Consider the following 112,237-nt stretch of genomic DNA (forward strand, 5'->3'; position numbering starts at 1 on the left):
TCTGGTCGGCGTGGTCGATCATGCGCAGCCACATGGGGTCGGACTCGTCGTTGCCCGAGTCGATGAAGATCAGGCGGTAGTACTTGGCCGCCACGGCGTGGATGGCGTCGACGTCGGCAGGCTCGACCCGCTGCTCGTGGGCAAGTGCCATGGGCTTGGAGCGCAGGACGTCGAAGCGGTCGCGGGTCTGGTGGTGGACGTAGTGGGCCAGGTCGGCGGACTGGGCCGCGGTGCCGAGCAGGCGATCGGCCTGAGGCAGCAGCTCCAGCAGGGTGGCCGCGTGGGGCCCTTGTTCGGTGCGCCAGCCGAGTGTGCCGCGGGTCTGGTTGTTGTCCCACGCCAGCACGCCCGCCCCGCCGTAGCGGGCGAAGATGGCGGACAGCAGGATGGTGGAGGGGGTCTTGTTCGCCCCGCCCTTGCCGTTGACGATGGCGATGGTGCGCGGTCCGGGCCAGTGTTGGCTGACGGCCTGCTCATCGGCTCGCTGGCTGCGCTCTTCCTCGCTGGGCCCTACCCGGATCCCGATCCGGGTGAGCATGCCGCGGACGCCTGTGGTGGCCGGCTCTTCGCCCTGGTCGTTGGTGAGGAAGGACGGACGCTGCTCGCGCCGCCTGGGGTGCGCAGCTGGTGGTGCCTCGCGCACCCACGGGGCTGGTGAGGCGGGCTCCGTGGTGGGTGGTGGCGCAGGAAGTGTGCTTTCGGGCGTGGCTGCTGGGTTTGGCTCGCCGGAGGTTGCCTGGCGGCGGCGTGAGCGACGTTGGGGTGGGGCCTCGGCGTCCTCGTCGGCCTCGACGGTGCCGTCTGGGTGGACGATCAGTGGCCAGGTGCCGTCCTGGTCGGCGGCGGTGGCGCGTACGGGCCGGTTGACCTTGGCGGCAGTTTCGGCGATGACCGCGACGATGGCGGCGCGGGCTTGCTCGGGCTGCGTGGTTTCGATGGGGCGAGAGGTGCCGTTGATGATGACCTCGCCGGTGCCGTCCTCGCGGATGACAGCCTCGATGCGGGGCCAGGTCGCCACTGTCCTGGTGGTTGAACCGCCCTGGGTTCGGTGGAGACTCCTGAGCTTGGAAACGAGGATGGAGTCATGGCATCTGGACAGAGCGCTGGGAGGCCGACGACGCGTCGGTACAGCGAGGAGGAGAAGGCCGCCGCGGTGCGGATGGTCCGTGCGCTGCGCGCCGAGCTGGGGACCTCGCAGGGGACGGTCAAGCGGGTGGCGGACCAGTTGGGCTACGGGCCGGAATCGGTGCGCATGTGGGTCAAGCAGGCCGACATCGACGCCGGCGAGGTCGCTGGGGTGAGCACCGAGGAGTCCGAGCGCGTGAAGGCCCTGGAGCGCGAGGTACGCGAGCTACGCCGCGCGAACGAGATCTTGAAGCGGGCTGCGTCTTTCTTCGGGGCGGAGCTCGACCGCCAGTACAAGTGATCGTGGCCTTCATCGACGACAACCGTCAGGACGTCGTGGAGGGCCGCAAGCTCGGAGTCGAGCCGATCTGCACCGCCCTGCGCCAGGCAGGCGTGCAGATCGCTTCGAGCACCTACTACGCCGCCAAGTCCCGCCAGCCCTCGGCCAGGGCGGTGCGTGATGCCGAGCTGACGCCCCGGCTGCGCCAGCTGTGGGAGGCCAACTATCGCGTCTACGGCGCCCGGAAGCTGTGGAAGGCCGCCCGCCGCGAGGGACTGGACGTCGGCCGTGACCAGGTGGCGCGCTTGATGCGCGCCGAGGGAATCGCCGGGGTGGTGCGCACTGCGCGGCTGCGCACCACGCGTCCAGAGCCGGCAGCGGCCCGCCACCCTGACCTCGTGGACCGGGACTTCACCGCCTCGGAGCCGAACCAGCTGTGGGTCACCGACCTGACCTACGTGCCCACCTGGGCAGGGATCGCCTACGTCTGCTTCATCATCGACGCGTTCTCCCGGGCGATCGTGGGCTGGCGCGTGGCGTCCAACATGCGCACCCAGACCGTGCTGGACGCCATCGAGATGGCCCGCTGGTCCCGCGGCGCGAAGCTGCCTGGGCTGCGCTGCCACAGCGACGCAGGATCGCAGTTCACCTCGCTGCGCTACGGCGAACGCCTGGCCGAGATCGGCGCCGTCCCCTCCATCGGGACGGTGGGTGACTCGTATGACAACGCACTGGCCGAGACCGTCAACGGCTACTACAAGGCCGAACTCATCCGTGGCCCCGTGCGCACCGAGCGCGGGCCGTGGAAGAACGTGGAGGACGTCGAGCTCGCCACCCTCGGCTGGGTGCACTGGCACAACACCCAGCGCCTGCACGGCTACCTCGATGACCTCCCGCCCATCGAGTACGAGCAGGCGTACTACGCTGCCAACCGGAGCGACCAAACCCTGGTCGCAATCCAATAGTCCGAGTCTCCATCAGACCCAGGGCGATTCACCTCGAGGTAGCACGCCAACGCGGACTGGCCGACATAAACGCTGCGCCAGATCCCATGGGGATCGTCCCAGCGTCCGGAGAAGCGTCCTGCTTCGGCGTACTGCCAGGGCGTCCACGTCCAGGGGTCTGGCGCGTATCCCACTCGCCAGACCGGGCATCCAGCGGCGTCCTCACACACCAGGACACCGCTGGCGGTGACGGCGTTCGCGCGCCCCCTCACCCGACGGCAGCGAACTGGCGTGCGGCGGCCAGTACAGCGGGACCGACGTCGTCAACATCGCCCTCGCGCAGCACCCGGGCGGGGGAGCGGTCCTCCAGTGCGGGATTGAGCCCCTGGAACCAGGCTTGGACCACAGCTGGCGTGTCACGTTCGGCCAGCAACCGGGCCGCCTGGTAGGCCAGACGCAGCCGGCGTAGATCCCCGGCCGAGACCCGGCGAGTCCCCTCCGCCCATTGACGCACCGCTCGCGTCTCCTTTACCCCACCCAGATACGCCACGAGCCTGGCGCCCAACAGGTCCCGTAGTTCGGCGACGAGCTGTGCCGGCTGGATGCGCACCGCGTTGACGTAGGCAAGGTCAGGCCGAGCTGGCGTGACTGACATGGCGATCACCTCATACTCGTCATCTCAGAACCCACGCGATATCACAACCTTGATCACATCCAACACTACGTGCTCAGAATCAGCCCTCTGGTAGTCAGGCGGTGTGCGGGTGCGTTCTCGGGAGTGGAGCTCGCGGTTCGTACTGCGGGAGGGGCTCCTGATCGATGGCAAGTAGCCGCATCAGACGAAAGCCAGGGCAACCTGCGTGACGCTTTGCCCTCCGGGTGCTCGTGGGGAACGACGCCGTTATGGTGACGCGCAGCACTAGCGATCGACAGTTGACGCCGAATTGAGGCATTTGTCCTATGGATCCCGATTTTCCTGCCTGGCTCCGCACTACCCACCTGTTGAACTTCGTCCTTATCGGCATGCTGTTGCGCAGTGGGTGGGAGATTCTGGCGTCGTTGCCGCGGTTGTGGTGGAGCAATGACAGCGCCCCGGGTAAGGAGTGGTTGAAGTTCACCCGGCGTGAGTTGCCCAGGGAGGAGGGCGTCTACACCTCGCTCATGGACGAGCGGTCCGCTCATCCGGTCTTCACGCTGCCGGGGAAGAAGAACATCGGTCTGGGGCGGCACTGGCACGGGCTCAGCGCCACGCTGTGGCTGCTCAACGGTCTGGTGTACAGCGTGCTGCTCTTCGCGACTGGACTTTGGCAGCGGATCATCCCCACGTCGTGGGACGTCTTTCCCGAGGCGTGGGAGTCGCTGCGGGTGTACTTCAGCTTCGAGGCCCCCGGGATCGAGCACTTCCAGCCCTATGACGCGCTGCAGATGCTTGCCTACACCTTCGTCATCTTCATCCTCACGCCGTTCCTCGTCCTGACCGGCATCGCGATGGCGCCGGCCGTGCGCTCCCGTTTCCCCTGGTACGTGAAGTTCTGGGGCGGTCACCAGGGGGCGCGGTCGCTGCACTTCATCGCCATGGTGCTGATGACGCTGTTCATCATCATGCACGTGGGCCTGGTCTTCCTGGTTCACCCCGAGTACAACTTGCCGCACATGGTCTTCGGCGTGACCGACACCTCCCGTTACGCCCAGGCCTTCGCCGTCTCGATCCTCACGATCGTGGCCGTGTTCGCGTTCTGGATCGCGCTGAGCTACCTCACGCTGGCCGACCGCCCGCGCTCCCACCGCTTCCTCGTGGGAGTCACCGAGCCGATCCGTAAGCTCGCGTTCGGCTGGATGAAGCCGCGGATGAGCCGGCAGAACACCTACACCGAGAAGGACATCTCCGAGTTCCACTGGACCAACGGTCTGCCGCCCACCCAGGACGAGTCGCCCGAGTGGTTGGAGTACCGGGACAACGACGACTGGGAGGGTTGGCGCCTGGAGGTGCGCGACAATCTCAATGACCGGTCGGTCGAACTCAGCCTGGACGACCTGCGCCGGCTGCCCAAGGCGGAGTACATCGCCATCCACACCTGCATGCAGGGCTGGTCGGCCACCTCCAAGTGGGCCGGCGTGCGGCTGAAGGACCTGCTGGAGCACGCCCTGGGCCCGCGCCCGGAGGGCGCCAACTACGTCATGGTCACCTCCCACGGACTGGCGCAGGAGATGGTCGACCACCGTCCCCGCGAGCCGTTCTACGCCGTCCTGGACATGCAGATGGTCCAGGAGGAGGACACGGTCTTGGCCTACGAGCGCAACGGGAAGCCGCTGGAGATCCATCTCGGAGCGCCGGCCCGGCTGCGCGTGGAGTCCAACCACGGGTACAAGATGGTCAAGTGGGTGAAGTCGATCGAGTGGATCGACGACTACGCCAAGTACGGCGACGGCCGTGGCGGCACCCGCGAGGACGGCGCCATGCAGGCCTTCAACGGCCGGATCTAGGGGAGCCCCGGATGCAGGAGATCGAGAACACCACCTTCGTCATCATCGGCATGGACACCGCCGAGGACGCCCGGATCGTCAAGGACCGGCTCTACCACATGGGCGGCCTGGGGGGCGTGGCCACCGAGATCATCCCCGGTGGCCAGTCGCGAATCCACATCAAGCACAAGGCCGAGATCACCCTCGACCGGGCGCTCATCGAGGAAGTGCTGCGGGTCGCCGGCGATTACCGCCTCGCCTGACGGGCCGTGTCCCACCACCGCACGACAGGAGTCTCATGCCGGACGCGCAAGGAATCCTCACCCCCGCCCAGGTGGCCGAGGCCGCCGAGGACGCCGCCTACGCCAAGGCCACCGGCCGGCCACTGAAGTCCTTCCTGCTCGGCCTCACCGCCGGTGGGTACATCGCCCTGGGCTTCGTCTTCTTCGTCACCAGCCAGGTCGGCGCCGCGGACCTGCCGTGGGGGATCGCGCGAGTCATCGGCGGCGTCGTGTTCGCCACCGGGCTGGCGCTCGTCGTGCTCACCGGCGCGGAACTGTTCACCTCCTCCACCCTCACCCTCACCGCCCGGGCGAGCGGCCGTATCACCTGGGGCCAGTTGCTGAAGAACTGGGGCGTCGTCTACGTCGCCAACTTTATCGGCGCGCTGACCATCGTGGCCCTCGTCTTCCTCGGCGGCACCTGGCGCGGTGCCGACGGCGGATGGGGCGCCGTCGTCCTGTCCACGTCGCTGGGCAAGGTGAACCACCCGTTCCTCGAGGCGTTCGTCCTGGGGATCCTGTGCAACCTCATGGTCTGCCTGGCGATCTGGGCCGCCTACTCCGGGCGCACGACGACGGACAAGATCCTCGCGGTCACGATGCCGATCGCGCTGTTCGTCGCCGCCGGCTTCGAGCACTCGGTGGCCAACATGTTCATGATCCCGCTCGGGCTGCTCATCAAGTACACCGCCGGTGCGGACTTCTGGGCCGAGGCCGGCCTGGTCCAGGGCGACTTCGCCGGGCTCACCTGGGACGCGTTCCTCGTGGACAACCTGCTGCCCGTCACGCTGGGCAACATCGTCGGCGGCGGGGTGATGATTGGGATCCTGTACTGGACGATCTTCCACCACCTCGACGGGCCACGGCCGCAGCCGGAGCAGGGCGGCAAGGGCACCGCGTCGGCTGCGGGAGCCTAAAGGGCGGCGGTTGACCGCAGAGGCCGGCCACGGGCGACACCCGGTGCGCGTAGTCAGGAAGGAAGGCCGGTCACAGATCAAGGCCGCTGCGCTGTCGCTGTGGCCCCCGTGTTCGAGTCTTACGAGCCTCCGCTGTCCTGGTTGCGGCCCGGACTGCCTCGGTGGCCGGCCTGCCCTGACTGACGTCTGCCCGGATCTGGGTGGCGACGACCTTCTGGTCGATGCCTTTGGCTTCGAGGTCGTGGGCCGTGGCCCGCCTTCTCTCTGCGCTGTCGTACATAGCACGGCCATCTGCGCGCAGATGGTCGGCGGCGGCTTCCCGACGCTCGGCCTCGGCCGTTGCTCGTAGCCGTTCATCCGGGTCGGGTTCGTGGTGAGCGCCGGCGCGGGCTTCTTCCGCGCGGCGCTCTTCGTGGTTCGCGTCTCTCAGCAGGCGGTGAGCCTCGGCGCGATCGGCCTGGTCGTGGGAGCGCTCGACGTCTGCTTGGGCACGTTGGTGCTCGGCGCGCTGGAGCGCGGCCTGCACTGCGGAGGGTGAGGCGCCGGTGTTGTCGGCGTCGATGCCGTAGCGGGTGCGCAGCTCGTCTCGGAAGCGCTGTTCTGCCCTCACGGCCTCGGGGTCCTCGTGAGCCCACGCTCGGGCCACCTGCCAGGCGTGGCCGACCTGCTCCGGGGTGGCCCTGTCCCACCAGTCGGGGCGGTACACGCTGGCGAGCTCGACGCGCGCGGCGCGGCGCTCGGCCTCGAGCCGGGACTGCATCTCTCGCGCCTGTTGCTCGCTGTGCGCCTGGGCGCGCCGCAGCGCCTGCTCACGGGCTCGAGCTAGTCGCTCTGCGACCTGGCCAGCGGCGGTGACGAGGATGCGGACCTGGCCCTCGAAGGCCTCCTCGATCCCGTCGGTCTCCTCAGCCATGATGACTCCCCCCTTGTTCATCGTTCCGGGCCGCGCTCTGCGCCCGGTTTGGTCGTGGTGCGGCGCTCGGTCGGTTCGAGCTTGGCGGGTAGTGGTGAGGCGGCCTTGGTCGCGTCGTGCGCGTTGCCTGCGCTCAGCCGGTCAAGCATCGCCTGGGCTTGCGGATCAAGCGTCCGTGTCCGCTGCGCTGTCGCTGTCCCCGTGGACGCCACGGGCTGCGGTAACGCGTCGCGCAACCGCACCAGGCGGACACGGGTGTCCTCGGCCAGGAGCCGGGCCTGGCGCACCTGGCCGGCGGCCACGGAGGCGTCGTGCACGGCCTGGGTCAGCCGGAGGAGCTGGCGGATCATCGCGGCTTGGGCGACGGCGCCCCTGCCACCCCGGGTGGCACTGGCGAGCAGCATCGCAGCACCCGAGATGGCCACCGTGCCGGCCCTGGTGGGTGGCACGGTACGGCGGTAGGTCTGTGCCGAGCGCGACAGCGCTTCGGCGGCCGCGGCGAGGTCACCGGGCGTCTCTTCGGTCGCGTTGGACCAGGCGGCCAGCGCCCCGGCGGTCTGCCGGGCGACGGTGGCCCAGGTGTCGCGGTCCTCCACGTCCACCGAGCGCAGCCGGTCGACCAACGCGCGCAGCTCGGCGCTGCGCTGCTCCCACAGCTGAGGGTCCGGCTCGCGGGCCTCACGGCCAGGCGAGACAACGCGCTTACCCCGCTTTGCGGCGTTCCACTCCGCGACCGCCTCACTCGCGCCGGTGGGCGTGTCGGGCCAACCGTCACGCAAGCGCGGCAGGCTGAGGTCGCGGGCCAGGTTGCCGCCGCCGTACCAGATCGGCCGTTCGCCGGCCTCGGGTCGCTGGGCGACCGTGTATCCGGTGACGACGTCGGTGCGGCCGGAGGCGTAGCGCGGTCGCACCAGGAGGCCGGAGCGGCGCATCCGGCGGACGAACTCGGCTTCGGACTCACTGGCGGTCGCCGCCGCGCGCACATTGAGTGACAGGAAGTAGCGCGGCTGGTCGCTGCGTAGTTCGGCGCCGATGCGCGCCTGGCGGTCCGGTCCGCTCAACGTGGGTCTGTCGCTGTCCGACCTTGTGCGCACCACACTCGAGAACCTCTTGCTGCGCCGCGACGACGCATCGCCCGGCAGGACCACCGAGGTCGCTCCCCGGAGCCTGAGCCCTTACGAGCGCCAGATGCTTGCGTTGCAGCACCGAATCCTGGCTCACGTGATGCCCGCCGACCACGCTGATGCGCCGACGGAGGACTGTGCCCGAGTCGAAGGCGACCCTGCTTACCAACGGGAGCGTGCTCAGATCCTTGAGGGCGGATACGTGAGCGAGTACCGGGATGTCTTTATCAGCACTGAGCCAGAGCTTCCCGCGAGCGAGTCCAACTTTGTCATGGACCTGCTCGACATGTTCCGCGTGATCACCTTCAGCATTCAGCGACTCCGGGGTGCCGGGACCGAGGTTGACGAGGAGCTGGAGCGCCGCCTGCAGTTCCACGGCTTCGACATCCAAAAGCCCGACGAAGCCCGGCTTCTGGACTACGTGCGTCACCTCGTTGACGAAGATCGCTGGCCGGAAATCCTTCCGCTACTCGGCCGCGAGCACGATTACGGAAACTCTCACCATCCCACCAGGGCCACTTACGACCGCCTCCTGACCGAGTACAACACCATCCGAGACGAGCGAGGGTTCTCGACCCGGATCGATAGTTGCCTGCTCAGCTTCGAGGAGCTACAGCGACTCGGGGTGGCGTACGTCCACCCCTCCAACCGGACCCGTGAGACTGACAAGGACTAGAGCATCCTGGGGCCACAGCGCCTGCACCGCCGCTCCCGCCCGTAGACCTCGCGAGCAGATGGCGAGAACGGGCCTGGCTGGCAGGTCAGCGGGGGCGGAAGGTATCGACCTCGTTGAGGCCCCGTGGGTGTTACGCGCGCCACCGCGTAGGGGGCGGTCTGGTTAGGGCGCGTTCTTGTGCCCTCGGCTAATCAGCCGCAAGGTAGCGGTAGACCGTTGCCCGCGACACTCCAAGAGCCTTGGCAATCCGTGTTGGGCTCTCGCCATTGGCACGGCGGGCGCGGGCGACGGCGAGCTTGTCGGAGTCCATCACCCTGGGCCGACCCCCGACGCGCCCCTGCGCCCGAGCGGCCGCCAGGCCGGCCATAGTGCGTTCTCGGATGAGGTCGCGTTCGAGCTCGGCGAAGGCGGCCATCATCGTGAAGAAGAACTTCCCCTCTCCCGTCGGGCTGTAGCTGCCGGCGAGCGTCCCTGTGAGGACGCGTAGACCGATACCTCGGTCACTGAGGTCGTCGGCGACCGTGAGGATGTCCTTGGTCGAGCGGCCGAGCCGGTCGAGCTTCCACACGACCAGGGTGTCCATGCCATCGCGCATGTAGTCCAACGCGGCGGCTAGCCCTGGGCGGTGGCTGGATCGGCTGCTGATCTTCTCCTCGAAGATCTTGATGCAGCCGGCCGCTTGGAGGGCGTCGCGCTGCAGCTGGGCGTCCTGGGCGTTGGTGGACACGCGGGCGAGCCCGACGAGGTTGTACGTCATCCCGCAAGCGTCTCAGAAACGGTCGCAGAACAAGGGCGCAACACGGCCGATTGTGGCTTGCGTCGTTATATGGCGGGGTTCTATCGGAGTTGTGTGGCGGCCGGGTCAGCTGACGCCGATGGCGAGGGTGCTCGCGGTGCTACCGGGCCCGGCCCAGGTGCTTCACATACGCAACCGGTCAACCCGCGTCAGGCGTTGTGAGGCTGGATGACGATCTTGCCGGTGGCGTGGCCGCTCTCGACCGCAGCAATGGCTTCGCCCGCGTCCTCCAGCGGGTAGAGGGCCGAGACGTTGGGGTCGACGAGGTTGTATTCGATGACGCCGGTGATCTTCTCCAGTGCCTCGGTGGTGCGCTTCAGGGGACTGCCGCCGAGCTCGGTGACGGTGTCGGGGTCGGCGGCGGAGATGATCCTGGCCGGGTCGGTGACGAGTCCGGCGACCTGACGCAGGGCATCGCCACCGACGAGGTCCAGGATCAGGTCTACCCCCTCGGGGGCGATCTGGCGCACCTGGTCGGCGACATTTGCACCGGAGGGGATGAACGTTGCTCCGGTGGCTTGAACGATCTCGCGCTTGGCCTGCGAGGCGATGCCGATGACGGTGAACTGGTGGACCTTGCCGATCTGGGCGGCCATGAGTCCGACACCGCCGCCGGCCCCGAGGATGAGGAGCTGCTGGCCGGGCTCGAGCTCGATCTGGTGGGTGGCGTCGTATGCGGTGGCCCCGGCGACGGGGATGGTGGCCGCGTCGGCGAAGGCGATCTCGTCCGGCTTGGCCACGGCATCGGTAGCGCGCACGAGGGTGTCCTCGGCGAAGGCGCCGTAGTCCGGGACCACAGGGCCGAGGATCTCGTCGCCCACGGCGAAGCTTTCGACTCCCTCACCGAGGGCGGTGACGACACCGGAGACCTCCTGACCCATGGGGGCCGGCAACGGCTGGTCCCGACGGTAGCGGCCGGCGCGGGTCTTGTAGTCGACGGGGTTGACACCGGCGGCGCGGACCCGGACGGCGAGCTCACCGGGGCCGGGCTGCGGCGCTGGACGGTCGATGAGTGCCTGGGTCTCGGGGCCGCCGAAGTCGGTGAATACGTACACCTTGGACATGGGGTTCTTCTCCTTCTGCTGTGTGTTCGAAGCGGGTGAGACAGGTGCGGCCAACAGCCGCTGAGTTCGCTGCGCGGGGATGGCCGGTCAGGCGGCGGTGGGAGGTTCGTCCTGGCCAGCGGCCTCGGCGGCGTCGGCTTCTTCCTTGGTGGGGTAGGCGCCGTCGGCCGCGTGCTCGGGCGGGGAGTAGATGGTGTAGAGCACGAGCGGCTCGTCACCGGTGTTGCGGAAGTTGTGCCGGGCGCCGGCGGGGACGGCGCACTGGTCACCGGCCTCGATCGGGTGGGTATGGCCGTTGAGGTCGGCCTGACCGGCCCCGCTGACGAAGGTCAGGATCTGGTCGGTGTGCTCGTGGACCTCCTCACCGATCTCGCCACCGGCGGGGATCGTCATGATGACGATCTGGGCGTGCTGGCCGGTCCACAGCACCCGGCGGAAGTCGGGATTGTCCTGGGCGACCCGCGCGATGGTGAAGTGCTCGACGTTGCCCTCGATGGTGAAGTGTTCTTCGTTACTCATGATTCCTCCTGTTGTGGTTGTGCCGGGCTTACCCGGCGGTGATACATCCGCGCCTGGCCGGGACGGTGGATGAGGCGTCCCGGCCGGGGTAGAGGGTCAGGACCGGACCGCAGCTGGGATCGGTGCGGCGGTAACTGGCGCGGAAGGTGTCGCCGTGGTGCTGGTGGTGTCCTGGTGGCGGCGCAGCAAGCGCATGGCGTTGACGATCACGACCAGGACCGAGGCTTCGTGGACGAGCATCCCGATGGACATGGTCACTCCGCCGAGCAGCACTCCGGCCAACAGCACGGCCACGGTGATCAGGGCGATGGTGATGTTCTGGCGCATGTTGTTCACGGTGCGCCGGGCCAGGCCGATCGCTTCGGGGAGCTTGAGCAGGTTGTCGCCCATGAGGGCGATGTCGGCGGTCTCTACGGCCACGGCCGAGCCGGCCGCACCCATGGCTACGCCGATATCGGCGGTGGCCAGGGCCGGGGCGTCGTTGACGCCGTCACCGACCATGGCCACGACGTGACCCTGACGCTGCAGGTCGGCCACCGCGTCGAGCTTGTCCTCGGGCAGCAGACCCGCCCGGATCTCATCGACCCCGATCGCCCGGCCGACGGCGTCGGCCACGAGCGGGGCATCGCCGGTGAGCATGACCACCTTCTTCACCCCGGCTTCGTGCAGGCGGGCGACCATCTCCGCGGCGTCGGCGCGCACCTCATCGGCGACGGCGACCACACCGGCCACCGTCTCGTCGAGCGCCACGATCATCGCGGTGCGCCCGGCGGCCGCGAGCTCATCAGCCACCTGCCCGGCGCCGACGGTGTCGGCGATGCCGTACTGCTCGAGCAGGGCCAGGTTGCCGATCAGGACCCGGTGTCCGCCGGTGGTGGCGGTGATGCCCTTGCCCGGCACGGGCTCGGTGACCTCGGGCAGGCCCGGGGTGGCCACCCCCTCTGCGGCTGCGGCGTCCAGGATGGGACGGGCGAGGGGGTGTTCGGAGCCGGCCTCGGCCCGGGCGGCCCAGGTCAGCACCTGACTGCGGTCCATGGTCGGGTCCAGGACGACGACGTCGGTCAAGTGGGGGCGGCCTTTGGTCAGGGTGCCGGTCTTGTCGACTGCGACGGCGGTGATCTTGCCGGAGGTTTCCAGGTACTCCCCGCCCTTGATCAGGATGCCATCCTTGGCGGCCCGGCCGATGCCGGCGACGATGGAGACGGGGATGGAGATGACCAGCGCGCCGGGGCAGCCGATAACCAGCAGGGTCAGCCCGAGGACGACGTCACCGGTGAGCAGGCCCACCACGAGGGCCAGGACCATGATGGCCGGGGTGTACCAGGCGGAGAACCGGTCCATGAACTGGGCGGTCTTGGCCTTGGCATCCTGGGCGTCCTCCACGCGGTGGATGATGCGGGCCAGGGTGGTGTCGGCGCCGATCCCGGTGGCCAGCACCTGGAGAAACCCGCCCTTGGCGACGGTGCCGGCGAAGACGCGGTCGCCCTTGGACTTCTCCACGGGGATGGACTCCCCGGTGATGGAGGCCTCGTCCAGGGCGCCGGTGCCGGCGACGACCTCGCCGTCGACGGGGACCTTGGCGCCGTTCTTGACCAGGACGATCTCGCCCATGGCCACCGAGGCGGCAGGGACTTCGACCTGCTCACCGTCACGCATGACCACGGCGACGTCGGGGGCGACGGCGACCAGCTCGGCTAGCGCCGAGCGGGTCTTGTTGAGTGTGGCTGACTCAAGGGCGTGGCCGATGGCGAAGAGGAAGGTCACCGCGGCGGCCTCCCAGTACTCCCCGATGATGACCGCACCGATCGCGGCGACGGAGACCAGCAGGTCGATGCCGATGACCCGGGCCATCAGCGCGCGGGCGGCCTTGGTCACGATCGGGGTACCTGCGACCACGGCGGCGGCCACCATGAAGGAGTTGCTCCAGGCATCGGACCCCAGGACGCGGGCCACAAAGAAGGAGATGAGGATCAACGTGCCCGAGAGGACCGGGATCGTCCACCTGCCGTACCACCACTGCTGCAGCTTGTTCATCGCTGTTCGACCTTCCTATAACTGTCCAACCCCAGTTCGAGGTGCTGACAACGACGTTACGAAGATCGGCACCGGGCAACCATGACCGGCGTCAATCAACCGCAGACCCGTCCGTGTACCGCCGCCGGGACTGCTCCAGCGTGCTGGCGCGACGCTCAGCTGGTCTGGCTCAGAATGCGGCCGGACGAGCCACGTAGCCTTGGCCCGCGGGCGCCCATGACCACACCCCACTCCACGGGACCCGTGGGGCCGGGTGTCATACGCATGGCGGGACGGCTCCGTCAGGTTCGCCTGGTTGCCAGTTCCTCCACCATCAGGCCCAGACCGCTACCGAGCATGAAGACGTCCCGAGCAATCCCCATGCCAGCCGGCGCTGGACGGATTCCGTCATCACGGGTGAAGCCTGGCGTCTTGAGGTACACGGCCATCAATGCGGCCGAGAAACCACTCAGGCCGGCCGCGGCCACCCGGGTGGGTACCACCGGGGCTAGCAGCGCCGTGCCCAGAGCGATCTCGAAGGTCGACAACGCCTTCCCGAAGCGGACCGGGTCCATCTTCTTCAAGAACGGGAACGCGTTGGCGGCTTGGTCCCGCAACCCCGTTGCCCCTTCGAGGTCCAATGACCGCTTCGTGATTCCGGTGTTCAAGATGAAGGCCCCGCTCGCCAGGCGCGGCGGGACATGGTGAAGCTTGACGATCATAGCGACCTCCTGAGTTTCGGACGGGGGAATACCAGCGGCTCGAACTCCACAAAGCAGCGGGCAGGCCTCCGCCTGATTCATTGATGGAGCCCGTGACCGGTTCGGGCACCGATTGGCGGCGGGGGCCGTCCGGCCAGTTTGGGCTCTCGCTTGCGGTCTGGGCACGGGTCGACGTCCCCGCTTGTCCCAGTGGAGGCGGTTCTACCTGTCCTCCGAGACAACGCTTGCGGTAACGTCGGCACCGCCGACGGTCACCAGGATGTCCTCGACGTCCAAGCGTTGAGGGTCGTAGTCGACGTCGACCCGGCGGGAGCCGAGATCGACGTGCACGGCTTGCACACCCGCAAGACGCTTCAGGTGCCGGTTGATGTCGGTGGCGCACGAGGGGCAGAACAACTCCCCCAGGCGCAACTGCAGGTGCGCCGCCTGCGCCATCACGCTCACTGTCCTTCTCCTTGGCGCGGCGGGCGTCAGAATGCGGCGGGCTTGGCGACGTACCCGGCCTTGGCAACGGCGGCGATCAGGTCCTCGACGCTGGCCTTCGCCGGGTCGTGGTCGACCTCGATGCGCGCGGAGGCGAACTGGACCTTCACGGCGCTGACGCCGTCCAGGCGCCCGACACGCTTCTCGATCTTCGCCACGCAGGAGGGGCAGGAGAAGCCCTCGGCGCGCAGGATGGTGTGGGTGGTGGTGGGAGCGGTGGTGCTCATAGTGTGTCCCTTCCATTTCTGACGAGGTCTCACCCTTCTTGGGTGCTGGCTACGACGTTACGGGCGGGGCAGGAACCGAACCATGATCTACGTCAATCAACCGCAACAGACATCAGCAAATCCTCGGCCCTCAGGCACTGGCCGCCACGGTGGCGAGCAGACGGCCGCGGTCCAGGATGGCGGTCCATCTGCGTCCGGAGTCGATGATGCCGTCCTTGCGGAGCTGGCTCATCACCCGGGAGACGGACTCCGGTGTCGAACCGGCCATGCCGGCCAGGTCGGTGCGAGACAGCGGCAGCTGGATCAAGGTGCCACCACAGGCACTGTCCTGCCCGAACTTCCCGGCCAGGCGCAACAACGTGGTCGCTACCCGCTGGGCGACGGTGGCGGTGGACTGCGCGGTTACGTCCGCACGCGCTTGCGCTAGCAGCGCGGTGACGTCGTCTAGCACTGTCCGCGCCACACTAAGCCGCCCACCTATCCCGGGCATCTACGGGCTACGTCGATGCCAGTCCGCTGCCATCGGATCCCCGTGCCGGCCTTCCACGGTCAGCTGCGGCGGGAGCCCTGGATGGAGTCCCGCATCACGTTGACAGTGCGGCTCTGATTGCCGCATTCCATTCTTGGCAGCCACGGCGCACCACTGGCAGTCTGCTGTACGCAAACGAACGTCTCCGAGACGCAGTTCGGACTCTTCGCTCAATCTGCGAGTGGGAAATACCGACGGTTCCCAATACGGCCGACCACCAGGTGCGAGGCCCGAGCTGAAACCAGTAGGTGTTTCTGTCCCCGGCCACACGGCCTGAGACCCCCACCTCCGGAAAGGGACGAACCGGTGTCCGCTGCGAGGATCGGGGGCGTGAGGTACCGGCGGTGTGAACGTCCTCCCGCGGCCGTGGGGTGCCCATGGAAGGACGTGCACGGCGATTCCCCTCGTCGCCCGGCCTGAGTACATTTCTGCCGAGCGCCGACTGGCCACCGTGGCACTAAGTCCAACGGTCACCGACGACGATGACCGGGCCAAGGTCGACGATGACGATACGGTTAGGAGAAGTCTGTGGCCACACACACTCCAACGGGGCGCCGATTCCGGCGTGCTGTAATTGCGACGGCGGGAGCGGTCGCACTGGCCGCGACAGCGACGCCTGCATTGGCAAGCAGCAGTGCGGTGATGAAAGCAACAACTGACGTGCCAGTCGCGGCGCTCAACGGGCCAGGGCCGAAGGAGATCGTCGGACCCCTGCCCGTCACTGACACGGCATATCCGTTCGGGGCGGCGAACCACCAGGCAGTGCCCGAGGACCTGAGCGATGTCGGTTACGTGGAGGAGGAGTTCCTCGTCAGCGGCGACGCCAACGTCTACACCTGGCCGGCACCAGGACCGGCGGTCGTCCGCACCCCCGATGCGCCGTACACGACACGCGTTCTCGTCCGACGCCCGGCGAAGGATCAGCATTTCAGCGGCAACGTCGTCGTCGAGATGCTCAACCCGTCCAACCTCTTCGACCTCAACATCGGCTGGGCCATGGCGCACGAGCAGATGACCGCCAACGGTGACGCCTGGGTCGGCATCACCGCGAAACCCGTCGCGGTGGACGCGCTCAAGAACTTCGATCCGGAACGGTATGCGGCGCTCGCCTGGGACAATCCGTTGTCCCTCGACGACCCGGCGAACTGCCAGAACGTCGCGGCGGACAGCTCCCGGACCACCGAGAACGGGCTCGTCTGGGACATCTACACCCAGGTCGGCCAGTGGCTCAGGAGCGACGACGGCAGCAACCCGCTGACGTACGGCGACGCCACCTCCCACGTCGAGCACGCCTACGGGTGGGGGTACTCCCAAACCGGGGGATACCTGGTCAACTACATCAACGGCATCCACCCGCGGGTCGTCGAGGAGTTCGGGAAGCCGGTCTACGACGCCTACACCGTCGCGGTGGCCGGAGGTGCGTTCGCGGGCGCCTACCCGATGAACCAGTGCGAGAGCGCACCACCGGTCGGGGACCCGCGCCGGGACCTCCACGACGTCGGCGTGCCCGTCATGCGCATCATGTCGCAGTCCGACTACCTGCGAGGCATCGGCTCGCGCCGCCCCGACAGTGACGAGCCGGGCGACCGGTACCGCCACTACGAGATGGCCGGGGCCGGCCACGCAACACCCGACGAGCTCTACTACTCGGCCGCACCGAAGGACATTCTCCGCGCCGGCCGGAACGTTCCTCCGCAGCAGTGCGACCAGGGCCCGCGGAGCCGGTTCCCCAGCGACATCTTCTTCAACGCCGCCCTGCAGAATCTCGACCTGTGGGTCCGAGAAGGGATCGCACCCCCGCACGCCGACCCCATCCTCGTCGCGGACGGCAAGCCGGTGCTCGACGAGTTCGGCAACGTGCAAGGCGGTCTGCGATCACCATTCCTTGAGGTTCCCACGAGCACCTGGCACGGGACCGCGACCGGGGCCTCGTTCTGCTTCATCGCCGGGTGGGAGGAGCCGTTCGACGAGGCCGAGCTCGACGCGCTCTACAAGAACCACGGCCAATACGTCCGCGCGGTAGGACAGAGCGTCCGTGAGCTGGAGGACCAGCGCTTCTTGACCTCCTACGACGCTCAGCAGCTCCGCCGCGCCGCTGCCCAGCAAGACATTCCCTGACCGGCATGGTGGGGCCACCGGTGGCTCTGGCTACCGGTGGCCCCCTGCCACCGCTGACCTGCACCGAGTTCATTCAGCACATGCCCGACGTCGCCTGGACATGCGTCTCATTGAGGTCGACCTCATACTCGGCGCAGTCGGCGGCGAACCGCACGTGACAGGTCGACTTCAGTAATAACCAACGTTTTTGGCCGTCGATCGATTCTTGGCTAACCACCGTCTCCCGCTTGTCGTCGTATCGGACTTGGTCCGTTCATCCCGGCCCGTACGATGCCCCGGTGCCCCGGTGCCCCGGTGCCCCGGTGCCCCGGTGCGCCGGAGAACCATCGCCGTGATATCGGTTCTGTCAGCAGGGCTCGCCGCGGCGGCTGTCCTCTTTGTCCCGGTGCTTTGGTTACAGCTTGATGAGACGGCAGTGCCTCCCGTATCCGACCTTCCGGCCCTGCCTGCTGGCGTCACGATCGCCAGCGACGAAGTGATGTGCGGGTCAGGTGGTTGCTGGCACCAACTGACATTGAGTGGACCGGAGAACCAGTCGGCAGAGGAACTCGTAGCAGGCGTCGGCGACGCTCTAGGCCTCCCGGTAAGCACATCTGGCCAGCCACAGGAGGCTTGCCACGCCCGGGGCCTTCTGGATCGTCGTCGCGTCTGCACCGGGGCGGGCGTCATGAGGAATGAGGTCTCTGTCTACTTGCTGTACGAACGGTTCGTCTGACGAGACTCAACCTGGCTCGTCGAGCCATCCAACGCAGGGGTTGTGCCCTTCTACGAACGGATTGGTTACACCCCCGACGAGCTGATCTTCATGGAGAAGCACCTCACCGTTTGTGCCGATTGCTGATCCCTCTCCGGGACCTAAGCGGGCGTTGCGCTGCCTGGGCCAGGAACATCCCGCAACCGAAATGAATATGCGCAGAGGCCGAAGTGATGAACCGGCGGCTACTTCCGCGGGCAAGCTGCAGGGGGCGTTCTTCGAGTCAGTTCAGTGGGCCAGCTCGTAGGCCTCGCGGACACTCGCCGGGATGCGCCCGCGCTCCGAGACTGTGTAGCCGTTCTGGCGTGCCCATTCCCGGATCTTGGCGGTGTCGCCTCCCGAGGATGCGGTGGCCGCTGATGCGGCACGTCGGCCCGTGGAAGGCCTCTTCCGGCCCCCCACCTTGCGAGCGGGACCGATCCATTCGGCGAAAGTCTCGCGCAGCGCTTCGGCGTGCGCCTCGTTCAGGTCGATCTCGTAATCGACGCCGTCAAGGCCCAAGTGCACTGTCTCCGACGCCGGCGAACCGTCTAAATCGTCGATGAGCACCACGTGCTTCTTCTGCGCCACGACGGGCTCTCCTTAGGGCAGACATCTTCGGGGTCCCCAGGGTAGGGGACGCGGAGCAATCCAAGTTCTTGGCGCGCACACCAGTTGCTTAGGTCCAATAGAACTTTTGGACCTAAGCGGTCTGCCAAGACGAATTGCCTCGCTAACCCGGATCTGAATCGCCCTGGGTCTGATGGAGACTCGGACTATTGGATTGCGACCAGGGTTTGGTCGCTCCGGTTGGCAGCGTAGTACGCCTGCTCGTACTCGATGGGCGGGAGGTCATCGAGGTAGCCGTGCAGGCGCTGGGTGTTGTGCCAGTGCACCCAGCCGAGGGTGGCGAGCTCGACGTCCTCCACGTTCTTCCACGGCCCGCGCTCGGTGCGCACGGGGCCACGGATGAGTTCGGCCTTGTAGTAGCCGTTGACGGTCTCGGCCAGTGCGTTGTCATACGAGTCACCCACCGTCCCGATGGAGGGGACGGCGCCGATCTCGGCCAGGCGTTCGCCGTAGCGCAGCGAGGTGAACTGCGATCCTGCGTCGCTGTGGCAGCGCAGCCCAGGCAGCTTCGCGCCGCGGGACCAGCGGGCCATCTCGATGGCGTCCAGCACGGTCTGGGTGCGCATGTTGGACGCCACGCGCCAGCCCACGATCGCCCGGGAGAACGCGTCGATGATGAAGCAGACGTAGGCGATCCCTGCCCAGGTGGGCACGTAGGTCAGGTCGGTGACCCACAGCTGGTTCGGCTCCGAGGCGGTGAAGTCCCGGTCCACGAGGTCAGGGTGGCGGGCCGCTGCCGGCTCTGGACGCGTGGTGCGCAGCCGCGCAGTGCGCACCACCCCGGCGATTCCCTCGGCGCGCATCAAGCGCGCCACCTGGTCACGGCCGACGTCCAGTCCCTCGCGGCGGGCGGCCTTCCACAGCTTCCGGGCGCCGTAGACGCGATAGTTGGCCTCCCACAGCTGGCGCAGCCGGGGCGTCAGCTCGGCATCACGCACCGCCCTGGCCGAGGGCTGGCGGGACTTGGCGGCGTAGTAGGTGCTCGAAGCGATCTGCACGCCTGCCTGGCGCAGGGCGGTGCAGATCGGCTCGACTCCGAGCTTGCGGCCCTCCACGACGTCCTGACGGTTGTCGTCGATGAAGGCCACGATCACTTGTACTGGCGGTCGAGCTCCGCCCCGAAGAAAGACGCAGCCCGCTTCAAGATCTCGTTCGCGCGGCGTAGCTCGCGTACCTCGCGCTCCAGGGCCTTCACGCGCTCGGACTCCTCGGTGCTCACCCCAGCGACCTCGCCGGCGTCGATGTCGGCCTGCTTGACCCACATGCGCACCGATTCCGGCCCGTAGCCCAACTGGTCCGCCACCCGCTTGACCGTCCCCTGCGAGGTCCCCAGCTCGGCGCGCAGCGCACGGACCATCCGCACCGCGGCGGCCTTCTCCTCCTCGCTGTACCGACGCGTCGTCGGCCTCCCAGCGCTCTGTCCAGATGCCATGACTCCATCCTCGTTTCCAGGCTCAGGAGTCTCCACCGAACCCAGGGCGGTTCAGGGGAGTACGTCAGCCTCTTTCAGGGGAGGGGTCTCAATACTGTCCACAGCCTGCAAGGGCCGGATGACCGACAGGACGTACACAGCCCGTTCGTTGATCCCGCCGTCGCCCTTCGGGGCGTAGGTGGCGGTCCGTCCGCTGGCCACGACACCCAGGAGCTTCCAGTCCCGCAGGCGACGCAGGTAGCGGGCGATGGTGGCTCGCGAGCTAGCGGCGCCCGGGTCGATTTCGAGGACCGCGGCCGCGAGGCTGGCCCAGGAGAAGGTGGTGGTCTTGGACTTGGCGTCGATGGCGTTGGCGACAGCGAGTACGACTGCACGGTAGGTGCGGCAGGACCGCGCGGTCATCGTGGCCGTGCCCGGATGGGCCGGGGCTTGGTCGATCCAGTCGCTGACCCGGCGAGGGATGGTGTGCCCTTCGGGTAGGGCCATCCGCACCGTCAGGGGTGCGCGTTCCCGCGCCCTGCTGGGCCTGCGGGTGCGCCGCCGGCCCTTGTTCCAGGGTTGGGTGGTTTGCGGCGTGTCGCCGCTCATGGGTAGCGAATGCGTCGCTGCAGTAGCTATGGTGGGCTCCGAGCGTAAGGCGCACGAAGGTGCGTCGATCTGGGCCCTTCACCTAGGCCGCCAAGCACTAGGGGTGAAGGACTTGGACTATTGGGGCCGGCCCTTCGGGGCCGGCCCCCACTCATATGTGGGGGTTATGCGCTCGTGGCGAGAGGCAACTCCTTCTGTTCTGGGTGTCGAGTGGGCACAGGGGCGAGCTCGGCCAGGCCTTCATGCTTGGCGAGCACTGCGGCGACGTAGTCGCTGACGGCGTCATAGCCGGCCTTGGCACGCCTCACCCGCCGGAGCGTCATGAACGTCAAAGCGGGTTGACAGACCAATTTCGTCAATGCATATTGACACCAGGGTCGGGCAGGGGGAGAGAGGTCGGGAGCACGAGATGGGAGCAGCGGAGATGCGTGCACTGCTGGGTCAGGCCGAGGGCGAGGACCCCCTGGAAGGACTCAGTGCGGTCCGACGGATGCGCCGGGAGACGGAGATGCTCGAGGAGGTGCTCGTCCACCGGGCACGCGTGTCGGGCGCCTCGTGGGCGGCCATCGCCACCGTCCTGGGGGTCAGCCGGCAGGCCGTCCACAAGAAGTACGGCGGGTCACGGTTCTCGCGGCGCTGATGCCGGGGTCCGGCAGCAGGGGCCTGGCACCTGCTCACACGTCGATGGCGTAGCGCTCCTCGCCGCGACCGGGGTCGGAGGGCAGCGGCTGTCGCTCGCCCGTGGAGGTGAAGCCCAGGCGCTCGTAGAACCTCGCCGCCGCCTCGTTGCCGTCGGCGACGAAGAGCGTCGCCCGTCGCACGCCCTGTGCATGCACGGCTCGGAGGGCCGCCAGCACCAGGGTGCGACCGACGCCGGAGCGGCGCACGGCCGGGTCCACCCACATGGAGACGATCTGTCGCTCGTCCGGCCTGCCCTCCTCCTCGATGGTCGTGACGAGACCGACCGGCGCTCCTCGCAACCGCGCCAGGAGTGTCCGGCCGGACCCCGCCCGCTCGCGCCACACTCGGTCGTCGAAGGTGCGCTCACGCTGGAGGTTCGAGCCGAAGGCAGCGGGTGAGTCGGCGAGCGCCCGCAGACGGACGTCCCGGTACTCCTGCCAGTCGGCCTCGGTCGCCGCCACGACCACGAGGGCGCCGCCGCTCCGGTCGGCACGATGGTCAGCGAGCGGGGTTGCCGGTCCGAGATCTCGAGCTTCGACGGCGTTCCTGCGCGGGTCGGGCATGCGCCACGGTACCGACGGCAGGTCGAGCCGGGCCACCGCGGGTCATGATGGCGTCATGAGCATCGTGAAGATCAACGCCATCACCGTCCCGCCGGACAGCGGCGACGAGCTCGCGGCCCGGTTCGCCGCCCGCGCAGGCGCGGTCGAGGGCGTCGACGGTTTCCTGGGGTTCGAGCTGCTCCGGCCGACGGACGGCCGGCACACCTGGCTCGTCGTCACCCGCTGGCGGGACGAGGCCACGTACGAGGCGTGGCTCGGCTCCGACTCCTTCGCGGCAGGCCACGGGCACGGCCACACCGGCGGTCACGGACCCGGTGGACACGGAGCCGGTGGACCTGGGAACGGTGAGGCGCCTGGGGCTCGACCGGTCGGCATCAGCTCGGAGCAGTGGAGCTTCGACATCGCCGGGGGCTCCGGGATCGAGTAGGTCGAGCAACGCTCAGGCGCGCTCGTTCGTCCCGAAGTCCGTGAGCCAGCGGGGCCCCCGGGTACGCAGCTCCTCCTCGTACTGCTCGGCCCAACCCGAGTAGGGCCGGCGGGAGAGTGACTCGTTGGCGAACCGAGGGTCGTCCGTGAGCTCGGACTCGCAGAAGTCCGGGATGACGAGGTCGGTGACCGGACCGCCGCGCTCGCACTCGGCCACGATGAGCGGGCCGTTGGCGCCGAGGAACTCGTCGATCACCCAGCCGTCGCCACCGAGCCACACCGAGTGCCGGTACTTCACGACCTTCGAGCCACCCAGGCGCACCATCTCGCGTCCGACGGCGACGTCGAGGTCCCGCTCGGCCTCGTAGCGCGTCCCACCGACGGCGGGGCCCTTGGCGGTGATCGCGCAGAACGTGAACCGGTCGGCGTTCTGGGCGAGCACGGTGAGATCGTCGACGACGCCGCGCTCGAGGGGCACCTGCGCCGGGCCCTGCAGCCTGATCCGCAGGGCGTACCCCTCCGCGGCGAGGAAGTAGCTCTGGACGATGAAGTCGGGGACGTCGCCGCGCAGGACGTCCACCGGGAGGTCGCGGACGAAGAACTTCCGTTCGAACTCGAAGTCGCCGTAACCGGTGTCACTCATGCTCGCTCCTCATGCCGTCGCAGGCCACGCTGCTCCCGAGACTACGGGCGACCCGCATCCACCCGCACGAGACAGGCCATGCCCAGGGCCCCACCCGCCCACCGACCGGCGCCTGCGCCTCCTGCCGTCGCGCGTGCGGCACACCTCCGCGGACCGGCGCGGCCGGGGGCGGCACCGTCGCCACCTCGATAGGGTCGGGCACGTGAGGACCCTCCGCCACGCCTTCGCCCGTCTCGTGTGGACCGTGACCGGATATCGGCACGTCTCCCAGCCGCTGGCGCCCGACGGCGCCGGCCTGCTCATCGGGGCACCCCACACGTCCAACTGGGACTTCATCCTCATGCTCGGCATCACGTGGGAGCTCGATCTCGAGACACGCTGGCTCGGCAAGCACCAGCTGTTCCTCCGTCCGTTCGGCCCGCTCATGCGCGCCCTGGGCGGCATCCCCGTGGACCGGCGCAGCCCGCACGGCCTGGTCTCCGACATCGTCGGCCGCATCCGGTCGGGCGAGCGGTTCTACCTCGTGGTGACGCCGGAGGGGACCCGCGGACGCTCGGAGTACTGGAAGTCCGGCTTCTACCGCATCGCCATGGAGGCGGGTCTGCCCGTCACGCTGGGGTACGTCGACTCCGAGCGGAGGACGACCGGCCTGGGACCCACGCTGCGGCTGACGGGTGACGTGGCCGCCGACATGGACAAGGTCCGCGAGTTCTACGCCGGCAAGCTCGGGTACCGGCCCGACCTCACCACCGAACCGCGACTGCGCGACGAGACGGGCACGCCGAGCGCCTCCGCCTGAGCCGCTCCGGCATCAGCGCCGCCGCCCGAGCCACCTTTGCCTCAGCGCCTCCGCCTGAGCCGCTCCGGCATCAGCGCCGCCGCCCGAGCCACCTTTGCCTCAGCGCCTCCGCCTGAGCCACCTCGCCCTGGGCCGCTCCGGCCCGCTGCGCCTCTCACGCCCAGATGGCGGCGGCGATCCCGTCGAGGACCTCGGGCGGGTCGGGGAAGGAGACGGCCGCGCCCCGGTGGTACCGGCGGGCCGACCAGGCGGCGACGGCGGCGTCCAGGACGTCGTCGACGGGGACGACCGCGGCGGGCCCCAGGTCGGCCGGCAGGTGCACGCCCGCCCCCGTGAGCAGGTCCAGGCGCGCCCTGGCGCCGGCCCAGCTCTTCTTCGGCCACGGCAGCGGCGACCCGGCGAGGACGGCGAAGCTCACCTCGGGGTGGACCTCCACGACGGCGACCGCCGTCGTGCGCACCCACTCCTCCACCTCGAGCAGCGCGGGCCCGAGGGCGTGCGCCTGGCGGCTCAGCCCCACCCCGGTGAGGTCACGGCTGGCCAGGACCGCAGCCGCGTAGTCCGCGGCCTCGAGGGCGGCCCGCACGGGCGTCGGGAAGACGGAGCTGCGTCGCGGGCCCACGACCCGGCGAGCGAGCACGTCGGCCTGCCGCGGTCCGTGTTCCGGCACCCCGATGGGGATGTCGACAGCGACGACGTCGATCTGCCCCTCGCGCTGCGCGGCCAGCACCACGTCGGTGATGGTCGGTCCGACGACCCCGGTGACTGCCGTGGTGGGGTCGCCAAAACCGGTCGCCCCGACCGTGCCGGCCCCCGCGGTGCCGGGCGTACCCACCGTGCCGGCAAGGTCGCGGCCAGCGCCCCGTCCGTCCTCCAGGACCACACCGACCCACGCGCCCTTCCAGCGGTCCACCCCGAGCACCCTCGCCCTGCCGCCGCCACGCTCCGGCTCGCCCGGCCGACCGCCGCTCACGGGCTCACCGCCCCGAGGACGGCCAGCGCTCCGCCGGCTGGCGCCGTCCACACCCCGACGATCCCCGACACCACCGCGACCCACCGGCCGGTCGACGACCGCGGCGGCGCCGTCGTCGTGAGGGGACGGACCCACGTGACGGCCTCGCCCTGGCGGCGGCGCGACAGAGCGGGCCCGCCGTCCCGCCTCCCGTGCACGAGGACCACGTTGACGTCCGGCCCGGCCTTCACGCCCCCAGGATGTCCCACACCGCTGACACGGGCGATCCAGCCGGCGAGCGCTCGGGCGTCGTCGTGAGGAGCCCCGGCGCACCACCCGAGCGAACGGTCCCAACGAGAGAACCCCGGCACCGTTCGGTGCCGGGGTTCCGGTTGCTGGACGCTCAGCGAGCGTCAGAGCGGACGGACGTTCTCCGCCTGCGGGCCCTTGTTGCCCTGCGTGACGTCGAACTCGACCTTCTGGTTCTCCTCGAGGGAGCGGTACCCCGAGGTCGAGATCGCCGAGTAGTGGACGAAGACGTCCGCGGTGTTGTCGTCGGGGGCGATGAAGCCGTACCCCTTCTCAGCGTTGAACCACTTGACGGTTCCGGTGGCCATGGCTACTCCTTGTAGAGCTTGTCAAACGGCCCCGCCTTTCGAGACCGCTTGTCACGGTGTTCTCTGTCTGGCTCCACGAAGGAAAAGCAACCCGGCCGGGACCGGGGACGCGCAAGACTTCGATCCACTGCAACTGGACAGGAGCGTAGGGGAAACCTCCCGCCGGTGTCACGGGGATCAACAGGGAGCTCACGCACCGGTCGGCGCCGGTTCACGGGCCCTCCGGAGCCCCCGGCCGGACGTGCGACCTCGGCACCAGGTCCCCACCTGGCGCGGGACCCCACTCAGGACGCGTCGTGGCCGGCCCTCTCCTCACGCAGACCGGGCAGGAACTCTTCGGGGAGCTCCTCGACGGGGACGATCACGGCGTCCTGCACCTTCCAGTCGAGGTTGCACAGCAGCTCTCGCGCCCGCGACAGCTCGGTCAGGTCCGGCGCGCCGTCCACCGGGACGACGAACGCCTCGACGTGGAAGACGTGACCCTCGTCCCGCACCCGCGAGCGCGCCTTGTCCACCCACGGCAGCGTGCCGAGCGCCGCGTCGATCCGCCGCACGAGCGGGTGCGGGCCCTCGCCGTCGTAGGTCTCAGCCCGGGCGTCCATGATGGCGCTGACGGCGACGCGCATGTTGCTCACGCCGTCGCGAAGGATGCTCCCGGAGATGAACAGGGCGGCGACCGCGTCCGCCCACCACAGACCCAGGCCGATACCGACGACCCCGGCGATGCCGCCGACGGCGGTCATCCAGTCGGCCTTGTTCATGTCGGCGTCGGCATAGAGGACCCGGTCGTGGAGCTTCTCGGCGAGCGGCATCTTCGCCCGGCCGAGGAGCACCGGTGGCACGGCCGTGTAGGCCATGACGCCGATCATGAGCCAGCCGGACCACACCGGCTGGCCGGCGACCTCCATGAGCCCGACCGGCGGGTGCTCGGCCTTGATCAGTCCCGAGGCCGAGTCCCACACCATGAACGCGCCCATCGCGACCAGCGCGGTCGCCGCCACGAGGTGACCGACGGCGACGGCCCGGTGGTAGCCGTACGGGTGGCGGGCACTGGGCCGACGGCGCGTGACGCGGACGGCGACGAGGAACGAGATCGGCGGGATGAAGGAGAGCATGTCCTCCATCCACGCCGCCTTCATCGCCTGCGAGCTGCCCATGACGAGGTACACCCCGGTCACGGCGGTGACGAGGAAGGCGATCGTCAGCCACGCCAGCCGGACCGCGCGGCGCAGCGCCCGCTCCTGCTCGTCGGGGAGCTCGGTGTGGCCGAACCGCGCGGTCATGGCTGGACCTCCGTGGTGAGCAGGAAGCGCTCGAGCTCGACGAGGAACGCGTTCTCCCCCATCGGAGCGGCCATCACCCGCAGCTCCTTCTGCCCGTCGGCAGCCACGGTCTCGAGGTAGCGGTAGGTCAGGGCGACGTGGGAGGACCACGGCGACCTGGCGGTGAGCCCACCGACGACCAGGTCGAGCTCGCGATCCTCGAGCTGGCCCATGAGGTCCTCCTCGCCGCCGGCCGTCCACTCGACGTCGGCGTCGATCGTCTCGGCGAAGTCCCGCACGAGGTCCGGTTCGATGCCCTCGGGCTCCGCACCGGTACCGTCCGGCAGGTCGGTCCAGGGCGGATTGGGTGACACGCCGACCCGAAGGGTCCCGCCCGTCACCCGGTCGAGGGTGCCCTCGGGGTCGGTGGGCATGGTCGCGGAGCAACCGCTCAGCACCGCCACGCTCAGCAGTGATGCGACAAGCGTCCTGGTCACAGTCCCAGTGAACCGCTCCGGACGCATTCCGCACGTCGGAGCCGGCGGAACAGGTACGGTGCCGCCAACCGCGTGCGCGGACCGGCACCCGTCACCCACCACAGTCCCGCCGGTGCAGACCCCTGTGCCACGGCTGCGCACCCGAGCGGAGGTGCGCCGTGGGCTACGAGGTCGAGGTCCGGAACGTCGACGGGCAGGTCACGGCACTGGGGTGGGCGGGTCCGTACACGCTCGTCGTGGACCGCCCACGGGAGCAGGGCGGCGGGGGCCGCGGCCTCAGCGGCGGGCAGCTCCTCCACCTCGCGGTCGCCGGATGCGTATCCAACGACCTCTTCCGCGAGGCGGCCGCCCGCGGGATCACCCTCAGGCGGGTGGTGGTCACCGCGGACGGCGGCTTCGCCGGGGACCCGGCCGTCTCGACCGGCATCGTCTACGACGTGGAGGTCGAGGGGGACGCCGACGACGAGACCCTTTCCGCACTGGTCAGGCACGTCGACGCGATCGCCGAGATCCCCGGCTCCCTCCGCGCCGGCACCGCCGTGGCACTCGGTGGGGCCCGGGTCCGCGGCACGGGCTGAGGTGCCACGCCCACGGGACGACTCGTCCAGCGGACGGCCGGCGTCACCGTGCTCGGCCGGGGGACCATTCGCCCGGCAGGTGGGACCGTTCGCCGGGTCGCCGCGACCGTGCGCCGGGTCGGTGGGACCGTTCGCCGGGTCGCCGCGACCGTTCGCCCGGCCGGTGGGACCACACTGCTCCGACCGGCCGTCGAGGGGAGGATGTACCCATGGCATCCCAGAGCCACGAGCACGCGCACGCCGGGGCGAGCCGGCGGCGGCTGGCCATCGCGTTCGCCACGACGACGGCGGTGCTGGTGGCGGAGGTCGTCGGCGCGATCGTCACCGGGAGCCTCGCGCTCCTCGTGGACGCCGCCCACATGCTCACCGACTCGGTCGGGCTCCTCATGGCACTCACCGCAGCCACGCTCACCCTCCGCCCGCCCACCACGCGGCGGACGTGGGGACTCCACCGCGCCGAGGTCCTCGCGGCGGCGGCCCAGGCGGCCCTCCTCCTCGCCGTCGGGGTGTACGCGGTCATCGAGGCGGTCCGCCGGTTCATGGAGCCGCCCGAGATCCCCTCCACGAGCCTGCTCGTCTTCGGTGTCGTCGGGCTCGCGGCCAACCTCGTGGCCATGGCGGTGCTGGCCGGCGGGCGCCGCGGCAACCTCAACGTCCGGGCCGCGTTCCTCGAGGTGGTCAACGACGCTCTCGGCTCGGTGGCCGTCATCGTCGCCGCGCTCGTCATCGCCACCACCGGCTGGACCCGCGCCGACGCCGTCGCAGCCGTCCTCATCAGCGCCCTCATCGTGCCGCGGACCGTCATGCTGCTCCGCGAGGCCACCGACGTGCTGCTGGAGTCGACCCCCAGCGGTCTCGACCTCGACCAGGTGCGGGAGCACATCCTCGGCGTGCCTCACGTCAAGGACGTCCACGACCTCCACGCGTCGCAGATCTCCTCCGGTCTGCCGGTCCTGTCGGCGCACGTCGTCGTCGAGGACGAGTGCTTCGTCGACGGCGACCTGCCGGCCCTGCTCGGCAGGCTCCAGGCGTGCGTCGCCGAGCACTTCCCGGTGAGCGTCGCGCACTCGACCTTCCAGCTCGAACCTGTCGCGCACCGCGCGAACGAGGCGCACGTCCACGACTAGTCACCGCGGCGGGCCGGGCTCTCCCCGAGGCCGGTGCGGACGCGCGGGCTCAGCGTCTGCGGGACGTCCGGGCGCAGCCCTGTCGATCTCGGGGACAAGGGCGGACGGATGCGCGAGGCTCAGCACCGGCGGGCGCGTGGCGTCCTGTGCCTGCTGACGCGGGACTCAGCTCAGCGGCCGCGGGCGCGCCGGGGGCCGGTGCCTGCTGACGCGATCCTCAGCGCCGGCGCGACCGTGCGGGTACCGCGGCGCCGCCGCCGCGACCGAGCGTCCAGAAGATGGTCGACACGCCGGCCATGAAGCCGACGTCGTACCAGCCGCCGTTGTTCACGACCTCGTAGATGCCGACGTCCTCGTTGAAGAGCGAGACGATGATCGTCACCGGGCTGATGAGGCCGTGCCACAGCCCCTGCCAGAAGCCGGCCTCAGCGCTCGGCTCGGCGACGTCGTTGAGGCCGGCCGCGCACGCTCCCAGAAGCAGTGCGGCGGCAACGACGACGAGGACCACCCGGAGCAGCCTGGCGTGGTTCCGCTCCATGCCAACACCTCCGCCTCAAGGGAATGCCACCGACGCGGGCCGCGACAGTGCCCTAGGTCCCCGCGGGCCTGTCCGCCCGCTGCGACTCGACGACCTCGGCCACCGCTCGACCCGACGGCCCGCCGCACCGGCCCACCGGACCGGGACCATGCATGGCCGCCGAGCCGGAGCCCGAACCCGTACCCGAACCCGTACCCGAACCGGAGCCCGAACCTGAACCGGAGCCGGAGCTGTCCTTGGCGGCACCGGGCAGAGCGGCCCGCGCGCCGGGAATCTCCGGGGGCGCGACTGCCGTTCCGTGCTCGACGAGCTCAGCCAGCTCCGCGAGCCGGTGGGCGCGGGCCGACTCGGCCGGCGTGAACGGCTCCCCGGGCCGGGTGAAGACGAGCGCGCCGTACCAGCGGGAGTGGACCTTGAGGCGGGTCGCGTCTCCGGAGAGGTGAGAGGTGGGCTCACCAGGGCTGCCCGCCGCCAGCTCGGCACCGAGGAGGTCGGCCACGGCGCCCGGCAGCTCGCTCGGGTCCCCCGCGACGCGAAGGGCCTGACCGAGCGCCTTGGTCTGACCGTCGACCAGCGCGAGGGCGGTGGTGGGCCACACCCGCGGGTCCCCGCCGCCACCGTCGGTGACCGCCTCGAGGATGTCGCGCGCCTGGACACCGTCCGGGGCGGCGACGACGAACTCGTCGACCGCCTCGCGGTCGGCGGGATGGACGTGCACGCCGAGGATGTTCGCGTCGAGGAGCGCGAGCTGGTGCGTGATGGCACCGAGGGCACCCGGGGTGTCGGCGACGACGGTGCGGATCCGCCACAACGAGCCCGCGTCGGTCAGGCGCGAGCGCTCACGGAGGGCGGGGCTGTGCAGCCAGCGCCGGAAGATGCGCATGACCGACGGCTCGGCCACCCAGATCACCAGGACCGTCGCGGTGAACGTCAGCACCGCCACCTTGAGCACGTAGGAGAGGTCGCTGCCCACGACGAGGGCGTGGACCGCGAGCTCGATCGGCAGCATCGCGGCCAGGTTCGCCACGGTGAGCCGGGCCTTGCGCGGCTCGGGCAGACGGCCGCAGACCTCGCAGGCAAGGTCGGAGACAGCGCTCGCGCTCATGCTTCAACGGTGCCCGACCTGTGTTTCACCGTGGTTGCGGCGGCGTGACGACTCGACGACGGAGCCCGGCACCCCGTCAGGGGTGCCGGGCTCACCGGGCGATCCGATCAGCTGCAGCCGGAGGTGGAGCCGCAGCTCTCGCACACGTAGCAGGTGCCCGAGGGGCGCATCTTCGTCCCGCACGAGAAGCAGAGCGGGGCGTCGGCCGCCTGCCCCTGCTGCAGCTCGAGCAGCTCGGCCGAGGAGTGCACCGTATCCGTCCGGCGGGACGGATACGGAGCGGCTGCCGCGGGCGCCGGCGACTCGGTCTCCGGAGCCTCGAGGTCGACGTCCTCAGGAGCCTCGTACGAGCCGGTCTCCAGATTCCTGGTCCGCTCCGCCGTCGTGTAGATCCCCATCGAGGAACGGGCCTCGAACGACAGGTGGTCCAGCGCCAGGCGCCGGAAGATGTAGTCCATGATCGACTGCGCCATCCGGATGTCGGGGTCGTCGGTCAGCCCCGCCGGCTCGAAGCGCAGGTTGGTGAACTTCCGGACGTAGGTCTCGAGGGGAACGCCGTGCTGGAGGCCGACGGAGACCGCGATGGAGAAGGCGTCCATGACGCCCGAGAGCGTCGAGCCCTGCTTGCCGAGCTTGAGGAACACCTCGCCGAGTCCGTCGTCGGGGTAGGACCCGGCGGTCATGTACCCCTCGGCCCCACCCACGGTGAACGACGTCGTGATCGACGGACGCTGCTTGGGCAGGCGCTTCCGGACGGCCTTCTGGGGCGCGTCGGGCACCGGTGCAGGTGCCGGCGCGACCTTCTTCTCCGTGCGCCCGTCGGAGAGCGGCTGGCCCACCTTGCAGTTGTCGCGGTACACGGCCAGCGCCTTGAGACCGAGCTTCCACCCGTCGAAGTAGACCTTCTCGATGTCGTCGACCGTGGCGGTCTCGGGGAGGTTCACGGTCTTGGAGATCGCGCCGGACAGGAACGGCTGGACCGCGGCCATCATCTTGACGTGCCCCATCGGGGCGATGGCACGCCGTCCCATCGCGGTGTCGAAGACCTCGTAGTGCTCGCGGCTGAGCCCGGGGGCGTCCACAACGTTCCCGTGCTCGGCGATGTGCTCGACGACCGCCTCGACGGCGTCCTCGGCGTACCCGAGCCGGCGCAGCGCCCGCGGGACCGTCTGGTTGACGATCTGCATCGAGCCGCCACCGACGAGCTTCTTGAACTTGACCAGCGAGAAGTCGGGCTCGATGCCGGTGGTGTCGCAGTCCATCATGAAGCCGATGGTGCCGGTGGGCGCCAGCAGCGACGACTGCGCGTTGCGCCAGCCGGACTTCTCACCGATCCTCAGGCCGGCCCGCCACTCCTCGGTGGCCGCGGCATGGATGGCGGCGTCCACCTCGTCGACGGTGCGCAGGTCGTCGTTCGCGACGGCGTGCTTGCGCATGACCCGCTGGTGGCCGACCGCGTTGCGGGCGTACCCCTCGTACGGGCCGAGGGCCGCGGCCAGCTCGGCGGACCGCCGGTAGGCCGCACCGGTCATGAGCGACGTGATGGCGGCGGCCAGGGAGCGGCCGCCGTCGGAGTCGTAGCCGTGCCCGGTGGCCATGAGCAGCGCACCGAGGTTGGCGTAACCGATGCCGAGCTGCCGGTAGGCCCGGGTGGTCTCCCCGATGGCCTCGGTGGGGAAGTCGGCGAAGGAGATGGAGATGTCCATCGCGGTGATGATCAGCTCGACCGCAGCGGTGAACCGTGCGACGTCGAAGGTGTCGTCGTCCCGGAGGAACTTGAGCAGGTTGACCGAGGAGAGGTTGCACGAGGAGTTGTCCAGGTGCATGTACTCCGAGCACGGGTTCGAGGCCGTGATCCGCCCCGACTCGGGGGACGTGTGCCAGGCGTTGATCGTGTCGTCGTACTGGAGGCCGGGGTCGGCGCACTCCCACGCCGCCTTGGCGATCTTGCGGAACAGGGTCTTGGCGTCGACCTCCTCGACGACCCTGCCGTCCTGCCGGGCCCTGAGGCCGAAGGACCTGCCCTCCTCGACGGCGTTCATGAACTCGTCGGTGACGCGCACGGAGTTGTTGGCGTTCTGGTACTGGACCGAGACGATGTCCCGACCGCCGAGGTCCATGTCGAACCCGGCCTCGCGGAGGGCGCGGATCTTGTCCTCCTCGCGCGCCTTGGTCTCGACGAACTCCTCGATGTCGGGGTGGTCGACATCGAGGACCACCATCTTCGCGGCGCGGCGCGTGGCGCCGCCGGACTTGATGGTGCCTGCGGAGGCGTCGGCGCCGCGCATGAAGGAGATCGGCCCGGACGCCGCACCGCCCGAGGACAGCAGCTCCTTGGAGGAGCGGATGCGGGAGAGGTTGAGGCCGGCGCCGGAGCCGCCCTTGAAGATCAGCCCCTCCTCCCGGTACCAGTTGAGGATCGACTCCATCGTGTCGTCGACGGAGAGGATGAAGCAGGCACTGACCTGCTGCGGCGACGACGTACCGACGTTGAACCACACGGGTGAGTTGAAGGCGAAGTACTGGTGGAGGAGGAGCCAGGTGAGCTCGTCGGCGAAGATGGTCGCGTCCTCCGCGGTGGCGAAGTATCCGTGCTCGGTCCCCGCCGCGGTGTACGTCCGCACGACCCGGTCGATGAGCTGACGAAGGCTCGACTCGCGGGCCTCGGTCCCGACCGCCCCACGGAAGTACTTGGTGGTGACGATCGTCGAGGCGTTCATCGACCAGGTGGACGGGAACTCCACGCCCCGTTGCTCGAAGATCGTCTCGCCGGACTTCCAGTTGGTCTGGACGACGTCGCGCCGCTCCCAGGTCACCTCGTCGTACGGGTGGACACCCGCCGTGGAGAAGACGCGCGGGACAGGAAGGCCCTGCCGCCGTCGCGCCGAGCCGGACTTCCTGCTCGCTTCCGGGGTCACGGACATGAGTTGCTCCTCTAGAGGGTTCCGCAGGGTGCAGACCGGGACCTTGGTCCCCATTGTCCACCCGATCTGACTGGTTGTCACCACAACATGTGGGGTACTTACACAAGTGTAAGCCCTAGATGTTGTGGTGCGAAGGATCTTCGGCTCAGAACGGCGGGTCGGGGTCATGCCGAGCGACGTGGTCGTCCCAGGACGCCGGGAGGGTCGGCTGGCCGGCGCGGGACGCGCGCCTTCCACCTGCTCGTGCGCCGTCGTCGCGGGTCCGGGGGTCGCCTCGGCGGGTTCCGTCCCTGCGACGGGGGTGACCCGGCGACGGCCGCGACGACGTCGGTGACGACGCCTTCCCGCCGGCGCGGGCGTCCTGCCCACCGGAGCGACGCAGAGCTGCGGTCACGGCGGTTCCGCGCCGGTCGGCGGGCTCACGTCCGGGCAGGGCCCCGGGCGGCCCCCCGGGCGGAGGATCCGGCGACCGCATGGGCGAACGGGGCTCCGGGTGGGCGGCCGCGTCGTCCTGGGGCCGCGGCGGCCACGACGCGAGGAGCGCTGCAGCGCCCGGGGGCGGTGTGGGTGTCGAGAACGCGCCGGCTTCGAATCCATCGAGGACCGGCTCACCCCGGCTCGACCTCGTGCGCCGGGAGACCGGCCGTCGGTGGGTCGAGCCGATCACGCGACCGTCGCGGTGGTGGAAGGCGAAACCGTCGGACAGCACCTCGATGCGGATGTGGGAGTCGTGGACGCGGTGGTGGTGGAACGTGCACATGGTGATGCCGTTGTCGACCGACGTCGGACCTCCACGGGAGTACCACCGGATGTGGTGGACCTCGCACCAGGCTGCCTTGATCGAGCATCCCGGCCACTGACAGGTCCGGTCCCGCGTGACCACGGCCCGGCGGACCTCCTTGGTGTAGGTTCGAACCGTCTGCCCCACGTCCATCGGGACCGACCCGGCACCCATGACGACCCGTGTCATCTCGCAGTCGCACAGCAGCCGCGCGAGCTCGCCGAGCGGCACCAGCGTGCCGTCCTCGAGCTCTGCGGGCGCGACGTCGGGCAGGGGTGACGGTGCCGGGAGCGCGACACCAGAGGTCGGCGTCGCCTCGTCCGCGCCCGGCGCGCCGGCGGGCCTCGCCCCGGCCATGGCAGTACCCACGGCGCCTGCGATCACCGCCGCGTCCGCGGCCTCGGCGCCGGCAAGGTGCTGCTGCACGGCGGACCACGTCCCTGCGTCGACCACGACGGCGATGTGCGGGCGCACCTGCGCACCGGTGAGGTCCGCGCCCACCTGGAGGACGCGCGATGCCATGGTGACGAGCGCATCGGCGCGGCGCTGGTCCCTGGTCCGCAGGTCGCTCTTGGCGGGGACACCGCACACCGCGTCGAGCGCCGTCTCCACGATGGCGCCCGACACCTCGTCGAGGACCCACTCCCCCACCCGCGCACCGCCCGAGCGCCTCGTGTGGACGGCGCGGCGCCGCCACACGGCGTCGAACGCCTCCTGAGCAGCACGGGCGTCGATCTCCGCCGCCACCTTCTTGGCCTCGCGCGCCAGCTCCGGGGCCGAGAGCCCCTTCGTCCGGGCCAGCAGCTCCCCTGCGGCACCGTTGACCAGTGCGTCCTTCACCGCCGGCGAGGCGCCGGAACGCAAGCGGCCGAGAGCGCGCGCGTGCTCGAGACCGGCACTGCCCTCGCTCACGGCCTCCGCCAGCTCAGGGATCTCCTCGAGAACCTCGGCGACCTCGAGCTCACCCCTGGCCCGACCACGCCCGGCTCCACTGGTCCGCGCCCGCCAGTCCGTGAAGTCACGGTCCTGACCGTTGGCCCAACGGCCGTCCTGCCGATGGGCAAGGAGGACCTTGCCGCTGTAGACGGTGAGGTCCTTCACCACCGCGTCGAGCGCGGCAATGACCTGCTCACGCTCGGTGTGATCCCACTCGACGGCGGTGCCCGCCGGGAGCTCGCGCATCGTGGAGGCGACGGCCTCGGCCATCGCGCCAATCTTCCGCAACGGCCCCGCGGCAGACCCGGGCGTGGCGTCAAGCCCCTCGACCCCGACCGCCATCTCGACCTCCCTCGCGGTGCCGGCGAACCCTTGTTCGACTGCTCGGAACGCTATGCCCGGGTACCGACATCCGACGAGAAGGAGGCGAAGACGCAGGTCAGACCTGTGGAAAGGCGGCGGTACCCCTTGAGCGCGGATCCACCGAGACGTGCGCGATCAGGGCCGGTCAGGGCCGGTCAGGGCCGGTCAGGGCCGGTCAGGGCCGGTCATGGCCGGTCAGGCGAGAGGCTTGCCGCTGGTCCGCGCGTCCGCCTCGAACAGGACCGCGGGCTCCCCGAAGTGGGCTCGCGCCGACGCCCGTCGGAGCGTCGCCAGCACCGGGCGCCCGAGCAGGAGGACACCTGCTGCCGTGGTGACGGCCCGCCCGACGTCCCACCCGAGCGACGTCGCGACGCTGTAGGTGAGGAACCGGCCGAGGTTCTCGCCCAGCGCCTCGCCCGCCACGAACGAGAGCTCGGTGCCGAGCCCGAGCTGGAAGGGCCAGAAGGACAGGTTCATGGCCAGCCCGTAGAGCAGGGCGGCCACCACGGCGTAGGCGGCCAGCATCGCCAGCTCGGCCCCACCGCGCGTCCGCCTCGGCAGGAGGCCTGCCCCCAGTCCGATCCACGAGGCCCCGAGCATCTGGAAGGGGAGCCAGGGCCCGACGCCGCCAGTGAGCAGGGCTGAGGCGAAGAGGGTCGTCGACCCCAGGACGAACCCGAACCCCGGCCCGAACACCCGCCCGCCGAGGATGAGGAGGAAGAAGACCGTCTCGATCCCCGCCGTCCCGGCGGCGAGCGGCCGGAGCACCGCGCCGAGGGCGGACAGCAGACCGAGAACGGCGATCGCCTTGACGTCCAGCCCGCCGTCGGACAGGCCGACGAGCACCACGGCGAGCACCCCCGCCAGGACGACGCCGAGCACCAGCGGCGCGGTGGTCGCGTCCGAGAGCACCGCGCCCGCATCGACGAGGAGGGGCCAGGTGAAGGCCAGCAGGCCGACCGCGGAGGCGAGGACCAGCGTCACGGCGGTCCGCCCCCCGACCGGCACCGCCGGCCCGCTCACGTCGCCCTCCCGACGGCGAGGAGCTCACGCACGTCGTCGACGGTGAGGACGTCGAGCGGCCGGAGGATCTTCGACACCTGGGGGGCGAAGGTGGGCGACCCGCGCAGGACGTCGCCGACCGGGCCGTCGGCGACGACCTCACCGTCGGCGAGCACGAGCACCCGGTCGGCGAAGCCGGCGACGAACTCGACGTCGTGGCTGGACAGGAGCACCGCGGTGCCCGCCGCCGAGAGGTCCGCGAGGTCGCGGGTGAGCCGGTCCTTCGCGGCGTAGTCGAGGCCGCGCGTCGGCTCGTCCAGGAGGACGACCGCCGGTCGGGCGGCCAGCTGCACCGCCAGCGCGAGGCCCAGGCGCTGGCCCTCGGAGAGGTCGCGGGGATGGGCGTCCGCGGGGACGCCGGGCACGAGCCGGTCCAGGGTCGCGCTGACGGTCCCGGGCTCGGCACCGGCCTGCTCGTCGCCGGCGGCGCACTCGGCACCCACGGTGTCGAGGTAGAGAAGGTCCGAGGGCGACTGCGGCACCAGGGCGATCCGGCGGCGCGCCTGCCCGGGAGGCAGCCCGGCAGGGTCGGAACCGGGGGTTCCCACCCGCACCGAGCCGCCCGAGCGGGGGCCCTGCCCCTGGAGCGCCCAGAGCAGCGAGGACTTGCCGGAACCGTTGCGGCCCATGACGGCGACGAGCTCACCCGGCCGCAGGTCGAGGTCCACCCCCCGCAGGGCGTGCACCGCTCCGTGACGGACCTCGACCCCGCGGGCGGTGAGCAGGGGTCCGGCCACCGGCGGCGTCGCCGGTCCTCCGGCGGCGCCGGACGACCCGCCCAGCTCCACCAGCCGGTCGTGCAGGGGCCGGGCGACCCTCCGTGCGTCGCGCACCGACATCGGCAGCGGGTCCCACCCGGCCACCCTGCCAAGCTCCACGACCGGCGGGGCGACGGCGGAGCGCGCCAGCACCTCGGCCGGCGGGCCGGTGACGGCGCGTCCGGTGACGTCGAGGGAGATCACCCGGTCCGCGAACTGGACCACCCGCTCGAGCCGGTGCTCGGCGAGGAGCACGGTCACGCCGAGGTCGTGCACGACGCGGGCCAGCGCGGCCAGAACCTCCTCCGCGGCGGTAGGGTCCAGCGCCGAGGTGGGCTCGTCGAGCACGAGGACCCGCGGCTGGGCCGTCATCACGGCGCCGATGGCGACCCGCTGCTGCTCGCCACCGGAGAGGTCGGCGAGGGGCCGCGAGCGCAGCGGTGCCAGCGACAGCAGGTCGAGGACCTCCTCCACCCGCTTGCGCATGATCCCCGGTGTCACGCCGAGCTGCTCGAGCGAGAAGGCGAGCTCCTCCTCGACCGTGTCCGTGACGAACCCGGCCACGGGGTCCTGCCCCACGACACCGACGACGTCGGCGAGGTCGCGCGGCCGGTGGTCGCGGGTGTCGCGGCCCTCGACGACGACGTGCCCGGCGAGGAGACCGCCGGTGAGGTGCGGGACGCGACCGCTCGCCGCCCCGAGCAGCGTCGACTTCCCCGAGCCGGTGGGCCCCACGACCAGGCAGAGCTCGCCCTCCTCCACGTGGGCGCTCACCCCACGCAGGGCCGCCCCCGCGGCGCCGGCATAGGTGACCGTGACGTCCTCGAACCGGATCATCGCGACCCCCGTGCGGGCCGCGGGACCAGATGCCCGACGGCCATCGGCACCAGCGCCGCGGCGACCGCCACCAGCCCGAGCGCCGGCACGGACCAGGCGAGCGACCCTGCCGGCGGGGTGAGGTCGGCTCCTGCGGCCGCCAGGACCACCGCGCCCGCCGCGACGGCGCCCGCCCCGGTCACGAGGGTCTCGGTGCGGCGCCAGGGGTCCGGCCGGTAGCGGCTCCGGCGCACCTGGCGCCCCGCCACCCGGGAGGCCTGGACGGCGACGACGGCGCCCACGGCCAGCACCGGCAGGCCCAGCCAGCGCGGCGCGGTGGTGTCGAGCAGGGCGTAGGTGCCGACGACCGCGGCGGCGAGGGCGACGACGAGCGCCCACCCGACCCGTCGGTCGCCTCCCGGCGTCGCGGCCCGGGCGTAGCCGCGTGAGTCCATCGACGCGGCGAGGGCGAGGGCGTGGTCGAGGGCGTCCTGGAGGACGGGCATGAGGCGGGCGGCGGCAGCCCGGGGGCCACGGCCGCCCGCTCCTCGCAGCCGCTGCGCGCGTCGCACCCGCAGCACGGAGGAGACGAGCTGCGGGGTCACGGTCACGGCGATGACGACGGCCGTGCCGAGCGGGTGGAGCGAGGCGGGCAGCGCCCGCAGCGCCCGCTTGGGGTCGGCGAGCGCGTTCGCGGCGCCGAAGCAGACGACGAGCGCGGCCAGCCGCAGGCCCTCGGTGACGGCCGCGAGAAGTGAGGTGAGGTGGAACGGGCCGAGCACCTCCACCCCGCGCACCCACGCGGGCAGGGTGACGACCGGCAGGTCGAGGACCACCGGCCCGGACCCGCCGAGCCCGAACACGAGGGTGAAGACCACGCGGAGCACGACGATCGCGGCCCCGAGCACGAGGTAGGCGGGGAAGGCCCGCGCCCACGGCGAGTCGTCGCGCCGGGCGAGGACGACCGCGACGACGGCGCCGAGCAGGAGGGTGACCAGGACGGGGTGGGTGGTCGCCGAGAGGGCGACGGCGACGCCGAGGGCCCAGGCCCACCACGCCAGCGGGTGCACCCGAGCGGCCGGGCGCGCGCTCCGAGAGGCGCCCGGACGCGCCGGCCGACCGGCCGGCACCGTCCGACGGTCGGACGGACCCGTCGCGTCGACCCTCGTCGCGGCCACGCCGTCCGCCTAGCTCCGGCGCCGGACGAGGACGACGGCCACCAGCGCGACGAGCGCGCCCACCGCGAGCGCGGCACCGACCGGGAAGCCGCCGTCCGCGTCCGGTCCGTCACCGCCCACCTCGTCCGTCGCCGCCTCGCCGGAGGCGTCGGCGGAGTCCGGGGCCGAGGCGCTCGCGTCCTCCGTGGCGGCGTCGCTCGCTGCCGTGCCGGCGAGCGCGGCCGGGGCGACACCCGGCCCGGTGGAGCCGTCGTTGTAGCGCCAGCCCTCGAAGGTCCCCGGTACCGGGTCGGTGGTGTCCGCGCCCTCGGTCTGCGCGACCCAGTCGCCCGCCGGCTCGGCGGTCCAGTACGACCAGTAGCTGCCGTCGAACTCCTCGGGGCACGGGTCGGGCAGACCCTCGACGGCGCAGATGAACCCGGGCGAGGAGTCGGTGGGGACGAAGCCGGCGGACTCGAGCGCCTCACGGCCGGTCGCCGGGTCGCCGTCCGCGCAGCCGACCTCGACGGCGCCACCGAGGTCGGTGAGGTCGACCACGACCGTGACGCCGTCGGGGCCCGTGCACGCATCGCCGGTCGCGACGGAGGCTGCCACCACCGGAGCGGCCGGCGCCGGGGACGCCGGGACAGGAAGGGTCGCGGCCGCAGCCGTGGCGGGGGCGGCGAGGGCGAGGACCGCCACCGCGGTCAGGGCCGCCGGTCGTAACGTCATGGGGTGCCTCTCGGTGCAGCGGCCTGCGCACGCAACCCGCGCGGCCCGTCCGGGCGCCCGTGGGGCGCGGCCGGACACGGCCGTCTCGGGCTCCGTCCGCAGACCTCGACGGGTAGAGCCTTGCACCCGTCGTCAGGCATCCCGGCTCGCCGCCGGCACGAGACCGACGGCCCACGGTTGCGGGTCAGCGCCGGACTTGGACCGGCTTCCCCCGATGATGGGCTGCTCGCAGTGTAGGCGGTGGCGCCCCGCGCGAGGTGGCCCAAGGACCTAGGTCCCTCCAGGATCGGTGTGCGTGCCGTGCGGGAGCCGCTCGGTGGGATGCTGGGCCCGTGGCACGCATCTACACCGGCACCGGTGACGACGGCACGACCGGCCTGTTCCTCGGTGGCCGGGTGTCCAAGGCGGACGTCCTCGTGGAGGCGTACGGCGACGTCGACGAGCTCGTCGCGGTCCTCGGGGTGGCCCGGGCGGCCTGCCCGGACGAGCGCCTCGCCGCCGTGGTCCTGGAGCTCCAGCGCGAGCTGTTCGTCGTCGGCGCGGACCTCGCCACCCACCCCGACCGGCGTCACCACCTCCAGGACGGCGTCTCCCGCGTCACCGAGGAGATGGTCGCCGGCCTGGAGGAGCTCATCGACGCCGAGGTCGCCGCGCGTCCGCTGCGCCCGGTGTTCGTCGTGCCGGGCGCGACCGTGCCGTCCGCGGCGATCGACCAGGCCCGCGCCGTCGCGCGTCGCGCCGAGCGGCACGTGCTCGCCGCCGCCGGGGCGGGGCACGACGTCAGCGAGCACGTCCGGCTCTACCTCAACCGGCTCTCCGACCTGCTGTTCGTCCTGGCCCGCGCCGCCGCCGGGGACGCCGAGGAGCCCGCCAGCCACGACTGACGGGGCCGGCGGAGCCGTTCGCGAACGACCCGCCGCAGCGGCCGCGCGGGGAGCTCGACCGCGGCGCCTCGGCCGGGCCGGTCCCGCGAGCTCCGCCCTCAGACCAGGGCCGAGGTCCCCGTGACGAGGTCGGAGCAGGTGCGCCCGGGCCCGGCGGGGTCCGCCGGGTCGGTGAGCGTCACGGTGGCGCGCGCCGCGGCCAGGTCCGCCTCGAGGACGGCGCGGTGGTCGCCGTCGGACCACGTCATCGTCACGACCGGACCGTCGCCGCCCGTGACGCACGCGCCCTGGAACGCGGGGTGGGTGTTGCGCACCCGGACGAGGTTCAGCAGGGCGCGCACGACCGGCCGTTCGAGACCGGCGGTGATCTCCTCGGGCGTGTAGTGGTGCCGGTTGATGTCCCGCCCGACGCCCGTCCGGGCGAGGAGGTCCATGTCGTTCGTGCCGGCGAGCAGGCCGACGTAGTAGATCTGCGGGATGCCGGGGGTGAAGAGCTGGACGGCGCGCGCCAGGAGGTAGGCGGCGTCGTCGCGGCCGAGCGCGTCGTAGTAGGTGCAGTTGACCTGGTAGACGTCGACGTTGGAGGCCGCCCAGCCGGTGGCCTGGCGCGACCGCCCCTCGGAGCGCTCGTGGATGCCCTCGACGAGGGCGTCGACCTCGTCGGGCGTGAGCAGGCCCGGACGGCCGGGCTCGATCTGGTCCGGGCCGACGTCGACGACGCCGATGCCGTCGTGGGTGTCGAGCACCGTGACGGCGTTGGTGGGTCGCACGTCGAGCCAGCGTCGCAGGGCCGCGCCGTCGCCGGTGTAGAGCGCGTGCAGCAGCAGCGGTGGCAGGGCGAAGTCGTAGACACGGTCCACCCGGGCCGCGATGGCCACCTGCCGCTCGAAGTGGCTGTGGATCTCCACGAGGACCTCCGCGCCGAGCGCCCGGGCCCGGGCGGTGAGGTCGTCGATGAAGGCGAAGGTGTGCTCGGTCATGAACGACGACGTCCCGGCGGTCTTGACCGCGTAGCCGACGGCGTCGAGCCGGACCATGGTCACCCCGCCGGCCGTGAGCGCGCCGAGGACGCGGTCGAGGTAGGCCTGGCCGGCCGGGTGGGACAGGTCGAGGTCGATCTGCTGAGAGGTGAAGGTCGTCCAGACGAGGCGACGGCGTCCCCCGAGCGTCATGGGGGTGAAGGGCAGGCCGGGGCGTGGGCGGTAGATCCCGGCGAGCTCGTCCTCGTCCGCGCCGTCGGGGTAGACGGCCGACATCGTGAGGAACATCCCGGCGTGCGGGGAGTCGTCGCCCCGGGCGAGCACGTCCTGGAACTCCGCGGAGCCGGCCGAGACGTGGTTGACGATGAGGTCGGCCATGAGGGTGTAGCGCGCGGCGAAGGCGCGCACGTCGTCCCAGCCGCCCATGCGCGGGTCCACCGCCGTGTGGTCGACGGGGTCGAACCCGGCGTCGGCGCCGTCGTAGGGGGTGAAGAACGGTAGGAGGTGCACCCCCTCGAAGACGTCCGCGAGCGGGCCGTCGAGCAGGTCGAGCAGGCCTGCGACCGAGCCGCCGAAGCGGTCGGCGTAGGCGATGAGCTGGACACCGGGCTTCCCCATGGCTGCGTCTCCTCTGACGACGGGCTCGACCTGCTGTGCCCGCGGTGGGCGGGGCACGGGACGGGTGCTTGCCGCACCAGTCTTGCGCGAACCGGCCGCGGCGTCCCGGGGACCACGCGCCAGGGACGGCCCGGGGTGGCCGGATCGTGCCATGGCACGAAGAGGTCAAGCGGGAACCGCATGCGGCTACAGACAAACGGACATCCGGGCGCATTGAATACCGGAACCTGTCGTCCCCGACAACCTGTGCCGTCTCTTGACCGTAGGAGATCCATCGATGTCAGCCTCTTCCAGGTCGCGCCGGCGCGCAGCAGCCGCCGCGGCCACCCTCGGAGTCGTCCTCGCGGCGCTCCCCACCGCCGCGAGCGCCGGCTACCTGCCGGCCGTCGCGGCCCCTGCCGGGCTCACCCTCACCGGCACCGCCGACACCGGGCTCACCGAGCTCGCCGAGGACTCCGCGTTCGAGGACGGCGCCTACGTCGTCGTCATGGACGACGCCCCCGTCGCCGCCTACACCGGCGGCGTCGCGGGCTACGCGGCGACCAGGCCGGCCGCCGGGGAGAAGTTCGACCCCACGACCGCCGCCGCGAACCGCTACCGCGGCCTGCTGCAGAAGGAGCAGGAGCGCGTCATCGCGGCCACGGGCGTGGAGGCGCGTCAGCGGTTCACCGACACGGTCAGCGGCTTCTCGGCCACCCTGACCGCCGCGCAGGCCGAGGCGCTCGCCAAGCAGCCCGGGGTTCTCGGGGTCACCCCCGACGACCTCATGCAGCCCGACACGGCGGTCTCGCCCGACGTCCTGGGTCTCTCCGGCGAGGACGGCGTGTGGGAGCGGCTCGGCGGCGTGGAGAACCTCCGTGGCGGCGCGGGCTCCGGCGTCGTCGTCGGGATCATCGACTCCGGCATCCGGCCCGAGCACCCCTCCTTCGCCGACCTCGGCCTGCGCGCCGCCCCCGCCACGGGCTGGCGGGGCGCGTGCGAGACCGGGGAGGAGGAGGACTTCTCCTGCTCGGACAAGCTCGTCGGCGCCCGGTTCTACGCCGAGACCTTCGCGGCGAACAACGACCTCGCCGAGTACGAGAGCCTGTCCCCGCTCGACGTGGACGGTCACGGCACCCACACCGCCAGCACCGCGGCCGGCAACGCCGGCGTCGAGGCGGTCATCGACGGCGTGAGCTACGGCGAGATCTCCGGCATGGCCCCGGCCGCCCAGGTGGCGGCCTACAAGGTCTGCTGGGACTCCACGACCGGGGGCGGCTGCTACGGCAGCGACTCCGTCGCCGCCATCGAGGACGCGGTCGCCGACGGCGTCGACGTCCTCAACTTCTCCATCAGCGGCACCCTGACCAACGTCCTCGACCCCGTCGAGCTGGCCTTCCTCGGCGCCGCCGAGGCCGGCGTCTTCGTCGCCGCCTCCGCGGGCAACAGCGGCCCCGGCGTCTCGACCGTGGCGCACCCGTCGCCGTGGATCACCACCGTGGCCGCCTCGACCCACAACGTCATGGAGGCCACCCTCGTCACCGGCGACGGGCAGCGCTACATCGGCGCCTCCGTCCAGGGCGAGATCACCACCGACACCCAGATGGTCGTCTCCGAGGACATCCCCGCGGACGGCGCGAGCGTCGCGGACGCCGGGCTGTGCGTGCCCGGCTCGCTCGACCCGACCGGCGCAGCAGGGAAGATCGTGGTCTGCGACCGTGGCGTCATCGCCCGCGTCGACAAGAGCGCGGCGGTCGAGCAGGCCGGCGGCGTCGGCATGGTCCAGCTCAACGTCACCGAGAGCTCGCTCGACGCCGACATCCACGCCGTCCCCTCCGTGCACCTGTCCCACACGTACCGCGACGCCGTCCGGGCCTACGTCCGCACGGCCGAGAACCCGGTGGGCCGGATCCTCGACACGAACGAGGGCACCACCACCGAGGTGCCCGAGGTAGCGGGCTTCTCCTCCCGCGGGCCCTCGCTCGCGGCGGGCGGCGACCTGCTCAAGCCCGACGTCTCCGCGCCCGGTGTGAGCGTCCTCGCCGGGTACAGCCCCGAGCTGGGCGGCATGGACTTCAACTTCGTCTCCGGCACGTCGATGTCCTCCCCCCACATCGCGGGCCTGGCCGCCCTGGTGATCCAGGAGCACCCGAGGTGGTCGCCCATGGCGGTCAAGTCGGCGATGATGACGACGGCGGACCCGCACGCGAGCGCCACCTCGTCCGACCCGTTCGCCTCCGGCGCCGGGTTCGTCGACCCGAGGGAGTTCCTCGACCCGGGCCTCGTCTACGAGACCAGCTCCCAGGACTGGTGGGACTTCCTCGCCGGCCAGGGCGTCGTCTGGGGCGACGGGACGCCCGTCTCGGACAACCCCGTCGACGCCTCCGACCTCAACCTGCCGTCGATCGCGATCGGGCAGCTCGTCGGCTCGCAGACGGTGACGCGCACCATCACCAACGTCACCGGGAGGACCGCGACGTTCACCGCCGAGATCACCGGGCTCGACGGGCTGGATGTGACCGTCTCGCCCGAGACCGTCACCCTCAAGAAGGGCGCCTCCGCCGAGGTCACGATCACCGTCGCCGGCACGGACGCGACGCGGATGGGCGCCTACGCCAAGGGTGAGCTCGTGTGGACCGGCTCCGACGGCTCGTCCGTGGGCAGCCCCGTCGTCGTCCGGCCGGTCCCGGCCTCCGCGCCGGCGATCGTCACCGCCCCGGCGGGCGCAGGTTCCGTCGACATCGAGATCCTGCCCGGCTTCAGCGGCACCATCGGGACCGACGTCGACGGTCTCGCCGCCGGCGAGGTCACCGCGGCCACCGCGCCGGACACCGCCGGCGCGGACGGCGGCGCGGCGATCACCGCGGGGCAGGTCTACTCCCAGGACTTCACCATCGGCACGGACAGCCCGCTGGTCCGCATCGAGCTGAGGTCGACCGACCCCGACGGCGACGACCTCGACCTCTTCCTCACCAGGAAGGACAGCACTGAGATCGTCGCCGCAGCGGCGACCGGGGCGGCCGACGAGGCCCTCACCATCGACAACTTCCCGTCCGGGGAGTGGACGCTCCACGTCCAGGCGTGGGCGGTCGGGGACGGCTCGGCCGAGGCCGAGTTCGACGTCCGGTTCTTCGAGGTGCCGGACGCCGACACCGGGAACCTCACCCTGGACCCGAGCGAGCTCGTCGTGGCCCGCGGCGAGCCGGCGACGGTGACCGCGGCCCTGCCGGGCGACGCGACGGTGCCGTACTTCGGCCGGGTGAACTTCACCTCGGGCGGGTCCACCGTCGCCTCGACCCTGGTCTCGGTGGGCTGAGGCGGCACCACCGCACCAGCCGGCACCACCGCACCACCCCGCTGCCCCGTCGAGCCCGGCTCGGCGGGGCAGCGGCGCGCTCGGGTCGTGGTCCGCGCGGCGGAGATCCTTCCGGCGAGCGGAATGCGCCGGTGTGCCCCAGTGTTGACCCTGGAGCCGACGACGTCGGCGCCCTGCTCGCGCGCGTGCGCGGGCGGCACACGACCGTAGGACACCCGTGAGCGTCAGCACCGAGACCACCCGCCCGAGCGTGCCGGGCCTGCCGCCCTGGCGGCGGGCCCTGGTCGTCGTCGCGCACCCCGACGACGAGTCCTTCGGCCTCGGCGCGGTCATCGACCGGCTCGTCAGCGCCGGGACGGCCGTCGAGGTCCTGTGCCTCACCCACGGCGAGGCCTCCACCCTCCACGGGGTCGAGGGCGACCTCGCCGTCCTGCGCGCCACCGAGCTCGACCGCGCGGCCGAGGCCCTCGGCATCAGCCGCACCGTCCTGCGCTCCTACCCCGACGGTGGCCTCGCCGGTGTCGGCACGGAGCTGCTCACCGAGGAGGTGGTCGCGGCGCTCGGCGACGGCGACCTCCCCGACGCCCTCATCGCGTTCGACCCCAGCGGCATCACGGGCCACAGCGACCACCGGGCCGCGACGGACGCCGCCCTCGCCGCGGCCGCGCGCCTGGACCTGCCGGTCCTCGGCTGGACGCTGCCGGCCGACGTCGCCCGTGACCTCGCCGAGGAGTTCGGCGCCCCGTTCACCGGCCACGGCCCCGACGACGTCGACCTCGTCCTGCCGGTGACGCGTCGCCGTCAGCGGGTGGCCGCCGCGGCGCACGCCAGCCAGGTGCTGCCCGAGTCGGTGCTGTGGCGCCGCCTCGAGCTGCTCGGCGACGTCGAGCACCTGCGGTGGCTGCGACCCCCGGTAACGTCTCGGGCGTGACCCCCTTCCCCGACTCCTGCAGCGGGCTCAGCCTCGCCGCGGGCGAGGCCCTGGCGGGTACGGCGTCCACAGCCGCCGGCTACCTGCTGCTCGAGCACGGCGGCCCCTGGGGCGCGAAGGTCATGCGCGACGCCGTCTTCCCCGGCCCCGGCGGCGACGGGCTCGGAGGCCGCCTGCAGGAGCTCCTCACCCCGCTGGGCGTGACCCCCCTGCTGGTCCGGCGGTGCGGGGCCCGCCACGGCGTGCCGTCCCCTGCCACCGTCATGCTCGTCGCCCTCGGCGCGGCCGGTGGTCACGGCGCCCGCCGGCAGGTCACCCACCTCGGCGAGGTCGCCGGCTGGGACCTCGCCGCGGCGCTGGTGACGCTGCGCGCGGGGGACGTGCCGGACGGCTGGGAGCCGCTCGGCACCCAGTACCTCGTCTGCACCCACGCCAGGCGCGACCCGTGCTGCGGGCGCCTGGGACGGCCGCTGGCCGCCGCCCTCACCGCCTCGGTCCCGGACCGCACCTGGGAGGCGAGCCACCTCGGCGGGCACCGCCTCGCGGCCAACACCCTCGTGCTGCCGGAAGGGGTGGTGTACGGCCGCCTGACCCCGGCCGACGTCCCCTCCCTCATCGAGGCCCACGACGGCGGCCGGCTCCTCGTCGGTGCGCTCCGCGGACGGGCGGCGCTGCCACCGCCGCTCCAGGCCGCCGAGATCGGCCTGCGCCTCGCCACCGGGACCGACGCCGCGGGCGCGCTGACTCTGCTCGGCACGGCACCGACAACCGTTGCGCCGTCGGCCGGCGGCCCCGCGCCGGAGCCGGCCGCCCCCGCCGTGCACGACCCGGTCGCACCGGCCGCCTCGGGCCCGGCCCGGCCCCCGGTCGCTCCCTCCACCACCTGGGTGAGCCGGTGGGCCGCCGGGACACAGGTGTGGCGGGTGAGCGTGGACGTGCTGCCCGGCACCGGCGGACCCCGCCCGGCAAGCTGCGGGGACGAGCCCGTCGCGCCGGCTGTGCGCCACGAGGTCACCTCCGTCACCGCGGAGCCCTGACCACGGCGGACGTCACCCCCGGGCCCCGCCGAGGCGTGGTCACTCAGCGGCGGGGCGGCACCCGGCCCGCCCCGGCGGGGACCGGGAGCGGGGCGACGATCCGCAGCCGTTCGGCGACCGGCTCGACGAACCGCGCGAGCAGCGGGCCGACGACCGCGAGGACGAGGACGTACGCCGCGGCCACGGGGCCGATGGCGGGGGCGAGCGGCACGGCGAGCCCGGCGATGACCACGGAGAACTCCCCGCGGGGCACGAGGGCGGCGCCCGCGCGCAGCCGGCCCCGGCGGCGGACGCCGTCCCGCGCCGCGGCGAACCAGCCGGTGCCCATCTTCGTCCCGGTGGTCACCGCCGCGAGCGCGAGTGCCGCGGGGAGCACCGGCCACAGCGCGGCGGGATCGGTGGACAGGCCGAACGCGACGAAGAAGATGGAGGCGAAGAGGTCCCGGAGGGGGCTGAGGAGCCGGCGGGCCCGGTCCGCGAAGCTCGTCGGCACCGCCAGGCCGACGAGGAACGCCCCGACTCCGGCGCTGGCGCCCAGGCCCTGGGCGAAGCCGGCCACCAGCAACGTCAGGCCCATGAGCCGCAGCAGCACCAGCTCGTCGTCGTCGTGCGCGAGGAGCCGGCCCACCCGGTGCCCGCCACGGTGGGCCGCCAGGAGCACGAGGAGCACAGCGCCCAGGGCGAGCAGCACCCCGACCAGCGCCTGGAGCGGGCCGCCGCCGGCCAGGATCACCACGAGCACCGGGAGGAACAGCGCCATCGCGATGTCCTCGATGACCAGGACCGAGAGGACGGCGGGTGTCTCGCGGTTGCCGAGCCGGTCGAGGTCGGTGAGGAGGCGGGCGACGATCCCGGAGGAGGAGATCCACGTGACGCCGCCGAGCGCGACCGCGGCCGGCCAGGGAAGGCCCAGGAGCAGCCCCGCGACGAGTCCCGGAGGGAAGTTCAGGAGCAGGTCGGTCAGGCCGGACGAGCTGTGCCGCCGCAGCGAGCCGATGAGCTCGGGCGCGGAGAACTCCAGACCGAGGGTGAGCAGGAGGAGGACGACGCCGATCTCGGCGCCGACGTCGACGAACGGCTCCGCCGCGTGCAGGGGCACCAGACCGCCGTCGCCGAACACGAGGCCGGCGAGGAGGTAGAAGGGGATGGGCGAGAGGCCCGCGGTGCGGGCGACGAGGCCGAGGACGGACAGACCGGCGAAGAGCGCACCGAGCTCGACGAGCAGCCTCGCGAGCTCGTCCACCCCTGCTTCCTAGGCCGGCTCGTCGAGGAGCGCGCCGAGCTCGTGCAGGCCGGTCTCGCCGCCGATGGCGACGAGGACGTCGCCCCCGCGCAGCGACGCGTCGGGTCCGGGGGCGGTCACGACGTCGTCGCGCCGCACGATGGCGACGACCGAGCACCCCGTGCGCGTCCGGGCCTGGGTGTCGCCCAGCACGGCCCCGTCGTAACGGCTGCCCGGCTCGACGGTCAGGCGCGCCGAGACCAGTCCCGGGACCTCCCGGGAGAGGTCGGCGAAGCGCTGGGTGACCCGCGGTGCGCCCATGAGCTCGGCGAGAGCGGTCGCCTCCTCCGCCTGGAGGTGGACCGTGTCGGTGGCCTCGTCCGGGTCGTCCTCGGCGTAGGAGAAGAGGTCCACCTCGCCCTCGCGGTGGACGACGAGCCCGATGCTGCGGCCCTCGCGGGTGGACAGCTCGTAGCGGATGCCCACGCCGGGCAGAAGGGTCTCGACGATCTCCACGGGCTCATCCTGCCAGGGACGCCCGACCACGGACGGGCCCCTCACGTCACAGGTGCGTGCCATCATGATGACGCCGGCCCGAGGCCCGTCCGCACGCCGGTCCCGCCCCCCGGCGGCCGCCGAGAGCCGAGGTCCTGATGACAGCTCCGACCGCAGAACCGCCGACGCCGGTCCGGGCCGTCCCCGTCAGCGTCGTGCTCGTCGTCGTCGCCGCGTCGGTGACGGTCGCGGTGGTGGGACTCAACGCCGTCCAGGGGATCTTCGCGCCCACCTTCTTCGCCCTCACCCTGGTCATCGCCGGACGCCCGTTCCAGAAGTGGCTCGTGCGGGTGGGCTGGCCGCCGTGGCTCGCGGGGACGGCGGTGCTCCTGGGCCTGTACGGGCTCCTCCTCGTCCTCGTCGCCGGGACGGGCATCGCCGTCGCCCAGCTCTCCACTGCGCTGCCCCGCTACGCGGGCCGGTTCACCGGGATGTGGGACGAGGTCCTGCTCTGGCTCGAGGGCCTCGGCGTGGCGACCGGGCAGATCGACGACGCCCTCGACAGCTTCAGCGTGGACAGCCTGGTGGGCCTGGCCGGGAGCCTGCTCGACAGCCTCGGGGCGGCGTCGTCGCAGGTCCTGCTCCTGGTCATGATGATGTTCTTCATCAGCCTCGACGTCACGGCGGGCGCCCACCGCTGGGACCTGCTGCGCCGCGCGCGGCCCCTGCTGGCGGGGGCTCTGGCCGACTTCGCCCTGCGCGTGCGCCGGTACTGGGTGGTCAGCACGGCGTTCGGGCTGCTCGTGGCCGCCCTGGACGTCGTGGCCCTGCTCGTCCTGGGCGTCCCGATGGCCCTGACCTGGGGGGTGTTCGCCTTCGTCACGAACTACATCCCCAACATCGGCTTCGTCATCGGCCTCATCCCGCCGGCGCTGCTCGCCCTCCTCGACGGCGACGTCGCCACGATGGTGTGGGTGATCGTCGTGTACTCGGTCGTCAACTTCACGATGCAGAGCGTCGTCCAGCCGAAGTTCGTCGGCGACGCCGTGGGCCTCAACCCGACCGTGACGTTCCTGTCCCTGGTGTTCTGGGCCCTCGTCGTCGGTCCGCTCGGGGCGATCCTGGCCGTCCCGCTCACGCTCTTCTTCCAGGCGGTGCTCATCACCGCCGACCCCCGGGCGCACTGGCTCAACGCCTTCCTCGAGTCGGGCCGGGTGGCCGACGCCGAGACCGCCGCCGCCGCACCCCCGGCAGCCGACCTCACCGGCGCCACGCCCCCTGGGACGGCAGCCGACACCGGCGCACGTCCGGGTCACGTCGCCCCCGTGGCCGCACCCCGCGACGACCCCGCGCTACCCGGCGGTCCCGACGGCCCCGCGCCGTCCGCGAGCCGGACGGCGCCCCCGCCGGGCGCTGCGCCGGGTCCGGTGGTGGGTGTCACCGCCGCCGACGCCGGCCCGGCCGGCGCGCCCCCCGACCACGCCGGCACACCGTGACACGCGAGCTCGTCGTCCTCGGAACCGCCTCCCAGGTCCCCACCCGGACCCGCAACCACAACGGCTACCTCCTGCGCTGGGACGGGACGGGCTACCTCTTCGACCCCGGCGAGGGGACGCAGCGGCAGATGACCCACGCGGGTGTGGCGTCGTCGTCGGTCCACCACATCTGCCTCACCCACGTCCACGGCGACCACTGCTACGGGCTGCCCGGGGTCCTCTCACGCATGGCGCTGGACGGTGTCGAGCACCCCGTCCACCTGCACTACCCGGCGCAGGGCGAGGAGGTCGTGCGGGCGCTGGTGGCGGTCGCCACCCGCCCGCCGGACCTGCGGCTGCACCCGCACGGCTCGGCGGGTGAGGTCGCCGAGGGGCTGTCCGTGGCACCCCTGCGCCACCGGGTGGCCACCTTCGGCTACCGGCTGGCCGAGCCTCCCGGGCGGAGCCTCGTGCCCGAGCGGCTGGCCTCGGCGGGGATCGCGGGGCCCGACGTCGGCCGGCTGCTGCGCGAGGGGACCCTCCGCGGGACCGACCTGGCAGACGTCAGCGTCCCGCGGCCGGGACAGAGCTTCGCCCTGGTGATGGACACCGCACCGTGCGCAGGGGCCGAGGAGCTGGCCGACCGGGTGACCGTGCTGCTCTGCGAGTCGACCTTCGCCGACGACGACGCCACGCTCGCGCACACCTACCTCCACCTCACGGCGGGCCAGGCGGGCGTGCTCGCGGCGACGGCCGGCGTCGCCCGGCTCGTCCTCACCCACTTCTCGTCGCGGTACCCCGACGTCGAGCTCCTCGTCCGGCAGGCCCGCGCCCGTGCCGGCGCGACCCCCGTGGTGGCCGCCACCGACCTCGACCGGTACGTCCTCCCGCCCCGCCGGGGCTGAGCGCCGGCGGCTCTGAGCGCCGGCTCAGGCCCGGACGGTGCCCCATCGCTCCTCGATGCGGCCGAACCGCCACACCGCGACGCTGACGAGCCAGACCAGGACGAACGTGGCCACCAGGCCGTACCCGACGTAGGTCATGTCCAGGGCGGCGACGGCACCGAGTGGTCCGCCGTCGACGTCGAAGGTCTCCGCGGCGAGCTGGCCCAGCACGACCGTGCCGATGCCCAGCGCCGCGACGACCGAGATCACGGTGACCGTGAGGTTGTAGTAGACCTTGCGGACCGGACGCAGGAACGCCCAGCGGTAGGCGCGGGCCATGAAGATCCCGTCGGCGGCGTCGAAGAGGCTCATCCCGGCGGCGAAGAGGACCGGCAGGACGAGGATCGCGTACCAGGGCAGGGTGAACGCGGCGGTGCCGCCCGCCAGGACGAGCAGGGCCACCTGGGTGGCGGTGTCGAAGCCGAGGCCCATGAGCAGGCCCACGGGGTAGAGGTGCCAGGCCTTGGTCACCCGGCGCATGACGCGCGAGAGCAGCCGGGCGAGCAGCCCGCGGTTGTTGAGCAGGCGCTCCAGCTCGGCCTCGTCGAGCGGTGCCCCGCGCATCTCACGGAAGACCCTGACGATCCCCGAGACCGACCCGAGGTTCATGAGGCCGATGACGATGAGGAACGTCCCCGCGACGACCGTGCCGATGAGCCCGAGCGTCTGCTGGAGCTGGGAGCTCTCGTCCTGAACGGGGCCGGCCAGGACCCGCACGCCCAGGGCCAGCAGCAGCGAGAGCGCGAACACGACGCTGGAGTGGCCGAGCGAGAACCAGAACCCGGCACTGAGGGCCGGCCGCCCCTCGCCGACCAGCTTGCGGGTGGTGTTGTCGATCGCGGCGATGTGGTCCGCGTCGACGGCGTGCCGCACGCCCAGGAGGAAGGCGGTCACCCCGAGGCCGACCCCGAATACCCCGGTGGAGCCGACCGCGATCTGCTGCGGGGCGACGGCGAGGACGAGCACGCCCCAGCCGACGACGTTGAGGAGGACGACCACCGCGGCCATGCCCGCGACGGAACGTCGCTCCGCGCCGGACCAGGAGCGCCGGGTGGTCGGCGTGCGGGGGCGGGTCAGCGTGTCGGGCATGGCGATCCTTCCGGCAGCGGGCGGGGGCGGCACGGGTGGGACGAGTGGGACGGAGTGTGGCAGGTGGGTGGGGCGGACCGTCAGACGAGCCGGGGGACGGACTGTGCGGCCATGGCCACGGCCACGAGGACGAGCAGCACCGTGAAGGCCAGGCTGAGCCGCTCCGGACGCACCCGGGTGACCACCCGGCTGCCCAGGAGGCTGCCGGCGACCGCGGCCGCGGTGAACAGGCCGAGGACCGCCCAGTCCAGGCTCACCTCCTGCCCCAGGCGCGCGGCCAGGGAGGTGACGCTGTTGACGCTGATGACGACGAGGGAGGTGCCCACGGCCACCGGCATCGGCAGGCGCAGCGCCAGCACGAGCGCCGGGACCGCCGCGAAGCCTCCGCCGACCCCGAAGAAACCTGTGAGGAGGCCGACCCCGGCGGCGGTGAGGACCAGGACGGCGGCCCGGCCGCAGTCGCAGCGCAGCGGCCGCAGGCTGAGGATCGGGCTCGTGCGCGCCTCGACGACGGGCCCGCCGGCCCGGGCGGACCGGGCGGCGCTGCGCCTGCGGTGGGTCATCAGACCGGCGACCACCAGGAGCAGCCCGGCGAACGCAGCCAGGAGCACCTGGGGGTCGACCCGCACGGACAGCAGCGACGCCGGGTACGCCCCGGCGACGCCGAGGAGCCCGAAGACCAGCCCCTGACCCAGCCGCACCCGGCCTGCCCGCAGGTGCGGGATCATCCCGATCGCGGTGGTGATCCCGACGATGATGAGCGAGCCGGTGGTGGCCGACCGCACGTCCTGGCCGAGGAGGTACACCAGTGCCGGGACGGTGAGGATCGAACCGCCGCCGCCGAGCGCCCCGAGGGTGATGCCGACGAGCAGGCCGAGCGGGATGGTCAGGGCGAGCACCGTCAGACCGCCGCGGTCTCCTCGAGCACCGGCAGGCCGGCGGCGCGGGCGGACTGGTCGAAGGAGTCGTCGATGACGACGACCCGGTGACCCCTGGCCATGAGGAACGAGGCGGCCATGGTGGCGCGGTAGCCGGCGGCGCAGTGCACCCACACCTCACCGGCGGGCACCTCGTCGATCCGGCCCAGGAGGTCGTGCAGCGGGATGTGCACGGAGCCCTCGATGTGCCCGTCGCGCCACTCCGAGACCCGGCGGACGTCGACCACGGAGACCTCGCGGTGGTGGCGGACCTGCGCGAGGTCGGCGAAGGTCGCGCGGTCGATCGTGGCCAGCGGCTCGTCGGTCCAGTCCTCCGGTCCGCCGGTCGCGGCCGCGGCGGGCCGGTCGATGCCGATGCGGACCAGCTCGCGCTGGGCCTCGGCGACCTGCTCGCGGGCCTCGCCGAGCAGGGTGACCGGGGTGCCCCACGGGATGAGCCAGCCGAGGTAGGTGGAGAACTGCCCGTCCAGCCCGAACGCGAACGAGCCGGGGACGTGCCCGGCCGCGAAGGCGGTCCGGGTGCGCAGGTCCACGAGCCACTCCCCCGCCTCGAGACGACGGCGCAGCTCGGCCTTGTCGGCCTGCTCGGGGAAGGACAGGTCCGGTGCCGCGGGGCCGCCCGCGTTGGCCGGGCCCATGTGGACGTAGTACGCGGGGTAGACGTCGAGCCCGGCGACGACCTCGGCGACGTAGTCCGCCTCGTCCTGGGAGAGGACCGGGTTGATGAGCCGCTCCTGGGCGATGGTCGACGCCGTGGTGTCGCCGCCGGCCGAGGTGGCCGAGCAGAAGCTGCCGAACCCGTGGGTCGGCATGACCTTCGTCGAGCCCGGGAGCTCCTCGGCGAGGCGGCGCGCCGAGCGGAACTGGTGGTGGGCCAGGTCGTGGGTGTGCTCGGCGCCGAGGAGGTCGGGCCGGCCGGTGGAGCCGAAGAGCAGCGAGCCGCCGGAGAAGACGGCAGGCGAGTCGCCCCCGAGGGCGTAGGACATGTGGGTGAAGGTGTGGCCGGGCGTGTGCATGGCCCGGACCCTGAGCTCGGCGCTGACCTCGACGACGTCGCCGTCGCGGATGGGCTCGCGCTCGAAGGAGACGTCGTCGTCGGCGTTGACGTAGTAGCGCGCGCCCACCTGCTGCGCGAGGGCGTACCCGCCGGTGACGTAGTCGTTGTGGATGTGGGTCTCGAAGACGTGGGTGATCCGGACGCCGGCCTTCTCGGCCGCGTCGAGCATGCGGTCGATGTCGCGCTGGGGGTCGACGACGAAGGCGACCTCGCCGTCGTGGACCAGGTAGCTGCGGTCGCCGAGGGAGGGGGTCTCGATGGAGATGATCGTGGCCATCAGGTCAGGTCCTTTGCGGTGTCGGGTTGCTGGGCGGTGTCGCGCTCAGGCGCGGTCGCGGTTCGGTCCGGTGACGACGGGGTGGCCCTGGGAGATCCACGCCATGGTGCCGCCGTCGACGGAGTAGGCGTCGTGGCCGGCCCGGACGAGGTAGTCCATGACGGTCCGGCTGCGGTTGCCGCTGCGGCAGATGACGTACACCGGCTCGCCCTTGGGCAGGTCGGTGTGACGGACGGGCACCTGGCCCATGGGCAGCAGCTCCGCGCCGGGGACGTGGCCCTCGACGTACTCGGAGGGCTCGCGCACGTCCAGGACGTAGGCGCCGGTGGCGCGAGCGGCGGCGAGCTGGTCGATGGTGACGACGGGCATGGATGGTCACTCCTGTTCTGTGTGGGGCGGGACCGGACGCTATACCCCAGGGGGTATAGGCGCAAACAGGGAGGGTCCCGGAGATATTCCACGCCCCTGTTCCTCCGTCACACCAGGGCCGCAGGGCCCGGCTCGGGAGGCGGGCCCTGGACCCGGCCCGCTCCCGGCCCGCCGCTGTCCGTGACGGGTCCTCGGCGGCGCCGCTTCACGAAGGCTTCACACGGGCGACGCCGAGGCCCTCACGCGCGGGCGGTGGACTTGTTCTCAAGACCGAGGGGGCATCGAGCCCCGGGAGAGGTGAGCACGATGAGGATCATGAGGACGGGTGCTGTGGCACTGGCCGTCGTCGCCGTCGCCGTGGGGACGGCGGGCGTCGCGACGGCACGACCGGCGGGCCCCGGTGACGGCTGGTCCGGCGGCCCCAACCGCAGCGGCGACCCGGTCGCGGCGGTGACGGTGGACCTCACCGACGAGGAGGTGGCCGGCCTGGTCTTCACCCGCGAGGAGGAGGCGATGGCACGCGACCTCTACCAGGCGTTCGCCGAGCTGTACCCGGAGACGGAGATCTTCACCCGCATCGCGACGAGCGAGCAGCGTCACTTCGACGCGATCGGCAACGTCCTCGAGCGGTACGGGATCGACGACCCCAGCACGGGTGAGCCGGGCGTGTACGTCGACGACGCGATCCAGGACCTCTACGACGGCTGGCTGGCCGACGGCTCGGAGTCGGTGCAGGCCGCGTACGAGGTCGGCGTCGAGCTCGAGAGGGTCGACGTCGAGGACCTCCAGGGCCTCATCGACGCCACCGACAACGCGATGCTGGACCGGGTGTACTCGAACCTGCTGGCGGGTTCGGAGAACCACCTCGCCGCGTTCGAGGCGGCGGCTGCCGGCGAGACACCCGCCCTGTGCACGCAGGACGGCACGGGCATGCAGGACCGGCAGATGATGGGCCGGGGCGGTCGCGGCCCGGGTCACCGGAGCTGATGAACCGGTAGTCACACGCCAGGCACGGCACGGCAGGTATCCACACCGCCGGGCACGGCACACCAGGCTCGGCACGCCGGGCACGGCACGCCGGGCACGGCACGGCACGGGACGGCACGGGACGGCACGGGACGGGCGGCACCCTCAGGGGTGCCGCCCGTTCGCGCGCACAGAACCTCTCGCGAGCCGGCATCCGCCGCTCCAACGGGGAGGAAGTGACGGATCGGGTCACATCCGGCGGCTCATCCCCGGCGACGTCTCCCCGACGAGCGCCACAGACATGGCGCCGGCTCTGCCTGGCCTCACTGCCCTGCCCGGCCGTGGCTGAGCTTGCCTGGCCTTGGCCCTGCCTGGCCGTGGCGAGAACCCGGCGCGGCGCGACCCGGTGCAGCCGGGCGCAGCGCGGCCGGGCCACCGCGCCTCGCGCCTCGCGGCCGGACGGCGGGTCAGATCCCGGCCTTCTCCTTCACCTGGCGCTTGATGCGCCCGAGCATCCCCGCCATGCCCCGCAGGCGCAGCGGGCTGACGACCTCGGCGAGGCCGAGCCGGCCGGTGAAGTCGGCGGGCACGTCGAGGATCTCCTGCGCCGTCCGGCCGTCGAGGCCCTCGTGGAGGATGCCCGCGAAGCCGCGGGTGGTGGGCGCCTCGCGCGGGGCGGAGAAGTACAGCCGGACCACGGCGTCCCCGCCCGCGCCCTCGACCTCGGTGAGCAGGAAGATCGGCGACTGGCACTCCGGGACCGGCTCGAGGAGCTCGGGGTGCTCCGCGTAGCGCTCCGGCAGGTCGGGCAGCCCCTGGCTGAACTCCAGCAGCAGCTGGAGCCGCTCGGGGACGGGCATCGCGGTGAAGTCCTCCGCGATCCCGGCCAGGCCCTCGGGCAGGTCGGTGGTCGTCACCGCGTCACCTCACCCGGCTCCTCGCCGCGGGCGATGGGCACCCGCACGGCGTTGCCCCACTCGGTCCACGAGCCGTCGTAGTTGCGCACGTCCGGGAAGCCGAGGAGCTGCTGCAGGACGAACCACGTGTGGCTCGACCGCTCCCCGATGCGGCAGTAGGTGATGACCGGCTCGGCTGCGTCGAGGCCCTTCTCGTCGACGTAGATCGAGGCGAGCTCGTCGCGCGAGCGGAACGTCCCGTCCTCGTTCGCGGCCCGCGCCCACGGCACGGACTGCGCGCCGGGGATGTGGCCGCCGCGCAGCGCCCCCTCCTCGGGGTAGTCCGGCATGTGGGTGCGCTCGCCGGTGTACTCCGGCAGCGAGCGCACGTCCACGAGCTGACCGCCGAGGAAGGCCACGACGTCGTCCTTGAACGCCCGCACGGGTGCGTCCTCGCGCTCGACGACCGGGTAGTCCGCCGCTGCCGGCGACGGCCTCGCGGTGGTCATCTCCCGGCCCTCCGCCTCCCACTTGGCGCGGCCGCCGTCGAGCAGGCGCACGTCCGGGTGGCCGAACAGCGTGAAGACCCACAGCGCGTACGCGGCCCACCAGTTGTTCTTGTCGCCGTAGATGACGACCGTGGTGTCGCGACCGATCCCCTTGGCGGACATGAGCCGGGCGAACCCGGCGCCGTCGACGTAGTCCCGGGTGACGGGGTCGTTGAGGTCGAGGTGCCAGTCGACCTTGACCGCACCGGGGATGTGCCCGGTCTCGTAGAGCAGGACGTCCTCGTCGCTCTCGACGACGACGAGGCCCGGCTCGCCGAGGTGCTCGGCGAGCCACGTGGTGCTCACGAGCCGCTCCGGGTGGGCGTAGTCGGCGAACTTCGGGTCGTCGTCACGGGGCAGGGTCATGGCGTCTGGCCTCTCGTCGGGGGGTGCGGCTGCTCCCATCCTCTCACCGAGGCACACTGGTCGGTATGTGCGGTCGCTACGCCAACGCCCGTCGGGACGCCGACCTCGTGGGTGCCTTCGGGATCGAGGACGTCGTCGGGGACGAGCCGGCGCCGTCGTGGAACGTCGCACCGACCGACGACGTCCGGGTGGTGCTCGAGCGGGCACCGCGCGAGGAGCCCGAGGAACGTCCCGCTCGTCAGCTGCGCACCGTCCGCTGGGGGCTGGTCCCCTCGTGGGCGAAGGACGCCTCGATCGGCTCCCGGCTCATCAACGCCCGCTCGGAGTCGGTGACCGAGAAGCCGGCCTTCAAGGCCGCGGCCGCCCGACGCCGCTGCCTGGTCCCCGCGGACGGGTACTACGAGTGGGAGAAGCTGCCCTCGGGCGGCAAGCAGCCGTACTTCCTCCACGGCGACGGCGTGCTCGGCTTCGCCGGTCTGTACGAGCTGTGGCCGGACCCCTCGATGGACGCGGACGACCCCGCGCGGTGGTGGTGGACGTTCACGATCCTCACCACGCGCGCCGGTGACGCGCTGGGACACATCCACGACCGCACCCCGGTCGTGGTGCCACCGGCGATGGCCGGCGACTGGCTCGACCCGCGGCTGACGAAGGTCTCGGAGGTGCGCGCGATGATCGAGGCGATGCCCGAGCCGGTGCTCGAGCCGCGGCCGGTGGGTCGGGCGGTGGGCAACGTCGCCAACAACGGGCCGCAGCTCGTCGAGCGTGTCGAGCTCTGACGTCTCACCGCTGAAGGTCAGGGGCGGGCAGGCGCCGCCGTGACGGGCTGTCCGGCCGGCTCGCCATCCGGCGACGTGTGGGCCGGACCCCTCGGGTGCGCGAGGGACATCGCCATCGCGACGAGGGTCAGCGCCCCGAGGAAGTTGCCGGCGAGGACCGGCAGCTGGTTCCACAGCCACCAGTCGCCGACCCCGACCGGGGCGCCCAGAAGCATCCCGGCGGGGATGACGAAGAGGTTGACGACCCCGTGCTCGAAACCGAGGGCGAAGAACGTCATCACCGGCAGCCACATCGCCGCGATCTTCCCGCCGGTGCTGGTCGAGTCAGACCCATGACGACGCCGGTCCCCACCAGCCAGTTGCAGAGCACCGCCTTGACGGCCACGAGCACGAGACCGGCGCCACCGAGCGCCTGGTGGTCGAGGGTCTTGTGGACGGCGAGATCGACGAGGGCGCGGGCGACCGGGGCGTCCGCCGTCGTCCACATCTCGGTGACGACGGCCGCGAAGAGCAGCGCGTAGAGACCCCCGCCGAGGGTGTGCCCGACGACCACCCACCAGAAGGCACGGAGCATCTCCCGCGTCCGGACCCGGCCCTCGCGCACGGCCAGCGGGACGACGGCGAAGGACCCGGTGACCATCTCGAGGCCGAGGAGCAGGACGATGACGAAGCCGACCGGGAAGAGCAGCGCCCCGAGGACGGGCGCGCCGGTCTGCACCGCCGCGGTCAGCGCCAGGGTCGTCGCCGCGCCGAGGAACATCGCCCCCACAGGGCGCCGCGCAGCACGAGGGTGCGCCGGTCGAGGTGAGCCTTCTTGGCCCCGAGGGCGACCATGGCGTCGACGACGGCGGCGGGCTCGACGTAGGACACGGGTCCTCCCGGGGAGGCGGCTGGGATCCCTCCCGACGCTAGGGACCCGCCGCCCGTCCGCTGCGGGACCAACGCCCGCCCCTCCCTGTGGCGTGCGCCACGGGGGGCCCGGCTCGGACGAGCGGGGCCGGCGGCCCGGTCGGACCGTGGCCCACCGGCCCTCCCGGCGTGCCGCTACTGCGCGGCGGCCTCGAGCTCGTCGGTGAGGTCGGCGATCCGGTCCCCGAGGGACTCCAGCACGGCCCGGACCTCCGGCTCGGCGTCCTCGGCGGCGGCGGAGACCTGGTCGCCCGCCTCGGCGAGGGAGTCCTCCGCGGCCTGGACGGCCTCGGCGTCGTCGGCGTTCTCGAGGGCCGCCTGGGCGTCCTCGATCGCCGAGCCGGCGGAGGTGACGGCCTCCTCGACCTCGGCGCGGGCGTCGGGGGCGAGGTCCTCCAGGGCCGCCTGGGCGTCGTCGAGCGCCGCGCCCGCCTCGTCGGCGGCCTGGCGGGCGGCGTCACCGAGGTCACCGGCGGCGGCGGAGACGGTGTCCCCGACCTCCTCGAGCTCGGGGGTCTCCTCCTCGGAGCACCCGGTCAGGGCGAGGGCGGCGGCCAGGGCGAGGACTGCGGTGGCGGAACGGCGGCGGGACACGGGATCTCCTTCGGTCGGTGCGGTTCCGTCCCATTGTGCGGTCGCGCCCAGGGGGCCGCGAGTGGTGGGATACCCGGCATGAGCGACTCCGCCGGCACCGACGCGACCCCGTTCGCCGACCTCGACCACTACCTCGCCCTGCCCCGGCTGGGCGGTCTGGCCCTCTCGGCGGACGGCGAGCGCCTCGTCGTCGGCGTCCAGACGCTCGACAAGGACGCCACCGCCTGGGTGGGGTCGCTGTGGGACATCGACCCGACCGGCGCCCGGGCGGCCCGCCGTCTCACGCGCGGCGCCAAGGGCGAGTCGTCCCCCGCCTTCACCCCCGACGGCGACCTGCTCTTCGTCGCCCGCCGGGGCGAGGACGACGACGCCGTTGCCGAGCTCCACCTCCTGCCCGCCGGCGGCGGCGAGCCGCGGGTCGTCGCCACCCACCCCGGCGGGGTCGAGTCCGTCGCGACGCCGCGCACGGGGCACGCGGTGCTCGTCCAGGGCTCCGCGCTGCCCCGCTCCACGGACCTCGCCGACGAGAAGGAGCGGCGCAAGGCCCGCAAGGAGAAGAAGGTCTCGGCCATCCTGCACGCCGACTACCCGGTGCGGTACTGGGACCACGACCTCGGGCCGGCCGCGCCGAGGCTCTACGCCGCCGAGCCGGCCGGCACCTCCCCCGAGCCCGCCGGACCGGCCAAGCACCGCGCGGGCCCCCCGGCCGCCGCCGACCCGCTGGACGAGCCCGCCCTGGAGCTGCGCGACCTCACCCCCGACGCCGGGGTCACCCTCGTCGAGACCCGTCACGTCCTCGCGCCGAACGGCACGTTCGTCGTCACCGAGGTGACCGAGCCCGAGGGCGGCGCCTCCCGCCGCCAGAGCGTCGTCCGCATCGACGTCGCCACCGGCGAGCGGACCACCCTGCTCGCCGCCGACGAGGACGAGGAGTTCGCCGTCGGGGCGGTCAGCGACGACGGCACCCGCCTCGCCTACGTCCGCGAGCGCCGCTCCACCCCCGCCTCGGCGCCGCGGCCGTGGCTGGCCGTGCTCGACCTCGTCACCGGCGAGACGCGCGACCTCACCCACGGCTGGGACCGCTGGCCCGGCGAGACCTGCTGGCTGCCGGACGGCTCGGGCCTGCTCGTGGTCGCCGACGACGACGGCCGGGCCCCGGTCTTCCACGTCGACGCCACCACGGGCGCCGTCACCCGGCTCACCGACGAGGGGACGTTCTCCGCCGTCACCGTCGCGCCGGACGGCCTTTCCGCGTACGCCCTGCGCTCGTCCTACGCGCACCCGCCGGAGGTGGTCCGGATCGACCTCGCCGGGAGCGTCGCGACGGTCACCGCGCTGCGCGGGCCGGTGGACCGCCCGGCCCTGCCCGGTACGCTCCGCGACGTCGAGACCCGCGCGGCGGACGGCACCCGGGTGCGCTCGTGGCTCGCGCTGCCGGACGGCGCCGGACCGGAGAACCCGGCCCCGCTGCTGCTCTGGATCCACGGCGGCCCGCTCGGGTCGTGGAACTCGTGGTCGTGGCGGTGGAACCCCTGGCTGATGGTGGCGCGGGGCTACGCCGTCCTCCTGCCCGACCCCGCACTGTCCACCGGGTACGGCCAGGACTTCGTCGAGCGCGGGTGGGGCCGGTGGGGCGACACCCCGTACACCGACCTCATGGCCGCCACCGACGCGGCCGAGGCCCTGCCGGAGGTCGACGACGCCAGGACCGCCGCGATGGGCGGCTCGTTCGGCGGGTACATGGCGAACTGGGTGGCCGGCCACACCGACCGGTTCCGGGCCGTGGTCACCCACGCGAGCCTGTGGGACCTCGACGCGTTCTCCGGCACGACCGACGCCTCCTTCTACTGGGAGCGGGAGATGACCGCGGAGATGCGCCGGGAGCACTCGCCCTCGACGTACGTCGCCGACATCACCACCCCGGTGCTCGTCATCCACGGCGACAAGGACTACCGGGTGCCGATCGGCGAGGGCCTGCGCCTGTGGTACGACCTCCTGCACGCCTCCGGGCTCCCGCAGGCACCGGACGGCACCACCGCGCACCGCTTCCTCTACTTCCCCGACGAGAACCACTGGATCCTCACGCCCCAGCACGCCCGGCTCTGGTACGAGGTGGTCCTGGGCTTCCTCGCCCAGCACGTCCTCGGCGAGGAGGCGCCGGAGCTGCCACAGCTGCTCGGGTGAGGCCGGCGGGCCGGTCCCGCGCCGGCCGACCACCGCACGGACTGCCCTGCCCCCGCGGGGCCGTCCGGCGGACAATGGCTCCGTGCGCTTCCTGCCGGGGCAGACCCCCACCACGGACCTGACCTACGCCGACGTCTTCCTCGTGCCGTCCCGCTCCGAGGTGGGCTCACGGTTCGACGTCGACCTCGCCCCGCAGGACGGGACCGGCACGACCGTCCCGCTCGTCGTGGCCAACATGACGGCGGTGGCGGGCCGGCGCATGTCCGAGACCGTCGCGCGGCGCGGCGGGATCACGATCCTGCCGCAGGACGTGCCCGCCGACGTCGTCGCCAAGGTCGTGGCCTCGGTCAAGACCCGGCACCCGGTGGTCGAGACCCCGGTGACCGTCGGCCCGCACGACACCGTCCACACCGCCCTGTCGCTCATCGGCAAGCGGGCGCACGCGGCCGTCGTGGTCGTCGACGACGACGGCCGGCCCGTCGGCATCGTCTCGGAGACGGACTGGGAGGACGTCGACCGGTTCACCCAGGTCCACCAGGTGATGTCCGCCGACCCGCGGGTCCTGGACGTCTCGGTGCTCGACGGCCGCGGCGACGCCGGTCTCGCGGCGGCGTTCGACGAGCTCGCCGGGGCCCGGCTCAAGCTCGCGCCGGTCACGCGCGACGGGCGCCTCGTGGGCGTCCTCACCCGGCGGGGCGCGCTGCGATCGAGCATCTACGCCCCCGCCCTCGACGGTGCCGGGCGTCTGCGGGTGGGTGCCGCCGTCGGCATCAACGGCGACGTGGCCGGCAAGGCCCACGCACTCCTCGAGGCCGGGGTCGACGTCCTCGTCGTCGACACCGCCCACGGCCACCAGGAGCGGATGTTCCGAGCCCTGGAGGCGGTGCGCTCGGTCTCCCCCGGCGTCCCGGTGGTGGCCGGCAACGTCGTCACGGGCCAGGGTGTGCGCGACCTCGTCGCCGCGGGGGCGGACATCGTCAAGGTGGGGGTGGGCCCGGGCGCCATGTGCACCACCCGGATGATGACGGCCGTGGGCCGGCCGCAGCTCTCGGCGGTCCTGGAGTGCTCCGACGCCGCCCGTGAGCTCGGCGCCCACGTGTGGGCCGACGGCGGGGTGCGGCACCCGCGCGACGTCGCGCTGGCCCTCGCGGCGGGAGCGTCACAGGTGATGATCGGCTCCTGGTTCGCCGGGACCTACGAGTCCCCGGGCGACCTGCACACCGACGAGTCCGGACGGATGTACAAGGAGAGCTTCGGCATGGCGTCGGCCCGGGCGGTCGCCGCCCGGACGGCGGGGCACGGGGCGCCGTTCGAGCGGGCCCGCAAGGCCCTGTTCGAGGAGGGCATCTCCTCCTCCCGGATGTACCTGGACCCCCAGCGCCCCGGGGTGGAGGACCTGTTCGACGAGATCACGGCCGGGCTGCGCAGCTCGATGACCTACGCCGGCGCGAGGTCCCTGGCGGAGTTCGCCGACCGCGCCGTCGTGGGCATCCAGTCCGCCGCCGGCTACGAGGAGGGCCGCCCGCTGCCGGCGGGGTGGTGAGTCCTCAGATCTCCTCGTCGTGCCAGCCGTGCGAGCGGCGCAGGCTCCTGGCTCGGTCCTCGTCGGCGAGGCGCCTGGCCTCGCTGCGCTCGCTCGCCCGGGTGTCGCGCACCTCGACCACGACGCTCCGCTCGGCCCGGAGCCCCGAGACGAGCTGGCGCGCCCGCTGGACCTCGGCGTCGACCTCGGCGCCGAGCAGCAGCGCCATGTTGATGATCCACAGCCACAGGAAGAACGCGACGACGCCCGCGAGCGCCGAGCCGTACGTCAGGTCCAGACGCCCGAAGGTCGAGAGGTAGAGCCGGAACAGCAGCGAGGCCACCCCGGCCAGGGCCAGGGCGAGGACCGACCCGTGCGAGACGAGCCGGAACCGGGGGTGGCGCACGTTCGGGGTGGCGAAGTAGAGCACCGCGACCACGCCCGCGGTCGCCAGGAGCAGCACGGGCCACCGGGCCACCTGCCACAGCGTGACGGTGGCCCCGCGCAGCCCGAGGACCCGGCCCACCGCTTCGGCGACCGGGCCGGAGACGACGAGCATGAGCGTCACCAGGCCGGAGAACGCCACCAGCACCACGGTGGTGAGCAGGTGCCACGCCTGCAGCCGCCACAGCGGCCGGCCCTCGGTGACCCCGTAGACGACGTTCATCGCCCGGCCGAACGCGCCGACGTAGCCCGCCGCCATCCACAGACCGGTGGCGAGGCCCAGGACGAAGGTGAACCCGGCGGAGGGCTGCCGCAGCACCGCGAGGACCGGGGCGCTGAGGGCCTCGACCCCCTCGGCGTCGGGCGCCACCTGGACGAGGATCTCCAGCACGGCAGCGGTGCTCTCCTCGCCCTGGCCCACCAGCGCGAGGACCGAGACGAGGGCGACGGCGATCGGCGGGACGGAGAGCACCGCGAAGAACGTCATCGCGGCGGAGCGGTCCCAGCCGTCGTCGGCGAAGAACTCGCGCAGCGCCTTGCCCACCATGAACCGCTTCGACGGTCGGCGGCCGGGCGTCCTGGCGACCTGCTGCGTCATCGGCGTCCTCCCTGGGCCCAGGCAAGCACTGTCCCGCCCCGCGCGCACGGCAGGCGGCCCGGCGCCCGTGGCGCCGGGCTGCCCGCCCGCCCGGCCCGGTGGCACACTTCGACAGCATGGGGCCAGGGAACGGGCGGTCGCGGGGCACCGGCGCGGCGACGGGCGTGTGGCTCGCGCTGGTCTCGGCCGCGGCGTTCGGCACGTCCGGGTCGCTGGCGAAGTCGCTGCTGGAGGCCGGCTGGTCACCGGCCGCCGCCGTCACGGCGCGGATCGGCGTCGCCGCCCTCGTCCTCACCCCGGCGGCCCTGGTCTCCCTCCGCGGCCGGTGGCACCTCCTGCGCGGCAACGCCCGGCTCGTGACCACCTACGGGCTCGTGGCCGTGGCGGGGTGCCAGCTTATGTACTTCAACGCCGTCGCCACCCTGTCGGTGGGGGTGGCGCTGCTCCTGGAGTACCTCGGCCCCGTCCTCGTCGTCGTGTGGCTCTGGCTGCGGCACGGTCGGCGGCCGCGGCGGTGGACGCTGGCCGGGATCGCGCTGGCGGTGGCCGGCCTGGTGCTCGTCCTGGACGTGGCTGCCGGTGTCCGGGTCGACCTCGGCGGGGCGCTGTGGGCGCTCGGGGCCGCCGTCGGGCTCGCGGCCTTCTTCGTGCTCTCGGCGGACGACTCGACGGGCCTGCCGCCCCTGGTGATGGCCACGGGAGGGCTGGTGGTCGCGACCCTCACCCTCGTGGTGGCGGGACTCGTGGGGGCGGTGCCGGTCGAGTACTCCACGGCGGACGTGGTCCTGGCACACCGGGAGGTCCCCTGGTTCGTGCCGGTCGCGCTCCTGTCGGTGGTGGCGGCTGCCCTCGCGTACGCCGCCGGCATCGGGGCGGCCCGCCGGCTCGGGTCGAAGGTCGCCTCGTTCGTCGGGCTGACCGAGGTGGTCTTCGCGGTGCTCATCGCCTGGCTGGTCCTGGGTGAGCTCCCGGTCCCGGTCCAGCTCGCCGGCGGTGTGCTCATCGTGGCGGGGGTGCTGGCGGTCCGCTACGACGAGGCGGCACCCGCCCTCGCGTCGAGCGCGAAGCGTTCCCACGAGCGGGCGGCGCCGTCCCCGGCGGGCCCGACCCCGCCCTCGGGAGCGGCGGGCGGGCACGACCCGGTCCCGACCGCCCGCGGCTGAGGAGGTCTCGTGGTCACGGTCTCGGTGCAGGGCGGTCCGCGTGACGCCGCCTCCTGGCTCTCGCTCGCCCGCCGGGCGGAGGAGGCGGGCTTCGACGCGCTCCTCGCCGCCGACCATCCCGGAGCGACGGCCTCACCCTTCGTCGTGCTCGCCGCGGCCGCCGCGGTGACCTCACGGCTGCGCGTGGGACCGTACGTGGCCAACGCCGGCGTTCGCGACCCGATGCTCCTCGCGGCGGACGCCGCGACGCTCGACGTCGTCTCCTCCGGGCGCTCGCTCCTCGGGCTCGGGGCGGGGCACACCCCGGCGGAGTGGCTGGCGGTGGGGCGCGAGCGTCCCGGCGTGGCGGCACGCGTGCGCCGGTGCATCGCCGTCGCGGAGGCGGTGCAGACCCTGCTGGCCGGCGGGACGGTCGACGTCGACGGCCCCGACGTCCGGCTGCGTGGGGTCCTCGAGCGGCCCCGGCCGGTCGCCGACCCGGTGCCGCTCACCGTCGGGACGGCCAACTCGACCCTCCTGCGCTGGGCCGGCGCGCACGCCGACGTCGTGGGCCTGTCGGGGCTCGGCCGCACCCGTGCCGACGGGTACAGCCACGATGTCCGGTGGACCACCGCCGTCCTGGACGACCAGGTGGCGGCCGTCGCCGACGGGGCCGCCGAGCGGACTCGTCCGCCGGAGCTCGAGGCCCTCGTGCAGGTCGTCCAGGTCACGGACGACGTCGAGGCCGGCCTCGCACCGTTGGGTGCCGAGCTCGGGCTCACGACGGAGCAGCTCCTGGCGGTGCCGTTCGTCCTCGCCGGGACCGAGGAGGAGATCGTCGCCGCCGTCGCGGCGCACCGGCACCGCTGGGGCATCACGCGATACGTCGTCCGTCAGGACGTCCTGGAGGACGTCGCTGCCCTGCTGCCGCGACTGGCCGCCCTCGGCTGAGCATGGGCGCGTCGTCGGAGGTGTCAGCCGAAGAAGACGTGCTGGTACTTCAGGACGATCGCCGCGGCGAGGAACGTGAACCAGGCGGCGACGAGGGCGTAGTCGAGCCCGATCCGGATCCACGAGGTGAGTCGCTCGTGGAGCCGGGGTGACAGCCGGAAGCTGTTCTCGCGGATGTTGTAGCGCAGCAGGCTCGTGAAGACCGTCGTCGTCGAGGCGGTCACGACCAGGCACCAGGGGCACAGGGCGTCGATGACGAAGTAGGACTGGACGAAGAGCCAGTACGCGAAGACCAGGCCGATGAGGTAGACGACCTGCGCCGCCACCATGAACCAGCGGGGGAAGCGGACCCGGGCCAGGCCGGCCACGGCGATGGTGATGACCACGGGTTCGGTGATGAGGCCGAGGAAGGCGTTGGGGAAGCCGAGCAGGCTGGCCTGCCAGGCCTGGGCCACCTTGCCGCAGGAGATCGCCTCGTTGATGTTGCAGCCGAGGACGACGTCGGGGTTCGCGGCCAGCCGGACCGCGTCGACCGAGAGGACGAACGACGCGACGAGGCTGAGGAGCGACGAGGCCAGCATCGCGGCGAACGTCCAGCGGTGGTCGTAGCGCGCCGGGGCGTCCTCCTCGAGCAGGAGGTCGTCGCGGGTGGCGCGGGGTCCGGGAGCAGGGTGGCCGGTCACACCGGGATCATAAGTTGCCCGCGGGACGGGTGGTCGGGACTGCGACGTAGGACCGCACCCGGCGACGACGTAGGACCGCACCCGGCGACGACGTGGGACTCGCCGGCGACGACGCCAGGCCCCCGGCTACGGCGTGGGTCCCGCAGGTCTTCCATTATTATGTGGAACAGTTGAGGACTGCAGCGGTCCTCCACGACCCCGGAGGATCGCTTGGGCCCCCTCACCCGCGCCGGCCGGCCGCCCGTCGCCGGCACCACGCTGGGTCTGCGCGCCAACGCGGCGCAGTTCGCCCTGCTCGTCGCCGTGAACGCCCTCGTCGGCGGCATGCTCGGTCAGGAGCGCACCGTGCTGCCGCTCCTGGCCGAGGCCGAGTTCGGCCTGCAGGCCTACACCGCCACCCTCACCTACATCCTGGCCTTCGGGCTGGCCAAGGCCGCGACGAACTACCTCGCCGGCACCCTGTCCGACCGGTACGGCCGCAAGCCGGTCCTCGTGGCCGGGTGGCTGGTCGCGGTCCCGGTCCCGCTGCTCCTCATCGGTGCACCGACGTGGACGTGGATCGTCGTGGCGAACGTCCTGCTCGGGATCAGCCAGGGCCTGACCTGGTCCACCACCGTGATCATGAAGATCGATCTGGTCGGCCCGTCGAGGCGGGGCACCGCGATGGGGCTGAACGAGGCCGCCGGGTACGTGGCCGTCGCCGCCACCGCGCTGGCCACCGGCTACCTCGCCGAGACGGCCGGGCTGCGGCCCGCCCCCTTCCTCCTGGGGGTGGCCTTCGCGGCCCTGGGCCTGGGCCTGTCCACCCTGGCGGTGCGCGAGACGCGCGGCCACGCCCACCTCGAGGCGGCGGGCCACGCCCCGGCCGCCCGTCGCGGTGAGCCTGGGCACGACGAGCGCCCCGGCCGCGAGAGCCCTCGCGGCGGTGACCACCGCGATCTCACCGACGGCGAGGTCTTCGCCCGCACCTCCTTCCGTGAGCCCGCCCTGTCCGCCGCCAGCCAGGCCGGCCTCGTGAACAACCTCAACGACGGCCTGGCCTGGGGTCTCTTCCCGGTCCTCTTCGCGGGCGCCGGGCTCTCCGTGAGCCAGATCGGCGTCCTCGCGGCGCTCTACCCGGCCGTCTGGGGTCTCGGGCAGCTCGTGACGGGCGCCTGGTCCGACCGGCGCGGCCGCAAGCCGTTCGTCGTCGGCGGCATGGTCGTCCAGGCGGTGGCCCTGGCGCTGGTCGCCCTCGGCACCAGCTTCGCCGAATGGGCGGTGGGGGCGGTTCTCCTCGGAGCGGGGACGGCCATGGTCTACCCGACCCTCCTGGCCGCGGTCGGTGACGTCGCGCACCCGGCGTGGCGGGCACGCGCCGTCGGGGTCTACCGCCTCTGGCGCGACCTGGGTTTCGCCGTCGGGGCGCTGCTCGCCGGAGTGGTGGCCGACCTCCTGGGGGTGCGCGCAGCTGTCTGGGTGGTCGCCGCGCTCACCGCGGTGTCCGGCATCATCGTCGCCATGCGGATGTACGAGACGCACGGCACCGATGGCTGACCGCGACGCGAAGACCGCGCTGCTCGAGGAGTTCGCCGCGGTGGGCAAGGCCCTGGGCAGTCCCGCCCGCCTGGAGCTCCTCGACCTCCTCACCCAGGGACCGCGAACGGTCGAGGACCTCGCCCGGGCCGCGGGCCTGGGACTGTCCACCTGCTCGGCCCACCTCCAGCGCCTCCACGGCGCCGGCCTGGTGACCACACGGCGCGACGGCACCCGGATCTGGTACTCCCTCGCCGGCGACGACGTCGCCGTCCTGCTCGCCGGCCTGCGCCGCGTCGCACGACGACGCCGGCCGGGGACGGAGAGCGCGCGGCGACGGTACGTGGGCGGGGACGTCGGCGTCGTCGAGGTGGCCGACCTCCTGCGCACGGACCGCGACCCGGGCGTCGTCGTCCTCGACGTCCGGCCGGCCGCCGAGTTCGCCGCCGGCCACCTTCCCGGCGCCGTGCACATCCCCCTCGAGGAGCTCGCGGAGCGGCTCGACGAGCTGCCCGCCGACCGTGAGGTCGTCGCCTACTGCCGCGGCGACTACTGCGCGCTCGCCCACGAGGCCGTCCGTGTGCTCGCCGCCCACGGCCGGAGTGCGCGACGCGTCAGCGACGGTGTCCTGGAGTGGCGGGCGGCCGGTGTCCCGCTGGTCCCCGCGCCCTGACCTCCGGTCAGAGGCAGTCGTGGTCGCAGGCGCCGCAGCACTCGCAGAAGCCGTCGAGCACGCTCGCCGGTCCGCCGGCGAACGAGCACCACACCCGGGGGCAGTCGGCGTAGGCGTCGACCTCGGCCCCTTCACGGACGGCGCCGTCCGGCCCGGCAGGGTCGCCGAGGTCCCTGCCGGCGTGGGCACCGACCTCGGCGGACTCGGGGACCAAGAGCTCCGGCGCGAGCCCGACGTCGTCGATCTCCAGCACGGTCATGACGGCCATGTCCCGCTCCCTACCTCGTGGTTCCCCGACCGTCCCACGAGGCACTGACATCGGCCCCGCACGACGAGCGGTCACCCCCACGATCACACCGGGGCAACGGCGATCGGCGGAGCCACGCCGGAGGTCAGGCGGTGCCGCCGTCCTTCATCCACGACGGTGGGGGCGGCGGCGCTGCCGGCGGCTGCGGTGCCTGCGGAGGTGGCGCGGCGGGGCCGCCACCGGGCCCGTAGCCTGCCGGACCACCGCTCGCGGGTCCGCCACCCGCCGGAGCTCCACCCACCGGAGCTCCGCCTGCGGGAGGCGGCGGCGTCGCCGGTCCGTGACCGGCTCCGGGCGGCACCATCCCAGGGGCCGGTGGCGGCGCCGTGTGGAGGGCGTACGAGCGGATCGTGCCCCGCGCGTCCATCTCGCGCAGGACAGCCATGATGCGCTCGCGGTCGCCCGAGGGTGCGGGACGTCCGCTCCACTCGAGGTACGCGAGGACGCCCAGGTCGCGGAAGTACCTCTCCGCGTCACCCGATCCGGGTCCGGCCATGCCCGCGCCGCTCAGGGCGGTGTCCGCCTTGGCGGCGAGGTCGTTGGCCGCAGCCTTGGCCTTGTCGAGGAAACCCATCGTCGACCTCCATCGTCACGCTGACGGTCGAAAGCCTACGCAGCGGTCGCGGCCGTCGTTAGAGTTCCAGCGAACCGGTCGAACCGGCCGACCCACGAGGGAGGCACCATGCCCATCCACGGTCCACTGTTCACGGAGCACCGCGAGAACTCCTCGCAGGACCCGTTCTCGCTGCAGAACAAGAAGCTCCTGAAGATCCAGATGGGTTTCGGCCCGGTGTGGGCCAGGAGCGGGTCGATGGTGGCCTACCAGGGGGACGTGCGCTTCGAGAACAAGGGCTCGGGCGGTCTGGGCAAGATGTTCAAGTCCGCCGTCACCGGCGAGGGCGTGGCCATGATGCAGTGCACCGGCCAGGGCGAGCTCTTCGTGGCCGACCGTGCCGCCGAGGTGCAGGTGATGTACCTCGAGAACGACATGATCTCCGTCAACGGCAGCAACGTCCTGGCGTTCTCGGCCTCGATCGACTGGGACATCCAGCGCATCCAGGCGCGCGGGGCCGCGATGACCGGCGGGCTGTACAACGTCACCCTGCGCGGGACGGGGTACGTCGCCGTGACCACCAAGGGTGAGCCCGTCGCCCTCGACGTCGCGAGCGCGCCGACGTTCGCCGACGCCCAGGCGGTGGTGCTGTGGACCGCGGGTGTCAGCATGGACATCCGCGTCGACACCGGCGGGCTGCGGTCGATGGTCCGCGGCGGGACCGGGGAGACGTTCCAGATGGCGTTCGGCGGGCAGGGCTACGTCGTCGTCCAGCCGAGCGAGTCCGTGACGCAGGGCGGCCACGAGAACAAGGGCGGGAGCGGGCTGGGCGACATCTTCGGCGGCTGACGGCCTCCCCCTCTTCCGGGTGCGTGCCGACGAGCGCCTGGCTACGGTCGGGTGAGGGCGGCGAGGCCCGCCGGCCCAGGAGGAGGCGATCGACATGGCCGACACCACGAGTGCCGGAGGCACGGACCCGGCCGCCGAGATGGACACGGGTCCGGTCCAGACCGAGGCGCAACGGGCCGAGGCGGCACAGGCGGCCGCGTCGGGCGCACCCGACGCCGTCCCCGGCCAGGCGCCGCAGGACGACCCCGACGCCGAGGGCGAGGAGCGTTTCGACGCCGGGTGACCCGGCAGCGGCAACCCTCAGGAGAAGAGGAAGATCCGCCCGTCACCTGCGCCCATGAGGGCCTCGAGGGCCAGCAGCGTCCCGGCCGCACCGGAGCGCAGGCCGGCACCGGTCCGACGGACGTCGACCTTCCCACCGAGCAGTCCCAGGCGCCCGAGGTGCGGCCCCATGACGGCGCGGCGCTGGACGGGGGTGTCCCAGGGGGTGCGGCGCAGGTGCCACAGCGCCATCGCCACGCCCGCGGCGCCGCCGTCGAGCCCGGCCTCCTCGGGGCTGTAGCACTCGGCAGCCGTGGCGATCCACTCCGCGGCGTCACCCAGCCAACGGTCGTCCAGGTGGGCCATCGCCTCACGGATGACCATCGCCAGCCCGGCGCTGCCCTGACCGAGGGTGGGCTGCTGCCACCACAGCGGCGCCGCGCCGTCCCCGCTCAGGGGCGCCCAGCCGAGCTTGCCGAGGTCCTGCAGGAGGGCGGCCTCGGCCGGGCCGAGGAGCGACTCGTCCTCGGTGATCTCGTACAGGTGGATGAGGAAGAGGGCCGCACCGGCCCCGCCCTCGAGGAGCCCGCTGCCGTGCTCGCACGCACCGAGCCGCACGATGAGCTCGCCGGCGATCTGGGTCAGCCGCGCCATGAGGGCGTCCTCGTCGCCGATCGGGGCGCGCTCGAGGAGCGCCAGACCCAGACCGGCGAGCCCGCTGCTCACGGAGACGTCGAGACGGCCCAGCGGCGCCTCGTCCACCCGCCGCCACAGCCGGGCGGCGTCGTCGTGGCGGCCGAGACGGTCCAGCGCCAGGGCGGCTCCGCTCGCGCCGTCGAACAGGCCCGGCCCGGTGAGCTCGTCCGCCCGGGCGACCAGCCAGTCGACCAGCCGCTCGGGGACGTCGACGCCGATCTCGGCGAGCGCCCACAGGACCCCGGCCGCACCGGTTCCGAGCGAGGCGCCGTCGGTTCCGGGGAAGAGCCGGTCAGCCCAGGCGGGGGTGGCCGAGCGCAGGATCTCGCGCACCAGGGTGGAGCGGACCTGGCGGTGGGCGAGAGCCCCGCGGTCACGCAGGTGCAGGACGTCGGCCGGTGCGCCGGGGGCGAGCAGGTCCACAGCGTCGCGCGCCGGGCCGACGACGGCGGTGTGCGGTCGCACCCACTGGGTCGTAGCGCTCATGACGGGTCCCCCTGCTGATCACCGGTCGTCCTGCCACTGCAGGACGATTGCTGTATCGGCAAAATTACCGTCCGGGATAGCGGTCTCCGGCCGTCCAGCCCCTGCACTTCCTGCCATGGCAGGAATGTGCCAGCCAGGTGCGGCACGGCCTTGCGCCCGGAGTATCGGCGTCGGGGGACCGGTGCGACGGGAGCGCGACGAAGGTCAGGCGCCCGCGGCGCGCAGGGCGGCGGCCAGCTCCTCGACCAGGCCGTGCCCGCCGGCGATGGTCATCGCGGGCGAGGCCGGCCCACCGGTGAGCCCCTGCACCGCACCGCCCGCCTCGCTGACCACGAGCGAGCCGGCCGCCATGTCCCACGGGTTGAGGCCGATCTCGTAGTAGGCGTCGAGCCGGCCGTCCGCCACGAGGCACAGGTCGATCGCGGCCGAGCCGAGCCGGCGGATGTCGCGCACCTGGGGGAGGATCTGCGCCACGAGCGCCCCCTCGAGGGTCCGCTCCTCGACCGTGTAGCCGAAGCCGGTGCCGACCAGCGCCCGCGCCAACGGCGGGGCGGGACGTGGGCCGAGCGGCTCGCCGTCGCGCCACGCCCCGAGGCCCCGCGCCGCGGTCCAGGTGGTGCCCAGCGCGACGGCGTGGACGCACCCGGCCTCGGCCGTCCACGTCAGCGGGTCGGCGCTGCCGGAGACCACGGCGACGGAGATCGAGTAGGACGGGATGCCGTAGAGGAAGTTCACCGTCCCGTCGATGGGGTCGACCACCCAGGTCAGCCCGGACGTGCCCGCGACCGACCCCTCCTCCTCGCCCAGGACGCCGTCGTCGGGCCGGAGCTCGGCCAGGCGCGCGCGCAGGAGAGCCTCGACCTCCTCGTCCACGGCGGTGACGACGTCGACGGCGGAGGACTTCGTGCGGGCGACGCCGCCGTGGTCGGCGGTCCGGGCCCGGGCGTGCTCCCCCGCGGTGCGGGCGAGGTCCTCGCACAGGGCGAGGAGCTCGGCGGGGTCGGGGGTGGTGCTCACGTCGGTCTCCCGGTGGTCGGCGGGGAAGGTCGGCACAAGCCTGTCACGGCCTGGCCCTCGGTCGGGGCAGGGCCAGCTCACCAGCACGTGCGCGAGAGGCGCCCGAGTACGGCGTCGGGCGGTGCCGGAGGCGCGGTGTCGTGGCGGGTGGCGCGGCGCCGTGCCGCGTGGCGACGATCTCTGGGCCTAGCCCACCTGACCCGCGGCGCTGCAGCGGGCCAGCTCATCCTCGGTCAGGACGAGGTCGGCCGCGGCGGCGGAGTCGACGATGGACGCGGCCCGTCGGGCGCCCGGGATCGGGATGACCCGGTCGCTCAGCGCGAGCTCCCACGCCAGCACCACCTGCTGCGGGCTGACCCCGTGGTCGGCGGCGATGTCGGCGAAGACGGAGAACTCGGTCCCTACCGAACGGCCCCCGCCACCGGTGCCACCCAGGGGGCTCCACGGCAGGAAGGCGATCCCCTGCTCGGCGCAGTACCGCAGCTCCCCCTCGGACTTGCGGTATCGGGGGGAGAACTCGTTCTGCACGCTCACGAGACCACCCGGGCCCAGGACGTCCTGCGCGATGCGGATCTCCTCGACGTTCGCGTTGGAGATCCCGACGCAGCGCACCTTTCCCTCCTGCACGAGCGCTGCGAAGTTGCCGACCACCTCGGCGTAGTCCATCGACCGGTCGGGCCGGTGCCACTGGTAGAGGTCGATCACGTCCCGCCCGAGACGACGCAGCGAGCCCTCGACCGCGCTACGCAGGTAGGACATCGACCCGTCCCGCCCCCACGTGTCCCCGGGCCCGCGCGTGATGCCGCCCTTGGTGGCGACGACGAGTCCGTCCGGCAGCGTGCCGTAGGCGTGCAGCGCCGCGGCGACGAGCTCCTCGTTGTGGCCGAACGTGTCCCAGCTCGGTGCGTAGATGTCGGCGGTGTCGAGAAGGGTGACGCCGGCGTCGAGGGCGGCGTGGATGGTGGCGACCGACTCCTCCCGGCTGGGGTACTCGTGGTCGTTGTTCATGGACATCGGCATGCAGCCGAGGCCGATGGCGGAGACGTCGAACGGGCCGAGGGTGCGGGTCTTCATAGGGCGACGGTAGGGCACCCCGGCGACGTCCGCGTCCCGGGCCGCAGCTGCCTCCCGGAGCTACCGCGCCATGTCGACGAACCGCGAGTAGTGGCCCTGGAAGGCCACCACCACGGTGTCGGTCGGTCCGTTGCGGTGCTTGGCCACGATGATGTCCGCCTCGCCCGCGCGCGGGGACTCCTTCTCGTACGCGTCCTCGCGGTGCAGAAGCATGACGACGTCGGCGTCCTGCTCGAGCGAACCACTCTCTCGTAGGTCGCTCATCATCGGCTTCTTGTCCGTGCGCTGCTCCGGACCACGGTTGAGCTGGGCGACCGCGATGACCGGCACCTCGATCTCCTTGGCCAGGAGCTTCAGCGCCCGGGAGAACTCGGAGACCTCCTGCTGGCGCGACTCCACCCGCTTGCCCGAGCTCATGAGCTGGAGGTAGTCGACGACGACGAGGCGGAGGTCGTGGCGCTGCTTGAGGCGCCGGCACTTCGCGCGGATCTCCATGAGCGACATGTTCGGGCTGTCGTCGATGAACAGCGGGGCCTCGGAGACCCGGCTCATGGCCGTCGCCATCCGGGTCCAGTCCTCCTCACGCATGGTCCCCTTGCGCATGTTCTGCAGCGGCACCTGCGCCTCGGCGGACAGCAGTCGCATCGTCAGCTCGGTCCGGCCCATCTCGAGGGAGAACACCACGGAGGTGAGGCCGTGCTTTATGGACGCCGATCGGCAGATATCCAATGCCATCGTCGATTTTCCAATAGCTGGTCTCGCCGCGATAATGATCATCTGACCGCCGTGTAAACCGTTGGTCAAGGCATCCAGGTCGGCGAAGCCCGTCGGCACGCCGACCATGCCCTCCCCGCGGTTGGCGGCGTGCTCGATCTCCTCCATCGTGAGGTTGATCGTGTCCCGCAGCGGGACGTAGTCCTCGCTCGTCCGGCGCTCGGTGACGGCGTAGACCTCGGCCTGCGCCGAGTTGACGAGGTCGTCGACGTCGCCGCCCTCGGTGGCGTACCCGAGCTGGACGATGCGGGTCCCCGCCTCGACGAGCCGGCGCAGCACGGCCTGCTCACGAACGATGCGGGCGTAGTACCCGGCGTTGGCAGCGGTGGGCACGGAGGAGATGAGCGTGTGCAGGTAGGGCGCACCGCCGACCCGGGCCATCTCGCCACGCTTGGTCAGCTCGGCGGCGACGGTGACGGCGTCGGCCGGCTCGCCGCGGCCGTACAGGTCGATGATCGCCTCGTAGACCATCTCGTGCGCGGGGCGGTAGAAGTCGTTGCCCCGCAGCTCCTCGACGACGTCGGCGATGGCGTCCTTGGACAGCAGCATGCCGCCGAGGACGCTCTGCTCCGCCGCGACGTCCTGGGGCGGGGTGCGGTCGAAGGACTCCCGCTCCTGGTAGGCGCGCGCCCCGACCTGCTCGTCAACCGACACGTGCGTCCTCCCACCCCGGGGCCCGTCCCCGGGTCCCGTCCTACAGCCGGCCACCCACACCGGGCCGGCCGCGACCACCACGTGGTGGCGCCCGCGCGACGTTAGGGCCTCAGCGTGGCGGGACCAAACGCCCCCTGTGCAGGGCGGCGACCTATTCTGTGGACGGCGTGTGGACGAGGCCGCCCTGGTTGTGCACAGTCGGTGGACAACAGTGTGGGTAACCGCTTGCATCTCGCCGGTTCTGACGCGGCACGGCCCTCCACAGCCGTGCACACACTGTGGACAGAAAGAGGTCGGTGGATCCGTGGACGACACGCCCGGGGACGGCGCCGACCCTCGACCCACCCCTGAGTCGCCCGGACACCCCGGCCGGGGGGGCGACGCCTCGATCGACCGGCAGATCCTCGCCCTGGCGGTGCCCGCGCTGGGCGCGCTGGTGGCGGAGCCGCTGTTCGTCCTCGTCGACTCGGCGATGGTCGGGCGGCTCGGCACCGCCGAGCTCGCCGGCCTGTCGCTCAGCTCGACCCTGCTCACCACCGTCGTCGGCGTGTTCGTCTTCCTCGCCTACGCCACGACCGCGGCCACCGCCCGACGCATCGGCGCCGGCGACCGGGCCGGCGCCGTCGCCGCCGGGGTCGACGGGATGTGGCTGGCGCTCCTGCTCGGTGCCCTCTCGGCCGGGACCGCGCTCGTCGCCGCACCGTGGGTGGTCACGTCACTCGGCGCGCCCGAGACGGTCGTCCCGCACGCCGTCGCCTACCTGCGCGCGTCCGCGGCGGGTCTGCCGGGCATGCTCGTGGTCCTGGCGGCGACCGGCACCCTGCGGGGGCTGCTGGACACGCGCACGCCGTTCGTCGTCGCCGTGGCCGGGGCGCTGGCCAACATCGGGCTGAACTTCGTCCTCATCTACGGCGCGGGGCTCGGGGTCGCCGGGTCGGGCCTCGGCACGGCGATCGCCCAGACGTCGATGGGACTGGCGCTGGCCTGGACGGTCCTGCGAGGAGCCCGCAGCCTCGGGGTGAGCCTCCGCCCGCACGGCGCCGGGATCTGGGCGTCGGCCGCTCAGGGACTGCCGCTCATGGTCCGCACGCTCACCCTGCGCGCGGCGATCCTCGTGACGGTCGCCGTCGCGACGTCCCTGGGGACGGTGGTGCTCGCCGCGCACCAGGTCGTCACCGCCATGTGGAGCCTTGCGGCGTTCGGGCTCGACGCCCTGGCCATCGCCGGGCAGGCCCTCGTCGGCCGCGGCCTGGGAGCCGGCGACCTCGCGACCGTGCGCGCCGTCATGCGCCGCTCCCTGCAGTGGGGCGTGGCGGCCGGGGCCGGCCTGGGAGTGCTCTTCGCCGCCGGCGGCTGGTTCCTCGCGCCGCTGTTCACCGCGGACGACGACGTCCGGCTCGCCGCCGCCGTCGGTCTGGCGGTGGCCGGGGCCTGCCTGCCGGTGGCGGGGTGGGTTTTCGTCCTCGACGGCGTGCTCATCGGGGCCGGTGACGGTCGCTACCTGGCCTGGGCGGGCCTCGTCACGCTGGTGGTCTACGTCCCGCTCGCCGTGGCGGTGGGGGCCTGGGCGCCGGGAGGAGCGGCCGGCACCGCCTGGCTCTGGACGGCGTTCGGCGGGGCCTTCATGCTCGCCCGGGCCGTGACCACCGGGCTGCGGGCCCGCGGGGAGGCTTGGATGGTGCTGGGGGCGACACGCTGAGTCCCCGGGGGTCGCGGGAGGGTCGGCCGGGTGCTCTTGCCGCCGCGGCACCGAGCGCGCGACCATGACGCCGGTCCGCACGTCCCGACCGACGGAGGAGGAGCCGTGCGTCCGATCGTGCCCAACCTGTGGTTCGACACCGAGGCCGAGGAGGCCGCGAACTTCTACGTCGGGGTGTTCGGCGGCGAGGTCACCGCCGTCTCTCGCTACGGCCCGGACTCGCCCCGCGAGGAGGGGCTGGCCCTCACGGTCGACTTCGCCCTCGGGGACCAGCGCTTCACCGCCATCAACGGAGGGCCGCAGTTCCCCTTCACCGAGGCCGTCTCCTTCCTCGTGCCCTGCGCGGACCAGGAGGAGGTGGACCGGTACTGGGCGGCCCTGGTCGACCGCGGTGAGCCCGGCCCGTGCGGGTGGCTCAAGGACCGCTACGGCCTGTCCTGGCAGGTCGTGCCGGACGCGCTGGGCGAGATGATGAGCGACCCCGACCCGGAGAGGGTCGCCCGGGTGACCCAGGCGATGCTCGCCACCCAGGGCAAGTTCGACGTCGCCGCGCTCAGGACGGCCTTCGACGGCGTGGCGGGCTGAGGCCGGGCCGGTCGGCACCGGGGCCAACCCCGCACGCGCGGCCGCGCCCATCCCGCTCGCGCAGCCACGACCCTCCCGCTCGCGCACCGTCTACTCACCCGGCGTGCGCCGCGTCGACCTACCCGGTGTGCGCCGCGTGGACCTACCCGGTGTGCGCCTGGACCACGCAGAACTCGTTGCCCTGGACGTCGGCGAGCACCGTCCAACGGGCCCCGTCCTCGTCGAGATCGCCGAGCCGGGCGGCGCCGAGGCCGAGCAGGCGGGTCACCTCGGCCTCACGGTCGTCCGCCTCGAGGTCGAGGTGCACGCGGTTCTTCGCCGACTTCGGCTCGGGCACGGCGATGAACAGGTAGCGACCGCCCGGACCGGTCGCCTGGGCGAAGTCGGCCGAGGCGCCGTCGGCGATCGACAGCCCGAGGGCAGCCGCCCAGAACCGGGCGAGCTCCGCCGCATCCTCGGCGTCGAAGGTCACGGACTGCACGGTCAGGCTCATGTCGCCACACACTAGGCGCTGGGCAGGGGAGTGACGAGGCCAGGACCCTGCCGTCGGGCCGGTGGATGCGCCACGGCCCGGCCCCCAGGGGGACCGGGCCGTGGCGTGGCTCGAGCGGGTCGGTGAGACCCGCCGTCGTCCTAGGCGGGGACGACCGTGACGTCGACGGTCGCCTGGAGGTCCTCGTGCAGCCGCACGGTGACCTTGTGCTCGCCGAGGGACTTGATCGGGGTCGGGACCTCGATGCGCCGGCGGTCGAGCTGGGGGCCACCGGCAGCCTTGACGGCCTCCGCGATGTCGGTGGTGGTCACGGCGCCGAAGAGGCGGCCGCTCTCACCCGCGCGCACCGCGATGGTGACGGGGTTGGCCTGGAGACGGTCGCGGACGTCGCGAGCCTCCTCGATCGAGTGGATCGCGCGGGCCTTGCGGGCCGCCGTGATCTGGTCGACCTGCTTCTGGCCACCCTTGGTCCAGCGCGTGGCCAGGCCACGCGGGACGAGGTAGTTACGGGCGTACCCGTCCTTGACCTCGACCACGTCGCCGGCGGTGCCGAGACCGGTGACCTCGTGGGTCAGGATCAGCTTTGCCATGTCTGCCTCCCTCAGCGAGCCGAGCTCGAGTAAGGCAGCAGAGCCATCTCGCGGGCGTTCTTGACGGCCTTGGCGATGAGTCGCTGCTCCTGGACGGACACGCCGGTGACCCGACGGGCGCGGATCTTGCCGCGGTCCGAGATGAACTTCCGCAGCAGGGCGGTGTCCTTGTAGTCGATGTTGTCGATCTTCCCCGCCTTGAGCGGGTTGGCCTTCTTCTTCGGCTTGCGAAGAACGGGCTTCGCCATGGTGATGCTCCTCGATGATCCGTCCGGGCGTTGTGGCGCCCGGGCAAGCGTGTGTCTTAGAAGGGGGGCTCGTCGTTGAACGCGCTCGAGCCACCCGTGGCCCAGGGGTCGTCGGCCTGGCCGCCGCCGGGCGCGGAGTACCCGCCACCCTGGCCGCCGGTGGGGGCGTTGCTGAACCCGCCACCCTGGCCGCCGCCCTGGTTCCCGCTGTAGCCACCCTGGCCACCGCCGCCACCGCCGAAGCCGCCGCCGCCGCGCTGGGAGCGCGTGACCTTGGCCGTGGCGTAGCGCAGCGAAGGACCGACCTCGTCGACCTGCATCTCGACCACGGTGCGCTTCTCGCCCTCGCGGGTCTCGAAGGACCGCTGCACGAGCCGGCCCTGCACGATGACCCGGGTGCCCTTGGTCAGCGACTCGGCGACGTTCTCCGCGGCCTCGCGCCAGACCGAGCAGCGCATGAACAGGGTCTCCCCGTCCTTCCACTCGTTGCTCTGGCGGTCGAAGGTGCGCGGCGTGGACGCCACGGTGAAGCTGGCCACGGCCGCCCCGGAGGGGGTGAATCGCAGCTCGGGGTCCGCCGTCAGGTTCCCGACGACGGTGATGACGGTCTCGCCTGCCATGTCCTTGCCTCCTGCTGGTGGGTGAGGGTGGTGCTCAGCGAGCGGTGGCTCAGTGAGCGTCCGGGCGGATGAGCTTGGTCCGCAGGATCGCCTCGTTGAGGCCGAGCTGGCGGTCGAGCTCCTTGGCGAGCTCCGGCGTCGTCGTCATGTCGACGACGGCGTAGATGCCCTCGGAACGCTTCTTGATCTCGTAGGCGAGACGACGCTTGCCCCAGATGTCGACGTTCTCGACGGTGCCGCCGCCGGTCTTGACGACCGTGAGCAGCTTGTCGAGCGACGGGGCGACCGTACGCTCGTCGACCTCCGGGTCGAGGATGATCATCAGTTCGTACTGACGCATGCTTGATACCCACCTCCTCTGGACTTGAGCGGTCACGGTCCTTCCGTGACAGGAGGGTGATGCGTTCTCAGGTCCGTCCGCGTCCGCAGGTCGCGGGTGCGTACGGGACCAGCGGACAACATTACCGTAACGGCGTCGTCCGCCAGGACGTGGGGTTACCCACAGGTGCGGGCGCGGGACCGGGCATGCCGGCCCCGCGCCGGGTGCTCACGAGCCCTGGCCCGCGAACCACTCCTCGAGGCGGGCGGCGGCCGTGTCGACGGGGTCCTGCGTCGGCTGCTGGCCGGGTGCGTCGCCGGAGCCACCCGGGAGGGTGGCGGTGGGCGTGGGTTCCGGCTCACCGTTCGGTGTCGGGTCCTGGCTGTCCGGGGTCCCGTCGCCGTCGGAGTCCATCTGGTCCGGGTCCTCGCTGTCCGGGGTCCCGTCGCCGTCGGAGTCCATCTGGTCCGGGTCCTGGCTGTCCGGGGTCCCGTCGCCGTCGGAGTCCATCTGGTCCGGGTCCTGGCTGTCCGGGATGCCGTCGCCGTCGGAGTCCATCTGGTCCGGGTCCTGGCTGTCCGGGATGCCGTCGCCGTCGGAGTCCATCTGGTCCGGGTCCTCGCTGTCCGGGATGCCGTCGCCATCGGAGTCCGGCTCCTCGGTCGTCGCCTCCTCGGTGGGCTCCACCGTCGTCGGGGCGGGCGCCGGGGCCGGCTCGGGGCGGACGGGCTCGGAGCGCTCGGGGAACTCCAGGATCTCCATGCCCTCGGTCGCGACCATCATGTAGTCGCGCCAGATCTGGGTGGGGAAGGAGCCGCCGGAGATGGGCTCGACGCCGCCGAACCCGGTGAGGATCTCCTCGGTGCCGTCCTCGCCGGGCTGGAACATGGCGACCGTGGTGGACAGCTGCGGGACGAACCCGGAGAACCACGCCGAGCGGTAGTCGTTCGACGAGCCCGTCTTGCCTGCGGCGGGTCGGCCGATCTCGCTGGCGGTGACCCCGGTGCCGGAGCTGACCACCTGCTGCATGGCGTAGGTGGCGTCGGCCATCACCTGGGGGTCGAAGACCCGCTCGCCCTCGGTGTTGCCGGCGAAGACGGTGTTGCCGTCCCCGTCGCGGACCTCGGCCACGATGTGGGCCTCGTGCCGCTCGCCCTGGGCGGCGAAGGTGGCGTACGCCGTCGCGGTGTCGATCGGGTTGGGCGAGGCGGGACCGAGCACGTTGGACGGCGTCGCGACGAGGCCCGGGGTGTCCTCCGGAAGACCGGCGCGGGTGGCGACGTCGACGGTCTTCTCGGGGCCGACCTCGACGTTGAGCTGCGCGTACACGGTGTTGACCGAGTTCTCGGTGGCCTCGACGAGGTCGATCCAGCCGCGGTTCACCTGGTCGAAGTTCGAGACCTCGAAGTCGTAGCCGGGGATCGCCATCGGGGAGAAGCTCTGGTACTCCTCCTCGAGCGGGATGCCCGACTCCAGCGCCGCGACGAGGGTGAACGGCTTGAAGGTCGACCCGCCCTGCGCGACGGCCTGCGTGGCGTTGTTCAGCGGACGCTCGACGAAGTCCGGGCCGCCGTAGAGCGCCACGATGCCGCCGGTGGCCGGGTCGATGGAGATCAGGGCGACCTGGTTGTTGGCCGGGCGGTCGTCGGGCAGGTTGTCCACGGCCTGGACGGCGGCGTCCTGGTTGCGCTGGTCGATCGTGGTGACGATGCTCAGCCCGCGGGTCTCGATCTCCTCCTCGGACATGCCGGCCTTGTTCACGAGCTCGCCGCGGACCATGTCGAGCAGGTACCCGTTCGTTCCGCCGAAGAGGTTCTCGGTGCTGGGCGCCACCGCCTCGGGGTACTGCGCCGCGTCGCGGTCCTCCTGGCTGATCCAGCCGTCCTCGACCATGAGGCTCATGACCCGCTCCCAGCGCTCCTGGGCACGGTCCGGGCTCACGGCCGGGTCCCAGGCGCTCGGCGCCGGGATGATGCCCGCGAGCAGCGCGGACTCGGCCACGCTGAGCTCTGCGGCCGGCTTGTCGAAGTAGGCGTTCGCGGCCTTCTCGACGCCGTAGGCGCCGCGGCCGAAGTAGATCGTGTTGAGGTAGTTCTCGAGGATCTCGTCCTTGGTCTGGGACTGGTCGATCTTCAGCGCGAGGATGGTCTCCTTGAACTTGCCCAGGTAGCTCGTGGTCGTGCCGGTGTAGTACCGCTCGACGTACTGCTGGGTGAGCGTGGAGCCACCCTGGGTGGGCAGCCCGCGCACGTTGTTCCACAGGGCACGGGCGATGCCGCGCGGGTCCACGCCGTTGTTCTCGTAGAACCCGCGGTCCTCGGAGGCGATCACCGCCCCGGAGACGTGCTCGGGCAGGGTGTCCAGCGGCACGCTCGCGCGCTCGACCTCGGCGAAGGAGCCCATCGGGGTCTCGCCGTCCGCGTAGTAGACGGTGGTGGACTGCGCCAGGGCGAAGTCGTCCGGCTCGGGCACCTCCGTCTGTGCGTACGCGGCGGCGAAGAGGCCGATCAGCACCGCGGCGGCGGTCAGGGCGACGCCGAGCACCACGCGCCAGCTCGGCAACCAGCGGGCCACCGGTCCCTTCCCGGTGCGCGGGTAGTCGAGGAAGCGCTTCTTCGCCGGGGCCGTCCGGCCGCGCCGGGCTCCCGACGCGGTCGCGCGTCGGCCGTTGCTGGAGGTGCGTGCCACGTAGGCGCCTGCCTTTCGACGTCCCGCACGATCGTCGTGTCCTGGGGCGCCAGAGCGCGGTCGCGCGTCACCCTGCGGCTTGCGGGATGACCGCGCGGGGACGCCGCGCCGAGGCGCAGATCGAACCCCAGTATGCGTCAGACGCAAGCGCCACGCCCTGATCGGGCGCCAAGTGCGGTGCGGTTCACACGCGTGGGGTGCGGGTGGGGTGTGCCTCTCGAGGGTGGTTCCGGCGGGCCGTCGTCGCTCTCAGATATATCGGTGCGATATGTTAAGGCGCTATCAGCCGCGGCGGCTCCCGCCGTCCCACCGTCCTGGAGGTCCGTTGAGCACCCGCGCGCAGGTCCTCGAGCTGGCGATCCTCGGCCGGCTGAGCGAGTCGCCCACGCACGGGTACGAGATCCGCAAGCACCTCAACGCCACGCTGGGCGCGTTCCAGACGCTGTCGTACGGCTCGCTGTACCCGGCCCTGAAGTCGCTGACCACCAAGGGCTACATCGCGGCGTCGGCGAGCGAGCCGGGCTCGTCGGCAGGCCGGCGCGGGAAGATCGTCTACGAGCTCACCGGCGCCGGCCGCGCCCACCTCGAGGACGCCCTGGCCTCCGCCGGCCCCGCCGCCTGGGACGACGAGGCCTTCGACGTCCGCTTCACGCTCTTCGCGGAGACCGACGCGACCACGCGCCTGCGGATCCTCGAGGGGCGGCGCGCCCGCATGGTCGAGCGGATGGACATGCTGCGCCAGTCGTTCGGGCGGACCTCGCGCCGCATGGACGACTACACCCGCGAGCTCGCCCGGCACGGCCTGGAGCAGGTAGAGCGGGAGGTCGAGTGGCTCGAGAAGGTCATCGACACCGAGCGCGGTACCCGCGGACCGCTCGACCTCAGGCCGGCGGCCGCCGCCGCCCACGACCACGCGGACGCCGCAGGCGATCCCGTCCACGCAGATACAACGAACAAGGAGCAAGCATGAGTGCTATTCGCGTCGCGATCGTCGGCGTCGGGAACTGCGCGTCCTCGCTGGTGCAAGGCGTGCACTACTACGCCGGCGCCGACCCCGAGAGCACCGTCCCCGGCCTGATGCACGTCCAGTTCGGTGACTACCACGTCCGGGACATCGAGTTCGTCGCCGCCTTCGACGTCGACGGCAAGAAGGTCGGCACGGACCTCGCCGAGGCCATCAACGCCAGCGAGAACAACACCATCAAGATCGCCGACGTGCCGCCCACCGGCATCAACGTCCAGCGCGGTCACACGCTCGACGGTCTGGGCAAGTACTACCGGGAGACCATCGAGGAGTCCGGCGCCGAGGCGGTCGACGTCGTCGCCGCCCTCAAGGAGGCCCGGGCCGACGTCGTCGTCTGCTACCTGCCCGTGGGCTCGGAGGACGCGGCGAAGTTCTACGCCCAGTGCGCCATCGACGCCGGCTGCGGCTTCGTCAACGCCCTGCCCGTGTTCATCGCCGGCACCAAGGAGTGGGCCGACAAGTTCACCGCGGCCGGCCTGCCCATCGTGGGCGACGACATCAAGTCGCAGGTGGGCGCCACGATCACCCACCGGGTGCTCGCCAAGCTCTTCGAGGACCGCGGCGTCATCCTCGACCGGACGTACCAGCTCAACGTCGGCGGCAACATGGACTTCAAGAACATGCTCGAGCGCGACCGGCTCGAGTCCAAGAAGATCTCCAAGACGCAGGCCGTGACGTCGAACCTCCACCACGACCTCGGTGCCAAGAACGTCCACATCGGCCCCTCGGACTACGTCCAGTGGCTCGACGACCGCAAGTGGGCCTACGTGCGCCTCGAGGGCCGCGCCTTCGGCGAGGCCCCGATCAACCTCGAGTACAAGCTCGAGGTCTGGGACTCCCCGAACTCGGCCGGCATCATCATCGACGCCGTCCGTGCGGCGAAGATCGCGATGGATCGCGGCATCGGTGGGCCCCTGCTCTCCGCGGCGTCGTACTTCATGAAGTCCCCGCCCGAGCAGCGCCCGGACGACCTCGCCCGCGAGTCGGTCGAGGCGTTCATCTCCGGCGACCTCGAGCGCTGACCCGGCCGGTGGCGGCTCGCTCCGGCCAACGCCTGAGGGGCAAGGACGAGCGGTGAGGATCTGTCCGCACATAGCGGTCAGATCCTCACCGTTGTCGTGGGCGGGTCGCTCCGTCGAGCGGTCGGGGTGGCTGTGCCTGGAGGTGGTGGCGTCAGAGCCGGCACGCCGGACCGCACGGCTGAGGCCGGCCCCGCCAGCCGCCCCGCGCCAGAGCCTGGGCCACCTGGCCCGCCGTCGCACACGGCGCACCAACGACGTGCGCCCACCGGTAGCGCAGGGTCATCTCACCGCTTGCGATGACGACGGCGTTGTCCCGCCACGCGTCGGACGCGGTGCGGCCGCCCGGGTGCCCGAGCTGTCCGTCGAGCTCGACCCGCACGCCGAGGCCGACGTAGACGACATCCGCACGGATGCGCAGGGTGCCGAGCCGTTGGCGCACCTGCAGCGCACTCACCGGCAGGCCGTGCGACCGCTCGACGTCGCACCGGTAGCGGCGCTCGAGTGGCGACTCCACACCCTCCTCCACCTCTCGCAGCAGGTCCTCGAGCAGTTGCCGCCGGGGGAGGCGCGGTCGAGCTGCGGCGGCTCGCGCCACGTCGGACATCGACGCCAGGACCCGTGCCGCGGCTGCCAGCAAGGAGAGCGCCGCGTCCACGTCCCGCTCCCTCTTCCACAGATCGATCACGACCTCGGGTGCGTGGATGGCGCGCAGCGCCCCTTGGCTCGGTGGCATCACCCGTCGCAGGTGGATCTGCAGACCGCGTTGTCCCGTCACCCGCCGGTCCCAGGGGACGCTGATCTCGACCAGCCGGGGCTCCGACCTGCTCATCCCCCAGTGGTAGGCCGCGGCGGAGTGGCTGAGCGCGGCACCCCGACCGCAGTAGAGCAGCGCGGCACGCGCTCTGGTCCGCCACGTCAGCGGGCCGCCGTGAACCACGGCGACACCGGGGAACGCCCGCTGCCACCTGCCCTGGCGCACGCGATCGGCGAGGAGCCCTGGCCGGACGCCGTGCTCGACAAGCTGGGCCCTGGTGATCACGCCGTCCTGGGTCGCAGCGAGCCGGCCGATGCCCTTGTTCATGCCTGCACCCTGCCGACCAGCGGTCAGGGAGCCCACCCTGTGGCCGCGGGCTGTGGAAAACCAGTGAGTTCGCCGGTGCCGCAGCGGCCCCGGCCGGCCTGCGCGCACTGTGAGGTCGACCAGCATGCGCGAACAGACTGAACGCTTCCACCCCTCTCCCTGAGGTGAGGAAGCGTCCGTGCATAACGGTCGAATCCTCGCCACAGCGGCCGCTTAAATCGCAACGACAGGCACCCATTCGAGGTCGGCCGAGCCCGCGTCGCGACCGGCCCTAAAGTCCACTCCGACCTTCCGGTGAGACAACGACCGCGCATATCGGTCGGATCCTCACCACAGCGGTCAGGATCGCCCGCACGGGCACGCACGCGTCGTGGAGGAGGCGCGTCAGCTCCCACGCACCCGCGCCCGCCACAGCCACTTGCGCACCTCGTCGAACCACAGCACCGCGGACGCCGCCGCCACGCACACCGCCCAGTGCCAGCCGTCGAGCGCGGCGGTGCCGAAGGCGCTCTGCAGCGCAGGCACGTGCACGACGAGCAGCTGCAGCACCACCGCCAGGCCCACCGACGCCCACAGCCACGCGTTGGTGAACAGCCCGTGGAACGCCGAGGTCGTCTCCGAGCGCGAGTTGAACGCGTTGAACAGCTGAGCGAGCACGAGGGTGGTGAAGCCCGCCGTGCGCGCCACCTCGAGCGAGTCGGCGCCCACCACCAGCCCGCCGGGCAGGACGGCACTCTCGACGAGACCGCCGGGGAGGAACACGTCGATGGTGAGCAGCGTCGCGAGCGCCATGACCAGGCCGATCGTCAGCACCCCGGTCCACATGCGGCGGTCGATGATGCGCTCGCCGAGCCGTCGGGGCGGGCGGGCCATGACGTCGTCGATCTCGGGGTCGACCCCCATCGCGAGCGCGGGCCCGGAGTCCGTGACGAGGTTGATCCACAGGATCTGGGTGGCCAGGAGCGGCACGACGACGGCGTCGTCGCCCGCGCCGACCAGCCCGATGACACCGGCAAGCACCACACCGAGGAAGACGGTGAAGACCTCACCCATGTTGGACGAGAGCAGGTAGCGCAGGAACTTGCGGATGTTGTCGAAGATGACCCGGCCCAGGCGGACGGCGACGACGATCGTGGCGAAGTTGTCGTCGCCGAGGATCATCTTCGAGGCCTCCTTGGTGACCTCGGTGCCGGTCATGCCCATCGCGATGCCGATGTCGGCGGACTTCAGGGCAGGGGCGTCGTTGACGCCGTCGCCGGTCATCGCCACGACCTGACCGTCGGCCTGGAGCGCGTCGACGATGCGGAGCTTGTGCTCGGGCGCCACCCGGGCGTAGACGGAGCGCTCGCGCACGGTCGAGATGAGCTCCTTCGCCGACATCTCCTCGAGCTGGGCGCCGGTGACCGCCCGTTCCCCCGCAGCGGCGATGCCCAGGTCCGCTGCGATGCGGGCCGCGGTGGAGGGGTGGTCGCCGGTGATCATCATGACCCGCACCCCGGCCCGATGGGCCTCCTCGACGGCGGCGGCCGCCTCGGGCCGGGGCGGGTCGATGATCCCGACCACGCCGAGGTAGACGAGGTCCCGCTCGACCCTCTCGTCGAGGTCGTCGGCGTGCGCGCCGGCGTCGACGCGGCGGTAGGCGACCCCGAGCGTGCGGAACGCCTCGGCGGAGAGCTCCTCGACGTCGGCGAGGGCTCGCGCGCGCCGCGCGTCGTCGAGGACCGCGACGTCCTCGCCGACCTGCAGCCGGGTGCACCGGCCGAGGAGGACGTCCGGGGCGCCCTTGGTGACGACCGCCCAGGGTCCCGGGCCGGCGGGGTCCACCAGCGCCGTCATGAGCTTGCGCTCGGAGGTGAAGGGCACCTCACCGCGCCGCTCGGCGCCGCCGACCCGGTCGGTCGTCCCCTCGAGCTTGCGGGCCGCCACGAGGAAGGCGGCCTCCGTCGGGTCGCCCTGGATCTCCCACATCCCGTCGCGCTCGCGGAGCTGGGCGTTGTTGGCGAGCGTGCCGCCGCCGAGCACCATGACCGCCTCGCGCAGGACCAGCGGGTCGGCGTCGTCGCGCCCCACCTGGCGCACGGTCCCGTCGGGCCGGTAGCCGACGCCGGTCAGCTCCAGCTCGCCCGAGGCGGTCCGCACCCGCTGCACGGTCATCTCGTTCTTCGTGAGCGTGCCGGTCTTGTCGGAGGCGATGACCGAGGCCGAGCCGAGGGTCTCCACGGAGTGGAGCCGCTTGACGACGGCGTTGCGCCCGGCCATCCGCTGCACCCCGATGGCCAGGACCACCGAGAGGATCGCCGGCAGCCCCTCGGGCACCGCGGCGACGGCGAGGGAGACCCCGAGCAGCAGCACCGTGACGAACCCGGTGAGCGTGGTGACCTCGTTGACGAGCGCGGTGACGACCATGACCACCACCGCGATGGCGACGACGGTGCCCCCGAGGAGGCGGGAGACGGCGGCGATCTCGCGCTGCAGCGGGGTGGGGTCCTCCTCGGTGGTCTCGAGCATCTCGGCGATCGCGCCCATCTCGGTCGCCATGCCGGTCGCGACGACCACGGCCCGTCCGACGCCCTGGGCGACGGCGGTGCCGCGGTAGACCATGTCGAGCCGGTCACCCAACGATGCGGGGGCGGACAGGGTCGCCGGGTCCTTGAGGACCGCCTCGCTCTCCCCCGTCAGGGAGGCCTCGGCCACCCTCAGCCCTGTCGCGGTGACGAGCCGGGCGTCGGCCCCCACGGCGTCGCCCTCGCTGAGGACGAGCACGTCGCCGCGGACGAGCTCGGCGGAGGGGATGGTGCGCAGCTCGCCGTCGCGCAGCACCGTGGCGCCGGCCGCGGTCATCGCCGCCAGCGCGGCGACGGCGTCCTCGGCCCGGCTCTCCTGCACGAGCCCGAGGACGGCGTTGAGGACGACGACGGCGAGGATGACGACCGCGTCGACCGGGAGGCCGTCGGCGCCCTCGGCGAACCACGCCCCCACCGAGATCACCACCGCGACCAGGAGGAGGTAGACGAGCGGGTCCTGGAACTGGCGCATCACCCGGCGCCACAGCGGGACGGGCGGGGTGGGGCGCAGCTCGTTGCGGCCGTCACGCTCGAGCCGGTGGGCCGCCTCGCCGCCGGTGAGCCCGCGAGCCGGGTCGACGCCGAGCTCCGCCGCGACGTCGGCCGCGTCGCGCAGCGAGCAGTCGGTGGTGTCCACCCCGACAGTCTCGTCCGGAACCGCTCCCGTGACGAGGGACGGAAGGGCCGTCGGATACGCTGCTGCGGTGCCGCTCGCCCCTGCCTCCGCCCGCGACGGCGAGGCTCTCGCGGCCGAGGTGTCCCCGGGGGCGGCGCGTTCCCGCCCGGTCCTCCCGTGAGGGTCCTGGCCGACCTGCGCTCCCTCGCGGTCCACGCCGGCTTCCGCAAGCTCTTCGCCGTCCGACTGGTCTCCCAGGCCGGGGACGGGATGTTCCAGATCGGCCTGGCCACCCTGTTCTTCTTCAGCCCCCAGAACATGGCGACCGCATCGGGCGTCGCCGCGGCGTTCGCGGTGCTGCTCCTGCCGTTCACGGTGGTCGGACCGTTCGCGGGGCCGCTGCTGGACCGGTGGCGGCGGCGTCAGGTCCTGCTCCTGGGCAACGCCCTCCGCGTGGTGCTGACCCTGGTCCTCGCCACCCTCATGGCCACCGTGGGGGTGGGACCGCCCGTCTACGTCCTCGCGCTGGTCACGCTCGGCGTCAACCGGTTCCTGCTCTCCGCACTCTCTGCGGGGCTGCCCCGCGTGGTCCCGCGCGAGCAGCTCCTCCTGGCCAACACCCTGACCCCCACCCTCGGCGCGGTCTCGGCGGTGGCGGGCGCCGTCGTGGGGTTCGTCATCGGCTGGCTGGTCCCGGCCGGTCCGGTCAAGGACGGCGTCGTCCTCGCCGTGGCGGCGGCGGTCCTGGCCGTGGCCGCCGCCCTGGCGCTGCGCCTGGGCCGGGACGAGCTGGGCCCGGAGCAGCGCCCCGGCCCCGCCGGGCTGTGGCGCGACGTGCGCACGACGGCGGCGGACATGGTGCTCGGCGCCCGGTACCTGCTCGCCCGCCGGACCCCCGGGCTGGCCCTGGGCGTCATGGCAGCGCACCGGTTCCTGTACGGGCTGAACTTCATCGCGCTGCTGCTCATGTCGCGCAACCTCTTCGCCGACCCCGCCGACACCAGCGCGGGACTGGCGGTGTTCGCCACGCTCACCGGCCTGTCCTTCCTCGGCAACGGCCTGGCCATCGTCCTGACCCCCCTCGCGCACGAGCGGGTGCGGCCCTCGGTGTGGGTGACGGTGTGCCTGGGGGTCGCGGCGGTGAGCCAGGCGCTGCTCGTCACCTCCGCCGCGCTGGGCGTCGTCGTCGCGGCAGCGGTGCTCATGGGGCTGGGGGTGCAGGGCGCCAAGATCGCGGTGGACACGATCGTCCAGCGCGACACCGACGACGCCTTCCGTGGTCGGGCCTTCGCCCTCTACGACGTGCTGTACAACGCCGCGTTCGTCGGGGCCGCGGCGCTGGCGGCCGTCGCCCTGCCGGACACGGGCTGGTCGCCGGGGGTCTTCGCGGTGCTCACCGGGGTCTACGTCGTCGTCGCGCTGGGCTACCGCGCGGGCACGCTCCGGGTGGGCGACGAGCCGGTGGCTACCGCGCGTCCGTGACCACCTCCCAGGCCGCGACGGGCCCGGGGACGACGACGAAGAGCCGGTGGGCGGCGGGGGCGGTGACACCGGTGAGCCGTTCGCGGCGGTCGGGGTCGCGCACGGCGAGCTTGGCCATGAGGTGGCGCCACTCGTGGGCCAGCTGCCCCTCGGTGACCGGGATGCGGGGGACGACGGGCGACCCGGCGGTGGGCCCGACTGGCGACCCGGCGGACGGCCCGGCGGACGGCCCGGCGGACGGCCCGGCGGACGGCCCGGCCGTGGGGGCGACCGGCGGACCGGCTGCCGGGCGCAGGATCTTGGTGACGTCGTAGCGGTAGCCGCGGCGGGTGGCCTCCTCGGCCACTCCTGCCAGGTACTCCCCGACCGCGGCGAGCGGGTCGGGCTGCTCCCGGAACCTTGTGAGCTGAGGGTGGTGACGGTACCCCTTCGTGCGCCCCGCGAGGACGGCCTGGGCCAGGAGCGCCTCGCGCCAGCCCGCGGTCAGGCCCTGGCGGTCGAGGTAGGCCGGTTCCAGGGACCAGATCCTCATGCGGGCCGGGCCGCCCACCACGCGAGCAGGGCCTCGCGGGCGGCCTCCTCACCGAGCGGGCCGCGCTCCATCCGCAGGTCGAGGAGGAACCGGTAGGCCTCGCCGACCACGGGCCCGGCCGGGACCTGGAGGATCTCCATGATGGCGCTGCCGTCGAGGTCGGGCCGGATCGAGCGCAGCTCCTCCTCCTCGCGCAGCCGGGCGATGCGCTCCTCGAGGTCGTCGTACGCCGCCGAGAGCCGCATGGCCTTGCGCTGGTTACGGGTGGTGGAGTCGGCGCGGGTGAGCCGGTGGAGCCGCTCGAGGAGGGGGCCGGCGTCGGTGACGTAACGACGCACGGCCGAGTCGGTCCACGCCCCCTCGCCGTAGCCGTGGAAGCGCAGGTGCAGCTCGACGAGGCGGCTGACGTCCTTGACGGTCTGCTTGTCGAAGCGGAGCTCCTTGAGCCGCTTGCTCGTCAGCTTCGCGCCGACGAGCTCGTGGTGGTGGAAGCTGACGCCGCCGCCCGGCTCGAACCGGCGGGTGGCGGGCTTGCCGACGTCGTGCATGAGTGCGGCCAGCCGCAGGACCAGGTCGGGCCCGGGCACGGGGCCGTCGGGGCCGGTCTCGAGGTCGATCGCCTGCTCGAGGACGGTGAGGGTGTGCTCGTAGACGTCCTTGTGGCGGCGGTGCTCGTCGACCGTGTGCTGCAGGGCGGCGAGCTCGGGCAGGACGACCTCGGCGACGCCGGTGTAGACCATGAGCTCCAGGCCGCGCCGGGGCCGGCGCGAGAGCAGGAGCCGCTCGAGCTCGGCCCGGACCCGCTCGGCGGAGACGATCGCCAGGCGCGGCGCCATCGCGGACATCGCCCGCATGACGTCCTCGGCGACGTCGAAGCCGAGCTGCGCGCTGAAGCGGGCCGCCCGCATGATGCGCAGGGGGTCGTCGTCGAAGGAGCGCTCGGCGCCGGCGGGGGTGCGCAGGAGCCGGTCGGCCAGGTCGCCGAGGCCGTCGTGGGGGTCGACGAAGGTCAGCTCGGGCAGCCGCACGGCCATGGCGTTGACGGTGAGGTCCCGGCGGGAGAGGTCGCCCTCGAGCGTGTCCCCGTACTCGACGACCGGCTTGCGTGAGCCGACCTCGTACGCCTCGGTGCGGTAGGTGGTGACCTCGACGACGACGTCGCCCTTGCGTGCGCCGATCGTGCCGAACTCCTTGCCGATGTCCCAGCAGGCGTCGCCCCACCCGCGCAGGAGCCGCTCGGTCTGCTCCGGACGGGCGGAGGTGGCGAAGTCGAGGTCGTGGGAGACCGCGCCGAGGAAGGCGTCGCGGACCGGACCGCCGACGAGGGCGAGCTCGTGGCCCGCGTCGGCGAAGACCCTGCCCACCTCCATGACGGCGGCGGGCAGGCCGGCGAGCGCGGCCAGTGCGGCACGCTGGAGCTCGAGGCGGCGGTCGGTCGCGGGCTGGGGGCTGGGCACCGACCAAGGGTGCCACGCCACCGCCGCGGACCTCCCGCCGGGGCGGCGTGCGGCCGGTCACCCCCGGTCGCGCGGTGGAGCCAGCCGGACGCGCCCGTGCCATTTACAGTGGACTGCATGCCAACCGCCTTCCCCGTGCCGCGACCTCAGGTCCCGCGGCAGCCCCGGAACCGGTTGGTGGCCGCGCGCTCGAGCGCGCTGCCGGTGGTCGACGAGACCTCCGCGGGAGGTCTGGTCGTCGACGTCGTCGAGGGCCGGGCGTTCACGGCGGTCATCGCGCGACGCAACCGCGCGGGCCGCCTCGAGTGGTGCCTGCCCAAGGGGCACCTCGAGGGCGCGGAGACCCCCGCCGAGGCCGCCGTGCGCGAGATCGCCGAGGAGACCGGCATCGCCGGGCGGGTGCTGCGCCACCTCGCGACCATCGACTACTGGTTCGCCGGCACCGACCGCCGCGTGCACAAGGTGGTCCACCACTTCCTGCTGGAGGCCACCGGCGGCTTCCTCACCATCGAGAACGATCCCGACCACGAGGCCGAGGACGTCGCCTGGGTCGGCCTCGAGGAGGTTGCCGCCCGGCTGGCGTACCCCAACGAGCGCCGGGTGGTCGCCACCGCGCGGGACGTGCTGGCCGGCCGCGCATGAACCCACGACGGGCGTGGGCCGGGGCGGCCCTCGCCGCCGGGGCCGCCCTCCTGACCCCCGCCGTGCTGCCCGCCGCCGCCGCGCCCGCCGCCGCCGCGCCCGCCGCCGCGTGGACGGCGGGCGACGCCGTGGCCCGGCCGGCCGCACCCCGGCCGACGGCGGTGGAGGGTGACGTCGCCGCCGACCTCGAGGTCGAGATCACCGACGTCGCCCCCGCGGTCCTCCGCCCGGACGAACCGCTGCGGGTGACGGGCACCATCGTCAACGACACCGCCGAGGACGTCACCGCCCCGGTCGTGCGGCTCCGGGTGCAGCGCAGCACCCCGGTCTCGCGCTCGGCGCTCGAGCGCTGGCTGGAGCCCGGCACGCTCTCGAGCACGGTGGTCGTCGCCCGCGAGGAGCTCCCTGCCGAGCTTCCCGCCGGCGCCACCGCCACCTTCTCCCTCGAGGTCGAGCCGGGGGCGCTGCCGCTCTTCGCGAGCTACACCTCGTGGGGGCCGCGGGGCATCGAGGCGAGCGTGCACGACGCGTCGGGCACCACCTCGCTGGAGGGCGCCGACCGGTCGTACCTGCTGTGGGAGCCGGACCTCGACCTCACCGCGATGCCCGTCGGGCTGCTGGTCCCGGTGGTCCCGACCGCCGAGGAGCTCCGTGAGGCCCGCGCCCAGCACACGGAGGCTGCCACCGCGGCCACACCCCGCCTCCTCGAGGTGCTCGCCGCGGTCGACCAGCCGGGCGTCACCCTGGCCGTGGACGGGATGCTCCTCGCCGAGCCGGGTACGGGCCCCCAGGAGGACGACGGAGCCACCGGCGACGACGCGGGCACCACCGCACCCGGCGAGGGGGACGCCACCCCGGGCGGTCCGGTCGTCCCCGACCCGACGGCGGACGACGCGACGGGGGGCCCGGACGACGCCGAGAGCACCGGCGCGACCGACGACGCGGCCGACGAACCCACCGACGGACCGACCGGCGAACCCACCGGCGAACCCACCGGCAACGCCACCGGCAACGCCACCGACGAACCTGCCGACGAACCCACCGACGACCCGACGGACGCCCCCGCCCCCCGCGAGGAGGGCGGCGGACTCGTCGAGGCGCTCGCCCTGCGCTCGACGACCGCGGGGAGCGAGGTCACCGTCCTGCCGTGGTCCGACGCCGACGTCGCCGCCCTCGCCCACGCCGGCCGTCCCGACCTGCTCACCCGCGCCCTGGACCGCTCGCAGGCCGCTGCGGAGGACGCCGGGCTCACCCCGGGCACGGACCTGTCCTGGCCGGTCTCCGTCGACCAGGTGACCGCCGCCCGTGCCACCGCCAACGGGGCGGGCGCCCTCGTCGTCCCGGACTCGGCCGTGCCGGCGTCGACCGAGCTGACCTTCACGCCCTCGGGCCGGACGGACCTCGATATCGCCGCGGACGCGACCCTGCCGGCCCTCGTGGTCGACGAGCGGCTCTCCGCCGTCCTCGTCGGCGCCCTGCCCGGTGCGGGCGCCGACGACGAGGCGCTCGACCTCACCGCGCTCGACGCCCGCCAGCTCCTGCTCGCCGAGACCGCCGTCATCGCCCGCGAGCGCCCCAACGACCCGCGCGCGGTCGTCATGGCGCTCCCGCGCGACGTGGGCGCGGGCACGGACCTCGACCTCCTCGCCGACGCCCTCGACGCGCTGGCGGACGCCCCGTGGGTCGAGCCCGCCACGGCCGGCGACCTCACCGCCCTGCCGGCCGCGCCGACCTCGCGCCAGGCCCTGCCCGAGGAGACCGTCGCCGCGAGCGAGGTCGACCCCGGCCTCCTCGCCGCGGCGGACGCCGTCGCCGCGGACGCCGCCACGTTCGCGGCGATCACCCCGGAGCCGGACGTCATCACCACGCCGGTGGTCGACGCCCTCGCCCCCGTCGTCTCCACCGCCTGGCGGGAGGACCCGGCCGGCCGCGAGTCACTCGTCGCCGGCGTCGCCGCCGTGGTCGCGGGGCTGGACGGCCAGGTGGTGGCGCTGCCGTCCTCCACGCTGAACCTCATCAACTCCTCCGCCCAGATCCCGGTGAACGTGCGCAACGACCTCGGCGTCGACGTCACCGTCCGGGTCCTCCTCGAGCCGGGCGACCAGCGGCTGCAAGCCCCCGAGCCCGTCCCGCTCGTCGTGCCGGCTGGCTCCCAGGCGACCGCCCAGGTGCAGGTGCGCGCCGTCGGCAGCGGCGACGTGCGCGCCGCCATCACCCTCCTCGGCCCGGACGGCGCCGAGGTGGGCACCGCCGCCGACCTGCAGGTCCGGGTGCGGGCCGACTGGGAGAACGTCGGGACGGCGGTCGTCGCCGGGCTGCTCGGCGTCATGCTCGTCGTCGGGCTCGTCCGCACCGTGCGCCGCGGGCCCCGGACGCCCCCGGTCGTGGAGGAGGACTCGTGAGCCCCGGCCGCAAGGGCGTCGCGGGGTCCTCCGCGGTGATGTTCGCCGGCACGCTGGTCTCGCGACTGCTCGGCATGGTCAAGAGCCCGGTGCTGCTCGGTGCGGTCATCGGCCTCAACACCGGCGCCGCCAACGCGTTCTCGGTGTCCAACAAGCTCCCCAACCTCATCTACATGCTCATCGCCGGCGGGGTGCTCAACGCGATCCTCGTCCCGCAGATCGTCCGCGCCGTCAAGGAGGACGACGACGGCGGCCAGGTGTACGTCAACCGTCTGCTCACCCTGGGGATCGTCGTGCTCGGCGCGGTCGCCACCGTCCTCACCCTCGCCTCCCCGCTGCTCGTGCGGCTCTACGCCTCGGGCCTGCCTCCCGAGTGGTTCGACCTCGCGGTGACGTTCGGGTACTGGTGCATCCCGCAGCTGTTCTTCTACGGCCTCTACACGCTGCTGGGGCAGGTCCTCAACGCCCGGGGGATCTTCGGGCCGTACATGTGGGCGCCGGTGCTCAACAACGTCGTCGCCATCGCCGGGCTCGTCCTGTACCTGCTGGTCTTCGGCGGCGTCTCGGCGCTCGACCCGGCGGATCCCAGCGTGTGGACCACCAACCGGACGGCGCTGCTGGCGGGGACCGCGTCCCTGGGCATCGTCGCGCAGGCCCTCGTCCTGCTCGTGCCGCTACGGCGGGCGGGCTTCCGGTTCCGCCCCACCTGGGGGCTGCGTGGATCGGGGCTGGGCCGCGCCGGCCGGGTGGCGACGTGGGTGTTCGCGGCCCTGGCGGTCAACCAGGCCGCGTACGTCGTCGTCTCCAACGCGGCCGCCCGCGCCTCCCGGCTGGGCGGGGGTGCGCTGGACGTGCCCGGCAACGCCGGCTACGACGCCGCCTTCCTCGTCTACACCCTCCCGACGTCGCTCGTCGTCGTCTCCCTCGTGACCGCCCTGTTCACCCGCATGTCCGAGGGGGCGGCCGCCGGGGACCTGGCCAGGGTCCGCGCCGACCTCTCCGTCGGGCTGCGCACCGTCGGGGTCTTCACGGTCCTGGCGGCCGGGGCGATCATGGTCCTCGCGCTGCCGGTCGTGCGGGTGATCTCGCCCGCGGTCACCTACCCCGAGGTGCAGTCGATCGCGCGGGTCGTCGTCGCGATGGTCGCCGGGCTGGTCGCGGTGGGGGTCTTCACGGTGGCGCAGCGGGTCTACTACGCCTTCGAGGACGCCCGCGCCCTGTTCCGCCTCCAGCTCCCCATGGTCGCCGTCCTGGCGGCGGGCGCCGCGGCGTCCATGCTCCTGCCCCCGCGGTGGACGGTGGTCGGCATCGGCGTGGCGATGGCCCTGTCGAACTGGACCGGTGCGGTCCTCACCTACCTGGGGCTGCGGCGGCACCTGCGCACCGTCGACGGCGGACGGGTCCTGCGCACCCACGTGCGGCTGGTCCTCGCGGCCGGGCCCGCGAGCCTCGTCGGGTGGGGCCTGCTCCACCTGACCGGGACGTCCTCCGCCGAGCTGAGCGTGTGGGGTGCGCTGTGGCGGGTGGCGGTGGTCGGGTCGGTCATGGTGGCGGTCTACGTGGCCCTGCTGCGGGCCCTGCACGTGGACGAGCTCGCGACCCTCGCCCGTCCCCTCGGCCGCGCGGTGACCGCCGCGGGGCGGCGCCTGCCCGGCCCGCTCGGGCGCGGGGTCGTGCGGGTGGGGCAGGCGGTGACGCCCCCGGCCGGAGCGGCCGCGCCCCTCGGGCGGCCCGGCCCGGAGGACACGCACGACCGGCCCGACGACGACAGACCCGACCACGACGGACCCGGTCGAGGGTCCGGGCCCGGCCCGGGTGACGGGCCCGGCACCGGCCCCGACGGCGGGCCGGCCGGGGTCACCGGCCCGCCGCCCCCGCCCCTCGGCGCGCCGCCGCCACCCGTGGCCGCCGACCCGGCCTTGCGTACACTCGGGCACGACCGACGCGCCGGCACGGACGCGCATGACCCAGGAGGAGCGGCGCTGGACGTGGGCACTGAGCAGACGACCGGGACCGCCCGGCCCCTGGTGCTGGGCGGACGTTACGAGCTCAGCAGGTCTCTCCCCGCGGACGCCGCCGGCACCGAGCGGTGGCGGGCGCGCGACACCATCCTCCAGCGCGACGTCGAGGCACTCGTCCTGACCACGGCGATGCCGGAGGTCCTGGACGCCGCGCGGCGCGCGTCCCTCGTCGACGACCACCGGCTCGCCCATGTCCTCGACGTCGGGGGCTTCTACGTGGTCACCGACGTCGTGTCGGGCCCCGACCTCGGCGAGCTCGCCGGCCGCGCGCCCCTACCGGCGGCGCAGGCCCGCGCGATCGTGGGCGAGTGCGCCAGCGCGCTGGAGACCGCCCGCCGGCACGGCGTCCGGCACCTCGCCCTCGGCCCGGGCAGCGTCCACGTCACCCCCGACGGGCAGGTCCTCGTGACCGGGCTGGGGACCGACGCCGCCCTGCGCGGCTCCGCGGACCCCGACGCCGACCCGCTGGCCGCCGACCGCCGCGACGCCGGCGACCTCGTCCGGCTCCTCTACCTCGCCCTGACCGGCACGTGGCCGACGGGTGAGGGGGTCCGCCCGCCGCGTGAGCTGCGCCCCGACGTCCCCGCCGAGCTCGACGACCTCTGCGTCCGGACCCTCCTCGAGGGGGCCGGCCCCCGCAGCACCGGTGAGCTCATCCGGGAGCTGGCCCCCTGGCGCGACGTGGACCCCGCGGCGCTGCGCCCGGCCCCGGCGGTGCCCGCCTTCACGCCCGTGCGTGGGACGGCCGCCGTCTTCGCCGACCCGGAGGACGAGTCCGCCGAGGACCCCCAGGACGCGTCCGCCGCCCCGCGGGCCCCGGTCGGCCCGGGCTCACCGACCCCGACCACCCCGACCCCGGCGACCACCCCGACCCGGCCGGCCACCGCGCCCGCCTCGGCCACTCCACCGCCACCGCCGCCTCCGCCACCGCCCGCGCACGACGAGGCGCCCCAGGGTGGGATCGTCACCGCCCCACGCAGATCGATCTCCTGGTCGCCGCGGCGCCCGGGCACCACGGCGGCCCCCGGCTTCACCGACATCGTCGGCGGCGAGGACGGAGACGGGGACGCACCCCACCCGGCACGTCACAGCCGGATGACCGGCGCGCTCGTCGGCCTCGGCGTCGTCGCCGGCTCGGCGGCCCGTGCCGCCGCCGCGACCGTGGCCGAGCAGGGGCGCCGCGCCGCCGACACCACCCGCAGGGGCGCGTCGACCGCCGGTGCGAGGCTGGGGCCCCTGGCCACGCAGGCCCGCACCGGTCTCGGGACGGCCGTCACGACGGGCCGTGACCGGGTGGCCGCCCGGGCGGGCGCGCGGACGGACCCCGCAGAGCGCTACAGCGACGTCGACGGCCCCGAGGTCCCGTTCACGGACCGCCGCATCAACCCCACGCCCGTCGTCCTGGTCGCCATCGCCGCGCTCGTCCTGGTCCTGTTCCTCCTCTCGGTGCGCACCCTGCTGGCACCGCCCGAGGAGGTCACCATCCCCGACGTCGGCCCCGCCGCGACCGCCCAGGCGACCCCGGAGGCGACGGCCGCGCCCGAGCCCACCACGGAGGCACCACCCACCGAGCCGCCGGCCGCCACCCCGGTCATCACCTCGCTGGCCCCGCTGGACCCCCAGGGCGACGGCGCCGAGAACCCGGAGCTGACCCCTCGCGCCACCGACGGGGACCCCGCGACGTTCTGGCGCTCGCGCTCCTACGTCAACCCCGAGTACGGCATGAAGGAGGGCATCGGGCTGGCCGTGACCCTCCAGGGCAACGCCACGGTGAGCCGGGTGGAGATCGACCTGCGCGGCACCGGCGGACTGGTGCAGATCCGCGCGACGGACCCCAGCACCCCGACCGAGGGGGAGGTCCTGGCCGAGGGGGAGATGGGCCCGGGGTCGGTGTTCACCTTTGCCGAGCCGGTCGAGACCGACACGCTCGTGCTGTGGTTCCCACGCCTGCCGGTGGCCGAGTCCGACGGCCGGAACCGGATCGAGCTCGGCGAGCTGCGGGTCGGGTGACCCAGGGGCCCGGAAGAACTCGGGCCTACGATCTGTTGCAGACAACGGACCATCGTCGAGACAAACCGAGGACTCATGACTTCGAACGCCTTCTCCTCCGCCCTGGGCGCCCTCTCCGGGCTGGTCACGGGCACCGAGACCGCGGCCGAGAACGGCCACCGCACCGACGAGGTGCGCGACGTCATCATCGTCGGCTCGGGCCCGGCCGGGTACACGGCCGCCGTCTACGCCGCCCGCGCCAACCTGCGTCCCCTCGTGTTCGCCGGCTCCGTCACCGCCGGCGGTGCCCTGATGAACACGACCGAGGTCGAGAACTTCCCCGGCTTCCCCGAGGGCATCCTCGGCCCGCAGCTCATGGAGAACATGCAGGCCCAGGCCGAGCGGTTCGGCGCCGAGGTCCGCTACGAGGACGTCGTCTCGGTGGACCTCACGGGCGAGACGAAGACCGTGACCACCGACGACGGCGAGACGTTCGCCGCACGGGCGGTCGTCCTCGCGAACGGCTCCGAGTACAAGGAGATCGGCCTGCCCGCGGAGAAGACCCTCTCCGGCAAGGGCGTGTCCTACTGCGCCACGTGCGACGGGTTCTTCTTCCGCGACCAGCACATCGTCGTCGTCGGCGGCGGTGACTCGGCGATGGAGGAGGCGACCTTCCTCACGCGCTTCGCCGCCAGGGTGACGGTCGTCCACCGCCGCGACGAGCTGCGCGCCTCGAAGATCATGGCCGAGCGGGCGCTGAGCAACGACAAGATCGAGTTCGCCTGGAACTCCGTCGTCTCCGCCATCCACGGCGAGGACAAGGTCACCGGGGTCACCCTCACCGACACCGTCACCGGGCAGACCCGTGAGCTCGACGCCACCGGCGTCTTCGTGGCCATCGGGCACGCCCCGCGGACCGGCATCCTCACCGGTCAGGTGGACCTCGACGACTCCGGCTACATCAAGGTCGACTCCCCGACGACGCTGACGAACATCCCCGGCGTCTTCGCGTGCGGCGACGCCGTCGACCACACCTACCGCCAGGCGATCACCGCCGCGGGCACCGGCTGCTCCGCCGCCCTGGACGCCGAGCGCTACCTCGCCGTCCTGGACGAGGCGGGCGAGCCCGCGACCGACGCCTCGCAGACCCCGCAGGGCGACGTCCTCGTCTGACCATCGCCACCCCACCACCGAACGACCAGGAGAGCCCGTGAGCAACGTCACCGCCGTCACCGACGCCACCTTCGACGCGGAGGTGCTGCAGTCGGACAAGCCCGTCCTGGTGGACTTCTGGGCCACCTGGTGCGCCCCGTGCCGCCAGATGGAGCCCATCGTCGACGAGCTCGCCGCGCAGCACGGCGAGAAGATGAAGTTCGCCAAGCTCGACGCCGACTCCAACCCCGCCACCGTGGGGAAGTACGGGATCGTCTCGATCCCGACGTTCAACGTCTACCAGGGCGGCGAGCTCGTGAAGTCGATCGTCGGTGGGCAGCCCAAGAACCGCTTCGCCGCCCAGCTCGCCGAGTTCCTCGACTGAGCGCCGGCACGCCGGGTCGCCCCTAGACACCCGGGCGCCTGCGACCACCCGCGCGCCCTGGGGCCGCCGCGCCACAGGGCCCGACGCGCCGCCGTCCCGCCCGGCGAGGCGGCGGGGCGTCCGGCCCGCGGGCGGTGGCAGACTGCACGGGTCGACCGCGGCACGCGCGGCGTCACCGATGCGAGGGGAACCACGATGAGCGCTCAGGGTGCGCAGGCAGGGCAGGGCAGGCACGGCAGGGGCGACGCCGCCGCTGCCGCCGCCGCCCGCGCCGGCACCCGCCTGGACCCCTGGTTCGCCAGCTACGCCGAGCGCGCGCACGGCATGCGCGCCTCCGAGGTGCGCTCGCTCTTCGCCGTCGCCAACCGGCCCGAGGTGGTCTCCCTGGCCGGGGGGATGCCCAACATCGACGGTCTGCCGCTGGACTTCCTCGCCGAGATGACCGCGAAGCTCCTCCGGGAGCGCGGGGCCCGGGCCCTGCAGTACGGCGGCGGCCAGGGCGAGGAGGAGCTCCGCGAGCAGATCGTGGAGGTCATGCGCTACGACCACGTCCACGCCCACCCCGACGACGTCGTCGTCACCACGGGCTCCCAGCAGGCGCTCGACCTCGTCACCGAGATCTTCGTCGACCCGGGTGACGTCGTCGTCGCCGAGGCGCCGAGCTACGTGGGGGCCCTCGGCGTCTTCCGTGCCTACCAGGCCGACGTGGTCCACGTGCCCATGGACGACGACGGCCTGGTGCCCGAGGAGCTCGAGCGCACCCTCACCGAGCTCGAGCGGGCCGGCCGCCGGGTGAAGTTCCTCTACACGGTGCCGAACTTCCACAACCCCGCCGGGGTGAGCCTCTCCCTCGAGCGCCGCCCCCAGATCGTCGAGATCTGCCGCCGGCACCACGTCCTGGTCCTCGAGGACAACCCGTACGGCCTCCTCGGCTTCGACGCCGACCCGCTGCCGTCGCTCAAGAGCTTCGACTCCGACGCGGTGGTCTACCTCGGCTCGTTCTCCAAGACCTTCGCCCCGGGCTACCGGGTCGGGTGGGCGCTCGCCCCGCACGCGGTCCGCGAGAAGCTGGTGCTGGCGAGCGAGTCCGCGATCCTCTCGCCCACGATGATGGGTCAGCTCTCCATCGCCACCTACCTCACCACCTACGACTGGTACGGGCAGGTCAAGCAGTACCGGTCCATGTACCGCGAGCGTCGCGACGCCATGCTCGGGGCGCTGGCCGAGCACCTCCCGGAGACACGCTGGACCGTGCCGACCGGCGGCTTCTACACGTGGGTGACGCTGCCGGACGGTCTCGACGCCCAGGCCATGCTTCCCCGCGCCGTCACCAACCTCGTCGCCTACGTCTCGGGCACGGCGTTCTACGCCGACGGCCAGGGCCGGGACCACATGCGCCTGTCGTTCTGCTACCCGACGCCCGAGCGGATCCGTGAGGGGGTGCGCCGGCTCTCGACGGTCATCCACGCCGAGAGCGAGCTCGTGGACATGTTCGGCACCCACCCGCACGCCCGCCGAGACGACGACGGCGTGGAGACGCCGTCGCCGGACCAGATCTGACGACCAGAGGAGAGCGATGTCTGAGCACACGGACGAGCCCGGCGGCGCGGCAGGCGGCCCGCTGACCGTCGCCATCCTCGCGGGCGGCCTCTCGCACGAGCGGGACGTCTCCCTGCGCTCGGGACGGCGGGTCGCCGGCGTGCTGCGCGACCAGGGCGTGCACGTGGAGGTCCTCGACGTCGACTCGTCGCTGATCCCCACCCTGGAGGCCATGCGGCCGGACGTCGTGTGGCCGCTCGTGCACGGCTCCACGGGCGAGGACGGCTCGCTCCAGGACCTCCTGGGTCTGCTGGGCGTGCCGTTCGTGGGCACCGACGCCACCGGGTGCCGGCGCGCGTCGCTCAAGCCGGTCGCGAAGTCGCTCCTCGCCGCCGTGGGGGTCGCCACGCCCGTGCACGTGGCGCTGCCCCAGGCGCTCTTCCGTGAGGTGGGGGCCCAGCGGGTCCTGGCCGCCGTCGTCGCCCGGCTCGGCCTGCCCCTGGTGGTCAAGCCGGCCGGCGGCGGCTCCGCGCTCGGGGTCACGGTGGTCACCGACGCCCGCGAGCTGCCCGAGGCCATGGTCGACTGCTTCGCCTACGGCGACGTCGCCCTCATCGAGCGGGCGGTCTCCGGCACCGAGGTCGCCGTCTCGGTGGTCGACACCGGTGACGGCCCGCGGGCGCTCCCGCCGGTCGAGATCGTCACCGAGGGCCCCTACGACTACGACGCCCGGTACAACGCCGGCCGGAGCGAGTACTTCGTGCCCGCACGGCTCGACGACGCCGGGGCGGCCGCCGTCGCCGACCTCGCGGTCACCGTGCACACGACGCTGGGTCTGCGTCACCTCTCGCGGACGGACATGATCCTCGACGACGCAGGGACGGCCTGGTTCCTCGACGCCAACGTCGCCCCGGGCATGACCGAGACGTCGCTCTTCCCGCAGGCGACCCAGGCTGCCGGGCACCCCGAGGAGCTGTACCTCGCGATCGTCCGCGCCGCCCTCGCGGGCTGACCACCCCGCGCGTCCCGGGCTTGCCTGAGTGGGCTCAGTCCTGGTTCGCCACGAGCTGGGCCTCGCCGGGAGCGAGGACCTCGAGGATCCTGTTGAGGTCCTCGACGCTGGCGAACTCGATGGCGATCCGGCCCTTGCGCTGCCCGAGGTTGACCTTGACCCGGGTGTCGAGCCGGTCCGCCAACCGGGTGGCGAGGCGGTTGAGCGCCTCGGTGTGCTCCCCGGCCCGGGGACGGCGCCGCATCTCCGGTGCCACCGGCTCGTCACCGAGGGCGACGATCTCCTCCGTGGCGCGCACGCTGAGACCCTCGGCGACGATCTTCTGCGCCAGCCGTTCCATGGCGCCACCGTCGGAGAGTCCCAGGAGCGCCCGGGCGTGCCCCGCCGACAGCACCCCCGCGGCCACCCGGCGCTGCACGAGCGGGGGGAGCTTGAGCAGTCGGAGGGTGTTCGAGATCTGCGGGCGGGACCGTGCGATCCGCGCCGCCAGCTCGTCGTGGGTGCACCCGAAGTCCTCGAGCAGGGCCTGGTAGGCGGCCGCCTCCTCGAGCGGGTTGAGCTGGGCCCGGTGGAGGTTCTCGAGCAGCGCGTCGCGGAGCAGGTCGCCGTCGCCGGTGTCCCGGATGACTGCGGGGACGGTGTCGTTGCCCGCCAGCCGGGACGCGCGCCAGCGCCGCTCACCCATGATGAGCTCGTACCGGACGTCCTCGCCGTCGACCGGCTCACGCAGGGGCCGGACGACGATCGGCTGGAGGACCCCGACCTCGCGGATGGACGCCGCCAGCTCCTCGAGCTCCTCCTCGTCGAAGACCTGACGCGGCTGCCGGGCGTTACGCACGACCTGGTCGACGGGGATCTCCGCGAAGGTCGCGCCGGGAACCGGCACGAGGCCGTCGAGCTCCTCCTCGGCGGCCTCGGCAGAGGTGACCGTCTCCGCGCTGGCTGGACTTTGCTGCCCTGCCCCCAGATCCGGGGATATGGCGCCGGCCGTGTCGGTGCTCTCTCCCGTGTGGTCGCCCGACCCGGCGACCGGGATCTCCGCGGTCTCGACGCTGGTTGCCCCGGTGATCTCCTGTCCGGCGCCCGCGCCGCGCTGCGGAGCCGACCGTCGGGGCGTGCCCTCGGGCGGCACGCTCGACGACGCGGCCCGGCTGGCGTTCTTGCTTCCGGGACCGCTGGGGTCGGCCGGCGTCTTGCGCCGGGTCGAGCTCTTGGCCTTCGACCGTGCCGACGGCGCCATGAGCGCCCGCGCCGCGGTCTGCGCGGCGGAGGGACCGGCCGACGGAGCCGGAGAGTCCCCGACCTCCTCGCCGGAGCCCGCGGTGGCCGGGAAGAAGACGTCGACCGGCCGAGGGTTCACCGTCGGAGCAGGTCCCGTCGGGATGAGGGCGCCGATTCCTCGGCCCAGCCCCCTGCGCTTCTCCGACATCAGTTCTCCTTCTCGACGACGGCGGACGCCATCTGGCTGTTGGTGGGGGTTGAGCCTCGCTGGGCGATCTCCTGGGCGGCCTCGAGGTAGGCCAGGGCACCGCTGGACCCGCGGTCGTAGGTCAGGACGGTCTGCCCGTAGCTGGGCGCCTCGGAGATGCGCACGGAACGCGGGATGGAGGCCTCGAGGGTCTCCGCCGGAAAGTGCTCGCGGACCTCGGAGGCGACCTCGTGTGCGAGGTTCGTGCGCTTGTCGAACATCGTCAGGAGGATCGTCGACACGTGTAGGTCGGGGTTGAGGTGGCCACGGATGAGCTCGATGTTCTTGAGGAGCTGGCTGAGTCCCTCGAGCGCGTAGTACTCGCACTGGATGGGGATGAGCACCTCCCGGGCTGCGACGAATGCGTTGATCGTGAGCAGACCCAGGCTCGGGGGGCAGTCGATGAGGACGTAGTCGATGCGATCGTCGCCGCTCTCTCGGCCCAGATAGCCCTGGATCGCGTTCCGGAGCCGGTTCTCTCGCGCCACCATCGAGACGAGCTCGATCTCCGCGCCTGAGAGGTCGATCGTCGCCGGAGCCACGAGGAGCCCCGGGATGTCCTGGCACTCCTGGATCACCTCCTCCATCGGGACGTCGTCGATGACCACGTCGTAGATGGAGGCGACTCCCGCGTGATGGTCGATCCCCAGGGCGGTGGACGCGTTGCCCTGCGGGTCGTTGTCGATCACGAGGACGTTGAGGCCACCCGTCGCGAGGGCGGCCGCGATGTTCACCGTGGTCGTGGTCTTGCCGACGCCGCCCTTCTGGTTCGCGACGGTGAGGATCCGCGTCTCCGCCGGCCGGGGGAAGGTCACGCCCTGCAGCTTGATGCGTCGACGCGCGTCCTCGGCGAGCTGCGCTGCCAGGGGGGTGGTCTCGTCGGCATCCGGCACGGAACGGAGGAGTGCGCTCCTGCGCCGGTCGTCACCGCTCTGACCTGCGATGATGCCGTCAGGTAGGCCTGACTTGTGCTGCTGAGGCACAGCGCCCCCTCCAGTGTGTGACGTGGGTCGGGCCCCATCGTAACCGCGACGAACGCATCTCCTCGGACCCCGTCGGCGCGTCGTGTTTCACGTGAAACGTCCAGCCGCGACGCCTGTTCCTGCATCGTTCGGGCTCTGGGGCTGAGCTGGGAGCGAGACGACGGTGATCGGGTGAGCCGTCCGTTGACTCGCCAAGATCATGGACGCGAACGCTCTCAGCCGTCCTCACCGCCGCCAGGCCGCACTGCCGCATCGGGATGCCCGCCGTTTCACGTGAAACGGCGTTCCTTGGACAAGGTCGAGGCACGATTCCTTGCACTGTGATGGTGTTCCACGTGAAACGCCCCGCGGTCCAACCCGCGCGGGATGCTCAGTCCCGGTTTCCGCGGGCGCCGGGCCGTCGGGCACTGTGTGGTTTCCGCTGACCAGCAGGCGGGCGGCACGCATCGCAGGGACGGACACGGGTTTCCTTCATGTGTGAAGAACTCGTGAGGCCAGTTGACGTGCGCCGGCATTGTTGCGCCATGTCGCGCGGACGGGATAGTCGTTTCACGTGAAACGACTGTCGCAAGAGTCGGAATGCGCGCCAAGGAGATACCTGTGGTGGAATCCCCGGGGGTGATGCGACATCGATCGACGCTCACCCGCGGGCCGCGACGCATTGCAGGGACGGCCCCACGGTCCGAAGCCTCCAGCGCGACGGAGATGTGCATCTGAGCGCTACCACTCATCCATGAGACGGGTTCTGTGGCGAAGCCTCTGTGGCCGGAGGGGGGCCAGCGGTCCTACGTCGTCCGACCACCGCAGGGCACGCGCTAGGGCGCCCAGGGGGCCCAAGGGGGTAGGGCCCACCCGGGCACCATTGTTCGACCATCGCGCCCTCGACCTCGGCGGTGGTTTCACGTGAAACGCTCCTGCGAGCCGCGTCCGCATGCCTCGGGGCCGTACGCCAGCCCCGACATCGCCCTGCTCCGCGTCGACCTTCCTCGTGAGCCCATCGGAAGAAGACGCCTGATTGCGCCGGACCAGCAATCGAACCGTCGCCGAGGACGACCGCGCCACATCGTCGGATTCGTATCCTCGCAGGAAAGCCACTCACGTTTCACGTGGAACATTCCCGCTCTCGTGCGGGTCGGCCACTCGACACCGAGGGTCGCGTCTGCGGATCGGTCCAACCCGCGTGCAGAACCACCTCGAGGTGGACCTCCCCGCTGACGCACCAGCGGGGAAGGGCGCACCGAGCGTCGCCATCGACCCGTCCGGCTCGACACCGCCGCGTGAAGATGGCGGTCCGACCTCAGCTCGCCGGTGTTGCTGCTGGCGCATCGGTCGACCTTGCCACCCATTCTCGCCATCTGCGTCGTGCCGGATGGACGGGCCGACCGATAGGCCCGCCCCACCTCTTCTTCGAGCGCAGTCCCCGCTGCCACCATCACCAGGCTCCCGGTGCACGACGTCGCCGCCGCCACCATTGCACGCCCCCGATGCACCCGGCGTCGCGGCAACGCCTCGGCCCCCATGTCAACGTGTTCCACGTGAAACCACCGTCCCTTTCATGCGGGCCACCCGGCCAGTCGCAGGATGGGCGACCGGCGCGAGAAGGCACGACCGTTCCGCCGTCGGTCAACGGTCACGACCCGTCAGGCCAGGATGGTGATCTGGTAGCGCTTCTCAACCGCGGTCCCCCTTTCGGCATCGGCGTGCGGGCACCCAAGTCACCGGGCGCTCGAATCACCCGGTACGGTGCCGTCGCACCCCGTTCCACGTAAACGTGCTGTGGCCCGCAGACCAGGAGCGCCTCACCCCCTGCTGGGCAGGCCCGCGACCGGTTCCACTGGAACGGCGCCACGAGCGTGGCCGAAGTGCACCACATCAACGGCGAACGGAACTGCAGAGCGCATCGCGGACACTGTCGCGCCCGTCCACGAGCGTCGACCCGACGTCCGCCCCTTGACGGCAGAGCCGTCTCGTACCGCGCGGGGCGCGTCCCGGCTGACCGGGCGAGGCGGTCTCCTCACGCGGCGTGGCTCGCCCCAAGGTCGTGGTTTCACGTGAAACCCGACCGCACGTCGCGGGTCGCCGGCCGAGGTACGCGACCAGGTAGCCCGACCGTCTGCGCCGGGAACGATGGCACCCACACGGCTGGCGTACGCTCCTACAGCTGGTCCCGACGCCCCTGGCGCTTGCGTTCGACGGGACTGACAGGTTTCAAGCGGCCAGTCCGTGACGGGGTTTGTCGCCGTCGTCGCCCGTGGGCCGCGTGACGGCCCTGCAATGCCCCGGAACGAATCCTCTGGTCGGACATGCCCCGGCACTCAGGATGCGGCCGAAAAGGCAGCTGCCACTACGCATCAGTCGCGCCGGCACGATCACAACTAGAGCAGCACTGCACAGCGGAGTCTCGCGGCGCACCTTCACTCGAATGCCGGAACCTCGATGGCCGGCACATGTTCAACGAGCGTCACGCGCCGGCTGCGCGTTTCACGTGAAACCGTGCCGCGTCGACCGGTTGCTGCACCGCTCTGCGGGGCAAGCGTGCAACCCACGGACTGGTCAGGGCTGGCGCACATGGCCGCCGCTTCTCGATTCGCCCACGAGCTCGCCCGCCTCGAGCGAGTCCTCCGCCGCGTCGGTCCTGCCGCAGCACCAGGCACACGACAAGGTGCAGAGTGAGAGTCATTCTCAACTACGCTTGGTGATCCGCACCACCGTTGCGGACGTGTCGAGCGGTAGACCGGTCACGGCGTCGACCCGAGTCGAGCTCGCCCCCAGCTTGCGAAGGACGTACTTCGCCTCGCTGACCTCCTCCTCGGCACGCCTGCCCTTGAGTGCGACAAGCTCGCCGCCCGGCCGTACCAGCGGCATCGCCCACCGCGCCAGCTTGTCGAGCGCAGCGACCGCTCGAGCCGTCACCACGTCGAAGGTCTGACGACCGTGGAGCTCCTCCGCCCTGGCGTGATGGATCCCCACGTTGTCGAGGCCGACCTCCTCAGCGACGTCGCTCAGCCACGCGACCCGCCGTTCCATGGGTTCGATGAGGTGCACCGTGGTGTCCGGCCGCATGATGGCCAGGACGACGCCCGGGAACCCGGCTCCGCTGCCGACGTCGGCCACGTCGGCGTCGCTCGGGACGAACGGGGAGATGGCCGCGGAGTTCACCAGGTGCCGCGACCACAGTCGCGGCACCTCCCGCGGGCCGATGAGTCCGCGGAGCTCACCCTCGGCGACGAGCATCTGGGCGAGGTGCTCCATCGGCGCCCATGCGAGCCCGAAGAACTCCCGCAGCTCGTCGGTCGCCTCCTCGGCCTGCTCCGACATGCGCGGGCGCTCAGGCGGGACGGATGACGACGTACCGGTTGGGCTCGACGCCCTCGGAGTCGCTGACCAGGCCGGCGGCGGCGACCACGTCGTGGATCACCTTGCGCTCGAACGGGTTCATCGCGGGCAGCGACACCCGCTCGCCCGACGCCCGGACTCTCGCCACCGCATCGTTACCGACCGCGGTGAGCTCGGCCTTACGGGCCTTGCGGTACCCGGCGATGTCGAGCATCAGCCGGCTCCGCTCACCGGTCTTGGCCTGCACGGCCAGACGGGTCAGCTCCTGCAGCGCGTCGAGCACGTCACCGTCGTCACCCACGAGGCGCTTCAGCCACCGGCCGCCGTCCTCCTCGGAGACGATGTCGACCGCCGCACGCCCGTGGTCGACGTCGATGTCGATGTCGCCGTCGAGGTCGGCGATGTCGAGAAGCTCCTCGAGGTAGTCCGCGGCGACCTCGCCCTCGTCCTCGAGCCTCTTGATCGTCTCGGGTGCTGCGCCCCGCTGCGGGGTCACGTCCTCGCTCACGCTGGTCCTCATCTCGGTTGCGGGTCCGTCGTCGCGGACCGGGATCTGGGAAGTCGGGCCGTCGGGCGGCGCTCTACTTCTTCCTGCCGGGGTTGTGCCCCTTCTTGGCCTGGGCCTGCCGCTTCGCGGCGGCGGCGCGGCGCTGGGCGGCGCGCTCCTCGTACCGCTTCTGCGCGCGCTCGGCAGCGGTGAGCCCGTCCTTGCCCCGGACCTCTCCGTCGTCCTCGGGCGGCGCAGCCGTCTCGCTGATCTGGTCCTCGGGCGCAGACTCCTCGGACTCGCCACTCGCGGGCGCCGCACCGGCGCCACCGCCCGGCCCGGTCCTCTTCGCCCGGTCCTTGCGCTTGGGCTGGACGCGCTGGCCCGGCGTCGGCTCCGGCTCGACCGTCGTCGCGGTCTCCTCCTCCGGCGGGAGGCCCTTCTTCGCGCGCTTGCGTGCCTTGCGCTCCTCCAGCGCCTTGTACGCCTCCGAGCCCGGTGCCGGCTGACGCCGGATCGTGTAGTACTGCTGGCCCATCGACCACAGGTTCGAGACGGTCCAGTAGATGAGGACACCGATCGGGAAGTTCACACCCGAGAAGGCAAAGACCAGCGGCAGGATGTAGAGCAGGAGCTTCTGCTGCCGAGCCATCGGGTTGCTCGGGTCGAGCGCCGACGCCGGCATGTTCTTCATCGTCAGCTGCTTCTGCGTGATGAACGTCGTCGCGGACATGGCGACGATGAGAAGCACCGTGACGATCTTGACCGTCGTGAGGTCGGACGAGAGGAAGGTCTCCGAGATGGGCGCACCCAGCAGCATCGAGCTCTCCGCCTGAGCGGCGAGCTCGAGCGAGA

General features: G+C 72.5%; 105 protein-coding genes, 1 riboswitch and 2 other annotated features (2 of these 108 cut by a window edge). Of the genes, 40 read left to right on the plus strand and 65 right to left on the minus strand.

Features of this window, described 5'->3' with window-relative positions; translation table 11 throughout:
* Nucleotides 1-1,018, minus strand: partial view of an ATPase gene (locus AAEM63_RS18160; protein ID WP_341359614.1) — the 5' portion only. 314 nt of this gene lie to the left of the window's left edge; 1,018 of the gene's 1,332 nt are visible here — the first part of the coding sequence; the start codon lies at nucleotides 1,016-1,018; its stop codon lies off the left edge, out of view.
* Nucleotides 1,019-1,084: 66 nt separating this feature from the next.
* Here AAEM63_RS18160 and AAEM63_RS18165 point away from each other — a divergent pair.
* Nucleotides 1,085-2,370 (plus strand): IS3 family transposase gene (locus AAEM63_RS18165; RefSeq protein WP_341359615.1). Its coding sequence is split into 2 segments (ribosomal slippage): nucleotides 1,085-1,388 and nucleotides 1,388-2,370, totalling 1,287 coding nucleotides; the frame shifts between segments, so codons are not numbered across the junction.
* Nucleotides 1,384-1,533: a sequence feature (AL1L pseudoknot), on the plus strand. (Overlaps the previous gene by 150 nt.)
* 247 nt (nucleotides 2,371-2,617) lie before the next feature.
* Here AAEM63_RS18165 and AAEM63_RS18170 read toward each other — a convergent pair.
* Nucleotides 2,618-3,004, minus strand: a complete 387-nt coding sequence (locus AAEM63_RS18170) for a hypothetical protein (RefSeq protein ID WP_341361406.1) — start codon at nucleotides 3,002-3,004, stop codon at nucleotides 2,618-2,620.
* A 305-nt stretch (nucleotides 3,005-3,309) separates the two neighbouring features.
* Here AAEM63_RS18170 and AAEM63_RS18175 point away from each other — a divergent pair, with 305 nt between their 5' ends.
* The 3 genes from AAEM63_RS18175 to focA are packed head-to-tail and all read left to right on the plus strand — an operon-like array spanning nucleotide 3,310 to nucleotide 6,010.
* Nucleotides 3,310-4,833, plus strand: a complete 1,524-nt coding sequence (locus AAEM63_RS18175; RefSeq protein ID WP_341359616.1) for a molybdopterin-dependent oxidoreductase — start codon at nucleotides 3,310-3,312, stop codon at nucleotides 4,831-4,833.
* An 11-nt stretch (nucleotides 4,834-4,844) separates the two neighbouring features.
* A complete protein-coding gene (locus AAEM63_RS18180; protein ID WP_341359617.1) occupies nucleotides 4,845-5,075 on the plus strand; it encodes a hypothetical protein in 231 nt (76 codons plus the stop codon).
* Between the two features lie 35 nt (nucleotides 5,076-5,110).
* Nucleotides 5,111-6,010, plus strand: coding sequence for a formate transporter FocA (gene focA / locus AAEM63_RS18185; RefSeq protein ID WP_341359618.1), 900 nt, complete (start codon nucleotides 5,111-5,113; stop codon nucleotides 6,008-6,010).
* Nucleotides 6,011-6,080: 70 nt separating this feature from the next.
* Here focA and AAEM63_RS18190 read toward each other — a convergent pair whose 3' ends face one another.
* Nucleotides 6,081-6,923 carry a hypothetical protein gene (locus tag AAEM63_RS18190; RefSeq protein WP_341359619.1) on the minus strand — a complete coding sequence of 281 codons (843 nt, stop codon included), beginning with the start codon at nucleotides 6,921-6,923 and terminating at the stop codon, nucleotides 6,081-6,083.
* A gap of 17 nt (nucleotides 6,924-6,940) precedes the next feature.
* On the minus strand, nucleotides 6,941-7,984 hold the full coding sequence (locus AAEM63_RS18195; RefSeq protein WP_341359620.1) for a hypothetical protein: 1,044 nt from the start codon (nucleotides 7,982-7,984) through the stop codon (nucleotides 6,941-6,943).
* Between the two features lies 1 nt (nucleotide 7,985).
* Here AAEM63_RS18195 and AAEM63_RS18200 point away from each other — a divergent pair, with 1 nt between their 5' ends.
* On the plus strand, nucleotides 7,986-8,723 hold the full coding sequence (locus tag AAEM63_RS18200) for a YfbU family protein (protein WP_341359621.1): 738 nt from the start codon (nucleotides 7,986-7,988) through the stop codon (nucleotides 8,721-8,723).
* A gap of 187 nt (nucleotides 8,724-8,910) precedes the next feature.
* Here the strand turns inward: AAEM63_RS18200 and AAEM63_RS18205 are convergent, their stop codons facing one another.
* The 8 genes from AAEM63_RS18205 to AAEM63_RS18240 form a co-directional block, all read right to left on the minus strand.
* A complete protein-coding gene (locus tag AAEM63_RS18205; RefSeq protein ID WP_341359622.1) occupies nucleotides 8,911-9,480 on the minus strand; it encodes a recombinase family protein in 570 nt (189 codons plus the stop codon).
* Nucleotides 9,481-9,668: 188 nt separating this feature from the next.
* The gene (locus AAEM63_RS18210) at nucleotides 9,669-10,583 is read right to left on the minus strand and encodes an NADP-dependent oxidoreductase (RefSeq protein ID WP_324649985.1); all 915 of its coding nucleotides are present in this window, start codon (nucleotides 10,581-10,583) and stop codon (nucleotides 9,669-9,671) included.
* Nucleotides 10,584-10,670: 87 nt separating this feature from the next.
* The gene (locus AAEM63_RS18215) at nucleotides 10,671-11,102 is read right to left on the minus strand and encodes a cupin domain-containing protein (protein ID WP_154795780.1); all 432 of its coding nucleotides are present in this window, start codon (nucleotides 11,100-11,102) and stop codon (nucleotides 10,671-10,673) included.
* Nucleotides 11,103-11,198: 96 nt separating this feature from the next.
* On the minus strand, nucleotides 11,199-13,136 hold the full coding sequence (locus AAEM63_RS18220) for a cation-translocating P-type ATPase (protein ID WP_341359623.1): 1,938 nt from the start codon (nucleotides 13,134-13,136) through the stop codon (nucleotides 11,199-11,201).
* Nucleotides 13,137-13,417: 281 nt separating this feature from the next.
* Nucleotides 13,418-13,837, minus strand: coding sequence for a hypothetical protein (locus tag AAEM63_RS18225; RefSeq protein WP_324649984.1), 420 nt, complete (start codon nucleotides 13,835-13,837; stop codon nucleotides 13,418-13,420).
* A gap of 201 nt (nucleotides 13,838-14,038) precedes the next feature.
* Complete coding sequence (locus AAEM63_RS18230) at nucleotides 14,039-14,272, minus strand: heavy metal-associated domain-containing protein (protein WP_341361407.1); 234 nt, start codon at nucleotides 14,270-14,272, stop codon at nucleotides 14,039-14,041.
* 35 nt (nucleotides 14,273-14,307) lie between these two features.
* Nucleotides 14,308-14,547, minus strand: coding sequence for a heavy-metal-associated domain-containing protein (locus tag AAEM63_RS18235; protein ID WP_324649983.1), 240 nt, complete (start codon nucleotides 14,545-14,547; stop codon nucleotides 14,308-14,310).
* A gap of 130 nt (nucleotides 14,548-14,677) precedes the next feature.
* Nucleotides 14,678-14,998: a Crp/Fnr family transcriptional regulator gene (locus AAEM63_RS18240; RefSeq protein WP_324649982.1), complete on the minus strand. Its 321-nt coding sequence runs from the start codon at nucleotides 14,996-14,998 to the stop codon at nucleotides 14,678-14,680.
* 720 nt (nucleotides 14,999-15,718) lie between these two features.
* Here AAEM63_RS18240 and AAEM63_RS18245 point away from each other — a divergent pair.
* Complete coding sequence (locus AAEM63_RS18245) at nucleotides 15,719-17,194, plus strand: alpha/beta hydrolase domain-containing protein (protein WP_341359624.1); 1,476 nt, start codon at nucleotides 15,719-15,721, stop codon at nucleotides 17,192-17,194.
* Between the two features lie 310 nt (nucleotides 17,195-17,504).
* Entirely contained in the window at nucleotides 17,505-17,909 is a 405-nt protein-coding gene (locus AAEM63_RS18250) for a hypothetical protein (RefSeq protein ID WP_341359625.1), read from the plus strand.
* Nucleotides 17,910-18,176: 267 nt separating this feature from the next.
* On the opposite strand, the gene AAEM63_RS18255 is transcribed toward AAEM63_RS18250, so the two are convergent.
* The 3 genes from AAEM63_RS18255 to AAEM63_RS18265 all read right to left on the minus strand — a co-directional run bounded on the left by AAEM63_RS18255 (nucleotide 18,177) and on the right by AAEM63_RS18265 (nucleotide 20,577).
* A complete protein-coding gene (locus tag AAEM63_RS18255) occupies nucleotides 18,177-18,518 on the minus strand; it encodes an Lsr2 family protein (protein ID WP_341359626.1) in 342 nt (113 codons plus the stop codon).
* Between the two features lie 185 nt (nucleotides 18,519-18,703).
* A protein-coding gene (locus AAEM63_RS18260) for an IS3 family transposase (RefSeq protein ID WP_341359615.1) occupies nucleotides 18,704-19,989 on the minus strand; the annotation gives its coding sequence in 2 pieces (ribosomal slippage) (nucleotides 18,704-19,686 and nucleotides 19,686-19,989; 1,287 coding nt in all).
* Nucleotides 19,541-19,690: a sequence feature (AL1L pseudoknot), on the minus strand. (Overlaps the previous gene by 150 nt.)
* 51 nt (nucleotides 19,990-20,040) lie before the next feature.
* Complete coding sequence (locus AAEM63_RS18265) at nucleotides 20,041-20,577, minus strand: hypothetical protein (RefSeq protein ID WP_341359627.1); 537 nt, start codon at nucleotides 20,575-20,577, stop codon at nucleotides 20,041-20,043.
* A gap of 409 nt (nucleotides 20,578-20,986) precedes the next feature.
* Here AAEM63_RS18265 and AAEM63_RS18270 point away from each other — a divergent pair, with 409 nt between their 5' ends.
* Nucleotides 20,987-21,217, plus strand: coding sequence for a hypothetical protein (locus tag AAEM63_RS18270; protein WP_123915634.1), 231 nt, complete (start codon nucleotides 20,987-20,989; stop codon nucleotides 21,215-21,217).
* Nucleotides 21,218-21,251: 34 nt separating this feature from the next.
* Here AAEM63_RS18270 and AAEM63_RS18275 read toward each other — a convergent pair whose 3' ends face one another.
* Nucleotides 21,252-21,821 (minus strand): GNAT family N-acetyltransferase, encoded by a 570-nt coding sequence (locus AAEM63_RS18275; protein ID WP_341359628.1) that lies wholly within the window; start codon nucleotides 21,819-21,821, stop codon nucleotides 21,252-21,254.
* Nucleotides 21,822-21,876: 55 nt separating this feature from the next.
* Here AAEM63_RS18275 and AAEM63_RS18280 point away from each other — a divergent pair, with 55 nt between their 5' ends.
* Nucleotides 21,877-22,248, plus strand: coding sequence for an antibiotic biosynthesis monooxygenase family protein (locus tag AAEM63_RS18280; protein WP_341359629.1), 372 nt, complete (start codon nucleotides 21,877-21,879; stop codon nucleotides 22,246-22,248).
* Nucleotides 22,249-22,260: 12 nt separating this feature from the next.
* Here AAEM63_RS18280 and AAEM63_RS18285 read toward each other — a convergent pair whose 3' ends face one another.
* Nucleotides 22,261-22,890 carry a hypothetical protein gene (locus AAEM63_RS18285; protein ID WP_341359630.1) on the minus strand — a complete coding sequence of 210 codons (630 nt, stop codon included), beginning with the start codon at nucleotides 22,888-22,890 and terminating at the stop codon, nucleotides 22,261-22,263.
* Between the two features lie 202 nt (nucleotides 22,891-23,092).
* Here AAEM63_RS18285 and AAEM63_RS18290 point away from each other — a divergent pair, with 202 nt between their 5' ends.
* A complete protein-coding gene (locus AAEM63_RS18290) occupies nucleotides 23,093-23,689 on the plus strand; it encodes a 1-acyl-sn-glycerol-3-phosphate acyltransferase (RefSeq protein ID WP_341359631.1) in 597 nt (198 codons plus the stop codon).
* 154 nt (nucleotides 23,690-23,843) lie between these two features.
* Here AAEM63_RS18290 and AAEM63_RS18295 read toward each other — a convergent pair whose 3' ends face one another.
* From AAEM63_RS18295 to AAEM63_RS18315, 5 genes are all read right to left on the minus strand, one after another.
* Entirely contained in the window at nucleotides 23,844-24,602 is a 759-nt protein-coding gene (locus AAEM63_RS18295) for a DUF429 domain-containing protein (RefSeq protein WP_341359632.1), read from the minus strand.
* 56 nt (nucleotides 24,603-24,658) lie between these two features.
* Nucleotides 24,659-24,892 carry a hypothetical protein gene (locus AAEM63_RS18300; protein WP_341359633.1) on the minus strand — a complete coding sequence of 78 codons (234 nt, stop codon included), beginning with the start codon at nucleotides 24,890-24,892 and terminating at the stop codon, nucleotides 24,659-24,661.
* Between the two features lie 162 nt (nucleotides 24,893-25,054).
* Nucleotides 25,055-25,258, minus strand: a complete 204-nt coding sequence (locus AAEM63_RS18305) for a cold-shock protein (protein WP_123915649.1) — start codon at nucleotides 25,256-25,258, stop codon at nucleotides 25,055-25,057.
* Between the two features lie 284 nt (nucleotides 25,259-25,542).
* Nucleotides 25,543-26,541, minus strand: coding sequence for a cation diffusion facilitator family transporter (locus tag AAEM63_RS18310; protein WP_341359634.1), 999 nt, complete (start codon nucleotides 26,539-26,541; stop codon nucleotides 25,543-25,545).
* On the minus strand, nucleotides 26,538-26,954 hold the full coding sequence (locus AAEM63_RS18315) for a transporter substrate-binding domain-containing protein (RefSeq protein WP_341359635.1): 417 nt from the start codon (nucleotides 26,952-26,954) through the stop codon (nucleotides 26,538-26,540). The genes AAEM63_RS18310 and AAEM63_RS18315 overlap by 4 nt, the downstream gene beginning before the upstream one ends.
* Nucleotides 26,955-27,175: 221 nt before the next feature.
* Here AAEM63_RS18315 and AAEM63_RS18320 point away from each other — a divergent pair, with 221 nt between their 5' ends.
* Together AAEM63_RS18320 and AAEM63_RS18325 are read left to right on the plus strand one after the other, a co-directional pair.
* The gene (locus AAEM63_RS18320) at nucleotides 27,176-27,595 is read left to right on the plus strand and encodes an OsmC family protein (protein ID WP_341359636.1); all 420 of its coding nucleotides are present in this window, start codon (nucleotides 27,176-27,178) and stop codon (nucleotides 27,593-27,595) included.
* Between the two features lie 209 nt (nucleotides 27,596-27,804).
* Nucleotides 27,805-28,722: a cation diffusion facilitator family transporter gene (locus AAEM63_RS18325; protein WP_341359637.1), complete on the plus strand. Its 918-nt coding sequence runs from the start codon at nucleotides 27,805-27,807 to the stop codon at nucleotides 28,720-28,722.
* Between the two features lie 217 nt (nucleotides 28,723-28,939).
* On the opposite strand, the gene AAEM63_RS18330 is transcribed toward AAEM63_RS18325, so the two are convergent.
* From AAEM63_RS18330 to AAEM63_RS18365, 8 genes are all read right to left on the minus strand, one after another.
* Nucleotides 28,940-29,260, minus strand: a complete 321-nt coding sequence (locus AAEM63_RS18330) for a hypothetical protein (protein WP_341359638.1) — start codon at nucleotides 29,258-29,260, stop codon at nucleotides 28,940-28,942.
* Between the two features lie 52 nt (nucleotides 29,261-29,312).
* The gene (locus AAEM63_RS18335; RefSeq protein WP_341359639.1) at nucleotides 29,313-30,365 is read right to left on the minus strand and encodes an amino acid-binding protein; all 1,053 of its coding nucleotides are present in this window, start codon (nucleotides 30,363-30,365) and stop codon (nucleotides 29,313-29,315) included.
* 107 nt (nucleotides 30,366-30,472) lie between these two features.
* Nucleotides 30,473-33,289: a vitamin B12-dependent ribonucleotide reductase gene (locus tag AAEM63_RS18340; RefSeq protein WP_341359640.1), complete on the minus strand. Its 2,817-nt coding sequence runs from the start codon at nucleotides 33,287-33,289 to the stop codon at nucleotides 30,473-30,475.
* 145 nt (nucleotides 33,290-33,434) lie between these two features.
* Nucleotides 33,435-35,276, minus strand: a complete 1,842-nt coding sequence (locus tag AAEM63_RS18345; RefSeq protein WP_341359641.1) for a DUF222 domain-containing protein — start codon at nucleotides 35,274-35,276, stop codon at nucleotides 33,435-33,437.
* A 288-nt stretch (nucleotides 35,277-35,564) separates the two neighbouring features.
* On the minus strand, nucleotides 35,565-36,392 hold the full coding sequence (locus AAEM63_RS18350; protein WP_341359642.1) for an ECF transporter S component: 828 nt from the start codon (nucleotides 36,390-36,392) through the stop codon (nucleotides 35,565-35,567).
* Complete coding sequence (locus AAEM63_RS18355) at nucleotides 36,389-38,026, minus strand: ATP-binding cassette domain-containing protein (protein ID WP_341359643.1); 1,638 nt, start codon at nucleotides 38,024-38,026, stop codon at nucleotides 36,389-36,391. Before AAEM63_RS18355 ends, AAEM63_RS18350 begins: the two co-directional genes overlap by 4 nt.
* A complete protein-coding gene (locus tag AAEM63_RS18360; RefSeq protein WP_341359644.1) occupies nucleotides 38,023-39,075 on the minus strand; it encodes an energy-coupling factor transporter transmembrane component T in 1,053 nt (350 codons plus the stop codon). Before AAEM63_RS18360 ends, AAEM63_RS18355 begins: the two co-directional genes overlap by 4 nt.
* 117 nt (nucleotides 39,076-39,192) lie before the next feature.
* On the minus strand, nucleotides 39,193-39,894 hold the full coding sequence (locus AAEM63_RS18365; RefSeq protein ID WP_341359645.1) for a hypothetical protein: 702 nt from the start codon (nucleotides 39,892-39,894) through the stop codon (nucleotides 39,193-39,195).
* Between the two features lie 135 nt (nucleotides 39,895-40,029).
* Nucleotides 40,030-40,105, minus strand: a riboswitch (cobalamin riboswitch).
* A gap of 121 nt (nucleotides 40,106-40,226) precedes the next feature.
* Here AAEM63_RS18365 and AAEM63_RS18370 point away from each other — a divergent pair.
* Nucleotides 40,227-40,778, plus strand: coding sequence for a cob(I)yrinic acid a,c-diamide adenosyltransferase (locus AAEM63_RS18370; RefSeq protein ID WP_341359646.1), 552 nt, complete (start codon nucleotides 40,227-40,229; stop codon nucleotides 40,776-40,778).
* A gap of 98 nt (nucleotides 40,779-40,876) precedes the next feature.
* On the opposite strand, the gene gtfA is transcribed toward AAEM63_RS18370, so the two are convergent.
* Nucleotides 40,877-42,376 carry a sucrose phosphorylase gene (gtfA, locus tag AAEM63_RS18375; protein WP_341359647.1) on the minus strand — a complete coding sequence of 500 codons (1,500 nt, stop codon included), beginning with the start codon at nucleotides 42,374-42,376 and terminating at the stop codon, nucleotides 40,877-40,879.
* Between the two features lie 277 nt (nucleotides 42,377-42,653).
* On the opposite strand from gtfA, the gene AAEM63_RS18380 reads away from it, so the two are divergent.
* From AAEM63_RS18380 to AAEM63_RS18390, 3 genes are all read left to right on the plus strand, one after another.
* Nucleotides 42,654-45,671: a S8 family peptidase gene (locus tag AAEM63_RS18380; RefSeq protein WP_341359648.1), complete on the plus strand. Its 3,018-nt coding sequence runs from the start codon at nucleotides 42,654-42,656 to the stop codon at nucleotides 45,669-45,671.
* A gap of 217 nt (nucleotides 45,672-45,888) precedes the next feature.
* Entirely contained in the window at nucleotides 45,889-46,602 is a 714-nt protein-coding gene (locus AAEM63_RS18385; protein ID WP_341359649.1) for a PIG-L family deacetylase, read from the plus strand.
* A complete protein-coding gene (locus AAEM63_RS18390; protein WP_341359650.1) occupies nucleotides 46,599-47,639 on the plus strand; it encodes a sucrase ferredoxin in 1,041 nt (346 codons plus the stop codon). The genes AAEM63_RS18385 and AAEM63_RS18390 overlap by 4 nt, the downstream gene beginning before the upstream one ends.
* A 43-nt stretch (nucleotides 47,640-47,682) precedes the next feature.
* Here the strand turns inward: AAEM63_RS18390 and AAEM63_RS18395 are convergent, their stop codons facing one another.
* The gene (locus AAEM63_RS18395) at nucleotides 47,683-48,882 is read right to left on the minus strand and encodes a cation:proton antiporter (RefSeq protein ID WP_341359651.1); all 1,200 of its coding nucleotides are present in this window, start codon (nucleotides 48,880-48,882) and stop codon (nucleotides 47,683-47,685) included.
* A gap of 9 nt (nucleotides 48,883-48,891) precedes the next feature.
* Nucleotides 48,892-49,377, minus strand: a complete 486-nt coding sequence (locus AAEM63_RS18400) for a cation:proton antiporter regulatory subunit (RefSeq protein ID WP_341359652.1) — start codon at nucleotides 49,375-49,377, stop codon at nucleotides 48,892-48,894.
* Between the two features lie 137 nt (nucleotides 49,378-49,514).
* On the opposite strand from AAEM63_RS18400, the gene AAEM63_RS18405 reads away from it, so the two are divergent.
* Together AAEM63_RS18405 and AAEM63_RS18410 are read left to right on the plus strand one after the other, a co-directional pair.
* Complete coding sequence (locus AAEM63_RS18405; RefSeq protein WP_341359653.1) at nucleotides 49,515-50,852, plus strand: AI-2E family transporter; 1,338 nt, start codon at nucleotides 49,515-49,517, stop codon at nucleotides 50,850-50,852.
* Complete coding sequence (locus tag AAEM63_RS18410) at nucleotides 50,849-51,736, plus strand: ribonuclease Z (RefSeq protein WP_341359654.1); 888 nt, start codon at nucleotides 50,849-50,851, stop codon at nucleotides 51,734-51,736. The genes AAEM63_RS18405 and AAEM63_RS18410 overlap by 4 nt, the downstream gene beginning before the upstream one ends.
* Before the next feature lie 24 nt (nucleotides 51,737-51,760).
* On the opposite strand, the gene AAEM63_RS18415 is transcribed toward AAEM63_RS18410, so the two are convergent.
* The 4 genes from AAEM63_RS18415 to AAEM63_RS18430 all read right to left on the minus strand — a co-directional run bounded on the left by AAEM63_RS18415 (nucleotide 51,761) and on the right by AAEM63_RS18430 (nucleotide 55,505).
* Nucleotides 51,761-52,864: a HoxN/HupN/NixA family nickel/cobalt transporter gene (locus tag AAEM63_RS18415; RefSeq protein WP_341359655.1), complete on the minus strand. Its 1,104-nt coding sequence runs from the start codon at nucleotides 52,862-52,864 to the stop codon at nucleotides 51,761-51,763.
* A gap of 80 nt (nucleotides 52,865-52,944) precedes the next feature.
* Complete coding sequence (locus AAEM63_RS18420; RefSeq protein WP_341359656.1) at nucleotides 52,945-53,763, minus strand: sulfite exporter TauE/SafE family protein; 819 nt, start codon at nucleotides 53,761-53,763, stop codon at nucleotides 52,945-52,947.
* Between the two features lie 2 nt (nucleotides 53,764-53,765).
* Nucleotides 53,766-55,136 carry an MBL fold metallo-hydrolase gene (locus AAEM63_RS18425; RefSeq protein ID WP_341359657.1) on the minus strand — a complete coding sequence of 457 codons (1,371 nt, stop codon included), beginning with the start codon at nucleotides 55,134-55,136 and terminating at the stop codon, nucleotides 53,766-53,768.
* Nucleotides 55,137-55,181: 45 nt separating this feature from the next.
* Entirely contained in the window at nucleotides 55,182-55,505 is a 324-nt protein-coding gene (locus AAEM63_RS18430) for a rhodanese-like domain-containing protein (RefSeq protein ID WP_123915708.1), read from the minus strand.
* A 306-nt stretch (nucleotides 55,506-55,811) separates the two neighbouring features.
* Between AAEM63_RS18430 and AAEM63_RS18435 the strand changes: the two genes are divergently transcribed.
* Nucleotides 55,812-56,492 (plus strand): DUF2202 domain-containing protein, encoded by a 681-nt coding sequence (locus tag AAEM63_RS18435; protein ID WP_341359658.1) that lies wholly within the window; start codon nucleotides 55,812-55,814, stop codon nucleotides 56,490-56,492.
* A gap of 446 nt (nucleotides 56,493-56,938) precedes the next feature.
* Here AAEM63_RS18435 and AAEM63_RS18440 read toward each other — a convergent pair whose 3' ends face one another.
* Together AAEM63_RS18440 and AAEM63_RS18445 are read right to left on the minus strand one after the other, a co-directional pair.
* Nucleotides 56,939-57,331 carry a SufE family protein gene (locus tag AAEM63_RS18440; protein WP_341361408.1) on the minus strand — a complete coding sequence of 131 codons (393 nt, stop codon included), beginning with the start codon at nucleotides 57,329-57,331 and terminating at the stop codon, nucleotides 56,939-56,941.
* A gap of 53 nt (nucleotides 57,332-57,384) precedes the next feature.
* Nucleotides 57,385-58,281, minus strand: coding sequence for a sulfurtransferase (locus AAEM63_RS18445; protein WP_341359659.1), 897 nt, complete (start codon nucleotides 58,279-58,281; stop codon nucleotides 57,385-57,387).
* Between the two features lie 65 nt (nucleotides 58,282-58,346).
* Between AAEM63_RS18445 and AAEM63_RS18450 the strand changes: the two genes are divergently transcribed.
* Nucleotides 58,347-59,060 (plus strand): SOS response-associated peptidase, encoded by a 714-nt coding sequence (locus tag AAEM63_RS18450; protein WP_341359660.1) that lies wholly within the window; start codon nucleotides 58,347-58,349, stop codon nucleotides 59,058-59,060.
* 17 nt (nucleotides 59,061-59,077) lie between these two features.
* Here the strand turns inward: AAEM63_RS18450 and AAEM63_RS18455 are convergent, their stop codons facing one another.
* From AAEM63_RS18455 to AAEM63_RS18465, 3 genes are all read right to left on the minus strand, one after another.
* Nucleotides 59,078-59,353 (minus strand): formate/nitrite transporter family protein, encoded by a 276-nt coding sequence (locus AAEM63_RS18455; RefSeq protein ID WP_341359661.1) that lies wholly within the window; start codon nucleotides 59,351-59,353, stop codon nucleotides 59,078-59,080.
* Nucleotides 59,338-59,820, minus strand: a complete 483-nt coding sequence (locus AAEM63_RS18460) for a formate/nitrite transporter family protein (RefSeq protein WP_341361409.1) — start codon at nucleotides 59,818-59,820, stop codon at nucleotides 59,338-59,340. Before AAEM63_RS18460 ends, AAEM63_RS18455 begins: the two co-directional genes overlap by 16 nt.
* A 284-nt stretch (nucleotides 59,821-60,104) precedes the next feature.
* Nucleotides 60,105-60,563 (minus strand): hypothetical protein, encoded by a 459-nt coding sequence (locus AAEM63_RS18465; protein ID WP_341359662.1) that lies wholly within the window; start codon nucleotides 60,561-60,563, stop codon nucleotides 60,105-60,107.
* Nucleotides 60,564-60,641: 78 nt separating this feature from the next.
* Between AAEM63_RS18465 and AAEM63_RS18470 the strand changes: the two genes are divergently transcribed.
* Together AAEM63_RS18470 and AAEM63_RS18475 are read left to right on the plus strand one after the other, a co-directional pair.
* Nucleotides 60,642-62,747: a S9 family peptidase gene (locus AAEM63_RS18470; protein WP_341359663.1), complete on the plus strand. Its 2,106-nt coding sequence runs from the start codon at nucleotides 60,642-60,644 to the stop codon at nucleotides 62,745-62,747.
* 82 nt (nucleotides 62,748-62,829) lie between these two features.
* Nucleotides 62,830-64,290, plus strand: a complete 1,461-nt coding sequence (locus AAEM63_RS18475) for a GuaB1 family IMP dehydrogenase-related protein (RefSeq protein WP_341359664.1) — start codon at nucleotides 62,830-62,832, stop codon at nucleotides 64,288-64,290.
* Between the two features lie 4 nt (nucleotides 64,291-64,294).
* Here the strand turns inward: AAEM63_RS18475 and AAEM63_RS18480 are convergent, their stop codons facing one another.
* Complete coding sequence (locus AAEM63_RS18480) at nucleotides 64,295-65,311, minus strand: YihY/virulence factor BrkB family protein (protein WP_341359665.1); 1,017 nt, start codon at nucleotides 65,309-65,311, stop codon at nucleotides 64,295-64,297.
* A 116-nt stretch (nucleotides 65,312-65,427) separates the two neighbouring features.
* Between AAEM63_RS18480 and AAEM63_RS18485 the strand changes: the two genes are divergently transcribed.
* A complete protein-coding gene (locus tag AAEM63_RS18485; protein WP_341359666.1) occupies nucleotides 65,428-66,474 on the plus strand; it encodes an EamA family transporter in 1,047 nt (348 codons plus the stop codon).
* A gap of 9 nt (nucleotides 66,475-66,483) precedes the next feature.
* Nucleotides 66,484-67,404 (plus strand): LLM class flavin-dependent oxidoreductase, encoded by a 921-nt coding sequence (locus tag AAEM63_RS18490; RefSeq protein WP_341359667.1) that lies wholly within the window; start codon nucleotides 66,484-66,486, stop codon nucleotides 67,402-67,404.
* A 23-nt stretch (nucleotides 67,405-67,427) separates the two neighbouring features.
* Here AAEM63_RS18490 and AAEM63_RS18495 read toward each other — a convergent pair whose 3' ends face one another.
* The gene (locus tag AAEM63_RS18495; RefSeq protein WP_341359668.1) at nucleotides 67,428-68,087 is read right to left on the minus strand and encodes a vitamin K epoxide reductase family protein; all 660 of its coding nucleotides are present in this window, start codon (nucleotides 68,085-68,087) and stop codon (nucleotides 67,428-67,430) included.
* A 210-nt stretch (nucleotides 68,088-68,297) separates the two neighbouring features.
* Here AAEM63_RS18495 and AAEM63_RS18500 point away from each other — a divergent pair, with 210 nt between their 5' ends.
* Nucleotides 68,298-69,623 (plus strand): MFS transporter, encoded by a 1,326-nt coding sequence (locus tag AAEM63_RS18500; RefSeq protein ID WP_341359669.1) that lies wholly within the window; start codon nucleotides 68,298-68,300, stop codon nucleotides 69,621-69,623.
* Nucleotides 69,616-70,275 (plus strand): metalloregulator ArsR/SmtB family transcription factor, encoded by a 660-nt coding sequence (locus AAEM63_RS18505; RefSeq protein WP_341359670.1) that lies wholly within the window; start codon nucleotides 69,616-69,618, stop codon nucleotides 70,273-70,275. The genes AAEM63_RS18500 and AAEM63_RS18505 overlap by 8 nt, the downstream gene beginning before the upstream one ends.
* A 7-nt stretch (nucleotides 70,276-70,282) precedes the next feature.
* Here the strand turns inward: AAEM63_RS18505 and AAEM63_RS18510 are convergent, their stop codons facing one another.
* Nucleotides 70,283-70,543, minus strand: coding sequence for a hypothetical protein (locus tag AAEM63_RS18510; RefSeq protein ID WP_341359671.1), 261 nt, complete (start codon nucleotides 70,541-70,543; stop codon nucleotides 70,283-70,285).
* Between the two features lie 124 nt (nucleotides 70,544-70,667).
* Nucleotides 70,668-71,156: a hypothetical protein gene (locus AAEM63_RS18515; RefSeq protein ID WP_341359672.1), complete on the minus strand. Its 489-nt coding sequence runs from the start codon at nucleotides 71,154-71,156 to the stop codon at nucleotides 70,668-70,670.
* 108 nt (nucleotides 71,157-71,264) lie between these two features.
* Here AAEM63_RS18515 and AAEM63_RS18520 point away from each other — a divergent pair, with 108 nt between their 5' ends.
* Complete coding sequence (locus AAEM63_RS18520; RefSeq protein ID WP_123915749.1) at nucleotides 71,265-71,984, plus strand: AIM24 family protein; 720 nt, start codon at nucleotides 71,265-71,267, stop codon at nucleotides 71,982-71,984.
* Nucleotides 71,985-72,078: 94 nt separating this feature from the next.
* The gene (locus AAEM63_RS18525; RefSeq protein WP_341359673.1) at nucleotides 72,079-72,267 is read left to right on the plus strand and encodes a hypothetical protein; all 189 of its coding nucleotides are present in this window, start codon (nucleotides 72,079-72,081) and stop codon (nucleotides 72,265-72,267) included.
* A gap of 17 nt (nucleotides 72,268-72,284) precedes the next feature.
* On the opposite strand, the gene AAEM63_RS18530 is transcribed toward AAEM63_RS18525, so the two are convergent.
* The 4 genes from AAEM63_RS18530 to dnaB all read right to left on the minus strand — a co-directional run bounded on the left by AAEM63_RS18530 (nucleotide 72,285) and on the right by dnaB (nucleotide 76,946).
* Nucleotides 72,285-73,427 carry a hypothetical protein gene (locus tag AAEM63_RS18530; RefSeq protein WP_341359674.1) on the minus strand — a complete coding sequence of 381 codons (1,143 nt, stop codon included), beginning with the start codon at nucleotides 73,425-73,427 and terminating at the stop codon, nucleotides 72,285-72,287.
* A 204-nt stretch (nucleotides 73,428-73,631) separates the two neighbouring features.
* Entirely contained in the window at nucleotides 73,632-74,444 is an 813-nt protein-coding gene (locus AAEM63_RS18535) for an inositol monophosphatase family protein (protein WP_341359675.1), read from the minus strand.
* A 186-nt stretch (nucleotides 74,445-74,630) separates the two neighbouring features.
* On the minus strand, nucleotides 74,631-75,518 hold the full coding sequence (locus tag AAEM63_RS18540) for an aldo/keto reductase (protein WP_341359676.1): 888 nt from the start codon (nucleotides 75,516-75,518) through the stop codon (nucleotides 74,631-74,633).
* A 60-nt stretch (nucleotides 75,519-75,578) separates the two neighbouring features.
* Nucleotides 75,579-76,946: a replicative DNA helicase gene (dnaB, locus tag AAEM63_RS18545; protein WP_341359677.1), complete on the minus strand. Its 1,368-nt coding sequence runs from the start codon at nucleotides 76,944-76,946 to the stop codon at nucleotides 75,579-75,581.
* Between the two features lie 388 nt (nucleotides 76,947-77,334).
* On the opposite strand from dnaB, the gene AAEM63_RS18550 reads away from it, so the two are divergent.
* Together AAEM63_RS18550 and AAEM63_RS18555 are read left to right on the plus strand one after the other, a co-directional pair.
* Entirely contained in the window at nucleotides 77,335-78,645 is a 1,311-nt protein-coding gene (locus tag AAEM63_RS18550; protein WP_341361410.1) for an MATE family efflux transporter, read from the plus strand.
* A gap of 105 nt (nucleotides 78,646-78,750) precedes the next feature.
* Nucleotides 78,751-79,230, plus strand: a complete 480-nt coding sequence (locus AAEM63_RS18555; RefSeq protein WP_341359678.1) for a VOC family protein — start codon at nucleotides 78,751-78,753, stop codon at nucleotides 79,228-79,230.
* Nucleotides 79,231-79,372: 142 nt separating this feature from the next.
* Here the strand turns inward: AAEM63_RS18555 and AAEM63_RS18560 are convergent, their stop codons facing one another.
* The 6 genes from AAEM63_RS18560 to AAEM63_RS18585 form a co-directional block, all read right to left on the minus strand.
* Nucleotides 79,373-79,723, minus strand: coding sequence for a VOC family protein (locus AAEM63_RS18560; protein WP_341359679.1), 351 nt, complete (start codon nucleotides 79,721-79,723; stop codon nucleotides 79,373-79,375).
* Between the two features lie 140 nt (nucleotides 79,724-79,863).
* Nucleotides 79,864-80,313, minus strand: coding sequence for a 50S ribosomal protein L9 (gene rplI / locus AAEM63_RS18565; RefSeq protein WP_341359680.1), 450 nt, complete (start codon nucleotides 80,311-80,313; stop codon nucleotides 79,864-79,866).
* An 11-nt stretch (nucleotides 80,314-80,324) separates the two neighbouring features.
* Nucleotides 80,325-80,561, minus strand: coding sequence for a 30S ribosomal protein S18 (rpsR, locus tag AAEM63_RS18570; RefSeq protein ID WP_123915777.1), 237 nt, complete (start codon nucleotides 80,559-80,561; stop codon nucleotides 80,325-80,327).
* A 56-nt stretch (nucleotides 80,562-80,617) separates the two neighbouring features.
* Entirely contained in the window at nucleotides 80,618-81,181 is a 564-nt protein-coding gene (locus AAEM63_RS18575) for a single-stranded DNA-binding protein (protein WP_341359681.1), read from the minus strand.
* A 49-nt stretch (nucleotides 81,182-81,230) separates the two neighbouring features.
* The gene (rpsF, locus tag AAEM63_RS18580; protein ID WP_341359682.1) at nucleotides 81,231-81,521 is read right to left on the minus strand and encodes a 30S ribosomal protein S6; all 291 of its coding nucleotides are present in this window, start codon (nucleotides 81,519-81,521) and stop codon (nucleotides 81,231-81,233) included.
* A gap of 207 nt (nucleotides 81,522-81,728) precedes the next feature.
* Entirely contained in the window at nucleotides 81,729-84,188 is a 2,460-nt protein-coding gene (locus AAEM63_RS18585; protein ID WP_341359683.1) for a transglycosylase domain-containing protein, read from the minus strand.
* 325 nt (nucleotides 84,189-84,513) lie between these two features.
* Between AAEM63_RS18585 and AAEM63_RS18590 the strand changes: the two genes are divergently transcribed.
* On the plus strand, nucleotides 84,514-85,158 hold the full coding sequence (locus AAEM63_RS18590; RefSeq protein WP_341359684.1) for a PadR family transcriptional regulator: 645 nt from the start codon (nucleotides 84,514-84,516) through the stop codon (nucleotides 85,156-85,158).
* Complete coding sequence (locus AAEM63_RS18595) at nucleotides 85,155-86,234, plus strand: inositol-3-phosphate synthase (RefSeq protein WP_341359685.1); 1,080 nt, start codon at nucleotides 85,155-85,157, stop codon at nucleotides 86,232-86,234. Before AAEM63_RS18590 ends, AAEM63_RS18595 begins: the two co-directional genes overlap by 4 nt.
* Nucleotides 86,235-86,385: 151 nt before the next feature.
* Here the strand turns inward: AAEM63_RS18595 and AAEM63_RS18600 are convergent, their stop codons facing one another.
* Nucleotides 86,386-87,315, minus strand: a complete 930-nt coding sequence (locus tag AAEM63_RS18600; RefSeq protein ID WP_341359686.1) for a type IV toxin-antitoxin system AbiEi family antitoxin domain-containing protein — start codon at nucleotides 87,313-87,315, stop codon at nucleotides 86,386-86,388.
* A 384-nt stretch (nucleotides 87,316-87,699) separates the two neighbouring features.
* A complete protein-coding gene (locus tag AAEM63_RS18605; protein ID WP_341359687.1) occupies nucleotides 87,700-90,516 on the minus strand; it encodes a cation-translocating P-type ATPase in 2,817 nt (938 codons plus the stop codon).
* 156 nt (nucleotides 90,517-90,672) lie between these two features.
* Here AAEM63_RS18605 and AAEM63_RS18610 point away from each other — a divergent pair, with 156 nt between their 5' ends.
* Entirely contained in the window at nucleotides 90,673-91,977 is a 1,305-nt protein-coding gene (locus AAEM63_RS18610) for an MFS transporter (protein ID WP_341359688.1), read from the plus strand.
* Here the strand turns inward: AAEM63_RS18610 and AAEM63_RS18615 are convergent.
* Nucleotides 91,961-92,509, minus strand: a complete 549-nt coding sequence (locus tag AAEM63_RS18615) for a pyrimidine dimer DNA glycosylase/endonuclease V (protein WP_341359689.1) — start codon at nucleotides 92,507-92,509, stop codon at nucleotides 91,961-91,963. The two genes, AAEM63_RS18610 and AAEM63_RS18615, sit on opposite strands and share 17 nt — an antisense overlap.
* Nucleotides 92,506-93,966 (minus strand): CCA tRNA nucleotidyltransferase, encoded by a 1,461-nt coding sequence (locus AAEM63_RS18620; protein WP_341359690.1) that lies wholly within the window; start codon nucleotides 93,964-93,966, stop codon nucleotides 92,506-92,508. The genes AAEM63_RS18615 and AAEM63_RS18620 overlap by 4 nt, the downstream gene beginning before the upstream one ends.
* Nucleotides 93,967-94,083: 117 nt before the next feature.
* On the opposite strand from AAEM63_RS18620, the gene AAEM63_RS18625 reads away from it, so the two are divergent.
* The 7 genes from AAEM63_RS18625 to AAEM63_RS18655 all read left to right on the plus strand — a co-directional run bounded on the left by AAEM63_RS18625 (nucleotide 94,084) and on the right by AAEM63_RS18655 (nucleotide 105,108).
* Nucleotides 94,084-94,608 carry an NUDIX hydrolase gene (locus AAEM63_RS18625; protein ID WP_341359691.1) on the plus strand — a complete coding sequence of 175 codons (525 nt, stop codon included), beginning with the start codon at nucleotides 94,084-94,086 and terminating at the stop codon, nucleotides 94,606-94,608.
* On the plus strand, nucleotides 94,605-97,010 hold the full coding sequence (locus AAEM63_RS18630; protein ID WP_341359692.1) for a DUF6049 family protein: 2,406 nt from the start codon (nucleotides 94,605-94,607) through the stop codon (nucleotides 97,008-97,010). The genes AAEM63_RS18625 and AAEM63_RS18630 overlap by 4 nt, the downstream gene beginning before the upstream one ends.
* Nucleotides 97,007-101,041 (plus strand): murein biosynthesis integral membrane protein MurJ, encoded by a 4,035-nt coding sequence (gene murJ / locus AAEM63_RS18635; protein ID WP_341359693.1) that lies wholly within the window; start codon nucleotides 97,007-97,009, stop codon nucleotides 101,039-101,041. The genes AAEM63_RS18630 and murJ overlap by 4 nt, the downstream gene beginning before the upstream one ends.
* A gap of 75 nt (nucleotides 101,042-101,116) precedes the next feature.
* Nucleotides 101,117-102,193, plus strand: coding sequence for a thioredoxin-disulfide reductase (trxB, locus tag AAEM63_RS18640; protein WP_341359694.1), 1,077 nt, complete (start codon nucleotides 101,117-101,119; stop codon nucleotides 102,191-102,193).
* A 37-nt stretch (nucleotides 102,194-102,230) separates the two neighbouring features.
* The gene (gene trxA, locus AAEM63_RS18645) at nucleotides 102,231-102,557 is read left to right on the plus strand and encodes a thioredoxin (protein ID WP_341359695.1); all 327 of its coding nucleotides are present in this window, start codon (nucleotides 102,231-102,233) and stop codon (nucleotides 102,555-102,557) included.
* Between the two features lie 195 nt (nucleotides 102,558-102,752).
* Nucleotides 102,753-104,117 (plus strand): PLP-dependent aminotransferase family protein, encoded by a 1,365-nt coding sequence (locus AAEM63_RS18650; protein WP_341359696.1) that lies wholly within the window; start codon nucleotides 102,753-102,755, stop codon nucleotides 104,115-104,117.
* Nucleotides 104,118-104,133: 16 nt separating this feature from the next.
* On the plus strand, nucleotides 104,134-105,108 hold the full coding sequence (locus AAEM63_RS18655; RefSeq protein WP_341359697.1) for a D-alanine--D-alanine ligase: 975 nt from the start codon (nucleotides 104,134-104,136) through the stop codon (nucleotides 105,106-105,108).
* A 34-nt stretch (nucleotides 105,109-105,142) separates the two neighbouring features.
* On the opposite strand, the gene AAEM63_RS18660 is transcribed toward AAEM63_RS18655, so the two are convergent.
* From AAEM63_RS18660 to yidC, 5 genes are all read right to left on the minus strand, one after another.
* Entirely contained in the window at nucleotides 105,143-106,537 is a 1,395-nt protein-coding gene (locus AAEM63_RS18660; protein WP_341359698.1) for a ParB/RepB/Spo0J family partition protein, read from the minus strand.
* A complete protein-coding gene (locus tag AAEM63_RS18665; protein WP_341359699.1) occupies nucleotides 106,537-107,469 on the minus strand; it encodes a ParA family protein in 933 nt (310 codons plus the stop codon). Before AAEM63_RS18665 ends, AAEM63_RS18660 begins: the two co-directional genes overlap by 1 nt.
* A gap of 2,772 nt (nucleotides 107,470-110,241) precedes the next feature.
* Nucleotides 110,242-110,877: a 16S rRNA (guanine(527)-N(7))-methyltransferase RsmG gene (rsmG, locus tag AAEM63_RS18670; RefSeq protein ID WP_341359700.1), complete on the minus strand. Its 636-nt coding sequence runs from the start codon at nucleotides 110,875-110,877 to the stop codon at nucleotides 110,242-110,244.
* A 10-nt stretch (nucleotides 110,878-110,887) separates the two neighbouring features.
* Nucleotides 110,888-111,415 carry a R3H domain-containing nucleic acid-binding protein gene (locus AAEM63_RS18675; protein WP_341359701.1) on the minus strand — a complete coding sequence of 176 codons (528 nt, stop codon included), beginning with the start codon at nucleotides 111,413-111,415 and terminating at the stop codon, nucleotides 110,888-110,890.
* Nucleotides 111,416-111,476: 61 nt separating this feature from the next.
* On the minus strand, nucleotides 111,477-112,237 hold the 3' portion of the coding sequence (yidC, locus tag AAEM63_RS18680) for a membrane protein insertase YidC (RefSeq protein ID WP_341359702.1). The gene runs 439 nt beyond the window's last position; 761 of the gene's 1,200 nt are visible here — the last part of the coding sequence; the start codon falls outside the window, past its right edge; it ends in the stop codon at nucleotides 111,477-111,479.

Source organism: Georgenia sp. M64 (assembly GCF_038049925.1).
In the GTDB taxonomy this organism is placed as follows: domain Bacteria; phylum Actinomycetota; class Actinomycetes; order Actinomycetales; family Actinomycetaceae; genus Georgenia.

What these genes read in the sequence shown, in the direction of transcription:
- AAEM63_RS18170 (WP_341361406.1), bottom strand. Translation starts at nt 3,004, where the DNA reads ATGTCAGTCACGCCAGCTCGGCCTGACCTTGCCTACGTCAACGCGGTG.
- AAEM63_RS18175 (WP_341359616.1), top strand. Translation starts at nt 3,310, where the DNA reads ATGGATCCCGATTTTCCTGCCTGGCTCCGCACTACCCACCTGTTGAAC.
- AAEM63_RS18180 (WP_341359617.1), top strand. Translation starts at nt 4,845, where the DNA reads ATGCAGGAGATCGAGAACACCACCTTCGTCATCATCGGCATGGACACC.
- focA (WP_341359618.1), top strand. Translation starts at nt 5,111, where the DNA reads ATGCCGGACGCGCAAGGAATCCTCACCCCCGCCCAGGTGGCCGAGGCC.
- AAEM63_RS18190 (WP_341359619.1), bottom strand. Translation starts at nt 6,923, where the DNA reads ATGGCTGAGGAGACCGACGGGATCGAGGAGGCCTTCGAGGGCCAGGTC.
- AAEM63_RS18205 (WP_341359622.1), bottom strand. Translation starts at nt 9,480, where the DNA reads ATGACGTACAACCTCGTCGGGCTCGCCCGCGTGTCCACCAACGCCCAG.
- AAEM63_RS18210 (WP_324649985.1), bottom strand. Translation starts at nt 10,583, where the DNA reads ATGTCCAAGGTGTACGTATTCACCGACTTCGGCGGCCCCGAGACCCAG.
- AAEM63_RS18215 (WP_154795780.1), bottom strand. Translation starts at nt 11,102, where the DNA reads ATGAGTAACGAAGAACACTTCACCATCGAGGGCAACGTCGAGCACTTC.
- AAEM63_RS18220 (WP_341359623.1), bottom strand. Translation starts at nt 13,136, where the DNA reads ATGAACAAGCTGCAGCAGTGGTGGTACGGCAGGTGGACGATCCCGGTC.
- AAEM63_RS18225 (WP_324649984.1), bottom strand. Translation starts at nt 13,837, where the DNA reads ATGATCGTCAAGCTTCACCATGTCCCGCCGCGCCTGGCGAGCGGGGCC.
- AAEM63_RS18230 (WP_341361407.1), bottom strand. Translation starts at nt 14,272, where the DNA reads ATGGCGCAGGCGGCGCACCTGCAGTTGCGCCTGGGGGAGTTGTTCTGC.
- AAEM63_RS18235 (WP_324649983.1), bottom strand. Translation starts at nt 14,547, where the DNA reads ATGAGCACCACCGCTCCCACCACCACCCACACCATCCTGCGCGCCGAG.
- AAEM63_RS18245 (WP_341359624.1), top strand. Translation starts at nt 15,719, where the DNA reads ATGAAAGCAACAACTGACGTGCCAGTCGCGGCGCTCAACGGGCCAGGG.
- AAEM63_RS18265 (WP_341359627.1), bottom strand. Translation starts at nt 20,577, where the DNA reads ATGAGCGGCGACACGCCGCAAACCACCCAACCCTGGAACAAGGGCCGG.
- AAEM63_RS18270 (WP_123915634.1), top strand. Translation starts at nt 20,987, where the DNA reads ATGGGAGCAGCGGAGATGCGTGCACTGCTGGGTCAGGCCGAGGGCGAG.
- AAEM63_RS18275 (WP_341359628.1), bottom strand. Translation starts at nt 21,821, where the DNA reads ATGCCCGACCCGCGCAGGAACGCCGTCGAAGCTCGAGATCTCGGACCG.
- AAEM63_RS18280 (WP_341359629.1), top strand. Translation starts at nt 21,877, where the DNA reads ATGAGCATCGTGAAGATCAACGCCATCACCGTCCCGCCGGACAGCGGC.
- AAEM63_RS18285 (WP_341359630.1), bottom strand. Translation starts at nt 22,890, where the DNA reads ATGAGTGACACCGGTTACGGCGACTTCGAGTTCGAACGGAAGTTCTTC.
- AAEM63_RS18305 (WP_123915649.1), bottom strand. Translation starts at nt 25,258, where the DNA reads ATGGCCACCGGAACCGTCAAGTGGTTCAACGCTGAGAAGGGGTACGGC.
- AAEM63_RS18310 (WP_341359634.1), bottom strand. Translation starts at nt 26,541, where the DNA reads ATGACCGCGCGGTTCGGCCACACCGAGCTCCCCGACGAGCAGGAGCGG.
- AAEM63_RS18315 (WP_341359635.1), bottom strand. Translation starts at nt 26,954, where the DNA reads ATGCCCACCGACCCCGAGGGCACCCTCGACCGGGTGACGGGCGGGACC.
- AAEM63_RS18325 (WP_341359637.1), top strand. Translation starts at nt 27,805, where the DNA reads ATGGCATCCCAGAGCCACGAGCACGCGCACGCCGGGGCGAGCCGGCGG.
- AAEM63_RS18330 (WP_341359638.1), bottom strand. Translation starts at nt 29,260, where the DNA reads ATGGAGCGGAACCACGCCAGGCTGCTCCGGGTGGTCCTCGTCGTCGTT.
- AAEM63_RS18335 (WP_341359639.1), bottom strand. Translation starts at nt 30,365, where the DNA reads ATGAGCGCGAGCGCTGTCTCCGACCTTGCCTGCGAGGTCTGCGGCCGT.
- AAEM63_RS18340 (WP_341359640.1), bottom strand. Translation starts at nt 33,289, where the DNA reads ATGTCCGTGACCCCGGAAGCGAGCAGGAAGTCCGGCTCGGCGCGACGG.
- AAEM63_RS18345 (WP_341359641.1), bottom strand. Translation starts at nt 35,276, where the DNA reads ATGGCCGAGGCCGTCGCCTCCACGATGCGCGAGCTCCCGGCGGGCACC.
- AAEM63_RS18355 (WP_341359643.1), bottom strand. Translation starts at nt 38,026, where the DNA reads ATGATCCGGTTCGAGGACGTCACGGTCACCTATGCCGGCGCCGCGGGG.
- AAEM63_RS18365 (WP_341359645.1), bottom strand. Translation starts at nt 39,894, where the DNA reads ATGACGTTACGACCGGCGGCCCTGACCGCGGTGGCGGTCCTCGCCCTC.
- gtfA (WP_341359647.1), bottom strand. Translation starts at nt 42,376, where the DNA reads ATGGGGAAGCCCGGTGTCCAGCTCATCGCCTACGCCGACCGCTTCGGC.
- AAEM63_RS18380 (WP_341359648.1), top strand. Translation starts at nt 42,654, where the DNA reads ATGTCAGCCTCTTCCAGGTCGCGCCGGCGCGCAGCAGCCGCCGCGGCC.
- AAEM63_RS18405 (WP_341359653.1), top strand. Translation starts at nt 49,515, where the DNA reads ATGACAGCTCCGACCGCAGAACCGCCGACGCCGGTCCGGGCCGTCCCC.
- AAEM63_RS18415 (WP_341359655.1), bottom strand. Translation starts at nt 52,864, where the DNA reads ATGCCCGACACGCTGACCCGCCCCCGCACGCCGACCACCCGGCGCTCC.
- AAEM63_RS18425 (WP_341359657.1), bottom strand. Translation starts at nt 55,136, where the DNA reads ATGGCCACGATCATCTCCATCGAGACCCCCTCCCTCGGCGACCGCAGC.
- AAEM63_RS18430 (WP_123915708.1), bottom strand. Translation starts at nt 55,505, where the DNA reads ATGCCCGTCGTCACCATCGACCAGCTCGCCGCCGCTCGCGCCACCGGC.
- AAEM63_RS18435 (WP_341359658.1), top strand. Translation starts at nt 55,812, where the DNA reads ATGAGGATCATGAGGACGGGTGCTGTGGCACTGGCCGTCGTCGCCGTC.
- AAEM63_RS18440 (WP_341361408.1), bottom strand. Translation starts at nt 57,331, where the DNA reads ATGCCCGTCCCCGAGCGGCTCCAGCTGCTGCTGGAGTTCAGCCAGGGG.
- AAEM63_RS18445 (WP_341359659.1), bottom strand. Translation starts at nt 58,281, where the DNA reads ATGACCCTGCCCCGTGACGACGACCCGAAGTTCGCCGACTACGCCCAC.
- AAEM63_RS18450 (WP_341359660.1), top strand. Translation starts at nt 58,347, where the DNA reads ATGTGCGGTCGCTACGCCAACGCCCGTCGGGACGCCGACCTCGTGGGT.
- AAEM63_RS18455 (WP_341359661.1), bottom strand. Translation starts at nt 59,353, where the DNA reads ATGTGGCTGCCGGTGATGACGTTCTTCGCCCTCGGTTTCGAGCACGGG.
- AAEM63_RS18460 (WP_341361409.1), bottom strand. Translation starts at nt 59,820, where the DNA reads ATGTTCCTCGGCGCGGCGACGACCCTGGCGCTGACCGCGGCGGTGCAG.
- AAEM63_RS18470 (WP_341359663.1), top strand. Translation starts at nt 60,642, where the DNA reads ATGAGCGACTCCGCCGGCACCGACGCGACCCCGTTCGCCGACCTCGAC.
- AAEM63_RS18480 (WP_341359665.1), bottom strand. Translation starts at nt 65,311, where the DNA reads ATGACGCAGCAGGTCGCCAGGACGCCCGGCCGCCGACCGTCGAAGCGG.
- AAEM63_RS18485 (WP_341359666.1), top strand. Translation starts at nt 65,428, where the DNA reads ATGGGGCCAGGGAACGGGCGGTCGCGGGGCACCGGCGCGGCGACGGGC.
- AAEM63_RS18505 (WP_341359670.1), top strand. Translation starts at nt 69,616, where the DNA reads ATGGCTGACCGCGACGCGAAGACCGCGCTGCTCGAGGAGTTCGCCGCG.
- AAEM63_RS18510 (WP_341359671.1), bottom strand. Translation starts at nt 70,543, where the DNA reads ATGGCCGTCATGACCGTGCTGGAGATCGACGACGTCGGGCTCGCGCCG.
- AAEM63_RS18515 (WP_341359672.1), bottom strand. Translation starts at nt 71,156, where the DNA reads ATGGGTTTCCTCGACAAGGCCAAGGCTGCGGCCAACGACCTCGCCGCC.
- AAEM63_RS18520 (WP_123915749.1), top strand. Translation starts at nt 71,265, where the DNA reads ATGCCCATCCACGGTCCACTGTTCACGGAGCACCGCGAGAACTCCTCG.
- AAEM63_RS18525 (WP_341359673.1), top strand. Translation starts at nt 72,079, where the DNA reads ATGGCCGACACCACGAGTGCCGGAGGCACGGACCCGGCCGCCGAGATG.
- AAEM63_RS18530 (WP_341359674.1), bottom strand. Translation starts at nt 73,427, where the DNA reads ATGAGCGCTACGACCCAGTGGGTGCGACCGCACACCGCCGTCGTCGGC.
- AAEM63_RS18540 (WP_341359676.1), bottom strand. Translation starts at nt 75,518, where the DNA reads ATGAAGACCCGCACCCTCGGCCCGTTCGACGTCTCCGCCATCGGCCTC.
- AAEM63_RS18560 (WP_341359679.1), bottom strand. Translation starts at nt 79,723, where the DNA reads ATGAGCCTGACCGTGCAGTCCGTGACCTTCGACGCCGAGGATGCGGCG.
- rplI (WP_341359680.1), bottom strand. Translation starts at nt 80,313, where the DNA reads ATGGCAAAGCTGATCCTGACCCACGAGGTCACCGGTCTCGGCACCGCC.
- rpsR (WP_123915777.1), bottom strand. Translation starts at nt 80,561, where the DNA reads ATGGCGAAGCCCGTTCTTCGCAAGCCGAAGAAGAAGGCCAACCCGCTC.
- AAEM63_RS18575 (WP_341359681.1), bottom strand. Translation starts at nt 81,181, where the DNA reads ATGGCAGGCGAGACCGTCATCACCGTCGTCGGGAACCTGACGGCGGAC.
- rpsF (WP_341359682.1), bottom strand. Translation starts at nt 81,521, where the DNA reads ATGCGTCAGTACGAACTGATGATCATCCTCGACCCGGAGGTCGACGAG.
- AAEM63_RS18595 (WP_341359685.1), top strand. Translation starts at nt 85,155, where the DNA reads ATGAGTGCTATTCGCGTCGCGATCGTCGGCGTCGGGAACTGCGCGTCC.
- AAEM63_RS18600 (WP_341359686.1), bottom strand. Translation starts at nt 87,315, where the DNA reads ATGAACAAGGGCATCGGCCGGCTCGCTGCGACCCAGGACGGCGTGATC.
- AAEM63_RS18615 (WP_341359689.1), bottom strand. Translation starts at nt 92,509, where the DNA reads ATGAGGATCTGGTCCCTGGAACCGGCCTACCTCGACCGCCAGGGCCTG.
- AAEM63_RS18625 (WP_341359691.1), top strand. Translation starts at nt 94,084, where the DNA reads ATGCCAACCGCCTTCCCCGTGCCGCGACCTCAGGTCCCGCGGCAGCCC.
- AAEM63_RS18630 (WP_341359692.1), top strand. Translation starts at nt 94,605, where the DNA reads ATGAACCCACGACGGGCGTGGGCCGGGGCGGCCCTCGCCGCCGGGGCC.
- trxB (WP_341359694.1), top strand. Translation starts at nt 101,117, where the DNA reads ATGACTTCGAACGCCTTCTCCTCCGCCCTGGGCGCCCTCTCCGGGCTG.
- AAEM63_RS18650 (WP_341359696.1), top strand. Translation starts at nt 102,753, where the DNA reads ATGAGCGCTCAGGGTGCGCAGGCAGGGCAGGGCAGGCACGGCAGGGGC.
- AAEM63_RS18655 (WP_341359697.1), top strand. Translation starts at nt 104,134, where the DNA reads ATGTCTGAGCACACGGACGAGCCCGGCGGCGCGGCAGGCGGCCCGCTG.
- AAEM63_RS18660 (WP_341359698.1), bottom strand. Translation starts at nt 106,537, where the DNA reads ATGTCGGAGAAGCGCAGGGGGCTGGGCCGAGGAATCGGCGCCCTCATC.
- rsmG (WP_341359700.1), bottom strand. Translation starts at nt 110,877, where the DNA reads ATGTCGGAGCAGGCCGAGGAGGCGACCGACGAGCTGCGGGAGTTCTTC.
- AAEM63_RS18675 (WP_341359701.1), bottom strand. Translation starts at nt 111,415, where the DNA reads ATGAGGACCAGCGTGAGCGAGGACGTGACCCCGCAGCGGGGCGCAGCA.